The organism is Collimonas arenae, from assembly GCF_000786695.1.
Taxonomy (GTDB): Bacteria; Pseudomonadota; Gammaproteobacteria; order Burkholderiales; family Burkholderiaceae_D; genus Collimonas; species Collimonas arenae_A.
Genome location: NZ_CP009962.1, coordinates 2189713 through 2305055, shown reverse-complemented (window position 1 = coordinate 2305055; position 115343 = coordinate 2189713). Strand labels below are relative to the sequence as shown.

Below are 115343 nucleotides of genomic sequence, written 5' to 3'. Positions count from 1 at the left end.
GAAAACATTGATCGCCTCCTGGAACTGGCGCTCAACCAGCCCGCCCATGAGCAACACTTTAGAGCGTATGGTTTCCAGGTCCGTGTCGTATTGTTTTGAAGAGTGTTCGCCAGTCATCTGATTTCTCTCTGTTCTTTGCAGTGTGTATTTTTAACCGGGGCGCGCGAAATCCGCGTATTAACCAAACCGGCCGGTAATGTAATCCTGGGTTTCCTTGCGTGCAGGATTCATGAAAATCTGATCGGTTTCGCCGAATTCCACCAGCTCGCCCAGGTACATATAGGCGGTGTAGTCGGAGCAGCGCGCGGCCTGCTGCATGTTATGGGTGACGATGGCGATGGTGTAGTCCTGCTTCAGTTCGCTGATCAGTTCTTCCACCTTCGCGGTCGAAATCGGGTCCAGCGCCGATGTCGGCTCATCCAGCAGCAAAACATCCGGGCGCACCGCCACACTGCGGGCAATGCACAGGCGCTGTTGCTGGCCGCCGGACAAGCTCAGGCCGCTCTTGTTCAACTTGTCCTTGACTTCGCCCCACAGCGCAGCCTTCGACAACGCCCATTCGACGCGCTCATCCATTTCGCCCTTCGGCAGGTTTTCATACAGGCGGATACCGAAAGCGATATTGTCGTAGATCGACATCGGAAACGGCGTCGGCTTCTGAAACACCATGCCGACTTTGGCGCGCAGCATGTTCAAGTCTTGTCCCGGCTCCAGGATATTGCGGCCGGCGTACATGATCTTGCCTTCGGCGCGCTGGCCTGGGTACAGGTCGTACATGCGATTGAGCGTGCGCAGCAAGGTCGATTTACCGCAACCCGACGGGCCGATAAATGCGGTTACCTTTTTTTCATTCACTTGCAGGTTGATATTCTTCAAGCCCTGGAAGTTACCGTAGTAAAAATTCAGCTGCGAGATTTCTATGGTCGGCTGCTTCATTGGCGTCTTCATTGAAGTCATATCGAATTGATTCGGTTTCATTGAGGTTTGCATGATATGGAGGGCAATCTGAGTGAATACATAAGCTTGAAAATTAGCCTGGAATTTTCTGGCTGAATAATGAACGCGAAGCGATGTTCAAGGCCAACACACTGAATGTAATCAGCAACGCCCCGCCCCACGCCAGCGGTACCCAGTTGTCAAACGGGCTCATCGCAAACTGACTGATGACTACCGGCAGATTGGCAATCGGCTTGTTCATGCTGGTGCTGAAGAACTGGTTGTTCAAGGCGGTAAATAACAGCGGCGCCGTTTCACCTGCAATCCGCGCCACCGCCAACAAGACGCCGGTGACGACACCTGCCTTGACTGCGCGCAGACGCACCAGCAAGGCGACTTTCCAGCGTGGTGCGCCAAGAGCGAATGCAGCTTCGCGCAGATTGCCAGGCACCAGCTTAAGCATATTGTCGGTGGTTCGCACCACCACCGGCACCGCGATCAGCGACAATGCAAAAGAACCGGCCCAGCCCGAGAAATGGCCGACCTTGGCGACGTAGATCGCATAGACGAACAAACCGATCACGATCGACGGCGCCGACAACATGATGTCGGTCACGAAACGCGTTACCTGCGCCAGCTTGCTTTCTTCGCCGTACTCGGCCAGATAGATGCCAGCCAGGATACCGATCGGCGTGCTGATCACAGTCGCCAGGCCTACCAGCATCAGGCTGCCGACAATCGGATTCAACAAGCCGCCAGGGCCAGATCCTGGAGCCGGGGTATTTTGCGTCAGGATGCCCATATTCAGGGCGCCAAAGCCTTTGATCACCAATGTCATCAGAATCCATGCCAGCACGGCGAGCCCCATGGCCATGGCCAGGAACGACAGCACCATGCCGATACGATGCACCAACAGGCGCTTGCGATACACCGGATTGACTTGCTGGCTAACCGGGACGCCAGCGTCCGCTTGCAGGGAATTCTTCATTTGGCACCTTCTTTACGGGACATGCCCATCAACATGATTTTGGCGATTGACAATACGATGAAGGTAATCACGAACAGGATCAGGCCCAGCGCGAACAAGGCAGATACGTGCAACGTGGTAGAGGCTTCAGCAATTTCATTAGCCAGGGTCGACGCAATACTGTTACCCGAGGCGAACAGCGACCACGACAAGCGTTGCGCATTACCGATCACGAAAGTCACCGCCATGGTCTCGCCCAAGGCACGCCCCAGGCCCAGCATCACGCCACCGACGACACCGGTTTTGGCATAAGGCAGCACCACCTTGCGCACCACTTCCCAGCGGGTGCAGCCAAGGCCATATGCAGATTCTTTCAACACCGCAGGGACGACTTCAAAGACGTCGCGCATCACGGAGGAAATAAACGGAATGATCATCACCGCAAGAATCAGGCCTGCGGTCAACAGGCCTATGCCCATTTTGGGGCCGCTGAACAAGGCTCCGATAAGCGGCACATTACCCAGCGTGGAAGACAGGAACGGTTGGCCGTATTCGGCAAACAGTGGCGCAAACACGAACAAACCCCACATGCCGTAGATAATGCTCGGCACGCCTGCCAGCAGCTCTACAGCGGTGCCCAGCGGCCGGCGCAACTTGGCCGGGCAGATCTCGGTCAGGAACAACGCGATGCCGAAACTGACCGGGAACGCGATTACCAGAGCGATGAACGACGTCACCAACGTGCCGACGATCGCGATCATGGCGCCGTAATGGTCGTTGACCGGATCCCAGTCGACAGTGGTGATGAAGGAAGGACCGAATTCGTGGAATACCGGCCAGGCTCCTATCGCCAGGCAAACGATAATCCCCAGCAGGACCAACAGCACAATCAGCGAAAACAGCAGCGTGACCTTGTGAAACAGAAAATCCTGGATCCGTTGCTTGCGCATCGTGGCAAGCAGGGACTGATGTGATAAACCCGCTTGTTCAGCGGACGTTGCGAGAGGTGAGATCGATTGTGCCATGACAGGAATATTTGCACTCATGAGTAGCGATATCCGATGAAGAATAAGATGCGGCGGCAAAACTTTTGGTAGCCGGACCGCGCTCGACCTGAAGATGTTTCGCGTGGAGACTAGATGTACTAAAAATATTCAACGACACGAGCAGCACATCAATCTTCCCTGACAGCTGCTCGCCATGCCTCTAAAAATATCTGAAATATCTACATCAATTAACACTAACACTTGCAATGCGGACCTGAGTCAACTCAAGTCCGCATCAAACTAAAACAATTACCAGACTGCTTTACCGGCGTTGTCCTTGATTTGCGTTTTCCAGGACTCTTCCACCAGCTTCACGACCGATTCAGGAATCGCTACGTAGTCCAGCTCGGTAGCCGATGCGCCGCCGTTTTTGTAGGCCCATGCGAAGAATTTCAGGACTTCCTTGGCTTTGGCCGCGTCAGCCTGGGTTTTGTGCAACAGGATGAACGAAGCGCTGGTGATAGGCCAGCTAGTCTTACCGGCTGCATCAGTGAAGTCCACTGCAAAACCTGGTGTTTTAGCCCAGTCGGCGCCAGCTGCAGCTGCCTTGAAAGTTTCGTCGTCCGGTTGCACGAAGCCGCCGTCACGGTTTTTCAGCTGAGTGTGCAGCAGTTTGTTTTTCTTGGCATAGGCATATTCAACGTAGCCGATCGAACCCTTGATCTTTTGCACGTTTGCAGAAACGCCTTCGTTGCCCTTGCCGCCGACGCCGACAGGCCATTTGACCGCAGTACCGGCGCCAACAACGCTCTTGAAGTCAGGACTGGTCTTCGACAGGTAGCTGGTGAACACAAACGATGTGCCCGAACCGTCAGCGCGGTAGACCACAGTGATGTCGGCCGCCGGCAGTTTCACGCCTGGATTCAAGGCTGTGATTTCAGGCGCATTCCACTTGGTGATTTTGCCCAGATAGATTTCGGCCAGCAGTGGGCCGGTCAGCTTGATCTGGCCTGGAGTCACGCCGTCCAGGTTCACGACCGGCACCACGCCGCCCATGATCGCTGGGAACTGCGTCAGGTTGTCGGCGTTCAGGTCTTCTACCTTCAACGGCATGTCGGACGCGCCGAAATCCACAGTCTTGGCTTTGATCTGCTTGATGCCGCCACCGGAACCGATCGATTGATAGTTCAGGCTATTACCGGTTACACCCTTGTAGGATTCAGCCCACTTGGAGTAAATCGGGTAAGGAAAAGAAGCGCCGGCGCCGGTAATTTCGGCTGCCATGACTGAAGAAACCGCCACTGTCGAACCCATTGCGAGAATGGCGGCTTTAACGAAGTGATTCAATCGCATTTATTACTCCCTTGTTGACTATAGATATGGTGTGCCCAAGTCGAGACTGTTGTGAAATTACTCTCTTTCGAAGGGAGCCAATTTCACAACAGTCCCTAAGACACGGCGAACTCTAACCAAGATTTATGACAGCTTTATGACGAAGGAAAAATGAATGTTAAGGATGTGGAATTGACAGTAAAATAATAATTGCTGCACTGCAATTTAATCATAATTGAAACGCAAAAAACGCCGCCGTGTAAATTATCCATTAAGCAACATTTTCCTGTGCACACTTCCATTTTCTTCATCAAGCTGTCATATTCACTGCATACACTCCGCCCTAACCATGAGACCAGTTGCCTGATTCATGAACAAAAAAACCAAGTCGGACGATGATACGAAGCAACTTAGTGCCCGATTAGGCGCCAACCCCAGCTTTTTGAATCGAGAATTGTCACAACTTGCCTTCAATCGCCGCGTGATGGCCCAGGCTGAAGACCGCCATATCCCCTTGCTGGAACGATTGCGCTATTTATGTATAGTCAGCAACAATCTAGATGAATTCTTTGAAGTCCGCATCGCCAGCCTGCTGGCCAACAGCCAGATCGAAGGAGTAAGCGCAGATCCGCCGGCACTGACTGCAGCGCTTGAGCGCACCAGCGTCGAATGCCACCAGATCGTCGAACGCCAGTACGCCATCCTCAACCAGACAATTTTGCCGCAACTCTCGGCCAGCGGTATTCACCTGCTGCGGCATAGCGACCGCAACGAAGAACAACGGGCATGGGTAAAAGCCTTCTTTGACCAGGAAATCCGGCCGCTGCTGACGCCCATTGGACTGGATCCGGCCCATCCCTTTCCTCTGGTAGTCAACAAGAGCTTGAATTTTATTGTCGAAATGGCAGGCAAAGACGCCTTTGGGCGCAGCACCTCGATCGCCATTATCAAAGCGCCGCGGGTATTGCCACGCGTAATCCGGCTACCGGATGTGCTATCGCCCAATGGCGCCTCGTTCTGCCTGCTGTCGTCGATCATTCACGCGCATATCGGCGATCTGTTCGGCGGACGGCAGATACTCGCCTATTCGCAATTCCGGGTTACCCGCAACAGTGATCTGTGGGTAGATGAAGAAGAAGTGAAAAATCTGCGGCAAGCCTTGCAAAGCGAATTGCAGAGCCGTCAGTTCGGCGTTGCGGTCAGGCTTGAGGTGGCGCGCAATTGTCCGCCGCATCTGGCGCACTTCCTGCTGGAACAGTTCGCGATTGCTCCCAATCGCCTGTATGCCGTCGACGGCCCGGTCAACATGGTGCGTTTGTCAGAAATGATTGATCAGATTAGTGACCCCGGCTTGCGCTTCCCGTCCTTTGCCGCAGGCACGCCAGCCCACCTGGATGCAACCGGCGACATTTTCGAACAGCTGAAGCAGAAAGACGTGCTGTTGCACCATCCTTTCCAGTCGTTCCAGCCGGTAGTCGACTTTGTCCGCTCGGCGGCGTTCGACAGCAATGTCGTAGCGATCAAGCAAACCATTTACCGCACCGGCATGAATTCCGATCTGATGGAAGCGTTGATTCTGGCGGCGCAACGCGGCAAGGAAGTCACCGTGGTAGTGGAATTGATGGCGCGCTTTGACGAAGAAGCCAATATCAACTGGGCCGACAAGCTCGAGCGGGCCGGCGCGCAGGTTGTATACGGCGTGGTCGGCCTGAAAACGCATGCCAAGCTGTCGCTGGTGATCCGCCGCGAGCGCGACAAGAGCGGCAATGGCGAGCTCCGCTACTATGCCCATCTTGGTACCGGTAACTATCACCCGACAACCACCAAGCTCTACACCGACTTCGGTCTGCTGACCTCCGACCAGAAGCTGGCGACCGAAGTCAACGAGGTGTTCATGCACCTGACCAGCCTGAATAAGCCAAAGAAAATGGATTACCTGTGGCTGGCGCCATTCTTGTTACAAAAGGAAATCATCCGGGCAATCCATAATGAAGCTGAGATCGCCCGCAAAGGCCGGCCGGCAAGGATTGTCGCAAAAATGAATGCGCTACTGGACGAATCAGTGATCCGTGCGCTGTATGACGCCTCGAACGACGGCGTCAAGATCGAACTGGTCGTACGCGGCGCCTGCGCGCTCAGGCCTGGCGTTCCCGGCCTGTCAGAGAACATTCATGTACGCTCCGTCATCGGCCGCTTCCTGGAACACAGCCGCATTTACTATTTCCGCAACAATCTGCAGCACGACGTCTACCTGGCCAGTGCCGACTGGATGAACCGCAATCTGTTCAGGCGCGTCGAAGTGGCCTTCCCTGTCCTCGACAAGACGCTCAAAAGACGGGTTATCAACGAAGGCCTGACGCCTTACCTGAAAGACAACACGAATGCCTGGAATCTCGGGTCCGACGGCAACTGGAGCAAACTCAAGCAACACCGGCGACAAAAACAATACAGTGCGCAACGTCATCTGATGCTAGCCCTGGGCGCACTTTCCCCCTCCCATCCGTCCACACTCTCATCAACCAAGTGAGCAAGGAAAAAACATGGAATTGATCCTATGGCGTCACGCAGAGGCGGAAATCGGCGAACCGGACGAGGGCCGCGCTCTCACCGGCAAGGGGCACAAGCAAGCATGGAAAATGGCTGACTGGCTAGATCGCAACCTGCCGCACACCTGCAAAATCATCAGTAGTCCGGCTACCCGCACGGTGCAAACGACAGAAGCGCTTGGCCGCAAATTCAAGACCCATCCGGACCTCGCCCCTCACTGTAGCGCAGAGCAGCTGCTGGCCGTCGCCAACTGGCCTAACAACCGTGAACCGGTGCTGATCATCGGCCACCAACCGACGCTGGGTCAGGCTGCATCGTTGCTCATAGCTGGCCAGATGCAGGAATGGTCAATAAGAAAAGGCAATATATGGTGGATTGCACAACGCGAACGCGGCGACATTACCACCTGCTTCCTGAAGGCCGTAATGTCGCCGGATCTGATCGCTAAATAGAACCCCATTCGAAAACCTGCATGGCGCGCCGACAGGTGGTATATTTGCGGCCAACTGTATAAATGTATTTTGATTTATACCGTTGTTGCAAGACTACAGGATTTCTGCGATATTTCTTTACATAAGATAAAATGAGAATTGCGTTGCAACTTTTGCAAGCATGAATCTCATTGCAATGGACCACCCGAGAGGTAAGGCATGCTCTATCAATTTCACGAATTCAACCGGTCCTTGCTGCACCCGCTGGTGCAATGGGCAGATGCCGGATCCAGACTGTTCACCGACCCGATCTCGCCGCTGGCCCACACACCGTTTGCACAACGTATCGCGGCTGGCTATGAATTGATGTATCGCATCGGCAAGGACTATGAAAAGCCGGCATTCGACATCACCAGTACGCTGATCAAAGACAAAGAAGTCGGGATTATTGAAGAAGTCGCCACGTCCTTGCCATTTTGCCGTTTGTTGCACTTTAAAAAAGATTTAAGCAACAAAGAGTTTGCCGCCCTCAAGCAACCAACAGTCTTGCTGGTAGCGCCGCTGTCCGGCCACCATTCCACGCTGCTGCGCGACACCGTACGCGGTCTGTTGCCTGATCATGATGTCTACATCACCGACTGGACCGACGCCCGCATGGTGCCGTCCAGCGCAGGTCCCTTCCATCTGCACGACTATATATATTACGTCCAGGCATTCATCCGCCTGCTGGGCCCGGATCTGCACGTGATTTCCGTCTGCCAGCCAACGGTGCCGGTATTGGCGGCGATTTCGCTGATGGCGACTGACAAAGACAGTCATATGCCGAAAAGCATGACCATGATGGGTGGCCCTATCGATCCGCGCAAATCGCCGACCGAGGTCAACAACCTGGCCACAGACAAGCCTTTCAGCTGGTTCGAAAACACGGTTATTTATAGCGTGCCGGCCAACTACCCAGGCTTTGGCCGCATGGTCTATCCTGGTTTCCTGCAACATGCCGGCTTCGTCGCGATGAACCCTAGCCGCCATGCACAGAGCCATTGGGATTTCTATATGCATTTGCGCGAAGGCGACAATGAATCTGCGGAAGGCCATCGCAAGTTCTATGACGAATACAACGCGGTGCTGGACATGCCTGCGGAATACTATCTGGAAACCATTAAAACGGTATTCCAGGATTTCAGCCTGCCGCAAGGCACGTGGGAAGTTGAAGGCAAGCTGGTCCGGCCGCAGGATATCAAGACTGTGGCGCTGTTCACCATCGAAGGCGAACTGGACGACATTTCCGGTCCGGGTCAAACCAAAGCAGCCCACGACCTGTGCAGTTCTATTCCGAAAGCCAAGAAACAGCATTTCACCGCCGACAAATGCGGCCATTACGGCATTTTCTCCGGCCGCCGCTGGCGCGAAATCATTTGCCCGAAAATAGCCACATTCATTAAAGACAACGCCTGATCGTTCGGGCTATTAGTCGGCATTAGTTGGTTATAAAGCCGTTCCTGCACAGGGAACGGCTTTTTTCATTTGTCTTGGCACGTATCTTCAGCGACGTTTCTTTAGCTCGGTATAATACCGGCTATGTTGTCATCACCCAGCCTCTCGCCACCAGTGCCAGCTCCATCCTCGCCCTCCCTTGCCGACCGTATTGAAGCGCTGCTGCCGCAGACCCAGTGCACCAAGTGCGGCTATCCCGCTTGCCGGCCGTATGCAGAAGCCATCGCCGACGGCAGCGCCAGCTATAACCAATGTCCTCCTGGCGGCCAGCAAGGAGTCGTCAGGCTGGCGCAATTACTGCGGCAGCCGGTAATTCCGCTCAATCCTTTGAACGGCCTGGAGCGCCCGCGTCCGGTTGCGGTCATCGACGAAGCTGCTTGCATCGGCTGCACACTGTGCATCCAGGCTTGTCCCGTCGATGCGATTGCCGGCGCCGCCAAACAAATGCATACGGTGATTGCCGACTTGTGCACCGGTTGCGACCTGTGCGTTGCGCCCTGCCCGGTGGATTGCATCGCGATGGTCGACGTCAGCGGCGAACACACCGGCTGGGATGCCTGGAACCAGCAACAGGCCGACGACGCGCGTGGCCGCCACGACTTTCATCTTTTCAGGCTGCGCCGCGAAAAGCAGGAAAATGACGACCGCCTGGCGGCCAAGGCGGCAGAAAAACTGAAGGCAGTCGCCGCTGAAGCTGTAACGACGCCGGAGCAGCTAGCGGAGCAATTGCGCAAAAAAGCCATCATCCAGGCCGCCATCGAACGGGCTCGCCTGAAGAAAGAACAACAAGCCGAACAAGCTGCCAAGGACTCGCAATGAATGCAGAAAACCGCCGGGAAATATTTACCCGTCTGCGCGCAGCGCTGCCGCATCCGACCACCGAACTGGAATACACGTCGCCGTTCGAATTGCTGATTTCGGTGATTCTGTCGGCGCAAGCGACCGACGTCTCGGTCAACAAGGCGACACGCAAGCTGTATCCAGTCGCCAACACGCCGGCGCAAATCTACGCGCTCGGCATCGATGGCTTGATTCCGTATATCCAGACCATCGGTCTGTATCGCACTAAAGCCAAGAATGTGATCGAAACCTGCCGCATGCTGGTGGCGCTGCATGATGGCCAGGTGCCGCGCACCCGCGAACAATTGGAAGCGCTGCCAGGCGTCGGCCGCAAGACCGCCAACGTGGTGCTCAATACCGCTTTCGGAGTGCCGACGATTGCCGTCGACACGCATATATTTCGGGTTTCCAACCGCACCGGAATTGCACCCGGTAAAGATGTCGATGCAGTCGAGCAAAAACTGATGAAACTGGTTCCCGCCGAATTCCTGCTGGACGCTCATCACTGGCTGATCCTGCATGGTCGCTATACTTGTATCGCGCGCAAACCGCTGTGCTGGAATTGCAGCATCGCCGACCTCTGTGACTTCAAGACAAAAACACCGTTGCCCGAAAAAGGGATATAAGCCCATGCAGCATTCACATCCGCATACCGAACATCATTTCGAAGCCAGCGACACCGTACGCGATATCGTCATCGGCATGGCCGATGGCCTGACCGTGCCGTTTGCGCTGGCCGCAGGCATCAGCGGGGCGGCGGTCGGCATCGATATCATCGTCACCGCCGGTGTCGCCGAAATTGCCGCCGGCTCAATCGCCATGGGATTGGGCGGTTACCTGGCCGGCCGCACCCAACGTCAGCATTACTATGCAGAGCGCGCAAGGGAAGAGGAAGAAATCCTCAATGTGCCGCATCGCGAACGCAAGGAAGTGATCGACATCATGGCGCAATACGGCGTCACCAAGCAAGAATGCGAACCGATGCTGGCTGGCCTGGAGCGCAACCCGATTGCCTGGCGCGATTTCATGATGCGCTTTGAACTGGGCCTGGAAGAACCGCAAGCAGGCGCCGCCAGGAAGAGCGCGATTACCATCGCCCTGTCCTACCTGGTCGGCGGCCTGATTCCGCTGGCCCCGTACATTCTCATGCATTCGATTCCCGAAGCGCTGACCGCTTCCACCGTGATCACGCTGGTGGCGCTGTTTGCGTTTGGCTACCTGAAAGGCAGCATCACCGGTACCGGCGCCCTCAAATCTGCGCTGCAAACCTTGATGGTAGGCGGCCTGGCCGCCGCCGCCGCATTCTCCATCGCCAGGCTGATCAGTTAAAACCATGTTTAATCCCTCCCAAGACGATGTCCGCCGCTTCTTTTGCGAAACCTACCGCAAACAGCATGCCAATGAAATCCTGACGCCACTGGAAGCCATCGCCAGCGACTGGCTGGTGCAACATCCGGAATATGCAGACGACCTGAAAGACGTCAACGCCGCGCTGAGCGCCGATTATTCTGTAGAGAACGGGCAGACCAATCCCTTCCTGCACCTGTCGATGCACCTGTCGATCGCCGAGCAAATCTCGATCGACCAGCCACCGGGAATCAAGGCTGTAGCTACCGCCCTGACGCAACGGCTGCAGTCGGAACACGAAGCCCATCACCACATCATGGAATGCCTGGGTGAGATGATCTGGAACTCGCAGCGCAGCGGCCTGCCGCCGGATGGCGCTGCGTATATCGACTGCATCCGGAAGCGCATCTAGCCCCCCTTCCGTACCCTCTAAAGTATTTTCAACACTTGCCGTTAATACAAAGGTAGGTGTCTTCACGCGTTTGCCGAATGTTCTGCGAACGTGCTGACTACGCCGTGTTCGCCATGCACTAGCACCGGTTGGCCGCCATTCCCGCTACAAGAACAGGAGCGACAACGCCGCCACGCCGTCTTTTTGCATTGAGCGAAATCACCTAACGATAACGGGAGAAAATATGCGCGACAATCGTCCCATTACCAGCAATGAATATGTATTGCAGGATCAAGACGCCATCGTTTCCAAGACCGATTTGCATGGCAACATCACTTACGTCAATCACGACTTCATCCGCGTCAGCGGCTTCAGCGAACAAGAATTGCTAGGCGCACCGCAAAACATCGTGCGTCATCCGGATATGCCGGCGCAAGCGTTCGCCGATTTCTGGCGTACGCTCAAGGCAGGCAAGGCCTGGACCGGTATGGTCAAGAACCGTTGCAAGAATGGCGACTTCTATTGGGTTGAAGCAAATGCCGCTCCGCTGTTCGACAACGGCCGGGTGATTGGCTACACTTCGATCCGGGTCAAACCGGGCCGCGAGCAGATACGGGCTGCCGAAGCCGCTTACCGCGACATCCAGGCAGGCGGCAATCTGCTCGATGTTCGGGAAGGCCGGGTAGTTACCCGTTCCGCCTTCGACGGCCTGGCAGCATTCAGTCAAATTTCTGTCAGCGCTCGCCTGGGCTTGGGTTTCGGTGCAATTTTCATCCTGTTCATCATCAATGCCTTGCTGAGCTGGCTGGCGCCGGCGGCGTTCGACTGGTCGCTTGCCGCTTCGGTGCTGGGTGCGCTGTGTTCTATATGCTTCGGATTGAATTTGCACGCGGGAACCATCCGCCGCCTGCAGCACATGCGCCAGGAAATCGACCAGATGAGTTCCGGCGATCTGGCTGGCAATATCGTAGCGCGCGGCGACGACGAAGTGTCAAAGATCTCGCAATCTTTGCGCATACTGCAACTCAACATCAAATGGCTGATTGTGCAGATCCAGCAATCGACCGCCCTAGTGAATACCGGCGCGCGCGAAATCGCCACCGGCAATCTGGATTTGTCGGCACGCACTGAATCGCAGGCATCCAGTCTTGAGCAAACCGCTTCGGCGATGGTGCAGCTGACATCTACCGTCAAGCAAAATGCCGACAACGCACAAGAAGCCAACAAGCTGGTGGTGAGCACCTCCGATATCGCTGAAAAAGGCGGCGCAGCGGTACATCAAGTAGTGGCGACGATGGGCTCAATCAAAGCCAGTTCGCATAAAATCGTCGACATCATCAGCGTCATCGACGGTATTGCCTTTCAAACCAATATCCTGGCCTTGAACGCGGCGGTTGAAGCCGCACGCGCAGGCGAACAAGGCCGCGGCTTTGCAGTGGTCGCCACCGAAGTACGCAGCCTGGCGCAACGCAGCGCTAACGCGGCCAAGGAAATCAAGACCTTGATCGGCGATTCGGTTGAAAAAGTGGAAACCGGCAGCTTGCTCGTCGATAATGCCGGCAAGACCATGAATGAGATTGTCGACTCCGTCAAACGCGCCGCCGCCATCATGGGCGAAATTTCCTCTTCCAGCCGCGAGCAAAGCATTGGCATCGAACAGGTCAACGAAGCCATTACCCAGATGGATGGCATCACCCAGCAAAACGCGACGCTGGTCGAACAAGCCGCCAACGCAGCCGAAGCGATGCTGGAGCAGTCGGCGACGCTGACACAACTGGTCGGCACATTCAAACTGTTGCCGGTCAGCGCCAGGACAGGCAACCAGCCAGGTACGAGGGCCAGACCAACAATTAATCTGCCCGTGACAAAATCCAGCTCTTTAAAAAAACCGGCACTAAAGCCGGTTGTCGTCACTGCAATAGCAAGGCCGCAGAAAAAAATTGTCGGCAGCGCAGCAGAGTGGGATACGTTTTAATCGACGTCACTGGCGGTCCTGCAAAGAAAACAAGGTAAAAAAGCGCCTGGATACTTATCCAGGCGCATAAACCCAAGGGGACACTTGGGCGGGAAATATTCCTTTTCTCAACTCAATGCCGAACGACCGCTTCCCCGGTTGCAGGTTGTGGATCGTCTTCATCGTGGCGATGGAACAACTGGTACAGGATCGGCAGCACCAGCAAGGTCAGAATGGTTGATGACAAAATCCCGCCTATCACCACCGTCGCCAGCGGTCGCTGCACTTCAGCGCCAGTACCGGTTGCAATGGCCATCGGCACAAAACCGAGCGACGCCACCAACGCCGTCATCAGCACTGGCCGCAAACGGGTCAACGCCCCTTCCCTGATCGCCAGATTCAGGGAGCGACCCTCCTCCCGCAAACTGCGGATAAAAGCAATCATCACCAACCCGTTCAGTACTGCAACGCCGCACAGTGCTATGAAACCGACCGCCGCCGAAATCGACAAGGGTATGCCACGCAGCCACAGGGCAACGATACCTCCTGTCAAGGCGAATGGAATGCCGCTGAACACCAGCAAGCCATCCTTGATATTGCCGAACATGGCAAACAACAAGGTAAATACCAACAGCAAGGCCACCGGAATCACGATCTGCAGGCGCTGTGTCGCCGATTGCAGTTGCTCGAACTGGCCGCCCCAGCTAGTCCAGTAACCGGCCGGAATCTTGACTTGCTGCTGCAGCTTGTCTTCCGCCTCGGCTACAAACGAGCCGATATCCCGGCCACGTACATTCGCGCTCACGACTATCCGCCGCTTGCCATTTTCACGGCTGATCTGATTTGGCCCCGGCGCCAGTTCCAGGCTGGCCACTTCCGCCAGCGGAATGTAATTGGTACGCCCTTCTCCGTTTGCATTGCGTGGTAAAGAAATCGGCAGCCGTTTGAAGGCTTCCAGATCGCTGCGCAGGTTTTCCGGCAAACGCACCACGATATCGAAGCGACGGTCGCCCTGGAACATGGTGCCGGCTTCCTTGCCGCCGATTGCGGTAGCTACCACGTCCTGCACATCCGATACATTGAGGCCATAGCGCGCGGTCTTGTCACGATCGATATTCACGGTCAGCATCGGCAGGCCGGAAGTCTGTTCAATCTTGACTTCGGTCGCGCCGTTGATCTTGCCCAGCACCTTCGACACTTTGTCAGCGGTGTCATTCAAGGCGGTCATGTCGTCGCCGAAAATCTTGACAGCGACATCACTACGCACGCCGGAGATAAGTTCATTGAAGCGCAGCTGGATCGGTTGGGAAAACTCGTAGTTATTGCCTGGCACATTGTTGGCCGCTTCCTGGATGGCCGCCAGCAACTCTGGTCGTGATTTCTTCGGCTTGGGCCAGCTATCTTCGGGCTTGAGCATGATATAGCCGTCGGATATATTCGGCGGCATCGGATCGGAGGCGATTTCCGCCGTGCCGGTGCGGGCGAATACGCGATCGATTTCAGGAAACTGCCGCTTCAGCGTACTCTCGATTTGCTTTTGCATCTCCAGCGATTGCGTCAGACTTGTACCCGGAATACGCAGAGCCTGGATCGCGATATCGCCCTCGCTCAGGCTAGGTACGAATTCACTGCCCAGACGCGTCGCCAGCACGCCGGACAGCAGCAACACCGCCAACGCGCTGCCCAGAACCAACGGCTTGCGCAGCATGACCCATTCCAGCACCGGCTCATAGAACCGCTTGGCGCCGCGCATCAGGAAATTTTCCGTTTCCGAGACGCGCTTGCCGATGAACAAAGCCACCGCCGCAGGAATGAAGGTAATCGACAATATCATTGCGCCGACCAGGGCAATCACAACTGTCAGCGCCATCGGATTGAACATCTTCCCTTCAACGCCAGTGAGGGCAAAGATTGGCAGATAGACCACCATGATGATGACCTGGCCAAACAACAGCGGACGGCGAGCCTCCTTCGACGCCGCAAACACTTCGTGGAAACGCTGACTACGCGTCAAAGGCCGGCCATGATGCGCTTGCGCATGGGCCAGGCGGCGGACGCAATTTTCGACGATAACCACCGCGCCATCAATGATGATGCCGAAATCCAGCGCCCCCAGGCTGAGCAAATTGGCGCTGACCTTGTACTGGACCATGCCGGTAAAAGTAAACAGCATCGACAGCGGAATCACCATCGCCGTAATGATGGCAGCGCGTATATTTCCGAGGAACAGGAACAGAATCGCGATCACCAGGATGGCGCCTTCCAGCAGGTTCTTCTTGACGGTGTTGATCGCCTTGTCAACCAGCACCGTGCGGTCATACACCGTGATGGCCTCGACGCCAACCGGCAAGCTTCGGTTGATTTCCACCATCTTGCGGTCGACCGCCTGCGAGACCGCGCGGCTGTTCTCGCCGATCAGCATGAAGACCGTCCCCAGTACTACTTCGCGACCGTTTTCGGTGGCCGCGCCAGTACGCAACTCACGCCCGATATCGACCTCGCCGACATCGCGGATACGAATCGGCACGCCCTGCACATTGCCAAGGATGATGTTACGGATGTCTTCCATCGAGCTGACTTGACCCGGCGCCCGTATCAACAACTGTTCGCCGCGCTTTTCAATATAGCCTGCGCCGACGTTGCTGTTGTTGCGGTCCAGCGCCGAGATGATATCTTGCAAGGTCAGGCCATACGAAGCCAGCTTCTCCGGCAGCGGCGCTACCTGGTATTCCTTGGCAAAGCCGCCGATCGAATTGATTTCCGTGACGCCGCTGACATTGCGCAATTGCGGCTTGATGATCCAGTCCTGGATTTCCCGCAGATCGGTCGCCGTGTAGGCGCTGCCATCGGCTTTCTTCGCGCCCTCCCTGGCTTCCACCGTCCACAAGTAGATTTCGCCCAGTCCGCTGGAAATCGGCCCCATTGCCGGCGCTACGCCGACCGGCAATTTTCCTTTGGCTTCCTGGATCCTCTCATTGACCAGCTGGCGGGCGAAATAGATGTCCGTCCCATCCTTGAAAATCACCGTCACCTGAGACAAGCCATAGCGCGACAAGGAGCGCGTCTGCTGCAGATGCGGCAAGCCCGACATGACCGTTTCTATCGGAAAAGTCACCCGTTGTTCAGTTTCCAGAGGTGAATAGCCAGGCGCTGCGGTATTGATCTGCACCTGTACATTGGTGATATCCGGCACCGCGTCAATCGGTAGTTTCTGATAATTGTAGATACCTAGTGCTGCCATCGCAAACACCGCCAGCATGATCAGCCAGCGCTGCTCGATCGAAAATCGTATGATGCGTTCAAACATGGAATCGGGTCCTTATGACTGAATGGGCGGATGGCTTAATGCGCATGTTCGGCGGTGCTTTTTCCGAGTTCCGATTTGAGAACGTAACTACCGTCCGCCGCGTACCGCGTACCGGCCTTGAGTCCCTTGACGATCTCGACCTGCTGGTTATCTGCGCGCCCTGTGGTCACCGGCTGCACCATGAAGCCGTCTGCGATGCGGACAAACACCACCTGCTTGCCCTCCAGGTTTTGGATCGCTTGCGGCTGCACGGCTACAGCCACCTCGACATCGCTGGAAACCACATCGACGTTGACGAACAGTCCCGGACGCCAGGCCATGTTCGGATTAGCCAGGGTGACCCTGGCCTTGGCGGTGCGGGTCTGTTCACCCAGCAACGCGCCTACATAGGAAATATTGCCGCTGGCCGTCGAGTCAAAGGCCGTAGCGCTTATCTTGACCTTTTCCCCAAGACGCACCAGGTTCAAATCTTTGGCCGGAACAATAATTTCCGCCCATACGGTGGACAGGTCGGAAATGGTGAAAATGCTGGCTTCGGCGGCCACAGCCTCGCCTAATGCAATGTGTTTTTCCGTTACCAGGCCATCGAACGGCGCCCGGATTTCATAGCGATTCAAGACGCCTCCGCTACCAGCGCCGGTGCCAAATACATTCAATTTCTGCCGGGCGTTCTGCACAGCGATCTCCGCCTCATTCATGATCTGGTGCGCTTGCTGGTAGTCCTGCTCCGCTGATATTTTTTCTTCCCACAATTTTTTTTCGCGATCGTAAGTGATGCGGGCAAAGCTATAGCGCTTCTGCGCCGCCAACAGTTCGCTGCGCTGTTCCGCCAGGCCAGTGCTCGCTACCACCGCCAGCAATTGTCCTCGCTTGACCTGCTGCCCGAGGTTGACGGCGACCTGCTCCACTACGCCTGCCAGACGCGGTACAACGTGCGCGGTCTTGTCTTCATTAGGACGAATTTCACCTGGCAAGGTGATGGCTGTCCTCACCCGCGCAGCAGCGGCGCTTTCCAGTTTGACGCCAGAGGCCGCGACCTTGGCGTCGCTCAGCTCAATCTTGCCTTCTTCTTGCGACAGCTCCGCTTGCAGCATTTGCTCGCCATATTGCAGCTTGAACCTGGCGTCGAATACATGCGGTTCAGCGATCGCCACGGTGCTGCTGAGATAGCTGCCCTGCGGCGCAAAGGCGATATTCTCGATGCTGCCGTCCTGCCGCACCAGTTCGAGTGTCAATGTTGCCCCGGCTGGAGCTAGCGCCTTGCCATCGTTGAACAAGCGGGCTTGGAAGCGCGCTTCTCCCGCGGCTTCCGCCATATTCACTTCCAGCGCCAGCTTGCCGTTGGTGAACAATCTCCCGCCATTCGGCCCCTTGGCGCCGATTGCTTCTGTTTGCGAATGATGCTCGCCGTCCGCATGTTCGTTTGCATGACCATGTTTCTCAGCAGCCTGCTCGCCATGATGTTCGCCGTCGCCATGCGCAACCGCATCGCGATGCGTATCTTCCTTGGTTTCCTGGCCGGTTTTGGTGTCGTTACCCAGATACAGCCCACCCGCTATCAGTACAAGAAAGACGACGATGGCGGTGATGACCTTGTTTTTATTCAAATTAATTTTCATGTTGGCTGCTTACAAAGAGTCGGTTGACGGAGAGCTGCCCACCACACGCTCAATCTCGGTGGCCGCACGATGGGTTTCTGCGATTGCCCGCAGCGCCTGGGATTTGGCCTGGAACAGTACGCGCTGCGCGTCCAGTACTTCCAGGAAGCTGAATTTGCCGAGTTCGAAGCCTTTGGTCGCTGTCTCGTAAGCATTTTGCGCGGCGGGAAGAATCTCACCTTGCAAAGCCTCCACTTGCTGGCGCCCCAGCTTGAGCCGCTCAAAGGCGTCGCGCAACTCTCCATCCAGCCGCAACTGTGCTCCACGCAACTCGTCGCGCGCCTTGTCGGCGCGCTGCAGGGCTTCCTGCAGATTGCCTTGATTACGGTCAAACACTGGAATCGGAATCGACAGCCCGAAAATCATCTGGTTCAGCCGACTTTCCTCTACCCTTTTACCGCCAATACTGACTGTGACATCCGGAATGCGGCGGCTGCGTTCAAGCTGAACCAACGCTTGGCGGCGCTCGACTTCGACCCGGGTTTTCAGAAAAGCTGGGGAATTCTGCAAACGCTCCAACATGACGTCTAGGTCAGGCAGCGCAGGCAATTCATTGATATGGCCATCGACGCTGGAAAAGGCTGGCTCGGCATCGCCCCAGGTCGCCGCCAGTGCTCGCCGGGCAATACCCAGGCTACTATTCGCCTGCTGCAATTCGACCCGCACACCCGCCTCGGCGACGCGCGCCTTGGTGGCTTCGATGGGCGCCACCTTGCCGGCGGCGACGCGCTTCGCCGTAATGTCGCTGGCGCGTTGCGCCAGTTGCAAGGAACTTTGCAGCAGTTGCTGATTTTCTTGCGCTTCCAGTGCAGCGAAGTACACACCGACCACCACCGCCTGGATGTCGGCGCGCTTCGCCAGATAGTCGGATTGCGCTGCGTCACGGCCCTTTTCCGCCGCTTTGATGCGGGAGTCGCGCTTGCCGCCCAGTTCCAGCCTCTGATTCAGCTGCACGGTAGTGGTACGGGTCGCCTTGCGGGTGTCTTCCAGCACGGTAGCAAGTTCCGGATTAGGTCTCGCCCCGGCTTGCAGAATAGATGCCTCTACCGCTTTGACTTCCAGCGCGGCAGCAGCCAGATCGGGGTTGCCCTTGAACGCTTGCGACAGCGCTTGCTGCAGCGTCAACGGCCCCGCCAGTTCGGCGGCGCTGAGAAGCGGCAGCGTGTAGTTGATGCTTGGCTGCGCCGCCACAGCGTCTTGCGCCAAAGCCGGCTGACACGCTAGCACCGCTAAACTGAGCGGCAAAAAAAACTTATTCATAACCTACTCCCCAAAAATCCTATTCAGGACGAATGACGCGGCAGGCCAAACCGCGCCACCAAGTCCGTTTCATCGATCAGGCTCCCGAGTAAACCGGATCGATATTTCTGTGGGTTTTGCAATCCGTGATAGCGGCTGACGGCGCTGCCATTCCGCTCTTGCTGGCGCCATCTGCTAGCCGCGGGTATTGCGCATCCGGCACCGACATCTGGCCAGCGGCGCGGGCTTGTTCCAGCTCGCGCAGTACGTCGGCGCGGGTCTTTTCCGCAACCGGTGCGGATGCCACGACGCTACCGGCCATGGCCATAGAAGCGAAAAATACGGTCATTTGTTTGATATTCATGACAATCTCCAATCCGTTAAGAAATCTCTCCAGCGCTTAATTTGAGTCCCGACACCGGAGAGCTTGTTGCACCTTGTTGCCGATATGCGCTTCAGGCGCCGGAGTAGATGTTTTTCTTCGGACCGTCTTCCTTATGGTCGTGGGCGGAAGACTTGCTCTTCTTACCGTCTGCCTGGGCCGGCTTTTTTTCCATACTCTTTGCCGTTTCCGCGTCGGCCTTCTGGGTTACCGGCACCGGGGTTTGCGCCAGCGCGATGCCGGAAGCAGTCAATAGAGCCACAGCAGATAAAAGTTGTTTAGCATTCATAGCTTTCTCCAAAAATGTGAAAGGGATTCAACGCCGGCCGTTGCTTGCGCCGTTGGCCGTATCGTTGAGACAAAGTGTAGAAAGGGAAGGAAAACGAGAATGTGACGGCCGGATTACGCTTTTGTAATCCACCACCGCCTTTTTATGGACGATAATCACGATTCAACCCCAGACAGCCGAAGGGTGATGTATGCGTATCCTGTTGGTAGAAGATGAACCCAAGGCCGGTGAATACCTGCGTAAAGGCTTGACCGAATCCGGCTACGTGGTCGATTGGGTGCGTACCGGCACCGACGGGCTGCATTACGCGACCACGGAAGACTACAACCTGATCGTGCTGGACGTCATGCTGCCAGGCCTGGACGGCTGGCAGGTAATTCATGAATTGCGCAAAAGCCACTCAACCCCGGTATTGTTCCTGACTGCGCGCGATGAAGTCGACGACCGCATCAAGGGCCTGGAACTGGGCGCAGACGACTATCTGGTCAAGCCCTTCGCATTTGCCGAACTGGTAGCTCGCATTCGTACCTTGTTGCGACGAGGACCAATCCGCGAATCCGATACCTTGCAAATCGCGAATATGGAAATCGACGTCATGAAACGCCGCGTCACCCGCAATGGCGAGCGAATCGACCTCACTACCAAAGAGTTCTCCCTGCTCTACCTGATGGCCAAGCGCCAGCACGAAGTCTTGTCACGCTCGCTGATTGCATCACAGGTGTGGGACATGAATTTCGACAGCGATACGAATGTCGTCGACGTCGCTATCCGCCGCCTTCGCATCAAGATTGACGAGCCCTATGCGCAGCCGTTGATTCACACCGTGCGCGGCATGGGCTACGTGCTGGAGGACCGCGCTTGAAGCCATGGGCGCCACGCTCGCTGACAGTGCGCCTAGCCTTGCTGTTTGCGCTGGCGACGCTGCTCACGTTTACCCTGGTCGGCAGTTATCTGTACTATTCGCTGGCGCGCCAACTGGAAAGCCATGACGACCAGGAGTTGCTGGGCAAGATCACGCTGATGCAGCATCTGGTGGGCAAGGCCGGGTCGGTGCAGGCGATCCGCAACGACCCGCATCCGTTCATGGACGCAGCGCTCGGACACAATGATTTGCTGCTGATCCTGCGCACAGCCGATGGCGCACCGTTACTGGATACACAACCAGCGGCAGGCAATCTGCCACTATTGCCACTCACCGCAGTCGACCAGACGCCGGACCGGAAATCCAGACAGAACCTGCGCACTTCCGCCGGCATGCCGGTGCGAGCGACGGCGCTGTGGGGCCGGATCGACCGCACCGGCGAACAGGTACAAATCATCGTCGCCCACAATGTCAGCGACAGCCTGGCCATGCTCGACAGCTATCGCCAGCAGATCCTGGGCGCGGCCTTGTCCGGCGCCCTGCTGGCGGCGTTGCTAGGTTATGTGCTGGTGCGGCGCGGCTTGCGGCCGACCCGTCTGATCGCCCAGCAGGCGCATTCGATTACCGCGCAGCGACTGGACCTCGGCCTGGATGTCGCCAGCGCCCCGGACGAATTGCAGCAACTGGTGCTGGCTTTCAACGGCATGCTGGATCGCCTGCATGAGAGTTTTCAGCGGCTGTCGCAGTTTTCCGCCGACCTGGCGCACGACTTGCGCACGCCGATCAACAACCTGATGGTGCAAACTCAGGTCGCGCTGGCGCAGCCGAGAAGCACGGAAGAATATCAAGGCTTGCTGGTATCGAATGTCGAGGAATATGAACGACTGGCTCGCATGCTGGACAACATGCTGTTTCTGGCACGCGCCGACAATGCGCATGTAGCGGTGACGCGCGAGCAGCTCGACTGCTCGCAAGAATTGCAGCGTATCGCCGATTATTTCGAAGGCGTGGCAGAAGACAGCGGCGTACGCCTGGTTATTTCCGGTTCTGGCAACCTGTATGCCGATCCGATGCTGTTGCGGCGGGCGATCGGCAACCTGGTCGCCAATGCCATCCGCTACACCCCGGCAGGCCAGGCAATCCGGCTGGAAGCACAACAACAGGCGCAAGGCAGCAGCATCCTGATCAGCAACCCGGGACCGCAGATTACCGAAGCCGCCATTCCACGGCTGTTCGACCGCTTCTACCGAGCAGATCCGGCGCGCAGCGATTCCGCCTCGTCGGCCGGCCTTGGCCTCGCCATCGTGCAATCAATCATGAAATTGCATGGCGGCCAGGTTGAACTGAGTCGCTCTGCCGATCAGCAAACCGTGTTCACCTTGTACTTCCCAAACCAGGGCACATAAAAAAACCACGCAAGGACAACTGCGTGGTCTTCATTTCTTCCGGGGCCAGGAGGCCGGGAATTTACTTGCGCAACACCAAAGTCGTCGGCAGGCTGTGCAGGTAGGCGGCAATATCTTGCACGTCCTGATGCGACAGCGCCTTGGCCTGGCCGCCCATGATAGCGTTGCTACGGCCGTTAGGACCGTCGCTACCGCGCTGATAGGAGATCAAGGCATGCTGCAGATAATCCTGAGGCTGGCCGGCCAGCTTTGGATAGCTGGGATCGATCGGGGTATGGAAATCAGCGCCATGGCAAGACGCGCATGCGTACTTTTTCACTGCGGCTTCGCCCGCTGCGATATTGCCTGCAGCATGGGCGGCATTCACGACTGCGCTAGTGGAAAGCAGAAACACCACGCCAGCAAAAATCTTTTTCATTGTGTGGGTCCCTTATTTTTGCTGCGAGTAATAAGCCGCAATATCCGCCATGTCCTGCTCGGACAGGCTGGCCGCAATACCGCGCATGGTCGGCATCTTGCGGTCGCCCTTTTTATAAGCGATTAATGCATTTTCAATGTATTTAGCCGATTGCCCGCCAAGCATGGGCACTTGATAGACTTCCGGGAAGGTCGCTTTGTAGCCGGGAATGCCGTGGCAGCCGATACACATCGAGATCTTGTTTTCCGCTGCCTTGGCGTCGCCGACCACGTCCGCAGCTGCGGCCATGTTGGCAAAGCCCGCAAGCGCGAGCAGTGCAATGAGTTTTTTCATAGTAGCTGGGTAATTGTAGCGAAACCGTTTTATTCGAAACTGCCACGAATACTGCCTCAAATGCCAGGAGATAGACAGTGCGGACAGGCAATATATCGCCTATACCACGCCATATATACTACGCAGGCACGGAATAAGGTAGCCCTGCCTGACGCCGACCGCCGTCGCCACCCTACACCAAAACCGGTTAATTTTACCCCAAGAAACATGCATAGTCCACGCCCGCCAATGTCATGCTGGCGGCGCCGGCCAACCCTGGCGGGGGTGCCGGATTACTGCCCCAAAACCGGGATTCTCAAAGAGAAAGCGAGCTTTTCGCGGACGTTGTTCCCCAACGCCGCATTTTATTACGCACGATTCGCGGCCTAGCCATGGCGGCTACCGGGATACCGGCGCGGCGCCGGTTCCATCGGCTGTGGCGCGCCCGCTTGCATAGCGGCATCTGAGGTCCTATCGGGTGTATTGGACTCTCCCTGTTCTTCCGGCCTGGACGCTGCCACAACGGCCTCCGGTAACAGGAAGGATCGCGGCGAAGCGCTGAAACGGCGTAGTACCGCCCGGAACACCAGTCTTCTGGTGCGCGCTGGCACATCGCGCGCGCGCAAAGCCAGAGTCAGCGCGCAGGCAAACGAAACGCCGACGTTCAGTACGCCAATACTGGCGATCCCGACCAGCGCCAGCCAGAATTGCGGCGTCGCCAGCACCGGCCAGCCCAGGCTACTGGCGGCGGCAGTCAGGCTACCGGTAGCCAGCGTCACATGCCGCACATCCAGCGGCAGTCCGAAGAACTGCGCCAGCACCGGCGTCATCCCCAGAAACAGGCCGAGTGAGACATTCCCGGCAATCTGCGCCACATTACGGTCCAGCCAGGCAGCCCAGCGTTCTGCCCGCATTGCGCCCAGCACATACACCAGGCGGCGCTGATGTCCCAGCGCTTCGCGCAGACGGCGCAAGGCAAACCAGTTATCGGCAAAGCCCGACACCAGGCTGGACAGCCATAGCAAGATGCCGGTGAAGACGGCGAACAAGGGCGTCGGCCCGATCACCGACAGGCTATGCAGGCTGGCGTGCGCATGTTCGGCCGTCATCATCGGCACGTCGGTAACTAGCAGGATCAGGCCTGAGATTAGCAACATGGCTGGAATCACGCCCATCAGGTTGCCGAACACGGCAGCCGCCTGGGAACGCAGCAGCTGGGCAATTTCGGTCAGCAAGGCGCGCAAGCCTTCCACGGTATCGAGCTGCCCCATCTTGGAAGCCAGCACCGGCGCCGTCACCGCCGGCTGTTTGGTGGCGAGGACACCGCCGACGGCAGAGATCGCCATGAAGCTGACGGCGTAGTTCAAGGATGCAAAAATGCCCTCGAAGAAACGGGCAGCGCCAAGCGCCGACACCATGGATTTACCGAGCACGGTGAATGCCGTGACGCCGCCGCCGCGGCCGGCGGCCTTCAGCATCACCCGATATTCCTTACCGTCACGCGCGATGTAGTGTTCGCCGTGGTCGGCGTTGCGCTCGACCATCTTGCGCGCCAGCAGCGAAAAACTACGCTGGACCAGGCCGCGTATCGAAGAACGCTGATGATGCGCGGCGATCAGGTCGCCCAGCAAAGCTTGAATCTGGCCACTCCCTTGCACCTGCTTCTCATCCCTACCCTGGCCGTTGCTACCGTATATCTGTGAGCGCAGATCGGTCAGCAGCGCCATGCGCGTCAATTGTGCACGCATCCGCTCGACCCGATAGACCAGGCTGACCGAAACGCCATGTTCGTCCAGATGGGCATAGATCCGGTCAGTCTGCGCCTGGCAGACGGCAATTAACATGCGCACGCTGCGCAAGGCGGCGTCATCGCGCGGATTGACGTACAGATAGGTCTCCAACTCGCGCCGCAGCACCATGAACGGGGTGGCCTGCAAGGGCATCTTGGGATCCAGCTTTTGCCGGAAGGCCTTGCTGATGCCGTCCGCCAGCACCATCGTCGCCAGGTGAATCAGCGCCTCGTCAATCTGCTGCTGGTAGCTATGGGCGATACCGTCATCGGCAATCAGTTTCCATATTTGCGCCACGCTTTTCCGGTCCAGCGCCAGCAGCCAGTCAGCGTCTTCCTGATTGGGGAACAGCACGGTAAACAAGGCCGACAAGTCCGCCTCGAACGGTGGCTTCGGCAATACCATCTTGACGATATGCTCAGACAGCTCACTAAAAAACGCCGGTTCGTGCGGCAAACCGGTGGCGCAAAACAATTCCGGCCCGGCGGCCTCACGCAAGGTTTTCTGTAAAGTCGCCTGGACTACCCGCCGCACATCGCGGTTACTGTCCAGCCATTCCAGCATGAATTGCAAGCGCTGCTGCCTGAAGCGCAACCTGGCATCATCGTCCAGCATGGATACTTTAGGAATATGGCGTAGCCAATGGACGAGATCGATAATCCAGTTGGCGCGTTCTTGCCAGGAACAGAACGGGTTGGTGCGGCGCATCAAAGCGTCGATTTGCCTGGCGCTATGCTGGCCGTCTGCCTGGTGCCGCTCGCCTAGTCGAAACCGGCGCCACATCACCCGCAGACGGAGAAAGAGAATTTTCATTGGCTATTGGTTGGCTATTGATATCTATAACAGTGAAGACATATTGTCTGATTGCCATCGCAGCTTATTAACACTTGCAAGCCAGGAGCCGTCGCGGCCAGCCAATGGACCATCTCGTTTATACTCGACGTTATTTGCTCACACATGACTAACCACAATGCGATCAGAGACACGTTTTGAAAGTTCCCCCAGTTACGTCGCCACCGACGATCTGAAACTGGCCGTTAATGCTGCGCTGACATTGCAACGGCCGTTGCTGATCAAAGGCGAACCAGGCACCGGTAAAACCATGCTGGCCGAAGAAGTGGCCGCCGCGCTGAACATGCCTTTGATGCAATGGCATATCAAATCGACCACTAAAGCCCAGCAAGGTTTGTACGAATACGACGCCGTGTCGCGCCTGCGTGATTCCCAGTTGGGTGACGCCAGGGTCAAGGACATTCATAACTACATTGTCAAAGGCGTACTGTGGCAAGCCTTTAACGCTGACGAACAAGTGGTGCTGCTGATTGATGAGATCGACAAAGCAGACATCGAGTTCCCCAACGATTTGTTGCGTGAGCTCGATCGCATGGAATTTTACGTCTACGAAACACGTGAAATGGTGCGCGCCAAGCACAGGCCGCTGGTGATCATTACCTCGAATAATGAAAAAGAATTACCGGACGCCTTCCTGCGCCGCTGTTTTTTTCACTACATTAAGTTCCCGGACAAGGCGACCATGCAGGAAATCGTCAATGTCCACTTTCCGAACCTAAAAAAAGATTTGCTGGCACAGGCGCTGGAGACTTTCTATCAGGTGCGCGACGTGGCCGGTCTGAAAAAAAAGCCGTCAACCTCCGAACTGTTGGACTGGCTGAAATTGTTGTTGGCTGAAGACATTCCGCCGGAAGCGTTGCACAGCAGCGACGCCAAGGCCGTGGTGCCGCCTCTGCATGGCGCCCTGCTGAAGAACGAACAGGACGTCCATCTGTTCGAACGCCTCGTTTTCATGGCTAGAAAAAACAGATAACCACGACTGACAAAACGTCCCATGTTGATTGATTTTTTCTTCACCTTGAAAGATGCCAAAGTCCCGGTATCGATCAAAGAGTTCCTGATCCTGCTGGAAGCGCTTCAGCGGAAGGTCATCGCACCGACGCTGGATAATTTTTATTATCTGGCACGCACCACGCTGGTCAAGGACGAAGCTCATTTCGACAAGTTCGACCAGGCTTTCGGCCGCTACTTCAAGGGCATCCAGACCATCTTCGAAAAGAATCCGGAGATCCCGCTGGATTGGCTGATGCAGCGCATGAAGCGCGAGTTGTCGCCGGAGCAACTGGCGCAGTTGGAGAAATTCGGCTACGACAAATTGATGGACCGCCTGAACGAATTGCTGGAAGAGCAAAAGGGCCGACATGAAGGCGGCAACAAATGGATCGGCACCGGCGGCACGTCGCCTTTCGGCCACGGCGGGACTAATCCGGAAGGAATACGCATCGGCGGCAGCGGCGGCAACCGCACTGCAGTCAAGGTATGGGAAGCGCGCGCCTATCGCGATTATGACGACGAACGAGAGTTGGGCACCCGCAATATCAAGGTCGCCCTGCGTCGCCTGCGCAAATTCGCGCGCGAAGGTATCGCAGAAGAACTGGCTCTGGACGACACCATCCGCGCCACCGCCCACAATGCCGGCTACCTCGATATCAAGATGCGGCCGGAGCGCAAGAACAATATCAAGGTACTGATGCTGATGGATGTCGGCGGCACCATGGACGATCATATCGCCCGTACCGAAGAATTATTCAGTGCGGCGAAGACCGAGTTCAAGAACATGGAGTTTTTCTATTTCCACAACTGCGTCTATGACTATATGTGGAAAAACAACCAGCGCCGCCATGCCGAGCGTTTCCCTACCTGGGACATTTTGCGCAAATACACGCCGGACACCAAGTTGATCTTTGTCGGCGACGCCACCATGAGCCCTTACGAAATTTTGCAGCCAGGGGGCTCGGTCGAATACAACAACGAAGAAGCCGGCGCTGAGTGGTTGCAGCGCTTTACCCGGGCTTTCCCCAAGTTCATCTGGCTGAATCCCGAACCCGAGGGCTTGTGGCAATACCGGCAATCGGTGGAAGTAATCCGGCAACTGATGAGCAACCGCATGTTCCCGGTGACGATGGATGGACTGGAGCGCGGCATGCGCCTGCTCAGCAAATGAAATTCTGCCGCAGCTTTTTTTGGCAAACAGGCGTTTTATCTGGCGCATCGGGGCGGCATAGACCGCCGCCCTCCACGACCGTTTAAACCCGGTCCCGCAGCGACAGGAATTTCCCGATCGCCAGCAGGATTTGCGGCTGCTCCAGATGCCGGTGCAGAAAACCGTCGCAACCGACCTGACTTGCCCTTACATGGTCGTATGCAAAATCCTTTTCAATCAGGAAAACCACCGCGATCCGCGTGTTTGGATGCTGGCGCTTGATCTCCGTGCACAACTCATAGGGATCGACATGCGCCAGTTTTGGGTTGATCAGCACAACTGAGATGCTGAGCCTTGTATACACTTCGGCTGCTGCGTCCGGTGTGCCCACCCATTCCACCGGCACGACATGATGCGCCAAAGCGAGCGCCAGGTCGTCGCGGAAGGCCGATTGATTATCGATCACCAGGATACGGTCGCTTTGCGGCTGCTTATTCCGCATGCGTTCGTATTCGAGCGGGTCGGTCAGGTCGAGGTCGAGGCGCTCGCGCCGGCGCCGCTCCGGTACGTTGCTCGCCAGCGTCGCATCGGATGGATTTTGCTTGGCCAGCATGATCTGACGCCGCTCCATCAAGGTGTCCAGCGCATCGAACAGCTTGAGCCAGCGGATGGGGCGCTCGACACAGGCAAACGGCAGCTCCACATGCGGCGTGCCGACCAGTAGCACCGGCCGCAGGTTGTTCGGCTCCATGTCGGCCAGCATCGCCAGTGCCTTCAGGTCGTCGGAATTGACCAGATACAGGTCCGGCTCCTGCAAGCTGTCGGCGAATAAGCGAAAATACTGCTTCTGACGATTTTGTTCGACTGAAAAAGTAGCGTCGAAAATATTGATTTCCCTTGCGGAAAATCCGATGAAACGAATGGCGAATGGTGCGTTATGATTTTTCATTTTTGTATGCCCCCTGTTGCGCTAACCCTGACGAAAGCATAATAGCAGTGTCTTTATTTGACTTTTATTTTTATCAATACACTGTGCAAAAACAGCAACATTTCATTGCTGATTTTCAATAAAATCGGCACTAAATCTGGATACGCTCCCTCTGTGTGGTTAACGCCTGGCGATGCAAGACTGCTTGGAATCAGCAGCCTGGCGCAGCCTGCTGTCATCGCATCGGCACATTGTCACCACCCTGTCGGCTTTTTCATTAGAATGCGCACAGGATAATAACGAGCAATCCCGAATTTAGTTGTAAATTGACAATATTCCACATTTAACCTGAACCGACTGAATGGCAACCAAAAAATCACCGCAATCTGACTATAGCGAATCATCGATCCGTGTATTGAAAGGCCTGGAGCCGGTAAAGCAACGCCCAGGCATGTACACCCGCACTGAAAATCCGCTGCATATCATTCAGGAAGTGATCGACAACGCCTCGGACGAAGCACTCGGCGGTTATTGCAAGAATATCCTGGTCACCCTGAATACCGACGGCAGCGTCAGCGTCGAGGACGACGGTCGCGGTATTCCGGTAGGGCTGCATCCGGAAGAAAAAGTACCGACGGTGGAAATTGTTTTCACCCGCTTGCATGCAGGCGGCAAGTTCGACAAGGGTAGCGGCGGCGCCTATTCCTTTTCCGGCGGCTTGCATGGCGTCGGCGTGTCGGTTACCAACGCCCTTTCCTCGCGTCTTGAGATCACGGTCTGGCGCAAAGATGATCAAGGCAATGGCGTACATCACATGGTATTCGCCGACGGCGAGGTCATTGAAAAACTGAAATCGCGCGCCATAGGCCGCGACGACAAGAAGTCCGGCACCCGCGTCACTGCGTGGCCAAATCCGAAATACTTCGATTCGCCGGCTATCTCGCAACCGGAACTGCAGCGCCTGCTGCGCTCCAAAGCGGTGCTGCTGCCTGGCGTCAAGGTCACGCTGCTCAATGCCAAGACCGGCGACAGCCAGACCTGGCAATACGATCAGGGCTTACGCGGCTACCTGATGGAATCGCTGGCGCAGTCGTCGAATGCCGAACCGCTGATCCCGCTGTTCGAAGGCGAACAATACGCCAATGCCGATGCAGAAGGATTTGCAGAAGGCGAAGGCGCGGCCTGGGTAGTCGCCTGGACCGAAGACGGCGGGATCGTGCGCGAATCCTATGTCAACCTGATTCCCACTTCGGCCGGTGGCACCCACGAATCGGGCTTGCGCGAAGGCCTGTTTGGAGCAGTCAAAAGCTTCGTCGAAATGCACTCCTTGCTGCCCAAAGGCGTCAAGCTGTTGCCAGAGGACGTGTTTGCCCGTGTTTCCTTCGTGCTGTCCGCTAAAGTGCTGGACCCGCAATTCCAGGGCCAGATCAAGGAACGCTTGAATTCGCGCGATGCGGTGCGGCTGGTGTCGACTTATACGCGGCCGGCGCTGGAGCTGTGGCTGAACCAGCACGTTGAATATGGCAAGAAGCTGGCCGATCTGGTCATCAAGCAAGCACAAAACCGTTTGCGCTCGGCGCAAAAAGTCGAAAAGAAAAAATCTTCCGGCGTGGCGGTTTTGCCGGGCAAGCTGACCGATTGCGAATCCAGCGATATTACCCGCAATGAATTGTTCCTGGTTGAGGGCGACTCCGCGGGCGGCTCGGCAAAAATGGGGCGCGACAAGGAATTCCAGGCGATATTGCCCTTGCGCGGCAAGGTGCTGAATTCCTGGGAAACCGAGCGCGACCGCTTGTTCGCCAACAATGAAATCCATGATATCGCCGTCGCTATCGGCGTCGATCCTCATGGCAAAGACGACACCGTTGATTTCAGCGGTCTGCGCTATGGCAAGATTTGCATCCTGTCCGATGCGGACGTCGACGGGTCACACATCCAGGTCTTGTTGCTGACGCTGTTTTTCCGCCATTTCCCGCAACTGATCGGCCGCGGCAATATCTGTATCGCGCGGCCGCCGCTGTATCGGGTCGACGCCCCGGCGCGTGGCAAGAAGCCGGCGCAGAAGATATACGCGCTGGATGATGGCGAGCTTGAAGCCATTGAAGATAAATTGCGCAAGGACGGGGTCAAAGAAACGGCCTGGTCAATCTCGCGCTTCAAAGGCCTCGGTGAAATGAACGCGGAACAATTGTGGGAAACCACGATGAATCCGGATACCCGCCGTTTGTTGCCGGTTTCGCTTGGTAATTTTGATCTGCAAGCCTCGGAAAACCGTTTCAACATGCTGATGGGTAAAGGCGAAGCTGCGGCTCGACGGGCCTGGATCGAAGAACATGGGAACGAAGCTGAGGCAGATATCTAAATGCGGTGCGCGTTGGCAAGTATTGAAAGCGGATGGCAATATTGGTAACAATTTTACCGTCCGCCATCCGTATCGGCGAAACGTATTATGATGGTCGCTGTTTTACGATTCATTACGCATGATCCGGCTTGCCGGATTACCAGCGATCAACTGATTTTTCCTGTAGTGCGCATCCTGCAGCAGCATGGGTAGCCGCCTCGCTTATTAGCGTATTTGTTTGCGTATTTGCTTGTGTATGCATGCGCCTGGGTTTTATTGCAAGTCACCGCTGAACTTGCACATACAAAGGATATTGTTTTTAATGAAACACCGTAACATCACCGCCTCGAAGCTTGGCCCGCAATAGAAAATGATGCAGCTTCGTCATCATTTGGGCCAACTCCTCACAGCTACTCTGCTGACGCTCGCGCTTATGACCGCGGTCGGCAGTGCGCGCGCGGATATCTTCGGCTATATCGATGCTGACGGCATGGGCCATTTTTCGACTGAAAAACTGGATGAGCGTTATCAGTTGTTCATGCGCGGCGACGGCTCTTTCGATTCATCGCAGCTGAGCGGCAAGAACACAAAACCGCTGGATCCGAAGTTGCGCGACAGCCCGCTGTTTCGCTACCTGTCGCAACATCCGAACCTGAAGAAATACGAGCAACTGGTCAATCAGGCGGCGCAAGAGTTTGCGCTCGAACCTGCCTTGCTGAAGGCGGTGATGGCGGCCGAATCCGGCTTTAATCCCGGCGCTGTATCGCCCAAGGGCGCGATCGGCTTGATGCAGATCATGCCCGCCACCGCCGAGCGTTACGGCCTGACTGGCGACAAGAAAAGGCCGATCGAACAAAAGCTGACCGATCCCGCTACAAATATCAGGCTAGGCGCACGCTATCTGCGCGATTTGCTGAAACTCTATCCAGCCCAGCAAGAACTGGTGATAGCGTCGTATAACGCCGGCGAAGGCGCAGTGCAAAAGTACAACAACCAGATACCACCGTATCCGGAAACCCGTAATTATGTACAACTAGTCCGGCAGTTTTACCAATTGTACAAACCCGGACTTGATTCCTCCACCAAGCCGAATGGCAGCTTGAGACGCATCCAGCTGGTGATTCCTGGCCGCCGCAATATGCCGTCCGACCTGACGCCGACACCAGCCACGCTCGACGTAAACGTGATTCCGCCTGCAGCAGCAGCCCTGCCGGCGACCGCAACACCTATAATCGAATAAAACAGCGCGAATAGAAAAGCACAATAAAACCCGCAAGTCATATAGCCCGAACAACTGCCGAACAACTGTCGAATAATTTCCGAATCTCCATGACCGACCAAAACGATCTGTTTGCAACACCAGATGCACCAACCCCCGACGCTGAATCTTTAACCCTTGCCACTTTTGCTGAACGCGCTTATCTCGACTATGCCATTTCGGTAGTTAAGGGCCGTGCCCTGCCCGATGTCTCCGACGGCCAGAAGCCGGTGCAGCGCCGCATCCTGTATGCGATGAGCGAATTGGGCCTGAACGCCGCCGCCAAGCCGCGCAAGTCAGCGCTGGTGGTGGGCGATGTGCTGGGTAAATTGCACCCGCATGGCGACCAGTCGGTGTATGACGCATTGGTCCGGATGACGCAGGATTTCTCGTTGCGCTATCCGCTGGTCGATGGCCAAGGTAACTTCGGTTCGCGCGATGGCGACGGCGCCGCGGCGATGCGTTACACCGAAGCGCGTCTGACGCCGATTGCCCGCCTGCTGTTGGAAGAAATCGACATGGGCACGGTCGATTTCCAGCCAAACTATGATGGCTCTACCGAAGAACCGAAACTGCTGCCGGCGCGTCTGCCCTTCGTTCTGCTGAATGGTGCATCCGGTATTGCGGTCGGCCTGGCCACGGAAATTCCATCGCACAATTTGCAAGAAGTCGCCAAAGCGGCGGTCGCCTTGATCCGCAATCCGGCGCTGAGCCATGCGGAGCTGATGCAAATCATTCCGGGACCGGACTTCCCTGGCGGCGGCCAGATCATTACCTCGGCCACCGCGATTTCCGAGATGTACGAAAGCGGCCGCGGCAGTCTGAAAGTACGCGCCACCTGGAAAATCGAAGACCTGGCGCGCGGCCAGTGGCAAGCTGTCGTCACTGAATTGCCGCCGGGCGCCTCTTCGCAAAAGATCCTGGAAGAAATCGAAGAACTGACCAATCCGAAAATCAAGCTCGGCAAGAAAACCCTGACGCCAGATCAAATCGCGCTCAAGGCATCCATCTTGTCAGTGCTCGATACGGTACGCGATGAATCCGGGCGAGATGCCCCGGTCCGCCTGGTGTTCGAGCCGAAATCGAAAAACCTCGACCAGACGGAATTCACCAACATGCTGTTGGCCCACACCTCGCTGGAAAGCAGCGCCTCGATCAATCTGGTGATGATCGGCGGCGATGGCCGTCCGCGCCAGAAGGGCCTGGGGATGATCCTGCGCGAATGGATCAGCTTCCGCTTCGTCACGGTCACCCGTCGCTCGCAGTTCAAGCTGCAAAAAATCGAAGACCGCATCCATATCCTGGAAGGCCGCGAAGCAATCCTGCTGAATATCGACAAGGTAATCAAGCTGATCCGCGAATCGGATGAACCTAAGCCCGCGCTGATCGCAGCCTTCAATCTGTCTGACCGCCAGGCCGAAGATATTCTTGAAATCCGCTTGCGCCAGTTGGCGCGGCTGGAATCGATCAAGATCCAGCAAGAGTTGGCCGAGCTGCGCAATGAAAAAGCCACGCTGCAAGACCTGCTTGATAATCCGACCTCAATGAAGCGTCTGATCATCAAGGAAATCGAAACAGACCAGAAGCAATTCGGCGATGCCCGCCGCACCCTGATCGAAGCGGCCGAAAAGGCCGTGGTGGAAACCAAAATCATCGATGAGCCTGTTACCGTCATCATTTCGCAAAAAGGCTGGGTACGGGCACGCACCGGCCATGGCCATGACGCCAGCCAGTTCGGCTTCAAGGCCGGCGATACCTTGTACGGTGCGTTCGAGTGCCGCACTGTCGACAATCTGCTGGTATTCGGCTCCAACGGCCGCATCTATTCTGTGTCGGTAGCAACGCTGCCCAACGCCCGCGGCGACGGCGTCCCGATCACCACCCTGATCGACCTCGCCAACGGCAGCAGCATACTGCACTATTTCGCCGGACCGCTTGACGCTACCCTGTTGCTGGCCAGTTCCGGCGGCTATGGCTTCACCGCCAAGCTGGGTGACATGCTGAGCCGGGTCAAAGCGGGCAAAGCCTATGTCACGCTGGATGAAGGCGACCTCCCCTTGCCGCCACAGCCATTGGGCAGCACCGCCAGCGCAATTGCCTGCCTGTCGGAAAAAGGACGTCTGCTGGTATTCGGACTGGATGAATGCAAATCGCTCAGCAATGGTGGCCGCGGCGTCATCTTGATGGAACTGGAGACCAACGAGAAACTGCTGGCGGCGCAACCGATCAGCCAGCGCGGTGTTCTGGTGACCGGTGTTGGCCGCGGCGGCAAGGAGCAGCAAGTGACCCTGTCGGCGTCAGGCCTGGCGCTGCATATCGGCAAACGGGCGCGTAAAGGAAAAATGCTGGAATCGAAACTGAAGCCTGCGACGCTGACTGCAGTGAGTTGAAAATAAAAACCCGGCTTCAAGCCTAATGCCGTTCAGTTAAGGATTTTTCTTTGTTACCCGAACGGCATATTTCTTTGGCCTGCCCTTGACGGCCCGGTCGAACTGATGACCGGGCCGTTCTTCATTCAGGAGGTAACCAGCCTTTCTCGCAAATGCTTCATGGATGCCGGTAACTTGCCATAAATAAAAATGCCGTTCACTCTTAACTGAACGGCATTAGGCTTCAAGCCGGTTTTTTTATGCACAGACATACTGCAGCTAGACTATGCACAAACTCCGCAACTCGGCAGCAAAGCGTTCCACCGTCTCTTGCCGGGTGTCCCATGCACACATCAGACGGCAACCGCCGGCACCGATGAATTGATAGAATTTCCAGCCACGCGCCCGCATCGCCGCCGCGGCGTGATCCGGCAACTCGGCAAAAACAGCGTTCGCCTGCGGTTCGAACAATACCTTCACTCCAGCTATATCCGTCAAACGTTGATGCAGCAGCTTGGCCATAGCGTTGGCATGACGGGCATTGCGCAACCAGACATCGTTGTCGAGCAAACCCAGCCACGGCGCCGACATAAAGCGCATTTTGGAAGCAAGCTGACCTGCCTGTTTGACGCGGTAGGCAAAATCCTCGGCCAACTGTTTATCAAAAAACACCACGATCTCACCTACCGGCAAACCGTTCTTGGTACCGCCAAAGCACAAGACATCGACGCCGGCGCGCCAGGTTATTTCGGAGGGATGCACGTCCAATGCCGCTACCGCATTAGCGAAGCGTGCACCGTCCATGTGAACTTTTAACTGACGGCGCTTGGCAATCGCCGCAATCGCCCGCACTTCCTCCACTGTGTAGACAGTGCCGACTTCGGTCGATTGCGTGATGCTGACTACCTTTGGCCGCGGGTAATGGATATCGGAGCGCTTGGTCACCAGCGCTTCGATCGCATCCGGTGTCAACTTACCGTTTTCACCTTTGGCCGTCAGCAGTTTGGAGCCGTTGGAAAAAAATTCCGGGCCGCCGCATTCGTCGGTTTCGATATGCGCCAGCTCATGGCAAATCACTGAGTGATAAGACTGGCACAGCGATGCCAGCGCCAGCGAGTTGGCGGCAGTGCCGTTGAAGACGAAGAAGACGTCGCAATCGGTCTGGAACAAATCGCGCATGCGGTCGCATACGCGCTGAGTCCAGGCGTCGTCGCCATACGACGGCTCGTGGCCGCTGTCGTTGCTCTTGAGCAGATACTCAAGCGCTTCGGGGCAAATACCTGCCTGGTTATCGGAGGCGAAGTGTTGCAAAGACGGCGACACGAGGGCTTGCATAGTCGATAGAGATCTTAGAGTTTCGCGGCAATCAATTTACCCAGCTTTTCGATCCCTTCGCGGATCTTCGCCGGCGGCACGGTCACGAAGCTCAAGCGCAAGGTGTGCTGTTCCGGCGTATTGCCATAGAACGGTCCACCCGGCACGAATGCAACGTGCTGTTCGACCGCCTCGGCCAGCAACTTGGTACTGTCGATGTGCTTTGGCAAGGTCACCCAGATGAACATGCCGCCCTCTGGCTTGGTCCAGCTGACGCCGGCAGGGAAATAGGTTTGCAGCGCGTCCAGCATGGCGTCGCACTGGTCCGAATACAGCTTGCGGATGGTCGGAATATGCTCGCCGAGGAAACCGTCCTTGATGGTTTCGTACACGACCATTTGCGTCAGCTGCGAAGTGTGCAGATCGGTCGCTTGCTTGGCCTGCTCCATCTTTTCGATCAGCGCACGCGGCGCTACCACGTAACCGAGGCGTATTCCCGGCGTCAGTATCTTGGAGAATGAGCCCATGTAAATCACGCCGCCCGGATTCATGCTGAGCATCTTCGGCAACGGCTCGCCGCGATAGCTGAGGGCGCCATAAGGATCGTCCTCGATCAGCGGCAAACCGAGCTGGGCGCAAATATTCACCAGCGCCTGGCGGCGTTCTACCGTCAAAGTACGGCCGGTCGGATTCTGGAAATTCGGCAAAGCGTACAACATGCGCGCGCCCTGCCCAAGCGTCGCCACGGTTTCCGGGATCAGGCCACCGTCGTCGCTCGGCACAGAAACAAATTCCGGGCCATACAAAGAAAAGGCTTGCAAGGCGCCGAGGTAGCTTGGCGTTTCGACCAGCACTTTGCTACCTTCGTCGATCAATACCTTGCCCAGCAAATCCAGGCCTTGCTGCGATCCGGATGTCATCATGACCTGGTTCGGCATGATCTTGGCGCCGTCGGTCGACAACGAATTGGCCACCCATTCGCGCAGCGGGCCATAGCCGTCTGTCGGTCCGTATTGCAAGGCGATTTTGCCTTGCAAGGACAAGACCTTGTCGAATGCGACCTTCAGTTGCTCGACCGGGAATGTGGCTGGCGATGGCAGGCCACCGGCGAAGGAAATGATTTCCGGACGCATGGTGATCTTGAGGATTTCACGGATGGCCGAACTTTGCAGTTTCTGTGCGCGCTCCGAGAAACGCCATTGCAGCGGGGTTGGGTTTTCGATTTTCATACGATTCTCTTCAAGTGATCTTATATTCTGGAAGGCTGCCGCCATGGCGGCGCGCCTAGTGATTTTTTATGATCTGCCGTCTCCTGGGCTGGCAGCGTTTTAGCGCTACCAGAACTGCGAGGACTATTCGATTTCAGCAATCATTTCGATTTCTACGCAGGCGCCCAACGGCAGCTGTGCCACACCGAATGCGGAACGGGCATGTTTGCCCTGCTCGCCAAACACTTCGCCGATCAGTTCGGAGGCACCGTTAGTGACCAGGTGCTGCTCTGTAAAGTCCGGCGTTGAATTCACCAGGCTCATCAGCTTGACGACGCGTTTGACGCGCAACAGATCGCCGCCGCAAGCAGCTTGCAAGGTGGCGATCAGATCAACCGCAATGCCGCGTGCGGCTTGCTTGGCTTCTTCGGTAGTGATGTCCTTGCCCAGTTGCCCTACCCAGATCTTGCCGTCTTTCTTCGACAAATGACCGGACAGGTAAACCGTGTTGCCGCTTTGGGCATACATCACATACGCAGCCGCAGGCGCAGCAACGGCAGGCAGTGTGATATTCAGGGCTTGCAACTTTTCATATACAGACATCTGATACTCCGAAAAATGGAATCATTTGCCAACGCTTGTGACGCCAGCAGCAATGACAGGGTAAATGGGATAACACCGGGCTCAAGTCATGTTTCCAGGCCCGGGAAGCCAACAATTATCTCACCCTCAGGCCAAGTTGGCGACCTGCACGGCGTTATATTTTGCCATCCTATTTTTATCGGAATGTCAGGCTGGCTGACGGCGCACTGCCATTTTGCGACCGAATCCGACCACAATCAGCACCGCCAGCGCAAACAGCATGTTGCGCCCGTCCAGCGCCTCGCCCAGGAGCAGCGCTGCGCCCAGCAACGTCAGGAACGGCTGCAACAGTTGCACTTGGCCAACTCGGGCGATTCCGCCCAGCGCAAGCCCTTTGTACCAAAAGAAGAAACCGATGAACATCGAGAACAAGGAAACGTAGGCAAACCCCAGCCAGGCCTTGGGCGAAGCGCTGACGCCATAGCGCCAGCCCAGCCAGATTGTTATAGGCAGCAACAGCGGCAACGATAGCAGCAACGCCCAGGCGATCACTTGCTGGCCACCCATGGTTTGCGACAGGCGACCGCCTTCCGCATAACCCATCGCTGCAGCCCCCACCGCTGCCAGCAACGCCAGATCGGCAAGCTGCAATCCGCCGCCGTCCTGACTCAAGGCAAAAATGACAACAATGGCACTGCCGACGATAGCCGCAACCCAGAAACCCGTTGATGGCCGCTCGCCAAAACGCAGGGCGGCGAACATAGCAGTCGCCAGCGGCAAGATGCCGAGAACGATAGCGCCGTGTGCAGCGGGTACATAGCGCATTGCCACCGAAGAAAACACAGGAAAACCCACCACTACGCCAAGCGCAGTTATAGCCAGCGACTTCCATTGCGCAGTCGTGGGCCTGACAGCTTTCATTCTCCACAGCAGCAATATCGAACACAGTGCGGCGATTACCGCCCGGCCGAACGCGACAAATACCGGATTCAGTTCCGCCACAGCCATCCGCGTAAACGGCAGCGTCAAACTGAATATCGCAACGCCCGCCAGCCCCAGCCACATTCCCTTCGATTCGTCTGTCATGGCGCCTGCTCTCTGTGTTTTAGCCGAAAAGGATAGTGATCAAAGCCAGATCGAGACCGCTGAATAGATAGTCAACATCACCATTACCGCGCAAAAAATACGTTGCCACAAGACTTGTGCCAGATAGCGTCGCAATACCGAGCCGGCCGCGGCCCAGACACCGACGCATGGCAGGTTGATCACTGAGAAAATCAGGCAATACAAGCCAATTGACAACCAGATCGGCTGCAGCGGCGGCAGGAAGGCCGAGGCGCTGGTAATGGCCATGATCCAGGCTTTTGGATTTGCTGCCTGGAACACCGCTGCGCCAAAAAATGTCATTGGCTTGTGACCGCTTTCCACCTCGGATTTAAAAGACATATTACGCAGCTTCCATGCCAGATACAGCAAGTAAGCTGAGCCGAGGGTTTTGAGGATGACATGAATCGACGGCAACGCCAGCACAAGGCTGCCGATGCCGGCGGCGCATAGCACCAACATCACGCCAAAGCCGAAAGTGACGCCCAGCATGTGCGGAATCGTCCGATTGAAGCCGAACATGATGCCGGACGAGGTCAGCATGATGTTGTTCGGCCCCGGCGTAATCGACGATACGAAGGCGAATACGGCCAGCGGCAACAACGCTTCCAGCATCATGAGACGCTCGTGGCAGGATGAAAACCAGGTCCGCGCAACCGTGCCAGCACCGCACGCAGCAAGCTGGTGGCGCCGCGTTGCGACTGTCCGGTCAGCGTGATGCGGCTGTTGCCCGGATCGGCTTCCACCACTACCATGCGGCCCGGCAGCAAGGTCAGCGAACGGCCGGCATGCAGCCAGTGGTCTTCAGGCTGTCCTTCAAAAGTCACCCAGACGCGGCCGCTGACCACCTTCAGGATTACATGCTGCTCGGTCACGCCAGACAGCACACTGCCGCCCGACAAGGTATGGGATTGTTGCTTGAATAGCGTTTGCATAGTGGACTCGCTTCCGGATTTGCACCATTAAAGATTTAGGTCTATGCTAAGCCAATAAACCAATACAGTACCAATACAGTTGAACAAGTAATTTCTGACATTGTCCCGGCCGAATCACCAATACAGAAACCAGCACAGTGACCAACACAATCCCTCCCCGCAAGCTGAGCAGCGGCCAACTGCCGTCCGCGCCGCAACAACTATCGCGCGATAGCGACACTTCGCTGGTCGAACAGATCGTGCGCAGTATCGAAACCCGCATTAGCGACCGCTTGCTACGCACCGGCGCCCGCATGCCATCCATCCGCCAATTTGCTGATAGCCACAACGTCTCGCGTTTCACGGTGGTGGAAGCCTACGACCGGCTAGTGGCCAAGGGTTGCCTCGAATCGCGCCGCGGTTCAGGTTTCTATGTACGCGAGCGTTCGCCGTTGCTAGCCGAACGCGGCAACCACGCCTCCAGCGACAAGCAGCCGCAACTGATCGACGTGGTCTGGCTGGTGCGCAATATGCACCAGCAGGCGCCGAACACGACCATGCCCGGCTCCGGCATGTTCCCCAGCGAATGGCTGGACGGCGAACTGATCGCCAACGCCTTGCGCGGCATCAGCCGGCAAAATCCGACACAACTGCTTTCCTACGGCACGCCACAAGGTTTCTTGCCACTACGCAAGCAACTACAGTTGAAAATGGCTGAGCTGGAAATCGCGGCGACGCCGGAACAGTTCGTCACCACCACCGGCGTCACCCAGGCGCTCGATCTGGTGGCGCGCCACTTTACCCAGCCCGGCGATGTGATTCTTGTCGATGATCCGTCCTGGTTCCTGATGTTCGCCTCGTTCGCCGCGCTGGGCGCCAAGGTAGTCGGCGTGCCGCGCCTGGCCGACGGTCCGGATATGGCCAAGCTGGCAGAACTGGCGGCGCTGCACAAACCCAAACTGTATGTGTTGGTGTCAGTGCTGCACAATCCGACCTCGACCTCGCTGTCAGCCGCCAAGGCGTTCCAGATTCTCAAGCTGGCCGAAGAACACGATTTCATGATTGTCGAAGATGACATTTATTGCGACATGCATCCCGGTTCCGCAGTCCAACCGGCGACCCGCATCGCCTCGCTGGACCAGCTCAACCGCGTGATCTATATGGGCGGCTTTTCCAAGACGCTATCGCCCAATCTGCGCTCCGGCTTCATCGCTACCTCGCTCGAACTGGCGCAGCATTTCGCCGACCGTAAAATGCTGACCAACCTGACCAGCGCCGAAATCGGTGAGCGGGTGATTTACAAAATCCTGTCCGAGGGCCACTACCGCAAGCACCTCGACCGTCTGCGCAACAAGCTCGACGGCATGCGCAACCGTACTATCCGGCAAATGGAGAGGATAGGCATGACGGTCGATATCAGCACCCCGGCTGGCATCTTCGTCTGGGTCGATACCGGACGCGACACCAATGTGATGGCTGAAAAGGCCTTGGCCGAGGGTTACCTGCTGGCGCCGGGCGCGCTGTTCTCGCCCAGCCAGTTGCCATCATCACGGATGCGCGTCAACGTCGCGGCGATGTCTGATCCGGCGGTCTGGCGTTTTCTGGAACAGGAATGTGGCAAGTAAGACAAGTTTCGAGGGCGACTCACATACAGCTCTTGTAAAATCCGGTTTGCTCCCCATTTCTTGATCAATTCTCCGGCGTAAGCGGCAAGGCGGATGAGAGCATGTTCGATGTTTACATTTTGCCTATCCGCCGCCCTTATTTTTTTTACATCACTTTTTCTACGTTTATAAATAGAGGAAACAATGGCCGTATCCGAAAAGCAAACCCTTGGTTTTCAGGCAGAAGTAAAGCAACTGCTGCAATTGATGATCCACTCGCTGTACTCCAACAAGGAAATCTTCTTGCGCGAGTTGGTATCCAATGCATCCGATGCCGCCGACAAGCTGCGCTTCGAAGCGATCAACAACGGCGCCCTGTTCGAGAACGATCCTGAACTGAAGATCAAGGTCGCTTTCGACAAGGCCGCGCGCACCATCACGATTTCGGACAACGGCATCGGCATGAGCCGCGATGAAGCCATATCGCATCTCGGCACTATCGCCAAGTCCGGCACCAAGGAATTCTTCTCAAAACTGTCCGGCGACCAGCAAAAAGATGCGGCGCTAATCGGCCAGTTCGGCGTAGGCTTCTACTCCGCCTTCATCATCGCCGACAAGATCACGGTTGACACTCGCCGTGCCGGCGCCACCGCCACTGAAGGCGTGCGCTGGGAATCCACCGGCGCCGGCGACTTCAGCATCGAAGCCATCGACAAGGCTTCGCGCGGCACCGACATCACCCTGCACCTGCGCGAAGGTGAAGACGAGTACCTGTCGGCGTGGAAGCTAAAATCCATCATTCGCAAATATTCCGACCATATCTCGCTGCCGATCGTGATGCAGAAAGAAGAATGGGACGAAGAAAAGAAAGAAACCGTCGTCAAGGACGAATTCGAAACTGTGAACCAGGCCAGCGCACTGTGGGCCCGCAGCAAATCCGACATCAGCGAAGAGCAGTATGTCGAGTTCTACAAGCATGTCTCGCACGATTTCGAAGCGCCGTTGACCTACACCCACAACCGGGTTGAAGGCCGCAGCGAATACACCCAGTTGCTGTATGTGCCAAGCCGCGCTCCGTTCGACCTGTGGGACCGCAACAAGCGTGGCGGCATCAAGCTGTACGTCAAACGCGTCTTCATCATGGACGACGCCGAGCAACTGATGCCGGTCTACCTGCGCTTCGTCAAGGGCGTGATCGATTCCAGCGACCTGCCGCTGAACGTCTCCCGTGAAATCCTGCAAGAATCGCGTGATGTGCGCGTGATCCGCGAAGGCTCGACCAAGCGCGTACTGGGTTTGCTGGAAGAACTGGCGAACAGCGACGACCAGGCGCAAAAGGACAAATACGCCAGTTTCTGGAAAGAATTTGGTCAGGTGTTGAAAGAAGGTATCGGCGAAGATGCGACCAACAAGGAACGCATCGCCAAACTGTTGCGTTTTGCTTCGACCAGCAATGACGGCGATGCACAGACTGTATCTTTCGCCGATTACATCGGCCGCATGAAAGAAGGCCAGGACAAGATCTACTACGCCACCGGTGAAACCTTTGCCGCCGCCAAGAACAGCCCTCATCTCGAAATCTTCCGCAAAAAAGGCGTTGAAGTACTGTTGCTGACCGACCGCGTCGACGAATGGATGCTGTCCTTCCTGCAGGACTTCGAAGGCAAGGAACTGGCGTCGGTAGCCAAGGGCGGTCTCGATCTCGGTACGCTGGAAGACGAGGCAGAGAAGAAGCAGCATGAAGAAACCGAAACCCAGTTCAAGGACCTGGTCGAGAAAATGAAGAGTGCATTGGCCGATAAAGCCAAGGATGTGCGCGTCACCTTCCGCCTGACCGATTCGCCAGCCTGTCTGGTGGCCGATGAAAACGAACTGTCGGGTAACTTGCTGCGCATGCTCAAGGCTGCCGGCCAGGAAGCGCCGGACTCCAAGCCTATCCTGGAAATCAATCCGGATCACCCGCTGGTGCAGCGCCTGAAGTACGAAGAAACCAAGTTCGGCGACTGGTCGCACATCCTGTTTGATCAAGCCTTGCTGGCCGAAGGCGGCGCACTGGCTGATCCAGCAGGCTTCGTCAAGCGCTTGAATGAAATGCTGTTGGGAATGAGCAGCAAGTAAGACCGTGCGAATCGCCTCATACGGCGATCTCGACCATCCATAAAAAAGGGCTGGAAGACAATGTTGTCTTCCAGCCCTTTGGTTTTATAAGTCACTAGTTGATTTGTCGATTTATTGATTTACTCGAAGCAGGATGCTGCTTCCTTCATCTCAACGTGATAACTCATCCCCATCTGCATACTCCGCAATTGTCACGCTGCCTGGGTAACCGGATTACGCGTCGCCAAGTGCATCAGCATGTCATCCACCATTTCGACCAAGCTGTAGGCAGGCGCCCAGGCCCAGTCTTGCCGTGCGCTTGAGTCGTCAATCGAACGCGGCCAGGCATCGGCGATCCCCTGACGGAAATCAGGCTTGTATGTCGCCTCGAACGATGCGCAACGCTGCTTGATGATCGCCACCAGTTCACCAGGTGAAAAACTCCAGGCCGCCAGGTTGTAGGAGCCGGGGGTCTTGAGATTCTCTTTCGGTGCACTCATCAGCTCGATGGTCGCGCGCACGGCATCTGGCATGTACATCATCGGCAACGTGCTGTCAGCATCCAGGAAACTGGTGAAGTCGCTGCCGGCGGCAGCGGCAAACAACGCCTGGATTGCATAGTCGGTAGTGCCGCCGCCCGGTTCCGCGGAGTAGCTGATCAGGCCCGGATAACGCAGGCTACGGATATCCATGCCGTATTTCTCCGCGTACCAGGTGCACCAGTGTTCGCCCGCCAGTTTCGAGATGCCGTAGACGGTCTTGGGATCCATCGGACCGATCTGCGGCGCATTGTCGCGCGGCGTCGACGGTCCGAATGCGGCGATAGAACTAGGCCAGAACACCTTGGCCAACTTGGCCTGGCGCGCCACTTCCAGTACGTTCAACAGGCCTGTCATGTTGAGGTTCCAGGCCCACTCCGGATGTTCCTCGCCCTTTGCCGACAATGCCGCGGCCAAGTGATAAATTTCGCCGATGTCGTGCTGGCGGACTACCTCAGCCAGACGCTTGGCGTCAGTGACATCCAGCGTTTCATATGACAATTCCGGATGTTTCCCGGCAGGCTGGATATCGCTCGCCACAACCTGCTTGGCGCCATGCACTTTGACTAGCGCTGTCGCCAGTTCGGTGCCGATCTGTCCATTTGCACCGATTACCAATATTTTCTTCATCTTCGTCTCTTCTACTTTTCTCTTTAGTTCTTTACCAGACCGAGCTCTTCGCCGGCTTGCCGGAAAATGCCCACTGCGCGCTGCAATGTCGCCTCATCGTGGACGGCAGACATCTGCACCCGGATCCGTGCTTGCCCCTGCGGCACCACCGGATAGAAGAAACCAACCGCATACACGCCCAGTTCATACAGGCGGCGCGACAGTTTTTGCGCGACCACTGCGTCGTACACCATCAGCGGTACGATCGGATGGGTGCCTGGCTTAATCTCAAAACCGGCTTCGGTAATGGCTTTACGGAAGTAGACGGTGTTGCGCTCGAGGCGGTCGCGCAATTCAGTGGAGGCTTCCAGCAGATTGAGGGCTGCAATCGAGGCGCCGACAATCGCTGGCATCAAGGTATTCGAGAACAGATAGGGCCGAGAACGCTGACGCAGCAGGTCGATCACTTCGCGCCGGCCGGCAGTAAAGCCGCCGCTGGCGCCACCCAGGGCTTTGCCCAGCGTACCGGTAATCACATCGACCTTGCCGAAGATACCGCGCGCTTCATGCGTGCCGCGCCCTCTGGCACCCATGAACCCGGTTGCATGGCAATCGTCGACGCCGAGCAATGCGCCGTATTTGTCGCACAACTGGCGGATCACATCGAGCTGCGCCACGGTACCGTCCATCGAAAACACGCCATCGGTGAACACCATGGAAAAGCGTGCGTTATCAGCCTTGGCTTGCTTCAGGCAACGCTCCAGATCTTCCATGTCGTTATGCGCATAACGATAGCGTTTGGCCTTGCACAAGCGTACGCCGTCGATAATCGATGCGTGATTCAGCGCATCGCTAATGATCGCGTCCTGCTCCCCCAGCAAAGGTTCGAACAAACCGCCGTTGGCATCGAATGCTGCGGCATACAGGATGCAATCCTCGGTGCCAAGGAATGTCGCCAGGCGCTGCTCAAGTTCGCGGTGGATATCTTGCGTGCCGCAAATGAAACGCACCGAACTCATACCGAAACCATGAGAATCCAGCGCTTCGTGAGCAGCTTTGATCAGTGTCGGATGAGAAGACAGTCCGAGGTAGTTATTGGCGCACAAATTGATCAATTCACCACTTTCGGTGTTGATCTTGCCACCCTGAGGACCCAGGATCAAGCGCTCGGACTTCAGCAAGCCGGCAGCTTCAATCGCCGTCAGCTCCTCGCGCAAATGGGTATAGAACTGCGGCGAACCGCTATGTGTGCTGCTGTCTTGCGTGACTGTCATTGCGAGCCTCGATCTTATATAATATATTGTTCTAATTCGATATATCGAACACAAATTCCACGATAATGCACAACAACAAGACTGTCAACCAGATGCGTAGCAATTCAGCGAAAAAAAGCGGCAGGACAAACCATGGTTGAGAAAATTTTGGAAGACACCCCGCCAAAGGTCGGCGATACCCTCGTGAAGTTGCGCCAGGCTGACGGCTTGTCGCTGGACGCGCTATCGAAACGCGCCGGTGTATCGAAGTCGATGCTGTCGCAAATCGAGCGTAACCAGGCCAATCCGACGGTGGCCGTGGTGTGGCGGCTGGCCAATGCGCTTGGCGTACCTATTTCCTTGCTGGTAGACGGCAACCAGGTGGTCCCGGCATCGATTGAAACCGTGGCTAGCCATGCCACGCCTTCCCTACGCTCACGGGACGGCCATTGCGAGTTGCGCATCCTTGGTCCGATTGAACTCGCGGGCCAGTTTGAATGGTATGAATTGTCGTTGCAGCCAGGCGGCTGCCTCGATTCGGAAGCGCACGAGCCGGCTTCGCGTGAGCATCTGACTGTCTTGTCCGGTATATTGGAAGTCCAGAGTGGAACCAATTTGACGAAAATCAAGGTTGGTGAAACCGCAAGATATGCGGCTGACCGCCCTCACTACATCAAGAATGTCGGAAAAAGTACCGCCACGGCCTTGCTGGTAGTGATCCATAACGGACCATGAATCCAACCTAATCAACAATGTTAGCGCGCAGTCAACAAAAAGGCCGGAACGGCGATCGCGATCACCGTTCCGGCCCTTGGCCTATATAGACGGTAACCTGGGCTACCGTCCGCTTCAGCAATTAAAACAGCAAATTAATGCGTGACGCGGGTAACGCCGCCAGAAGACAGCAGACGCACGCGGTCGCCGACATTGAACTGTTCGTCAGCATCCTGGGTAATTGCGCGCAGTTCACCATTGCTCAGGCGCACGGTAATTTCCAGGCCCGGACGCTGGTTCAGGTTGTTTTCCACTTGATTTCCCGCGATGCCGCCCAATACCGCGCCGACCACGCCGGCCGCCAACGAGCCATTACCCTTGCCAATGAGGGAGCCGGCGGCAACCGCGCCGAGCGCACCGCCAGCTAGGGTGCCGGCGCCATTGTCGCCGCGATTCTTGTCAATGGTGACCGGACGCACCGAGTCCACCACCGCCATGCGCACCGACTGCTCGCCCTGCGCCTGACGGCTGCTATAGACGTTTGCCGAGTTCGGGGTTACTGCACAACCGCTCAACGCCACCAATGCGGCTACTACCATCAGATTCTTCATTCTTGATAACTCCATCGTAAATTGCTTTTACATAAAAATTGCCGCCCATAACCTACTCGATTAGCGCACCAGCAGAGGGGTTGCCGAGTCAGTTATATTGCAGCACAGATACTTTTTGCAACAGTGAAACTTGTTTGGATTATTTACCAATAATGCGCATTTTATCAATTTTTAAAAAAAGACCACTATTTCGTTAAAAAATCAGCTTACAAGCTTGGTTTTATCATTCGCAATAAAGCTGCCTCAGCGCCCGCCCGCAACATCGACAAATGTACCTGTCGAATACGACGCTTCATCCGACAACAGCCACAAGACGGCTCGCGCCACCTCCTCGGCGCTGCCGCCGCGCCGCATCGGCACGGTATCTTTCACCCGGTCGACGCGGCCGGGCTCGCCGCCGCTGGCATGTATCTCAGTGTATATGACACCTGGCCGGACTGCGTTGACGCGAATCCCTTGATCGGCGACCTCTTTAGCCAAGCCGACCGTCATTGCATCGATGGCGCCTTTGGAAGCGGCGTAGTCGACATATTCACCCGGACCGCCAAGCTTGGCCGCCATCGACGACAAGTTGACGATAGCGCCGCCCTGGCCACCGAAGCGGGTGGACATGCGCCGTACCGCCTCACGCGCGCACAGGAAACTGCCAATGACATTTGTGGTCAAGACGCGCTGCAAACGCGCTGCATCCATGTCTTCCACACGCATCTGGCGCTCCAGGATACCGGCGTTGTTGACCAGGGCCGTCACCCTGCCCAATTGACTGTCGACAGTCTGAAACAGCGTCATCACATCGGCTTCGGAAGCGACATCGCCAGCCACCGCCAGCGCTTCGCCGCCAGTACCGCGTATCGCGGCCACCACCGACTCGGCGGCACTGCGGTTATGCACATAGTTGACGCACACGGCATAGCCGCGCGCAGCGGCAAGATGAGCGGTAGCGGCGCCGATGCCGCGACTGCCGCCAGTAATGATCATGACTGGTTTCGACATAGGTTTGCTCCTCTTTTATGCGTTTTGAGAAAAGCGGCGCGCACCATATGACGGTTATCGCCAGCCTTCCCATCTCGCGGATTATAATCAGACTTCGAGCAACAGCGTGCTGACCGGCGCCAACCGCCAGCGTTGTGCTCTCCCGGCAAATATCTCATCACGTTTTATCAGAACAATGAATCGCAAGCGCAGCTTCCCGCCGGTCATCGATCAACAAGTCCGCACACTCATCCTCGGCAGCCTGCCGGGCGCAAAGTCCTTGGCGCATAGCGAGTATTACGCACATCCGCAAAACAGGTTCTGGAAACTGCTGGCGGAAGTCATCAGCATCGATTTACCGGGGCTGCCTTATGCGCAGCGCTTGCAAACGTTGCTGGAGCACGGCATCGGCTTGTGGGATGTGGTGGCCGAAGCGCACCGCGATGGCAGCCTGGACAGCAATATCCGCGACCATGTGCAGAACGATCTGCCGAGCCTGGTCGCCACGCTTCCGCAACTGCGGACCATCGCCTTCAATGGCGGCACTGCCGCCAGACTAGGTTTAAAGGAACTGGGAGAACAGGCCGGACGCTATCGTATCGTTCTGCTGCCTTCCAGCAGCCCTGCCTATACCAAACCTTACGCGGAAAAGCGGGCGGCCTGGATCACGCTGCAAGAGCGCTGATCCAGATGAAGCACGCATCGTCAATATGCGGCTAGCACATTACAAAGTACGCACACTTTCCCCACAATTCGACAAACCTTGAATCGCGCCGGCTCTCTAGAATTGGCGACTCTGATCTCTCAAGGAATGACCATGTCACCACTGTCCAAGCAATTTTTACGCACGGTTTTCGCCGTGGCTTTGCTCACAACGCTGTCCGCCTGCGTTTCCCTTGGCCTCAGTCTTTAATCAAGAGGATCGCGGAAAACACATGAAAAGACTGCCTTCGCCTTTCTCGCCATATCGTCTGGCCTCGCTGAGCCTGCCCCTGCTGCTGGCGCTCGGTGGCTGCGCGACCTCCGAACGCATCGACGGCCCGGACGGCCGCGACGCCTTCCTGGTCGAATGCACCGATGCAGAACAATCCTGGCGCGCCTGCTACAAGAAAGCCGCAGAGCTTTGCGGCCGCAACGGCTATTTCGTCTACGACCAGGATCGCAGTCCCGGCCGCGATGCGCGCAAAAAATCAATGTTCATCGGCTGCAGGGACCGGCAACGTCCGGGCTGGGGAAACCGGGATTGAGCAGACAGCATTTGGTTACCGGTGTTTGGTCTCGGGCTTAGCTATCTGGTTTAGTAACATTTAGGCCAAATTTGCAGCCGTAGCGCGGTATCATTGCCCTACATTATTATCTGCCTACTTTTTGCCCGAATAATTACCTGATGCTGATCAAACGCAAATCCATAGAAGCCGACGCCAACCGTATGGACGGCCCGCGCAAAACCGGCGCAGCCAAGCGTGCCGACGTTGCAAAAAAAGACACACAAAAACCTCCGCGCAAACCGAAATTCGCCCCTGTCACCCTGTCCGAACAGGATGGGGTGCGTTATCTGCACTTCGGTACGGAATGGGTGCAAGGCGCCATGCGACTGCGCAAGCCGGACTGGCCCGAACTGGAATACGCCCAGCAAATGATGGCGTGGATGCTGTTCAATCCGGAGCCGCAACACATTGTGCAACTGGGCCTGGGCACGGCAGCACTGACCAAATTCAGCTATCGCCAGTTTCCCGCCGCACGGGTGACGGCAATTGAACTGAATCCTTCTGTGCTGGCGATTTGCGCCTCCATGTTCAAGTTGCCGCCCGACGACGAACGGCTGTCCGTGTTCGAAATGGACGCCATGGATTTCGTGCTGGATCCGGTGAATCACGGCAGCATTGACGCCTTGCAGGTTGACTTGTACGACGCCACTGCGCGCGGCCCGGTGCTGGACACGCCCGAGTTTTACAGCGCCTGCGCGGCTTGCCTGACAGACGACGGCATCATGACTGTCAACCTGTTCGGCGACCACCCCAGTTACGCCAAGAACCTGAAAGCCATGATGTTTGCCTTCGACGAAGTCTGGTGCCTGCCAGAAGTCCACGAAGGCAATGTCATCGCCATCGCATTCAAGAACGCGCCGCAAGTCGATTTCAGCGCCTGGTACGAACGTGCGGCAGAAATCACCGCTGCCACCAAGCTGCCGGCCAAATCGTGGGTCAATGGCCTCAAGGCCTGGCATTCGCCACAGTAAGCGACTACGCTAAACATCATACTGGCCTAACCAATCCCTATGTCTATAGCAATGAACAATGCACCGCCCAAAGTACTTGACCTGCAGCAGATTTTTACCTGGCTGTTGAACGACGGCACGGTCGACAGGAACGAGGTAAAAGCTTTTTATACCCAGGCCCAAGGGATTTTCCGCAACGCTCCGGTCGCGATTCATCCGCTCAGCGCCGTTGCCCAATGCAAGCGGAATTCGATGCTTCCCCCGCACCGGGCCATTACGCTGGAATGGCTGACCGAATGGCTGGCGCGCCAGGTTCACATGCCGTTCTACCGGATCGATCCGCTCAAGATCGATTTCGCCAAGGTAGCCGACGTCATGTCCGCCAGCTATGCGACGCGCTTCAATATCCTGCCGGTCGAACTGAGCGCCACCGATCTGGTGATCGCCACCGCCGAACCGTTCCGCGTCGAATGGCAGGCGGAAATCGCCAAGATCACACGCCGCAATATCCGCCTGGTGATTGCCAATCCGCTCGACATCACGCAATACATCACACAGTTTTTCACCCTCGCAAAATCGATCAAGAGCGCGCATAAATCAGGCGGCCAGGAACTGGCGCTGCGGAATAATTTCGAGCAGCTGGTCGAACTCGGCAAAACCAACAAACAGGTCGACGCCAACGACCAGCACATCGTCAACATCGTCGACTGGCTCTGGCAGTACGCGTTTGAGCAACGCGCTTCGGATATCCATATGGAACCCAAGCGTGATTTCAGCGCGATCCGCTTCCGCATCGACGGCGTTTTGCATCAGGTGTACCAGGTGCCGGCGGTAGTCATGATCGCCATGACCGCGCGCATCAAGCTGTTGGGACGGATGGATGTCATTGAAAAGCGTCGGCCGCAAGATGGCCGCATCAAGACCCGCACCGCCGGCGGCCAGGAAATCGAGTTGCGCCTGTCGACTTTGCCTACCGCTTTCGGCGAAAAACTGGTGATGCGGATTTTCGATCCGGAAGTCGTGGTCAAAACCTTGCCTGAGCTTGGCTTCCCGACCGACGACGCCTTGCGCTGGGATGCCCTGACCAAACGCCCGCACGGCATCATCCTGGTGACAGGGCCAACCGGCTCCGGCAAGACCACCACGCTGTACACCACGCTCAAGGCGCTGGCCACTTCCGAAGTCAATGTCTGCTCGGTGGAAGATCCGATCGAAATGGTGGAAGCATCGTTCAACCAGATGCAAGTCAGCCACGGCATCGACCTGACGTTTGCCGATGGCGTGCGGGCTTTGATGCGGCAGGATCCGGACATCATCATGGTGGGCGAAATCCGCGATCTGGAAACCGCCGAAATGGCGATCCAGGCCGCCCTTACCGGCCATCTGGTGCTATCCACGCTGCACACCAACGACGCGCCGTCGGCCGTGATGCGACTGCTGGAACTGGGCGTACCCTACTATCTGCTGGAAACCACATTGATCGGCATCATGGCGCAACGCCTGGTGCGCACCCTGTGCAGTTTTTGCAAAAGCCCCGACGGCCAGGTCGCCGACGATGTCTGGGCGACGCTGGTTGAAACCTGGAACCTGCCCAAGCCGGCCACGGTGTACCACCCGGTCGGCTGTCCCGAGTGCCGCCAGACCGGCTACCGTGGACGCACCGGCTTGTACGAACTGCTGACCATCACTCAGCCGTTCTCCAAAATGATCCAGGCCGAAACCGATATCCATGCACTGAAAAAGCAAAGTATCGCCGACGGCATGAAACCTTTGCGACTTGCTGGTGCATTGAAAGTCCTGGAAGGCGTCACCACCGTCGAGGAAGTATTGAAAGTGACTTCGGCGTTGACCTGAACCACCGTTTTTCCTGGATCGCAAACTCCTTAAAAGGGCTACCTGCCATAGCGGCGGGTAGCCCTTTTGTGCATCTTGCGGCCAGCGCCGCGCCGACTCCGGATTGCTGCGCCGCGGCAGACAAACCCATTGCGTTACTGGCTTAAAAAATGCTTTACAAGAGGCTGGCGATTGATTTCCAATAGACAATTATTTAACCTTTGCGTAAGCTAAGGCACGCCAAATCCGAGGCTCTTTCTGCAGGAGACAGATTTACTGGAAAGCAGCATCGGCGGTGGCTCAGGGAGATGGTTGCTTTGTCATAAAGGGAGTTGTTGTCAAATAATAATTTGCATTAATTTGCAAAAGAAAACAGGCGGGAAAAATCCGCTCCGACCACACGCAGTCAAAATCCGGATAAAAAAATAATGAAAATTACAAATTTTAATTTTGTAACGGTAGCACTTGTATTCGGTCTCATCACTTCAGCATTCGCACAGGAAGATCCAACCACGTTCTTGAACCGGGCCAACGCAAAAATCGCCAAGGCCATGGCTTTCAAAAACAACTGGGACGGTCCCACCACAGGGCCCAAGATCGCGGCACAGAAAAAACTCATCGTCGTCATCGCCTCGAATCTCAAAAACAATAGTGTCTTGCGGGTTTCCAAGGGGGTACAGGAAGCGGCCGCGGTCGCCGGCTGGGATGTCTTCACTATCGATTGCTGGGGAGTGGACAGCAAACACGCGGAGGCCTTCAGCCGCGCCCTCGCACTGAAACCCAATGGCATCGTGCTGGCTGGTATCGATGCCAACGAACAGCCCAAGGAAATGAACGCGGCCAACGCACAAAATGTCCCGGTAGTGGGCTGGCATGCATCAACCAGGATTGGGCCAAGCGACGGTCTGTTTTCCAATGTCACGGCAGATCCCAAGGAAGAAGCGCTGATCGCCGCCCTGCTTGGCGTGGTCGACTCGAACGGCAAGGCGGGCGTCGTCGTCCTCACCGATCCGGCCAGCCTGTATTCGCAGGCAAAATCAAATGAAGTGGCGGCGGTCATTAAGCAATGCCGGACCTGCAGCCTGCTCAGCGTGGAAGCCTTGCCGATTACCACCTCCGCCGACAAGATGCCAGCGCTACTGACATCGCTGCAGCAACGTTTCGGAAAGAAATGGACCTACATCATCGGCGTCAACGACAGTTATCTTGACCTGCTGGCTGCGCCGGCATCGACGGCTATCCTTGCCAACAACAAGATCCAGACGCTGTCGGCCGGCGAAGGTTCTGAATCTGCCTATCAGCGCATCCGCAACAAGCGCCAGCAGATCGCCACGGTGCCGGAACCGTTCGGCCAGCAAGGCTGGCAGATCGTCGACGAACTGAATCGCGCGTTTTCGGGCGAAAAGGCCAGCGCCTACACAACGCCCGCCTATCTGGTTACCGAACAGAACATCGCTTTTCATGGCGGCGACAAAAACACCTTTGAACCGAACAACGGCTATCGCGCCGAGTATAAAAAAATCTGGGGCAGATAAGGTCCCGGCGACGCAGTAGCTGGATTGCGGATCGGACCGACGCGGTCTGATCCGGGCTGCGCCATAAACGCACGATCGGGGTAGAATCATCCGGTGGCAGCCCATACAACGACGGTCCAAGGAGCAGGCAAATGCAATCCAGACGAATCCTTATCGCCCAAGGCGGCGGCCCCACTGCAGTAATCAATCAATCGCTGGTGGGCGTGGTGCTGGCTGCGCGCGGCGTGCGCGATGTTGACCTGGTCTACGGCGCGCGCAATGGCGTGCGCGGCATCGTCAATGAAGATTTTCTCGACCTGGCGCAGGAAACCAGCCACAACCTGGAACTGGTGGCGAACACGCCGTCTTCCGCGCTAGGATCGACGCGCGACAAACCCGATCTCAAGTATTGCCAGGAAATCATCCAGGTATTGCAGTCGCACCAGATCAATCATTTTTTCTATATCGGCGGCAATGACTCCTCCGATACGCTGCGCATCCTTAGCCTGGAAGCAGAGAAGCTAGCCTTCCCGCTACGCTGCATTCATATCCCCAAGACCATCGATAACGATCTGGTTGGCAACGACCATACGCCGGGATTTCCATCGGCGGCACGCTTCGTGGCGCAGGCCTTTGCTGGCGCCAACCTGGACAATGCGTCCCTGCCCGGCGTCTATGTCGGCGTGGTGATGGGGCGCCATGCCGGCTTCCTGACAGCCGCATCGGCCCTGGCCAGAAAATTTTCGGACGATGGACCACACTTGATCTACCTTCCGGAGCGCAGCTTTGTGCTGGAAAAATTCCTGGCCGATGTGAAAGAAGTCTATCAACGCCTGGGGCGCTGCGTGATTGCCGTTTCCGAAGGCATACACGACGAATCCGGAACGCCGATCGCCAGTCTGCTCGCCGAAACCATCGAGCGCGACGACCACGGCAACGTGCAGTTGTCCGGCAATGGCGCGCTGGCGGATCTGTTATGCGAGGAAATCAAGTCGAAGCTGCACATCAAGCGCGTGCGCGGCGATACCTTCGGTTACCTGCAACGCTCGTTTGCCGGATGCGTATCTGATGTGGACCAGCGTGAAGCACGCGAAGTCGGCGAGAAGGCGTTGCAGTTCGCCGTGCAAAAAGCACACAACGGCACGGTCGCCATCAAGCGCAGCGGATCATATTCAGTCAACTACGAATTGATGGCGCTAGACGTGGTGGCGGGAAAAACCCGTGTCATGGAAGATGAATTGATTGCCGCCAGCGGCACCGACGTCACCGAAGCCTTTCACCAGTACCTGCGGCCGCTGCTAGGATCGGGAATGCCGGACAGCTTCCGCTTACGAGCCGAAGCGGTGGCCAAGCTGCGCAATAAGGCAGGCTGAGTCGGCAACAACAAGTTCAGACGCAGAGACAAGCCCGCCTGCGGGCTTGTCTGCAATTTACGGCGGAGAAAAAGCACTGCTCTCCATGCCGCTATCGTATTTTCCCGCACATGCCAGACTATTCAATTCACAACGCCGCAGTAATATCTTTTGCGCTTCCGCCACGTTCTGCTCCACGCCTTGCCATCTCTCCAGCACCGGCGCCTGTAGCGCCCTGCCATAGGAAAAACTGACCTGCCATGGAAACGGGCCAAGCTGATTCATTGCATTGAGATGGTGAGTGGCATCCTCTGCACTTTGCCCGCCCGAGAGAAAGACGATGCCTGGCATCGCTGGGGGTACATGCCGTGTCAGGCACCGCATCGTGGCTTCCGCAACCTGGCGCACATCAGCCTGCTGCGGAGACTTCATACCTGCAATGACCATGTTCGGTTTCAACAACATGCCCTCCAACGCAACGCCGTGGGCTGCCAGTTCATCAAACACCGTTTGCAATACCTGTAAGCTTACCGTCTCACAACGCGCCAGATCGTGCGCGCCATCCATCAAAACTTCCGGCTCGACGATCGGAACGATGCCGGCTTCCTGGCACAAGGCAGCATAACGCGCCAGGGCATGGGCGTTAGCACGGATACCGTAGCTACTGGGAATATCAGCGGCGTCAATCTCGATGACGCCGCGCCATTTCGCAAACTTCGCCCCCAATTGCTTATATTCCTGCAAACGCTCGCGCAATCCGTCCAGTCCTTCGGTGACTTTCTCGCCCGGATGCAAAGCCAGCGGCTTGGCGCCGCCGTCAACCTTGATGCCGGGAATAATATTGCGGCGCATTAGCAATTCTGCAAAAGGAACACCGTCGGCAGTGCTTTGCCGCAGCGTTTCATCGTAGAGAATAACTCCGCCGAGATAGCGCTCGACCCCTTCGGCGGTAAACAATATTTCACGATAGCGGCGGCGATTTTCTTCGCTGCATTCCAGCTTGATTGCGTCAAAGCGCTTCTTGATCGTCGGTCCGCTTTCATCTGCGGCAAGAATCCCTTTTTGGCCCGTCACGATAGCCCGCGCGACTGATGTTAGTTCGTCGATATTCATTTCCTGATACTCCCGGTGATGACTGCGAACGACGAGAAGTTACGTTGAATATGCTGCCACGAATGCATTGTCGTGGCAACCAACCTAAAATTTTCCAATGGATTTCAAACAAGACAGCGGCTTATGTTCGCTATCGCACTGACGAAGTGCATTGGTGAGACTACTTTGGAAATCTGAGGGTAATTCTTTCCCTATAACCTGGATATGTTGACAAAGAGGTCCGCTAATGAAAACAACGCAAAAACTCGCAGTCAGCGCGATTACCTTGATCATGGCGCTCGGCTTGAGCGCATGCAACGGCATGTCCAGACGCGGTCAGGATACTGCAATTGGCGCTGGTGTTGGCGCAATCGGCGGCGCCGTGCTGACCGGTGGCAGTGCGCTGGGTACGGTCGGCGGCGCAGCGGTCGGCGGCATCATTGGCAACGCGGCCGGCAGACGCTAAATTGCCGGCAGCCGGCAAGATTTGACGCACTTACCTCGCCTACGGCCAGATATCTGGCCGCCAGCTTGCCATTCTGCGCAAGCGATAGCATTCACCTAACAATGCCGGGCATCCTGGAGGATGTTTTACACCAGTGAATTTGCATGCGAAATAGCAACATTTCGTGTTAAATTTCCTATATGCAATTCATGGCAATCAAACATCCCAATAAATAGGAAAGCACATGCACGGCGTCATTTCAAGCAAGCTCCCGCAGACACGCGTCTTCGTGCTGGCTACGGCAATATTTGCCGGTTTTATGGGAAGCGGGATCGGCCTCGCCTCGGCTACGCCATCAACCCCGGATGCGGTCACTGCCGACGGCGGACGATATTACGGTCCGTTGGTCGACAACAAACGTCAAGGCAAGGGAAGAGTGGAATGGGCAAACGGCGATATCTATGAGGGCAATTTCGACAAGGGATTATTTTCCGGAAAAGGAAAATATACATCCGGCGCCAATTTCCTTTATGAAGGTGAATACAAGGCTGGCAGCAGGACCGGCCAGGGAAGATCTGTCGACGCTACGGGATCGGTCTATGTCGGCCATTTCCTTAATGGCGAATTCGACGGACAAGGAAAACTCACCTCGCAGGACGGTTCTGTGTATGAGGGTTCTTTCGCAAAAGGCCTGTTCAACGGAACCGGGAAATGGACAAGCAAGGACCAGGAATACACCGGTGAATTCAAGAACGGACAGTTCTCCGGAAAAGGAAAGTTAAAGTCCGGTAACGGACGCATATACACTGGTACATTCGCCAATGGCCATTTTCAGGGCCAGGGACGATACGACATATCGGCCAAGGAATATTACGCAGGAGAATTCGACAACGACGATTTCACCGGACACGGTATTCACCAGGCACAAGATGGCTCGCGCCATGTCGGCACTTTCAAGAAATGGATTGCCGACGGCCCCGGCAGGAAGACTGATCGCGCCGGCAATATCTACGAAGGCGTGTTTGATGATGGCGACCTGAACCGGCCGGGGCGCTACATCGGCAAAGACGGCAGCCGTTATGAGGGCGAATTCGATGGCGGAAAATTCGACGGCATGGGTATTTACCGGAATGCCGAGGGCGATGAATACAAAGGAGGCTTCTCCTATAACCTGTTTGATGGCGGCGGTATCGTGACCTACGCTGCCCCGCAAAAAGACGGCCGCAGCAAAGACATTGGCATCTGGCGCTATGGCAAACTGGACAACCCGGTCGCGGCAAAACTGGCAAAAATCAATATTGAAACTGCGCTATATGGTCAGCGGGCGATGCTCGACAAGACCCTGGCGGCCATTGCACCGCACCAGCCCGGAAAAATCAATCTCTATCTGCTGGCCGTCGCAGGCGATGGTTCGCAGGAGGTGTTTCGCCGGGAAACCGAGTTTGTCCACAAGCAGTTCGACCGTGATTTCGGCACGCAGGGACGATCGATGGTGCTGGTGAATAGCCGCAACACTGTGGCTGAGCAGCCGATGGCGACGGTCACTAGCATCCGAGAGAGTCTGAATGCCATCGCCGCCAAAATGGACAAGGAAAACGACATCCTGTTCCTCTACCTGACCAGCCATGGTTCGCAAAATCACGAACTGTCGCTGGCGCAGAATGGCATGAGCTTGCGTAACCTCGAAGCCAAGGAATTGGGGAAATTATTAGTCGAATCGGGAATTCGCTGGAAGGTCGTCGTTGTCTCCGCCTGCTACGCCGGCGGTTTCATTGATCCGCTCAAAGACGATCACACCATGGTGATTGCCGCCGCGCGCAGCGACCGCACCTCTTTCGGTTGCGCCGACGACAATGACTTCACGTATTTCGGCGAAGCGTTTTTCCAGAAATCACTGCCGGGAAGCGCGTCTTTCGAAGAAGCTTTCAACAAAGCCAAGACATTGGTTGCGACTTGGGAAAATGACGATATCAAAGCAGCCGGCAAAGGCGGCGAAGTGCTCCATTCAGAACCGCAGATACATCACACCTCCCAGATTGACCAATACCTGAAAAAATGGCGGGCGCAGATAACAACTGTTGCACCCGCTGGCAAGCTGGCGCCGACTCTATAAGCCTCATCCGACAATTGGCCCAGCGCTCGATCAGCAAGATTTATTGCTGATCGTAGGCTTGCTGCAAAACCTTGACGTCGATCTTGACCATTTTCATCATGGCTTGCATGACTCTCTGCGCCCGTTGCTTGTCTTTGTCTTGCAACATCTCTCCCAGCGCGGTGGGAATGATTTGCCAGCTGAGACCGAATTTATCCCTGATCCAGCCGCATCTCTGCGGCTCGCCTCCCTCAGAAAACTTGTCCCACAGCGCATCCACCTCGGTTTGATCCGCACAATTGACGAAGAACGAAACGGCAGGCGTGAAGCTAAATTGCGGACCGCCGTTGAGGGCGATGAAGTCCTGGCCATGCAGCTGGAAGGTGGCGGACATGACGCTACCCTTCGGTCCCGGCCCGGCTTCCCCATAGCGCTGGACATCGCCGATTTTGGCGTCCTTGAAAATCGAAACATAGAAATTCATGGCTTCTTCGGCTCTGCCGTCGAACCACAGGAATGGACGGATTTTTTGCATTTTGCCTGCTCCTCTAAGTAGATTGGAAAGTGCGGCGCTGCGAGCCGGCTTACGCTTTTACATCATCCTGCGTACTTGGCGAGGTCGCCTGCCCTGCCGCCTCAGGTTCCATATACATCATTTCCCATGCGTGGCCGTCCAGATCGTGGAAACTATCGCTGTACATGAAGCCGTAATCTAGCGCTTCCTTCATTTTTTCCGCGCCGGATGCACATGCCAAGGCAACCAGTTTGTCCACATGGGCCCGACTGTCACAGGAAACGCAGAGCAGCACTTCAGTCTGTCTGGTCGCATCGCTGATGGGCTTTTTAGCGAACGACTGGAAGAATTTTTCGACCAGCAGCATGACGTAAAGGTTCTCGCCCAATTCCATGCATGCAGCCTGGTCATTGGTGAATTTTGCATTGAAGGTATAGCCAAGGCTTTGGAAGAATGCCATGGATTTCTGCAAGTCTTTGACCGGCAGGTTAACGTAGATTTGCTTGTGCATGATATTGCCTTTCAGGTAATTGTTGAAGATTTACCCTGCGTTGGATACGGAGGCTAGACTGGAGAGGTCTAACTCTCTTACCGGACGTACTTCGATGCTGCCATAACGCGCCGGCGGAATCCTGGAAGCCCAGTGGATGGCTTCGTTGAGGTCCTTGGCGTCGATCAGGTAGAAGCCAGCCAGCTGCTCCTTGGTTTCGGCGAACGGCCCATCCGTCAACGACGTCTGGCCGTTACGTATGCGAATGGTGGTGGCGCTATCGACCGGCTGGAGCGCCTGGGCAGCGACAAAATGGCCGCTTCCCCGCAGTTCCTCGGCGTAGGCGAAACAAACCTTGTCCGGGCAGGAATGCAACTGGTCCGGTGCAAGATAGACGAGGCATAGATAATTCATGGTGATCTCCGATTGATAGCGTTGAAACGGGGTTGACTCCGCGTTACCAGGTGTACATTAGCTAATCGAACAGCCAACGCGGCAATCGACAACGTGCGCAAAATATTTTTTGAATGCCGACCGGCATGTTGTAGCTTACGCCAGCGCGGCCAGCCGGCGGTTCAGGAAACGCCGCTCCGGTTCTTGCTGGGTCAGCGCCAGCGCCCGCACATAGGCGGCGCGCGCCTCGGTAACGTGGCCCAGGCGCCGATGGAAATCTGCTTGCGCTGCGTGCGCAAGATAATAATTTTGCAAGTGGCCGTCTGCGATCAAGTCCTCCACCAGGGCCAGCCCGGCTTGCGGTCCCTGATGCATGGCGACGGCCACGGCCCGGTTCAATGCAATCACCGGCGTCGGCTCTAGCTGCAACAAGGCGTCATACAGGCCAACGATCTGGCCCCAGTCCGTGACATCGGCCCGGCGCGCTTCGGCGTGTACCGCAGAAATCGCCGCTTGCAATGAATAGGTCCCGGCGCGGCCGGAAGACAAGGCACGCTGCACCAAGGCCACACCTTCAGCAATCAGCTCCGCATTCCATACGGTGCGGTCCTGCTCGTCCAGCGGCACCAGATCGCCGCTCTCAGAAGTACGCGCGACACGACGCGATTCGTGCAGCAGCATCAACGCCAGCAAACTCGTAATTTCTGGCTCGGGCAATAACTCCTGCAACAAGCGCGCAAGCCGGATCGCTTCCTGCGACAAATCGTGACGGGTCAGCGTCGCTCCCGACGAAGCCGAATAGCCTTCGTTGAACACCAGATAGATCACACGCAAGACGCTCTCCAGCCGCGCCGGCAATTCGTCGCGGCCGGGGACCTGGTACGGGATGCGAGCATCGCGGATTTTAGCCTTGGCGCGGACGATGCGTTGCGCCAGCGTCGGCGCCGGGGTCAGAAAAGCCTTGGCGATCTCTTCCGTACTGAGGCCACACACCTCGCGCAAGGTAAGAGCGATCTGTGTATCCGGTGCCAGCGAGGGGTGGCAACAGGTAAAGATCAGCCGCAAGCGGTCGTCTTCAAGCTCTTCGCGCTCGTCGGGAGCCGGCGTTTCATCGGCAATCGCTTCGATGGTCTCGGCCACATCGTCATAGGCGGTGAACCTGGCCCGCCGGCGGATGCCGTCAATTGCCTTAAAGCGTCCGGCCGACACCAGCCAGGCAGCCGGCTTGTCGGGAATGCCATCGCGCGGCCATTGTTCGATAGCGGCCTTGAAGGCATCTTGCAAGGCTTCCTCCGCCATGTCGAAGTCGCCCAGCAAACGGATCAGGGTCGCGAACACGCGCCGCGATTCATTACGGTAAATAGCTTCGATCTGAGCGCTCAATGGTGTCGGCATCGTCTCTGGCGGCTGTTTTTTTGCGCAGTGCAACAGGCAACCTGCAGCGGTTTTCAACTGCGTATATGTTCCTTTGGAAAAAGAATGATACATCGAATCAATCTTCGCCCTACCCCCGCAAACAGCAAAACAAGGCGCGATTTAATAGGGCCAATAATGCCCTGATTGGCATTTACAGTGCAGACACACCACAACCGCATGGAGGTAAATATGAACACCCGCGTGACATTGCCAGTCAAATTTCGCCATGCATGTTATGTGCTGGCGCTATGTTTATCCGCAGCCTCAATCAGCGTCTGCGCCGCCACCGAGGAAACAGCCATGAACAGCACGGAACAACGCGCCGAAGGCGCACGCGATTTCGATTTCATCGTCGGCCACTGGCATGTCGTCAACCACCGGCTGGTGGGACGCTTACAAGGTTCGACAAAATGGGAAACCTTTGAAGCCGATCAGGTCGCCTATCCACTGCCCGGCGGCATCGGCGACTACGACGATTTCCAGCCAATCAACTGGCGCCCCGGCTTCGTTGGCATGTCGCTACGCATCTTCAGTCCCGAGACCCGGCTCTGGAGTATTTTCTGGATAGACAACAAGACCGGCGGCCTGGACCAGGCCGGCACGCTGCTGGCGCCAGTTGTTGGAAAATTCATCGATGGCGTGGGCATCTTCGAAGGCGACGACACGCTGGACGGCAAAGTGGTGCGAGTGCGCTACAAATGGTTTGATATCACGCCGAACAGCGCTAAGTGGGAACAGTCGATGTCGGCGGATGGCGGCAAGACATGGGAAGTCAACTGGACTTCCGAACATACCCGGGTAGCCGGGTTGGGAACCAGCAAATAACCGACAGCATAGCGCCGAAGCGGCGGGCTTGACCTTGCCATCCATCATATTAGATAATAATTCCAATATGATGGATAAAGAGGTTTTATGGATATCAACGCCCGTATCGCCGCCCGCGTAAGCGCTTTGCGCCAGGAGCGCGGCATGTCGCTGGACGCGCTGGCCACAAAATGCAATGTCAGCCGCTCGATGATTTCATTGATTGAGCGCGGACAAAGCAGCGCCACCGCCGTGATCCTGGAAAAACTGGCGACCGGGCTTGGCGTCCTGCTGTCTTCCTTGTTTGAAGACCAGCAACCGCAAGCCAATCCGTTGATCCGTCACCGTGACCAGCCTGAATGGCGCGATCCGCAATCGAAATACCTGCGGCGCGACATCTCGCCGCCCAACACGCAATCGCCGATCCGGATCGTGGAAGTACTGTTCCCGGCCGGCGCCAGGGTGGCATATGAAACCGCCGCTCGTGAAATCCGCGTGCAGCAACAGATATGGATGCTGGATGGCAGCATCGACGTTACCGTCGGCACAACACAGTACGCGCTCGATACCGGCGACTGCCTGGCCTTCCCGCTAAACCAGCCTACAGCTTTCCATAACCCCCACAGCAAACAGGCTCGCTATGCGGTCGTACTCAGTACCGATGCGCCAACTACATAAGGAAGCAGTCATGCAATCCGACATACAGATTCATCGCTTATCGTCGCTAGAAGATCCCGCGCAGATCGCGGCCCTGGGCGAAGTACTTGTCGATTGCGTAGAAGGAGGCGCGTCCGTCAGTTTCATGCTCCCCCTATCGCGTGCACGAGCAGAAAATTTCTGGCGCGAGCTTGCCGTCAGCGTCGCCGCAGGCGAACGCATATTGCTGGTCGCGCAAGACCAGCAAGGCGCCGTCCTCGGTACCGTTCAAGTCATCTTGAAGCAGCCGGAAAACCAGCCGCATCGCGCCGACATAGCAAAGCTGCTAGTGCATCGCAAAGCCCGGCAGCATGGGTTAGGAGAGAAATTGATGAACGTGGCAGAACAGGCCGCCGCCAATGCAGGAAAGAGTGTGCTAGTGCTAGATACCGCCAGCGAGACCGCCGAGCGGCTATACAAGCGTCTCGGCTGGCAAGTCTCTGGCGTGATTCCCGGCTACGCCTTGCTGCCGGAAGGCGGCTTGTGCGCAACCACCATTTTCTATAAAAACATCAGATCCAACGTTTGAGGGCAATGAACCGGCGCCACCGACGCACTCCTTTGCCGCCCTCTAGGCTGCAGCTTTTGCCGGCAAAGGCGACATAACACCCGCTGCGAAATTACCTGGATAACAAGCGTCGCGCAGCTTCATGAACGGCGTTTCAACCAACCTGTAAAGCAGCCATCCTCCAGCGAGGCTCAACGCCACAATCAAAGCAACCTCGGCAACGGCGTTGAGACCGGCCCCGGCCAGCATCCTATGCGTGATCATGGCCAGCGGCTTGTGCACCAGATAGATGGCATACGACCATGCCGCCAGTTGCGCCGCACCTGGAATCCGCCAGCGATGCAAGTAACTGGCGGGGCTGAGCGCCGCCGCTACCAACAGCGCGAAGGAGACGGCCAGCAACGAGTAGCCGAAGCCGCTCATGAAGTAGCCGTAGCCATAGCCTTCAATGACATAAAAGTTAACGGCCAGGTAAAACAGCGTCGCAGTCGCTGCTGCTCCGATAAACAATAACGCCTGCCCGCGGCGCAGGATTTTCTGCCATACCACCGGATGAAAATTTTTCAGGAGTGCAACCGCAATCCCGGGCAGGAATTCATCAAATCGGCAAAAACTTGAGTAGTAGACGTTCGGATAGTAGCCGCCGATCGCCCCGTCCGCCTCCCTCCCAAATTTCAGCCACAACAAGCTGCGCAAGCTTATACCCGCCAGCATCAACACTCCCAGCGCAATCCAGGCCAGCCGGATCGACTTGCCATAGCGCGCCGCAATAATCACGATGGCGGGCAGCAAAAGATAAAACTGTTCCTCAATACACAAAGACCAGGCATGCGAAAACGCCGTGCCTGGCTGCAGCCAAAGATTTTGCGTAAATGTCAGAAAGCGCCAGAGCGGCGGCGGCGCGTTCCCGCCCATCAGTGTCGGCAGCAGGAAATACAAACCCAGCACAACATAGAAATTCGGCAGCGTCCGCAAGAACCGGCGTGCGTAGAAATTCTTCAGTGAAAGCTGCTGCCCTTGGACGATGCCGCCAAAGATCTGGTTGCTGATCAGATAACCGCTCAACACAAAGAACAGATCAACCCCGACCCAGCCTATCCTGCTGGCCCAGCCAAAGGTCGCTTCCTGGCTGACGAAACACATGTAGTGATACATGAACACCAGGGAAATGGCCGCTGCGCGCAGCGTATCCAGGCCATTGTTTCTGTGTAATTTACTAGTGGCGGCTTGTGTGATTGGTGACATTGCAACGTGGCAGGAAGGAGTAATTGAAATTATCCGCAACAGTGTCCACACAAAACGCCGGCACAAAGGGGCCGGAAAATTTCGAACAGAATATTGCCGAAAAACAATGCAGTCTACGCCTCCACCTGTTAAGCGTCTATCTGTTCCCCAAAAGAAAAAACCACCGCTAAATTCCGCCTCATACAACGACAGAATCTGGCAGTGGATTTTTCAGCACGGAACCTGATTGCCGTCGCCCATGGACAAGCAGGCATCGGCAGTCAGCCCTCAGCGCCAGCCGCGATGCCAGCCATATTGCGGGTGGTGCCAGCCCCAGCCATAGTGCGGGTGATAAGCCCAGGCATAGCCCGGACCAGGTATCGCATAGGTCGGTGCGACATACACCACGCCTGGTGGCGCAGTGTAAACCGGACCCGCAACTGGAGGCGCTACCACGCAGCCACCCAAGGCAAACGCCACGACCGTAGCGGGGATTAATGTTATGAATTTCATGATATTCCGAGTCCTCATGGATGAGTACAACCATTCACCTAAAGCAAAACTTCACACTCCCTCCGTCCAACGACACTTGTCCCTCGATATTGCCACCCAGAGGAAAGTCTCAATCAAGTAACACGATGATTTCTATGTGAAGACATAAGCGTAAGTTAAGCGCCGTTATTACCGGCTAAACGTTGGAGAACGGTGGAATGATGACGGGAGAGTTGTATTTTTCTGTAACTCAAGCAACAAAGTGGCAGATCAATGTAGTGGTCTAATGTAGCCGGGCATCAATTTAGGCGAGAATACTCGCCAAGGAGAGGTGTTTGATGAGCAAGCAAAGAGGTACGTTTTCCCCCGAGTTCAAGCAGCAGGCTGCAAACCTGGTTGCGGACAAGAACTATCGCCATATCGAGGCGAGCCGTTCGGTTGGCGTCGCCGAGTCCGTTTTGCGTCGCTGGGGGCAGCAACTTCAACAGGAACGTCAAGGCATCACGCCGCAGAGCAAGGCCATGACGCCGGATCAGCAACGCATCCAAGATGCTTGAGGCGCGTATCGATCGCCTTGAGCGCGAGAAGGCTATTTTAAAAAAACTACTGCGCTCTTGATGTCGGAAGGGATCGAACGTACGAGATAATCGACAAGGTTTATCACAACAATCCTGTCGAACTAGTCTGCGCAGTATTCGATGTGCCGCGGTCATGCCTGTATGCGTATCGTGAACGATCTCGGCAACCCAATACCAAGCGCATGGCGCTACGTAGCCGCGTTCATGAATTGTTTGTTGAGAGCCGAAGTTCGGCTGGTAGCCGCAGCATCATAGGCATGATGCGAGAAGATGGTGTCGTGATTGGTCGCTTCAAAGTCAACCGACTGATGGAGGAACTGGGTCTGATCTGCAAGCAGCCTGGTCGCCATGCTTACAAGCAGGCAACCGTGGAGGGGATCGATATTCCGAACGGGCTTAATCGGCAGTTCGTGGTCGATGCGCCCAACCAGGTCTGGTGCGGTGACATTACCTATATATGGGCGCAGGGTTGTTGACATTATCTGGCTGCTGTACTGGACCTGTACACGCGTCGGGTCGTTGGCTGGGCATTCTCGACACGACCAGATGCCGATCTGGTCGTCCAGGCGTTGGACATGGCGCCTACGAGCAGCGCGGCCGTCCTCCAGGTCTGATGTTTCACTCGGATCAAGGTGTCAGTACGCCAGTCGTAAGTTTCGTCAGCGCTTGTGGCGCTATCGAATCGAACAGAACATGAGCCGTCGCGGAAATTGCTGGGATACTCAGTCTATGATGGAGCGATTGTTCAGGAGCTTAAAATCTGAATGGGTACCGAACATGGGCTACATGACGGCACAGCAAGCACATCGGGACATCAGTCACTATCTGATGCAACGATATAACTGGATACGGCTGTATCAGTTCAATGACTGACTCGCGCCGGCGATGGCCGAAGAAAAACTTAACGCGGTGTCCGGAATTACTTGACCACTGCATGCGGAAACGAATGCAGTCCTATTAGGAAATGGCTTAACTTCCTAGAAAGTTAGTATCCACACCAGAATTCTTAGAAGCAATTTTCTTTTTTGGAGTAGGCGAAGATTTTTTGATATTGCCCGCTTTTTCTTTTTCACCGGAATCAAGGCGCAGCAAAGTATCTGCATAAGATATAAACCGACTGAGATAATCCGGCGAGATATCGCGCATGAGCATCAAAGAACGTAACACCAGCATATGAGAATTAATTGGCCCGGCATTTTTTGGCGCCTGTTCCAGTGCTTGTGTTAATTGTTTGTCTGCACTGAGCTTTGACCACGTATTCCTGAAATTCCGTATAGTTTTTAATTCGGTGCGCTGCCCGGTATCCGCACCTCGCTGCCCCTCCGCATTTGCGGGTGAAGATTGTTCAAGCTGAAGCAGCAGCGAATTCAATGATGTGTCTTGGTCGTTTGTTTTCAGGGTGCCGATAAAGCGTTGCAACTCCTTGAAATCACCGGCGGCAATTAGTCGCTGTAATATTTCGGCAGCGTGTGGATACTGCGGCGTGATTTGGGCAATGGTGTCTTTTGCATCGCATTGCGCCTGTTCAAAGCGCTCTCTGAAAGCGATTAGTGCTTGCTTTAACCGGATATCAAGCAGTTGTTTGACGTTTTCCTGATTGACATTTCCACAGTACAGCGCTGCGCGTTTGGCGAGCACTTTAATATAGTGCAAGCGCACAGGGTCAAACCGCTCTGCACCTGCAGCGCTCAGGGATGCGATCTCCAGGTTGAAACCGACAAGCGTGTCCAGCGGCGCTTCTACCGTACCTATATCAACTGTCTCATTAACCACTTCATCCATGGGATGGTATTTTGGTGTCGGAAGTTTTCGGTACAGGCGCCATTTCCACCCGGCGGTTTTGTGCGCGCGATGTATCGTCGCTATTGGGCTTGATCGGATGTTCTGCGCCAAAAGCTGCGGAAAAAACCATGGATGAAGGCATCCCGTCATCGATCAAGGTGCGGGTAACTGTCAAGGCACGCTGAGCAGACAATTCCAGGTTGTCTGCGAAACGGCCACCCTGTATCGGTTTGTCGTCGGTAAATCCGCTTACCATCAGCAATTCATCACGCGCTGTCAGATAAGCGCGTAACGGCATGACCAAGCTATTCAACAGTTGCTTTCCTTCAGGTTGCAACTTGTCTGAATTAAGGGAAAACAGAACCTGACCACTGATGCCTATACGTCCGTTATTCAAAGTGATACGCCCTGTTGCCAAGGGAACCGCCAAGGCTTTTTCCAGACTCATGCGGCGCTGCTCTTCAATCTGACGCCTCTTTACTTCATCCTGCAGGTGCGATGCCAGCTCCATCTGGACGCCTACGACGCCCAGCAATATCAGCATAAAAGCACCCAGCAAGCCCGACATCAAATCGCCAAAAACAGTCCAGACCGGCGCGGTGTGTTCCATGCCAATGTCACTGTCTTCCATTACAGCACCCCTTCAGCAAGTATGGTTTGCTTCGCAGGAAACTGACGCAAGGCTTCAAAAATCTCCTTTTGCGACATCATGCTCAAATCAATGATTTCACGGGCCTGAGACACGTAGTAAGCGAGTTGCTCATTACTTCTGAGCGCAGACTTATCCATAGCTTCTTCTATGCGCTGCAGGTTGCCAATCAACTTTTCATTGGCCTCATTGAAAGAGTGGACAGCAAAACCAAAGGCTTCACTCAAGCTAGATACTTCAACGGCGCTGCTGGTGACGTGTGCCGCAATGTCAGACAATTTAGTCGTTTCGGCCGCAACATTCTCTGAAATTGCACTACTGGCAGCGTTAAGCGCAGCAGCGGAAGAATCCACCAGGGAACCGATCATGGAGCGCTGCTCCAGGGAAGTCTGGTTGATTGCGTTGAGCAGTGTGTTGAGCGTTGCCATAATACGGCTGCGCTCTTCAAGCAGTTCATTGTCGCGCACAACACTATTGGATATTTCCCGACGCAATTGCCCAATTACTTCCGCCGCCGCCCGCGGCGCTTCCGAAGCTGTTTCGATGAGTCGCGTAATCGGTGCTTCCAGTGCTGTACCCAGGGTGGTCAAATGACTTGTCAGCGCTGTTTGTAATTGTCCAAGCCGTTCAACTGCAGCATTGCCACGCAGAGCCTCCTCATCTTTTAGTGCACCCAGTTCGGTACGCAGCATGCTGGCCAATCGATCCATACGCTCACAATGCTGTTCGATCCATTGTGCTTCACTGGCGATACGAGAACGTATCAGTTCTTCTGCACTCGTGATCAACCGCGTTGTCTCGGTAAGCGTATTGGCGGCATTGGTCTGTGACTGTTTGATGATCTCTTGCGTGGTCTGGGTCAAGGTACTGCAAATCTCCCGCTGCTGCGTCAGCGTTTGCAAACTGGTTTGCTGCAATTCGCGGGTGAGCGTTGCAGCCACTGCTTCCAGTGACTGCGTCCATGCTTGCTGTCGCTGTTTGTCTTGTTCTGCCTGTCCGGTTTGCAGGCCGGTATAAGCATCGCCTACTGCAGAAACGAAGGCACCCGAGCGTTGTTCGAATGTGTCTGTGAACGCTTTCAGTGAGCGCCCCATATCCGCAACAATACCGGCACTTTCCTGTTCGTGACTGGCAAGGGCTGCCGTCCAGGTATCAGACACTGTGGTGGCAGTTTTATTGATCTCTTGCGCGGTCTGAGTCAAAGCACTGCAAATTTCCTGCTGCTGCGCCAGAGTTTGCGAACCGGTTTGCTGTAATTCGCGGGTGAGCGTCGCAGCCATTGTTTCCAGCGACTGCGTCCATGCTTGCTGCCGTTGCCTGTCTTGTCCTGCCTGTGCGATTTGCAGACCAGTATAGGCCTCCCCGACTGTGACGATCAATGCACCGGAACGCTGCTCGAAGGTTTCCTTGAAGGCCTCCAGCGAGCGCCCTATATTCAAGCTAATGCCTGCGTTTGCCTGCTCATGGCTGGCGAGCGCTGCCTTCCAGGTATCGGCCACCGTGGTAACTGTCGTGCCGAAACGAGTTGTAAGACCATCGAGCTGAACCTGCACGTTATCGGCCATGCGTTCATGCATCGCCTTCGCTTCCGCCGCGATGCCGCTCATCGCCGCTTCGAACACAGGTTTGATGCTTTCACCAGCAGCCTGAGCGCTCTGGCTCAAACTCGCGCGCAGGGATGTATCCACTGCGTTTGCCAGATCGGTATAGACAACCTTGACTTCGCCATGAAAGCCTTCCTGATTGCTGATCAGGCGTTGGTTCAACTGTTGATTGCGCTCTTCCATCTGCGTCATCATCGCCTGCAATTTATCGACGACTTCGGGCAATGCCTGAGATTGCAGCTGCAACGCCTTGAAGGTTTCCTGCCGCTGATGTGCGAGTGAGAAACGGCGCAACACGGTAGAAATTCTGGTGTCCAATAATTGTGCCGCCTGCATTCTTTCACGTCGGCTTAATGCCGACATCAAACCGAGCATCGCCGATGCGGCAACCCCGGCTACGGAGGTGCCAAACGCGAGCCCCAGTCCTCTAACCGGGACGGCAAGCGCCGAGCGAATCGCCTGAAGATCGATCGTTTTTTCCAATGCAAACACGGCGCCATTAAGCGTAACCACCATCCCCAGAAACGTACCCAGCATACCCAGCATGACCAGCAGTCCAACAAGATAAGGAGTCAGGGCGGGGCCGGGTAAGCCAACACGTTCGCCTTCGATACGCAAACGAGCCGGATTTTGCAGGGAAACATGTATACGGGCCAACCACTCGCCAAGGTCGACAAGGCCGTCTGGAATCGCATTCAGTGCCGTAACCAAAGTTTCACTGGCCTGACGAAACTGGCGCAACTCAAGCGCACCAAAAATATAGACCGCACCAATAATGGCTGTTATTGCCAGAGCCAGAACACTTGAGCCGACAAATCCAACACCGACCCAAACTATTCCCAGTGCTCCCAGGATAAAAATGATTGTAAATAAATGTTTGTTCATTGTATTTCGTTTTTCAACCTAGAAACGGTAATTGGACAGATGTGAGTGTGCATTTCCCGACTCCCTCGCTAGGCGCGATGACGAGGACTATATTCCGCCAAGAGGAGTAACAACGCCAAAGAGTCGGAAAATGGGTAATCATGCCTGTAGCGCACTTCACCATTCGGTCAGCCTTATTAAATCCATAAAACTCAATATTCATATTACTTTCCAGATATACGGGAGCGATCAACTACCGTTTCCAGGTTCAATGCATTAATGAGTCCTCCTGTTGGCTGTAGGCGTAACTCCAGTTCAGCCAGTAGCAGCGTTTGCATGTCATTGCAAAAGCATGCCAGCCACGCTCCCGCTTTCATCCAGTTGGCAGGATTATCAGTTTGATGCGTATCAGCAAGCACCTGCTGGTGCCCGTTAAACAATTGCTCAAAACGTTTTTTGAGAAGAAGCGGTACCGTCGCAAGCAATTTACGCTCGCGCTCACGTAATATCCGCTCAAGAATCACATCCAGATCGGCAAGTTTTTTGAGCTTCGGCGATGTATTAACCAGTACGTCCCGAACATTGGTTCGCAGGGGCTGAATTCTCACCTCCATATCATGCTGATGCGCATCATAAAACCTGCGATATGGTACATAAGCCACAGAAAGATCGATTGGCAGTTCAAGTTTTTGAACAGGCAAGCTTATATGGCTCTTACCCAAACCGGGTGAGCAACTATTCATGATCGAATTCTTCAAATTTGTCTGAATGCGATCAAATTCTTTTCCAATGGCATCACGTGCCACATCCCGCCCTGCCGACTGCAGCTTCGGCAGATTTGCCATGCCGTCATTGTGTACAGCAGATAAAGGAATTGCATCTGTAAAGTGAATCCATTGGCCTAGTTTTTCTGCAAACTCATTTCCGAGCTCGGTAGATTCCACAACAGACATCTCTGTCAGACAACGAATAAGTTGTGAGCTATGGAAATTTGTGCGCAGTGACATATGCGTTATTCCAGTTTTAAATTAAAAGGCAAATTGAAAAATATCTCCCCGCCCCAAGACCAGAGGCACGATAAATTACACGCTAGTTGCTAACAATCCAGTTGGAAAAATTCAGGAACCATTCAACAACGAAGCAAAGCAGGAATAAGCTTTGAAGCTGCTGATCTGGTATGCCGTTCCGCAAACTCAGTGTCACATCCCGTAACGAGTGCAGAATGCCAAAACTCTCTTTGGCGTCCAATTTTCTTGCCTTGTCAAATCGAGATGCGGATTCAAAAACGTATCACAATCAAATTTTTGTCAACACGATAATCGAAAGCTGGCCATTTTAACATCGCGAGTCCGTAAGCGGACCCAATGGGTACAGCCGACGGCTCGAGCCTGGACTTACCCATCACTCTGGATTTGTATAGCTGAAGATTACCAATCACCTGAAGCCCCGCCACCATCGAACCCACCGCCATTGCCGGAATAGTTGCTGCTCCCTCTGCCACTACGGGAATCACTTTCAGAGTTTGAATGGCTTTGTTGCATAAATAATCGCTGTCCGTAATGTCCCTATCTCAGACGGATTTATAACATGGGCATCCCTGCTTTGGTTTGCCACAGTATCCCCAAGTCCTTCCCGGTGCTTTGCTGACACAGTTCGTAACGAACATAAATTTTGTAACTAAGCTAGTCTGTATTGGCTACGGTTTTGGTGATTTATCTCTGTCGAATACCTGGCAAGTGCATCACCAAGGGTAAGGGAGTCAGCTTCCTTAATGGCATCACTGAGGCCTCTCAATAATTGCTGCTCTCGCTGATTAACCCAAAGGACAGCCTCGGCATTTGATGGGAAGGATCGTGCTACCTCGGGATATCCTTGGATGCGAACGCGTGCTTGATATTGTGAAGAGCCGCGTTTACGGATTCGAGCCATGCTAAGTCTCCTGGTTGGAGACCCAATGGAACAAAAACGGGACGGACAATAAAATCGCTCAACAAAACAAAAAGGGCTTCCTCACGGAAACCCTTATGTTTGCTTATATTCTGTTGGTGGGGCGTGTGTGATTCGAACACACGACCTACGGATTAAGAGTCCGCTGCTCTACCAGCTGAGCTAACGCCCCAACAGGGGACGAATTATAGCTGCAGTTTATTATTTTTGCTAGTTCTTCGTATGAATTTCTATCGGGACTAATATTTCATGTTGTTTCCAGCTTCGGTAGGCCTTGGTTACGCTGTGCAAAACAGGCAAATGGCGACTCGAAACAACTGCGGATCTTTTCGAACGGCTGCAAATTACGAAGTCACCAGACCGACCCAGTGCAACGTCGACTCCTCTGCGGCAAACTGTGTACGGCGGACCGGCTGGACAGCCTTGGCGGCACTGATGGCAGATTGGTAGATGGTCTTCTGGGCTTTTCTGACCAGGCGCTGTTCTATGCGCTGCGTATACATATCGCCATACTCGACTATCTTCTCCAGCATCAATACCAGCTCGTCATCTTCAATCTTGCTTTGCGCCAGTTGGCGCCAGAAACCACACTCAGTCCACCGCCGGAAACGCATGTATACCGTACTGGAACTGCCGAACTGTTGCGGCAGGTGACGCCACAGGCTTTTGTTGAGTACGATCCATATGACAGCTTCAATGAACAGACGATTGTTTTTTGCACGTGCACCGGGATCGCTTTGCTTGCCGGTCAGCATAGGCTCCAGCTTTTGCCATTGCTCATCTCGAAGTTTCATTTCCTGTTTCTGTACTTGATTCATCGTGAGGGCCTTTGGAAATTTTTGGGGTTGCTCTAATTGCCTCTCCTGTTGGTAGCGATTGCCTGCTTCTGGTAACGACTAGTTCTGTCGCTACAAAACCTGACTACATAACAACTCACCCGAGGCTCAGACTTGGCATTTTATCAACCAGAAATGCCGTACGATATAGGACGGGTCTGAAAATCAAAGGGAATATGACGCAGGTCAGGCCGGCATAATTTGTATCGGCGTTCAGCTTCGAACGGGGTTACGGCAATAGAGACGACTGCAATGAATACGACGTCTTTGATGGAATGGATGTGGTTGCCGTACTGGATCAACAACGGCGGAGAGGGTGACAACCGGCTGAAGCTATTCACGAAAGACACAAAACCGCTTTGGTTTCATGTCGTGTCTTTCGTGTTTTCGTGAACAGGGTTTTTATCTGAGCAGACTCACAGCGGATCCGGCCATGCGCGCATTGCCTGCGCACCGATCGCTAGCAATTTTTCACGGCTGGCGTTGTCACGCGCCTGCGTCGACATGCCGTGGATCACTGTAACGAGGAAACTGGCCAGCGCTGCAGTATCCGTATCGGCTGCCAGATCGCCTTCGCTGATACCACGATCCAGACGTTCCTTGATGCCGTTCTCCATTTGCATCCGGTAATCCGCCAACACTTCCTGGACATGCGATGACGCCGCAGTGCAATTGGTGGCCGAAGTGACCACCATACAACCAGGCGGCTGCTTGGGATCGCTTTGCGACACCGCGATGACTTCAAGATAGCTGCGGATCGCCTCTTTGGCGGTCAATGCTTCGGCAGCGATCGAGGCAAAGAAGCAGGGCTTTTTCTCCAGATAATAGTCCACCGCCTCAAGGAACAAGCGTTCCTTGTCGCCGAATGCCGTGTACAGGCTGGGCGGAGTAATCCCCATGGCGCTGGTCAGGTCATTGAGCGACGTCGCTTCATAGCCATAACGCCAAAAAACCAGCATTGCGCTTTCCAGCGCTTGTTCCCTATCGAAGGATAAAGGGCGGCCGGGCCTCTTGCGCGGCTTGGTTTGTGTCATTTCCATAGTGATCGATATTAAACCACTTGACAGCGGAAAACAACCCCGCTAGAGTCACACTCTAATTCGTAGTGATCGCTATTGAATTATGATTTTTGCGCCATAACTATGGCCTTAAGGAAATTTAAGTGTCGCACAGAAACGGATTTTGCGTATTCCCCGGTCGTTTTTACATTTAAGGAAAAGCAATCAGGTGGACTTGGAGGATCAGACAAGAACTGTGCAGTAAGCGGCTATCGGCCGCCAGCTCGCAGGCTCTATATTGCTAATCGTGATTTGAAGCAATTGCCTGATTTGTCAAAACACCTCTTCCCGAGCCCGGCCGGAATATCCGAAACAGCCGCTCACACCAATATTTCCGAATCACAGTTCTCTGCAGCTTTCTTTACCAGTTTCTTTTTGTGCAATTGATTCAGTTCTTTTCAGCTTTCCATCTCGCCTTATCTCATTACCAGGGGTCTCAAAATGCGCACTTCGACACCATTATTTTCACGCAAAGCCATTGCAATCGCCGTCGGCATCGTCATCCTGGCCGCCGCCGGAACTTTCACGCTCACCAGCCGCGCCGCCAAGCCGTCCGGCCCGCCACCAGCAGCGGCATCCGTTTCGGTAGCAGCGGCACTGGAAAAATCCGTCACCGAATGGGATGATTTTTCCGGCCGCGTCGAGGCCATCGAACGCGTGGAAATACGCCCGCGCGTCTCCGGCACTATCGACGCCGTGCATTTCCAGGAAGGCCAGCTGGTCAAGAAAGGCGACCTGCTGTTTACTATCGATCCGCGCCCTTATCAGGCAGAACTGGCGCGTGCGGTCGCCACCCAGGCCGGCGCCCAGGCTGGATTGTCGCTGGCTAAAACCGAACTGGCCCGCACCAGCCGCCTGATCGAAGAACACGCGGTCGCACAGCGTGAACTGGACCAGCGCAACAATGCTCTGCTGGAAGCCGACGCCAGTTTGAAAGCAGCGGACGCCGCTGTATTGACCGCCCGCCTGAATCTGCAATACACCGCGATCTCAGCGCCGGTCAGCGGCCGCGTCTCGCGCGCTGAAATCACGGTCGGCAACCTGGTCGGGGCCGGCGTCAGCTCCCCTGCCCTGACCACCGTCGTGTCGGTATCGCCGGTGTACGTCAACTTTGAGGTGGATGAGCAAACCTATATCCGCTACGCCGCCAACGGCGCAGTCGGCAATTCCGGCGTCAGTCATTTGCCGGTGTCGATCGGACTGGCGAGCGAAGACGGATATCCGCACCAGGGCCAGATCAAGGCTTTCGACAACCGCCTCGACACGGCATCCGGCACGATGCGGGTACGCGCCGTATTCGACAATCCGAACGGCACCCTGACTCCCGGTATGTACGCGCGCGTGCGCACCGGCGGCGCAGCGGCGGAAACCGCCGTATTGATCGACGACAAGGCGGTCGGCACCGACCAGGACAAGAAGTACGTGATGGTGCTCGGCGCTGACAACAAGGTCACCTATCGCATGGTCAAGCTAGGGCCGATCGTTGACGGCCTGCGGGTAGTGCGCTCCGGCCTCAAGAAAGATGAACGAATTGTCGTCAATGGCTTGCAACGGATCCGGCCGAACGACCTGGTCACACCGGTGACAGTCGCCATGGGCGGTGAAGAACTCGCCCCGGCGAAGAACGCATTGGCCGTGGCTGCAGCTAAATAACAAGGGCGCCGACGATTACCTTCTATCGCATCGACGTTAAATACAGGCAGAGCCCAACACCATGAATATTTCTAAATTCTTTATCGACCGCCCCATCTTTGCGGGCGTGTTATCTGCGATCATTTTGATCGGCGGCCTGATTTCCATGCTCAGCCTGCCGATCTCCGAATACCCGGAAGTGATTCCGCCCTCGGTGATCGTCAAGGCGCAGTATCCAGGCGCCAATCCGCAAACCATCGCGGAAACCGTCGCCACGCCGATCGAGGAGCAGATCAACGGCGTCGAAGGCATGCTCTACATGTCTTCGCAAGCGACTTCCGACGGCCTGATGACACTGACCATCACTTTCAAACTCGGCACCTCGCCCGATCTGGCGCAACAACTGGTGCAGAACCGTGTCAACCAGGCGTTGCCACGGCTGCCGGATGTGGTGCAGCGGCTGGGCGTGACCACGGTCAAGAGTTCACCCAACCTGACCATGGTGGTGCACTTGCTGTCGCCTAACGACCGCTACGACATGGCCTACCTGCGCAACTATGCGGTGTTGAATGTCAAGGATCGCCTGGCGCGCTTGCCTGGCATCGGTTCAGTACAGCTGTTCGGTTCCGGCGATTACTCGATGCGGGTCTGGCTCGATCCGCGCAAAGTGGCTGAGCGTGGCCTGGCGGCGACCGATGTGGTGAACGCCATCCGCGAACAGAACGTCAACGTTGCAGCCGGCGTGATCGGTGCTTCGCCGTCCGTACCTGGCGTGAATTACCAAATCTCTGTGAATGCTCGCGGCCGCCTGGCGAACGAAGAAGAGTTTGGCAACATCGTCATCCGTACCTCTCCGGATGGCGTGGTGACCTATCTGAAAGATGTGGCGCGGATCGAACTGGGCGCCAGCGAATACGCCCTGCGCTCGCTGCTCGACAACAAGCAAGCCGTGGCGATTCCGATCTTCCAGGCGCCCGGCTCAAATGCGCTGGAAATCTCCGACAACGTCCGCGCCACCATGGCCGAACTGAAAAAAGACATGCCGGAAGGCGTCGACTACAAGATCGTCTACGATCCGACCCAGTTCGTCCGCTCGTCCATCGAAGCGGTGGTGCACACGCTGCTGGAAGCGATCCTGCTGGTCGTGATCGTGGTGATCATCTTCCTGCAAACCTGGCGCGCTTCGATCATCCCGCTGTTGGCAGTGCCGATTTCTGTGATCGGCACTTTCGCGGTGATGATGGGCCTGGGCTTTTCGATCAACGCATTAAGCCTGTTCGGGCTGGTGCTGGCGATCGGGATTGTGGTCGATGACGCCATCGTGGTGGTGGAAAACGTCGAACGCAATATTGAAAACGGTTTATCTGCCAAGGAAGCAACCTACAAGGCGATGCGCGAAGTCTCCGGACCGATCGTGGCCATCGCCCTGACCTTGTGTGCGGTGTTCGTCCCGCTGGCTTTCGTCAGCGGCCTGACCGGCGAGTTCTTCAAGCAGTTTGCGCTGACCATCGCCATCTCGACCGTGATCTCGGCATTCAACTCGCTCACCTTGTCGCCAGCCCTGGCCGCTCTGCTGCTCAAAGGCCACGGCGCCAAGAAAGACGGCTTCCAGCGCGCCATCGACAGCGTCTTCGGCGGTTTCTTTAAGGTGTTCAACCGCGTCTTCCATCGCGGCTCGACCTTGTATGGCGAAGGCGTGACCGGTATTCTCAAACGCAAAACAGCAGCGCTCGGCGTCTACGCAGTACTGATCGGCCTTACCATGCTGCTGTTCCATACCGTGCCGAACGGCTTTATCCCGGCGCAAGACAAACAGTACCTGGTCGGTTTCGCCCAGTTGCCGGACGCCGCCTCGCTGGACCGCACCGAGGACGTGATGCGCAAGATGTCCGAGATCGCGCTGAAACAGCCTGGTGTGGAATCCGCCGTGGCCTTCCCCGGCCTGTCGATCAACGGCTTCGTCAACAGCCCTAACTCCGGCATCGTCTTCACTACGCTGAAACCGTTTGACGAACGCCGTAGCGCCGACCAGAGCGGTGAAGCGATTGCACAACAGCTGAACCAGAAATTCTCGGCAATCCAAGGCGCCTTCATTGCAGTATTCCCGCCACCGCCGGTACAAGGCTTAGGCACAATCGGCGGCTTCAAGCTGCAAATCGAAGACCGTGGCGCGCTGGGCAACCAAGCGTTGAACGATGCGCTGCAGGCATTCATGGCGAAAGCGCACCAGGCGCCGGAACTGGCAGGCATGTTCTCCAGCTTCCAGATCAACGTACCGCAGTTGTACGCTGATGTCGACCGGGTGCGTGCGCAGCAGCTGGGCGTATCGATCCCGTCGGTGTTCGATACCTTGCAAATTTACCTGGGCTCTTTGTACGTGAACGACTTCAACAAGTTCGGCCGCACCTTCCAGGTACGGGTCCAGGCAGATGCGCCGTTCCGCGCCCACGCTGAAGACATCGGCTTGCTCAAGGCACGTAACGACAAGGGAGAAATGGTGCCGCTGTCGTCGCTGCTGAAGATGACGCAAAGCTATGGTCCCGACCAGGCAGTACGTTACAACGCTTTCCCTTCGGCCGACGTCAATGGCGGTCCTGCTCCGGGTTATAGCACCGGCCAGGCCCAGGCGGTGGTAGAACGCATTGCGGCCGAGACACTGCCACGCGGCATCAGCTACGAATGGACCGAAATCACCTATCAGGACAAGATCGCCGGCAATACGCTGTTCATCATCTTGCCGCTGTCGATCCTGCTGGTGTTCTTCGTGCTCGCCGCACAGTATGAAAGCCTGACCCTGCCGCTGGCGGTATTGCTGATCGTGCCGATGGGGATTCTCTCTGCAATTGCAGGAGTCTGGTTGACCAAAGGCGATAACAATATCTTCACCCAGATCAGTCTGATCGTGCTGGTGGGGCTAGCGTGCAAGAACGCCATCTTGATTGTCGAGTTTGCGCATGAACTGGAACTGCAGGGCCGCTCCATCTACGCCGCTGCGATTGAAGCTGCGCGTCTGCGCCTGCGGCCTATTCTGATGACCTCGATCGCCTTTATCGCCGGTGTGGTGCCGCTGATCCTGTCGAGCGGCGCCGGCGCAGAAATGCGCCATGCCATGGGTGTGGCCGTGTTCTCGGGAATGATCGGAGTGACCGCTTTCGGCCTGTTCCTGACGCCAATCTTTTATGTACTGTTGCGCACCCTGGCGTCGCGCTGGACACATCCCAAGCATGAAGCCGAGGCTTATCGCGACCACAACAACGGTCACGGCTCTGCATCGCACAGCAGCGCAGCGCCTGCAATCGCGACTACAGCGCAAATTGAAGGAATTTGAACATGAAAACATTTAACCTGAAACTGACCACGCTGATGGCGGCGCTGGTGCTGGCGGGCTGCTCGACCACCAAACCGCCTGAGCAAGTATCAGTGGACATGCCGTCACAGTACCGCGAAACCGCTGGCCTCGAAGGCAGCTGGAAAGTCGCACAGCCTGCCGACGCCGCCGACCGCGGCGCCTGGTGGTCGGTATTCAACGATGCCGACCTCAGCAAGCTGATCGACCAGGCGACCCAGTCCAGTCCAACGCTGGTGATGGCGATGGCGCGCGTCAAGGAAGCCCGCGCCACCGCCGGCCTGGCCGACGCCGACCGCGCGTTCCAGCTGGGTGTGGGCTTCGGTCCAACGCGCCAGGGCACGGCCAGTGCAACTTCAACCCAATGGCAGGCACAATTGGGGGCGTCTTATGAAGTTGACTTGTTCGGTCGCCTGTCGGACAGCAGTCGCGCCGCCCGTCTCGACGCAGAGGGACAGGAAGCTGCGTATCGCTCGGTGTTGCTGGCTTTGCAGGCCGACGTCGCCCAGCAGTACTTTGCGATCCGCTCGCTTGATTCGGAACTCGACGTACTGCAACAAACCGTGAAGCTGCGACAAGAAAACCTGCGCCTGGTGCAGCACCGCTATGACGCCGGCGACACCAGCGAGCTGGATGTGGCGCAAGCCAACACCGAGCTATCGGTAACCCAGGCCGAACAGGAAGGCGTCAGCCGCAGCCGCGCCCAGCGCGATCATGCATTGGCGATCCTGCTCGGCAAAGCGCCGGCGCAGTTCACACTGGCGACTGCGCCAATACAACCTGTCACCGTCAACGTGCCGCCTGGTTTGCCGTCGGATTTGCTGGAACGTCGTCCGGATATCGCCCAGGCACAACGCCAACTGGCCGCCGCCAGCGCCCGTATCGGCGTCGCCAAGGCAGGATTTTTTCCGAGCCTGGTGCTGACCGCGTCCGGCGGCTTCGCTTCGGATGCGCTGCACAACCTGTTCCAGTGGTCTAGCCGCAGCTGGATGCTGGGACCGCTGGTTGGCAGCATACTGAATATGCCTTTGCTGGACGGCGGCCGCAACAAAGCCAATCTGGCCAAGGCTGACGCCAACTATGAATCGGTGGTGGCGAATTACCGACAACAGGTGCTGGTCGGCTTCCAGGACGTCGAAGACAACCTGAGCGCCATGCGGACCCTGGATAACCAGATCCGCTTCCAGGAGGATGCGGTGAAATCGGCGCAACTTGCCGCACGTCTCGCCGACTCCCGCTACAAAAATGGCTCCACCAGTTATTTTGAGGTGATCGATGCGCAACGCTCCAGTCTCGCCGCGCAACGAGCGAAGAGTCAAAGCGTCGGTCAGCGAGCAGTGGCTTCAGTGGGCTTGATCCGGGCGCTGGGAGGCGGCTGGAATGCTCCTGCGAACACGGCAGCGCTGGCCATGGCCAAATAATCGTCAGTTGATAGCGTGAAAAATGGCGAGGCCTGACTTCATGTCAGGACCTCGCTATTTTTTTAAAGCGCTTGCGCGGCAATTATCGGCAGTTTAGTCTTTCAGCATCGCCCACCTGCCCTCGCAAACATGTCCACTCTTACGCCATCTGCACATAACGCTGACCAAGCTGAAATTGACGCATTGGTAAAGGCCTTCTTTTCTGTATTCACCAACAAGAATGGCGTCAAACCGGATGTCGATGCCATCCATCGCATGTTCATTCCCCAAGGCTTGATCATCAGATGCAACGATACAGAACGCGAAATCTATACGTTGCAGCAATTTATCGCGCCGCGCCTGGAATTGCTGAATGGCGGCCGGCTGGTCGATTTCCAGGAACAGGAAGTCTCGGCGCGCACGGATATTTTTGGCGGCATCGCCCAACGTTACTGCGTGTATGAAAAGAGCGGCGTGCTGGACGGCAAGGCGTTCCATGCCTATGGCGTCAAGACCGTGCAACTGGTCCGCATGGACGATGGCTGGAAAATGGTGTCGCTGGCCTGGGAAGATGAACGGGACGGACTAGCTATCCCGGATCAGTTCAAGATCTGAACTTAATCCCGGATATCGCGTAAAGGCGACGCCTTTATCAGCCCGAAAGTCAGCAGCCCACCACCCACTGCAATCGCAATCAAGCCGCTGCGCACCCCCAGATGTTCTGCGATCCACCCGGCTGACAAGGCACCTAAAGGCGCTGCGGCAACCGTCATGAAACGCATTGTCGATACCATGCGGCCATGAAAAGCGTCCGGCGTCAGCTTGAGCCGTAAGGCCAGGTACGGCATGAAATACAGCATGGCGCTGCAATCGAACACAAACACGACGATCCCGTAAGCCAGCGCGCTCAGCAGCGACGAGCCGAACAGCGTCGGCGGAATCATCGCCAGCAGCATCCACGCCAGCGCCGTGCCGCCGAGACCGATCAGGATCGTGCGGCCGCTGCCAAACTTGCGCGACAGCGGTTTCAACAGCATCGAACTGACCAGCACGCCGAAGCCTCCCAGCGTTTGCGCTGCGCCCAATACGCCCGGCGACATACCCAGCTGTCGGGTGGCAAACAAAATCTGCAGCGCCAGGTAACCGTTGAACAAGATTTGCCACAGCGCCGTGCCCCAGGCCAACGCCCACAGTACCTCATGATTTTTCACCATCTTGATGCCATCCACCATTTCGCGGAACGGATGGCGGTTGGATGGTGCTGGATAGGGATCGCGCTTGCGCAAATAACGCAGATTCCACCAGGACGACAGGAAGCTGAGCGCATTCACCAGCACCGCCACCGGCGCCGTCAACACCTGCACCAGCATGCCGGCGATGCCAGGACCGATCAGGCGCGCCATTGAGTCAGTAGCAGCAAATTTGCTTTGGGCGTCGAGCAGATGTTCACGCCCAACCAGTTGCGCCAAAAATACCTGCGCAGCGCTGCCGCCCACCACAAAGCCGATGCCCATCATGAATCCCACTGTGTACAACACATGCATTGACAGCAGACCCAGCCAATAACTGATCGGAATTACCACCAGCACACAGCCGAACATGAATTCCGACCACAACAGCACCGGATATTTACTGCGGCGATCCAGCCATACCCCGGCCGGCAGGGAAAACAAGGCGAACGGCAGTGTCTGCAAGGCGATCAGGGTGCCCATCTGGGCCGGTGTCGCGTGCAGCAACAATACCGCGGTCAGTGGAATGGCAAGACTGCTGATTTGTTCGCCAAAGCTGGCGATGGTGGTGGTCAGCCAGAAGCGGCGAAAGTCGTGATGGCGCAACATCGGATCGGCCGACAGTTTGCGCATGAAAAATAGACGGAATGCAGTAAAAATAATGGCAACTTTTTGAAAGCGGCAAAACTGGATAAGTGAGCGCAGCGCGAATAATTCCGAGTAGGAACGTTGTTCAAATCATAGCAGTGTTGCCGCCCATTTTTGCCGGCTTCTAAAAATTAAATATGCGCTTTTGCCACACATTTGCTTAGAACAACGTCTCGGCCACGGCTCGAACCGCTCCCTGCTTGTATTCCCATTGCAAATGTAAAATGTAAAACAAGACGAGCTCCCTGGCTTTTCTTGCAATTCGCGTCAATATCAGCGAAATCGCCGATTGTCAGGCAGGCTGCAAAACCATTATCAATAAGATCATTTTCAACAAGGCCTGGCAATTTAAGACGACTGGTCATATAATGGCCGGATGGATAAAATTCACACCATCAACGACACCCGTGCAACGCTATTGGAAATAGGACTCCAATTGTTTGCCGAGCAAGGCTACAACGGCACGGGCATCAAGGAAATCGTCGATGCGGCCGGCGTGCCGAAAGGGTCGTTCTATAACTATTTCAAGAGCAAGGAAGATTTCGGCGGCGAAGTCATCTCGCACTATGCCGACGGCTTTGCCGAAAAATGGTCGATGTACTTCGCCGAAGGCCCGGAACAGCCGCTGGCCGCCCTGCGCTACACCTATGAACGCATCATCAGCTATCACGAACAGTGCGAAGTAAAAGCCGGCTGCCTGTTGGGCAATTTTGCCGCTGAAATGTCTGAGTCCAGCGAGCTTTGCCGTGTCACGTTGCAAGAAGTGGTGAGCGGCTGGCGCAAGCGCTTTGTCAGCTATCTGCGCAGGGCCCAGGCCGATGGTTCAGTGCGTACCGACCTGAGCGCCGAACAACTTGCCGATTTTTTCTGGAATGCATGGGAAGGCGCTTTGCTTCGCATGAAAATTGAGCGCTCAACTGCGCCGGTGCGCGCTTGCGTCAATTTGATGTTCGATCATTTTTTCTTGCCGCAATAATCTTGCTGCAATACGTATCTCCTCCCCGCGCAATCGACATCATGTAGAAAGTGCGGGTAGGGAAATTTATTTGGATTTTTTTAAAACACATTTGAGACGACCGGTCATTTGAAGATTTTGTGAAATCTGTTTGTAGTCGCAACCCAAATCAACCAGCGCCTGTGCGCGTTTTACTCAAGAAGGAAGCAACATGAGTCACATCAAAGAAGCCCGTACCGAAGAAAGCCTGTTCCAGCCTGCACGCATCGGCGACATCGAAGTAGCCAACCGCATCGTCATGGCGCCATTGACGCGCAACCGCGCCGGCGAAGGCAATGTGCCGAACGAACTCAACTTGAAATATTACGCCCAGCGCGCAGGCGCCGGCCTGATCGTCACAGAAGCAACCCAAGTATCGGCACAAGCCCAAGGCTATGCCAACACCCCTGGCCTGCATACGCCGGAACAAGTCGCTGCCTGGAAAAAAATTACCGATGCCGTGCATGAAAAAGGCGGCCGCATCGTAGTGCAGATCTGGCACACCGGACGCATGTCGCATGTATCGTTCCAGCCGGACGGCAAAGCGCCGGTAGCGCCATCGGCGATCCGCGCAGACGCCAAGACCTTTGTGGTCGGCGAAGGTTTTGTCGATACATCGGTGCCGCGCGAATTGACCCTGGCGGAAATCCCTGGCGTGGTGGACGATTTCCGCCAGACCGCAAGACGCGCACTGGAAGCAGGCTTCGACGGCATCGAAATCCACGGCGCCCACGGCTACCTGCTTGACAGCTTCCTGCGCGACGGTTCCAACCACCGCACCGACAACTACGGCGGCAGCATTGAAAACCGCGCCCGCCTGTTGCTGGAAGTAGTTGCCGCGGCCACTGCCGAAATCGGCGGCGGCCGCGTCGGGGTACGCCTGTCGCCGGTATCGCCAGTCAACGATTCCAGCGAAAGCCAGCCGCAACCACTGTTCAACTACGTGGTGGAACAGCTCAACAAGCTCGGCCTGGCCTACCTGCACGTGGTGGAAGGCCATACAGGCGGCCCTCGCGATAACGCTCCGTTCGATTACGAAGCCCTGCACCAGCGCTTCGACGGCGCCTGGCTGGTCAACAACGGCTACGACCGCATGATGGCTCGCGAAGCCATCGCCAGCGGTCACGGCGACCTGGTCGCATTCGGCCGCGCCTTCATCACCAACCCGGACCTGGTGCATCGCTTGCAGCACAACCTGCCGCTCAATGTCCCGTTCAGCGATGCACCGTTGTATGGCGGCGTCGGCGAGCACGGTTATACCGACTACCCGGCACTGACAGAAGCATAAACAAGGTCTTCTCCAATCCCGCTTGCGCAATGAAGAAATTCGGCGAGCGGGATTTTTTTCGTTCAAGTTTTTGATTTTGACGTTGACGTTGACGTTGCCTTTGAAGTACCCCGCATTGGGACGTTGCCAAATGGGGTGCGTGCCAGGCGGGAATTGTGGGGAAACATGTTTGAGCGAAGCGAGTTGGTTTCCCCACCCGACTGGCATGCGCCCCATTTGGGGACCCGCCAACGGCGGGCAACGGCTTTGCGGTCGCCTTCTTTTTGGTTACTTTTCTTGCGCCCGGCCAGGGGGCGAAGCAAGAAAAAGTGACTGGCTGCCGGGCCACCCCCGGCAGGCACCCACGGAGCGGAAACCGTTTTAGGTAACTTCGATCTTTTATCGAATGCGACCGAATGTACTTCGTGGTCCGTTAAAAGGGGTCAGAGTAATTTTCGCAAAGAACGCGAAAAAAAACTCCGACCCCATTTAACTAGCAAAGCGGATCGCTACAAAACCTCGAACCCACTTTTCTATTGAGAAGCAGGCTTCTCGCTGCCATACGTAATCGCCAGATATTCCCCAATCTCCTTCACCTGATCATCACTCAAAGGTGCCCCATATGCATGCTGCATCTTCGCAACTTCCGCCGTCCACTGCGTCAACGTCATCTTGCCAGGCTGCTGATTAATATAGTCCGCCGAATGACAAATCGCACACATCTGCGTAGCCACCACATACCCCGGATGAGTGGAAGGCCGCAACTGCGCAGTCTCCTGCGGCAGCGTAATACTGACAGGCGCAGCCGCCGCCCCAAGCGACCAACCGGCAACGCCAAAGAAAGCCCCGACAAGCAACGTTTTCAAATAGGTCATGACAATCTCCTAGGCGACACTGATTTTGGTGGTCTCGACCACATTGCGCGCATAACCCGCCGGATTCCAGGTCGCCACCATCGGCTGCACCTCCCCGTCATTCGACGTAGCCCTCACCATCAGCTGTAGCTCCCCCTTGCGCACCGGCGTCAGACCGAAGCGCCACTCGCGGAAAGAATACTTGCCAAGATCCTTGCCCAGCACCGCACTCTTCCAGTTCCGACCTCCATCCGCCGAAATATCAACCGTCTTGATGCCACTACCGCCGTCGAAGGCAATCCCCTTGAGTTCGACTCGCCGTCCGGCATGCACCACCGAACCGTCTTGCAAACTGGTAATGAACGAACGCGTCTTCAAGCGCGATATCGGCCGCGTCTTCGCTGGCGCCTTACCGGGCTCCACGCACATGCAATCGTTGTCCGGCACCCGATAAGCAGTCGCCATGAAGAAGCCATCAAAAACATGATCCAGCACCTCGATTTGATTCAGGTGCTTGACCCAATACGTCCCAAAGTAACCAGGCACAATGAGCTTGATCGGATAACCGTTCAGGAAGGGAATATCGGCTCCGTTCATGGACCAGGCGATGATCGGCTCGCCGCTCATCGCGTGATCGATATCGAGCGCCTTGATAAAGGCTGGCGTGGTTGGTAAAACCGGCTCGTCCAGGCCTTTGAAACTGACTTGCCTGGCATCGCCCAGCACGCCGGCATGCTCCAGCACCGCCTTCAGAGGTATCCCGACCCAGCGCGCGTTGCCCATGGAACCGTTACCGAGTTGCGCGCCGAAAACCCGCGGCGTCGAAAAGGCCCGGCTGTTACCGGAGCACTGGTTGATCGCAATCACTTCGACTGCCGGCGCAAGCGCTTTCAGCTCGGCAAGCGACAACGACAATTCTCGCGTTACGCGGCCACCGATCTTCAGCCGATAAGTTTCGACATCAATCGACGTCGGAATATTCGCCAGGTGATAACGCACAAAAAACGCATCGTTGGCGGTAAGCGGCCCTTCGTTGAATACACTGAAAGGCGTTTCAAGATGCGGCGGACGGGTCGTGATGCGCATCAGCGGCCGCTTTTGCGGATACGCGACCAGTTCGCGTTCACCGTTGTCTACAGGGATGCTGGTCGTAGCGGCGGCAAAACTCTGCATGGGCGCAAGCGCCAATGAAGTAGCCGCAAATCCTGCCTGCTGCAAAAACTTGCGGCGCGCGCCATTGTTTTCATCGAATTTCATGGTGGTCTCCTGCCATAGCAACATTGTTGTAATAATGCGAGCAGGCCTTCCCTCCAAATCACGACCACTCGCCTGCTTCGCTGACTGTATCAGGTAATATGACAAGAACTTTAGTACGATAATGGCAACCCGTAAAGCAAATTACAAAGCTAGTATCTACCTGCCAAACAGGTAGATCACAAAGCGCTTATTCTTGGAGAAAACGTATGTCCTCATCACACGTCGGCTTTCATTGGGACGACCCGCTATTACTGGAGCAGCAACTCAGCAGCGAAGAACGCATGGCGCGCGACAGCGCAGCCGCGTATGCCCGCGACAAGCTGGCGCCGCGCGTGTTGCTGTCGTTTCGCAATGAACGGACCGACGCCGGGATTTTCCGTGAGATGGGCGCGCTAGGCTTGCTCGGCGCGACCATTCCCGAAGAATACGGCGGCGCGGGGCTGAACTATGTCAGCTACGGTTTGATCGCGCGCGAAATCGAACGCATCGATTCAGGCTACCGCTCTATGATGAGCGTGCAAAGCTCCCTGGTCATGCTGCCGATCTTTGAATTCGGCAATCTCGCTACCAAGAAAAAATATCTGCCGAAACTGGCCAGCGGTGAATTCATTGGCTGTTTCGGCCTGACCGAACCCGACCATGGCTCCGATCCCGGCAGCATGGTGACGCGTGCACGCAAAGTCGATGGCGGCTATGCGCTCACCGGCAGCAAGATGTGGATCACCAACAGCCCTATCGCCGATGTCTTTGTGGTCTGGGCAAAGGATGACGAAGGCGCGATCCGCGGCTTCGTCCTGGAGAAAGGCTGGCAAGGTTTGTCGACGCCGGTAATCCATGGCAAGGTCGGTCTGCGCACCTCAATCACCGGCGAAATCGTGATGGACCAGGTATTCTGTCCTGAAGAAAACGCCTTCCCGGATGTGCGTGGCTTGAAAGGCCCGTTCACCTGCCTCAACTCGGCACGCTACGGCATCGCCTGGGGAGCACTCGGCGCAGCCGAATTCTGCTGGCATGCGGCACGCCAGTACACTATGGACCGCAAACAGTTCGGCCGGCCACTCGCAGCCAACCAGCTGGTGCAAGTAAAACTGGTCAACATGCAAACCGAGATCACCATGGCGCTGCAAGGCTGTTTGCGGCTGGGCCGCATGAAAGACGAAGGCAGCGCTTCAGTTGAAATCACTTCCATCATGAAGCGCAACTCCTGCGGAAAATCGCTCGACATCGCCCGTGTGGCGCGCGACATGTTGGGTGGCAATGGCATCTCCGACGAGTTCGGCGTGATTCGCCATCTGGTGAACCTGGAAGTAGTCAACACCTACGAAGGCACGCATGACGTGCATGCACTGATCCTAGGCCGGGCGCAAACCGGAATCGCCGCCTTCGCTAACTGAACCAAGATTGCGTCAGCCCATAGCGACTCAGCCTTGAAAGCAAAAATGGAAGCCTTCAGGCTTCCATTCATGGCGCTATGCAATGACAACAAATAGCGGATTAAAAAACGATACGCCCCTGTACATAGACCATGCGCGGCGCGCCGACCAGTTTCCCGATGTTGGAATCGGTAGTGCGGGTGAAATAGCGCTTGTCGGTCAGGTTGTTGACGCCGGCCAGCAACTCCGTGCCCTTCAAGCCTGGCACCTTCCAGTTGACTTGCGCATTCCAGGTGCGGAAGCCTGGAATCTCACCGTTGCCGCCATTCGCACTTTCGGCGATGGTATTGGCGTTGTCGGCAAACTGACGGCTTTGGTGGGTTGTCGACAGATCGAAACCCCAGGGGCCGACAGCATAACGGGCGCCGATGGTATCAGTATTGCGCGAGTAGAACGGTACGTCGAGACCAGCCGTGGAACCTGACTTCTGCAGTGCGCGGGTATAAGTATAGTTAGCATAGAGATTCAAGCCTGCCAACGCACCGGCCTTGTCGAAGGCATAGTCGATCGCGGTTTCGATGCCGTCATGGCGGGTGGCGCCGATATTCTGGAACACCGCAGGCGAACTGCCGGCCACTTGCTGGATCTGGTTATCGAAGCGGATATCGAAGGCCGTGACCTCCGCAGACAGCTGCCTGCTTTTCCAGCGCGCGCCGACTTCGGCGGTTTTCGCGACTTCAGGCACCAGCGGGTTGCCGGCGATCGCGGCATTCAGCTGCGTGTTCTGCACAGGACCGAACGAGGTGCTGTAATTGGTGAACAGCGTCAGGTTTTGGTTCAACAGGTAAGCAACGCTGAGCGAAGGCAATGCCTTGTTGTTATCGATCGGAAATACCGGGCCGTTGAGAACGTCGGTGCGGGTTGAGCGAATATGCTCGTAACGTATGCCAGGCGTGATGCGCCAGGCGCCGAATGAAATCTTGTCGTCGATATAGACGGCGTGAGCGCCGGTGAAATTATCGAAAGAACTGGATGGCGCCGTAGCGGCGCCGGTAGCGACCGAGGTGTTATAGACCAGGTCATTGCCGGTTTCGCGGATATAACGGTAGCCGACTGTCACATCATTGGTGCTGCCGCCGATGTCGAAACGCTGCGTGTAGCGCGGCTCAATTCCCAGCGTCTGGTAGGTACGCGGCTGGTGTCCGAGATTCTTGCCGCTGATCAGCGTGCTTTGGCGGAAACTTTCATTGTAATAAGTACGGATCTCGAATTCCTGGGTATCGGAAATAGTATTCAGGTAACCGATGTCGGCCGCCTTGCGGTTGCCGCTCCAGAAGTCGGTAGGCCGGGTATTCTGGAAAGGATTCGCGGCATATTGGGCTGCTGTCAAACCGCCTGGCGTCTGCGAACGTACATCGTAGTACGACAGCTTGCCGTAGATCTCGGAACTCGGCGTGATCTGGTAACGGTATTTCAAGGAAAAATCGTTCACCGTTTCGCCGCTGTTGGTCCTCCAGCCAGAGCCATCGACGCCGGAATACAACACAGCCAGGCCGAGGCCGTTATCCAGCTGGCTACCAACGAAGGCGCTGTACTGGCGATTGGCTCCGCCCGCCTCGGTGTAGTTATTGGTGCGCAGCGTGGCGTCGCCGTTGAATCCTGGTTCGGTTGGAATCGCGCGAGTCTTGAAATTGATAATGCCGCCGACATTCTGCGGGCCGTAACGGACCGAACCGGCGCCACGCACGACGTCGATCGCTTCGATGTTGTTGAGACTGACCGGCGCAAACGACAACTGCGGCTGACCGTAAGGTGCAACCGCCATCGGAATACCATCGAGCAGCACGGTGGAACGCGGCGAGAAGCGACCGGCAAGGCCACGCACGCCAATATTCAGCGACACTGAGCTGCCGGCAGAACTGGAGTTGTCACTAACCTGCACGCCGGGAATACGGCGCATCACATCGCCGATGCTGGAAGCGCCGGAGTCGTCGATATCTTCTTTCCTGACCACGGTACGTGCGCCAGGATAACGCTTGACGCTGTTTTGCAAACCGGTGCCGAGCCAGTCGCCGCTGACTTGAATCGACTCTAAAGTATGTTCATCGACAGAAGTTGCCGACGCTTCGGCTTGTTGCGCGTACGACGTCACAGGCAATGCCAAGGCCAGAGCAATGGCTGCTGAGCATTTCAAGCGGCGAGTATTAAAAAAGGGGGAGGGAAAATCGGGATGGGAAAGTTCGAGGATTGCCATGCTGCTTTTCTCCAGAGACACGAATCATGGTCGCACTGGCTGTTCAATTGCTACGCGACATGGTCGGAAACGGCAGATACTGGCTGGCGGTGGGACGATCACAAACGACCGCAATAATAATGATTCTCATTTTTATCGTCAACATAAAGATACATCATGTTGTTTTTGCGCGTGGGCAGCTGACGATCTGCAACACGCCGGCGCGCCAACATGGACACATTGCAAATACCGGCTGCAACCCCTATGATTTGATCTGACTCAGACACCGCGTTGCGACGAACTTCAAGCAATCATTCTCACGACTACGCAGCGTGACCTACGGCAACTTCATCCGGAGGATAATTAAAATGAAAACCATTCTGACGTTCGTCGCGGCTGCATTCCTGTATAGCGCAACGCCCTCTTTCGGAGCCGATCAGCAAACTGAGATCATCAAGCAGGCACAAACCGCAGCCGTTGCATGGATGGCGTTGACCGATGCCGGAAAATACGGAGAGAGCTGGGAACGCGCAGGCACCTTCTTTAAAACCGGCATTTCAAAAAACACCTGGGAAACCGGTATCCGCTCATTGCGCGCGCCACTTGGCGGCGTCAAGACGCGCGAACTCAAAAGCACCGAATATGCGACCACCTTGCCCGGCGCACCTGATGGCGAATATGTAGTGATCCGGTACGAGACCCAGTTTGAAAACAAAAAATCTGCGGTCGAAACAATCACGCCGATGCGCGAAAAAGACGGCAGCTGGAAAGTCTCTGGTTATTTCATTCGCTGAAAGCCAGAAAAATACGGGAGAACACGAAACAGGCGGGAGAATTTAAAAACCGAAGAGGATAAATGCGCAGCGTGACCACTAGCGACAGAGGTGTATCCAGAGGGTTGTACGTAACCCCGGGATCCGAAAGCCACCTTGTGAGGGCCTCGAAATCTCTATAAGCAGGGTGCCTTATGGGCAAATCTGGACATAACCAGAAATCATCAGCTCAGCTGTTGGCGTAGAATTCACATCAGCCCGAGCAATCATTGAACCGTGGTTCAATCAAAAATCCGCGTGAAGCAATGTGACATACATTGATTGTTGTGGTGCACAACAACATCTTCAGTGCACACAGTGTTACAAGAATGGAATATCATGTCCACTCACAAATTCGTATGTACCATAGCTGTTTGTTATATCCGTTACTATCGCTGCTTTAACGGCTTTTTGTTGCAGCGCGTATTGCAGCATATTGCAGCTTAATGTACCCACGAGACAGCACTCTTGCATTGACATAACATCATGATTCGTTTCCGCCAAATCGAAGCTTTTCGTTCCCTGATGATCTCCGGCACTAGTGTGTCCGCTGCCCGCCGCATGCACGTTACCCAGCCTGCAATCAGCCGTTTGATCGCCGACCTTGAGGCCGACCTCGGTTTTCGTCTGTTCAACCGGGCTAAAGGCCGGCTCGAACCGACCAATGCAGGGGTACGTTTTTACAAAGCGGTCGAGGAAAATTTCCTGGGACTGGAACGCTTGATGCAGGTGGCCGGTAACATTCGCCATGAAGCGCCCGAAGGTTTGACAATTGCCTGCCTGCCAGTATTGTCTACCACCCTGCTGCCGGAAATCCTGCAACGCTTTTTCAAGCAACACCCGGACGTCTCGGTCAAAATCGATAGCTGCACGGTGCCGGAAATCCTGGTCAGTCTGCAAGATATCAAAGTGGATATGGCGCTCAGCCTGGCGTTTCCGCCTTTCGCCGGCATCGAAGTCGAACCGATCATGGAAGCCACCGTATTGTGCGCCATGCTATCCACACATCCGCTGGCACAAAAGGAGGTCATCGTGCCGGAGGACCTGGATGGCGAAAACGTGATTGGCTGGATGCCCAATAGCGCACAATCCTATGACCGTGAGCTGTCGACACTGAATTCGGCGGCGATCCGCCCCAACTACACGATCCAGACGCACACTTCGCATACCCGCTATGCGATGGTAGCCAACGGATTCGGGGTTGCTATCGTGGAGCCGTTCGCAGCAAAGATCTGGCGTCCGCATGGCGTTGTCACAAGGCCGTTCAAGGCCGACATCTCCTACAAATATGTACTTGCCTACCCCAGCGGCGGCATCCGCTCCGAGCTCGGACACGATCTGCGCGAGGCCGCTCTCCATGTCGCTAAAAGTTATCGCTTTTAAGAGGAAAACCGATGTACGCGCCCAAAAGACTGATTCAGAATTTAAGCGTTTACCTTGGTGAATTAGAAAGGCTCATTTCAGCGGATGGCCAATGCACCACTGCTGAAAAAACCAAATTGCTTGCCGAAGCTGCCAACATAAAAGAATACGTGGGAGCACTCAATCAACTCCCGGATAATCATCGCCTGACGGCGCAGCACATCCAACTTGGCCTTGCACTGGCGCCCCATCCTGAAGGCGGGTTTTATCGCGAATTCATCCGCAATGAGACCTGTACTGTGATTTTTTACCTGCTGCCTGCCGAGGCGATTTCCAGCTGGCACAGCTTGAAAGACACCAGGGAAGTATTCAAACAGATATCCGGGGCCAGCTTATTCATCCCCAAAATAGACGCGAGCGGACATTGGCGCTCTGAAGAAGAAGCGAGCTACGAAAACGACGTCGTTATCGAGAAAAATAAAGCGGCTGGTTTTGGCGACTGGTTTGGCGCCTACCCAAACGGCGAATACGGGCTCGTGACATGCGAATGCCGTGGGCCGTTTGAGTTCGCCAAATTCAAAATCGCCACCCCGGAAAATCTGTCCGATTTTCATCGCCAGAATCCTGAGAGACAACACATGATTGATAAACTTGCGCCGAAAAGTAGTTAACAATCAAAAGCCGCCTCTAGTCCGCCGGCAAAACGATCGTCGCCACCAAGCCGCCATCGGGATGATTGCGTAATTGCAGCTCACCGCCATGCGCCTGCACAATATTGCGTGCAATACCCAGCCCCAGCCCCATGCCGGCGGCATTCTGATCGCGGCCATGTTCCAGTCGCGTGTATGGGTCGAACAGGCTGAGTAAAGCTTCTTCCGGCACGCCGGGGCCATGGTCGCGAATCTGGATCTGGATGTTATGGCCTGATTCATTGATCAGGCTGGCGACCAATACCTCCACTTTCTGGCCGTAGTGCAGCGCGTTGTCGAACAGGTTACCGATGGCGCGCTTGAGCGCCAGCGGCTTGGCCATGACAGTCAAGCCAGACTCGCTGAACGCAACTTCGTGCCCTGCCATGCGGGCGTCGCGGATCATGCGCAGGATCAGCGCATCGAGCCGCACCTCGGTGCGGTTTTCATGGATGTCGCTATCCTTCACCGATTGCAAGGCGCCCTTGACCATCATGTCGAGCTCATCCAGGTCTTCGTGGAATTCGCTGCGCAATTCTTCATCGTCTAGCAGCTCGGTGCGCAATTTCAGGCGTGTGATCGGCGTGCGCAAATCATGCGAAATCGAGACAAACAGGCGCTCGCGATCATCGAGGTAGCGTTTGATGCGCTCGCGCATGGCGCGGAAGGCGCGTGCGGTCTTGATGAATTCGCGGCTGCCGGTTTCCGGCAACTCCGGCGGTGCTTCTCCCTTGCCAAACGCTTCGGCGGCGTCCGACAGCGCTGCCAGCGGCCGCGTGGTCCAGCGCACCACCAGGATCGACAGCAGCAGCACGGTCGCCAACGATACGGCCTGCAACAACAGGCGCTCGGGAGACAAAGGATTATCGCTATCGAGGAAATAAGGGTTCGGCATCAGGGCAGCCAGATAGAGCCAGTTGCCGGGCTCAAGCTCGGTCTGGATCACCAGCACCGGCGCCGGATTCGGCTTGATCAGCAAGGTATGCTGGACCCAGCTGTCCGGCAAATCCGCCACCTTCAATCCGTCGGTCGAGACCATCAGCTCATCCGGCCAGGCAAATGCCAGGCGGAATCCGGGCAGGAACGGCAGATCGGTCTTCAGCGTGCTGCCAATCTCGCCCAAGGCCATGTTGGCAAGCGGGTTGTCGGCGATCTTGTGGATGGTGATCGGGCCGTCATTGGCATTGACGAAAAAGCGCGTGCCGCCCATCTCGCGCAATTGCTGGATCAGGATCGGCCGGTAGTTCGCCGGCAAGCTCATGAAGAAACGGATCGCGCTGGCGGCGCTGTGGGCCAGATGTTGGGATGCGGTCTTGGTTTCGACCTCCGCCTTGCTGCGCAGCTGGGCCGACCAGATCAGACCGCCGGCCAGCTGCGTCACCAGCACGCCGAACACCATCACCACCGACAGACGGCCAAGCAGCGTATGCGGCAACAGCCAGGAAAGCAGCCGGTTATAACGGGCCGACCAGGTTACTGTAGACATGGAATCAGGTTTGTGAATCAAATCTGTGAATCAAACTTGTGAAGCAGCCACATCGGCAGAAAATACATAACCGATGCCGCGCACAGTCTTGATCAGATGCGGATCTTTACCCCCGTCATTGAGGCGCAAGCGCAGTTTGCTGATTTGGACATCCAGCGAACGGTCCAGCGGACCGACATCACGCCCACGGGTTTCTTCGCACAGGACACCGCGGTCGAGTACATCGCCCGGATGTTCGACGAAATACTTCAACAACTGGTAATCGAGGCCGGTCAGCGCAACCAGCTGGCCGTCCGGATCGCTCAGGGTACGCTCCACTGTATCCAGCGTGAAACCGACAAAGCGGTAGTAACGCGGCGCTACAGCGCTGTCTATGCCCGTGCGGCGGTGGATTGCCTTGATGCGCGCCAGCAGTTCGCGCGGACTATAGGGCTTGGCGATATAGTCGTCGGCTCCAAGCTCCAGGCCGACCACGCGGTCGGTCTCGTCAGAACTGGCAGTAAGCATGATGATCGGCACATTCGATTTGCGCCGCACAGTTTTGCACAAGGCGAAGCCATCGGTATCCGGTAGCATGACGTCGAGAATCACCAGCGACAACTCTTCCGAATAGCGCTGGAACTCGGCCAGGAATGCTTCGCCGTTATGCGCCAGACGCACTTCATACTGGTTCTTTTCCAGGTAAGCCTTTAGCAGCGTCCGGGTTTTCTGGTCATCGTCGACAATAAGTATCTTGCGCATCATTTTAGGGCCTGTTAGCAGTCAATTTGGGAGTGCGAACGTGACGTAGGCGTTACAGGCCTAGGCGTAGCGACGCGACGTAGCGGCACTACGGCAAGGAGCTGCAACAACGGCATGTGACGCCTACGGCTCGTTCCCTCCGGGTTCAAACCAAAACGTGCGCTGGACTGCGTTGCATGGCTTGCAGGGGCGACCTGCCCCTGCCACGCCACGCGCCTTGCCAGCACACGTTTTGGTTTGAACGCATCTCCCAAATTGACTGCTAACAGGCCCTAATTTCCTGTTTTCGTGACAGTCCGCGCTATGCTGGCAAGCTTGCGCTGGATATCGCTCTCGCTCATCTTGTCATCCACAAAGTAACGATGCACTTCGGCGACAATGGCGTCCTTTGCGGTTTCGTCCGCGGCCATGCGATGCACCAGGCTCGGCGCCTGGAACGCACTGCCCTTGCTGAATGCACTCCACGAGGCGCGCGCGCAGCTGTCCATTTTCGACAGATCCGGCGAGCGCCACACCGAAATCGCGCCCTTGACCTGATTGTATGCGGTTTGCACCGGCTGCGACATGACGATCTGCGCCAGTTTTTCCTGCGCTGGCTGGTGCGAATAATCGCCGGCGAACATCGCTAGGGTATCGACACTATACAGATGATAATCGGCGGTGCCGGGCACCGTGCTGCAGGAAAAATCCTGGTCGGTATTCAGCCCCCATGCCAGCAACTCGCCCTTGGCCCAATCGCCCATGACGAACATGGCAGCGTCGCCATTAGCCAGCTCGCGCGTCATTTCGGGCCATGGCCGCTCCTTGAGCGGCGTCGGCATCCATTCTTTCAAGGAACGCAACCGCTTCAGCGCATGCGTCATGCGTGGATCGCCGAAGGCCGGCGGATTCAGATCGACAAACAGGGACCGATAGTACGCCGGACCGCTTTCCGCCAGCACCAGCGTTTCAAACAAGGTGGCGACTTGCCATGCTTCGCTGCTTTGCGCCAGCGGCGTGATGCCTGCCTGCTTGAGCTTCTCGGCCACACGGCTGAAGTCAGCCCACGTCTTGGGCGGCGTCAGGCTCAAGCGATCGAAGATTTTCTTGTTATAGAAGAGATTGTTGATCCGATGAATTCCCAGCGGCACCGCTACCACATGGCCACGGTTGTTCACCAGCGACCAGACTGTGGGAAACAAGAGCTTTTGCCAATTTCCGGGAGTAGCGACATCGTCCAGTTCCAGCAACAAGCCGAGGTCGGCCCATTCGCCAAACACGATACCGTTCAACTGGGTCGCTTCCGGCGCTTTACCGGCCAGCACCATGCTCTTCAATACCTTGCTGGCGCCGAGGCCGGCGCCGCCAGGAATGGCGGCATCGCGCCATTGGATATTTTCTTCCGCGAGTTTGCTGCTCAGCACCTCGACCGCCTTGCGTTCACCGGCTGAGGTCCACCAGTGCAACACCTGCAACGAAGCCGGTGGCTGGCTGACGTTTGCAGATGGCGTCGCTGCGGCGGCAGCCGCTTGGCCAATCGAGTAATTAAACAGACAGGAAAACGCACATAACGCAATCCAGCTGCGATATCCTGTATGCCAGTTTTTTACTCTTCCCCTGTTATCCGAGTGTTGCCTATCAATCATGTGTGCCTTGTTGATATTTTTTATAAACACTGATTTCGTCTCCCCACAACGCGTGTGACTATAGCGCAAGTCCCACCTGCAACGTTAGCGCTGTTCTCGTTTTGTAAAGAAACGTAAGTTTTCGTAATGTTATCTATATCCGCAAAATTACCGCTTCACCGGCATTTAAGGCATTTGTCGTCTGAAACGATAATAATTGATAGGCCGCTCTGTAAAGATATGTAATTGTAAAAATGGTTTAATTTTTAACTTAACCAATAAAATCAATGCCTTACAGAAAATCCACAACTGAATCATGCATAAGATAGCGGCACAATTTTTATGGTGCTAATGTCTGTTCGCGGCGGTTTGCTCTACTTGTCGATTACTTAGAGGGCCGCAAAATCCAATCCGATAAAAACCAAGAGGAGACTTAGATGCAAACGGTCAACCGAATTCGCACTATCCGCAACGCCGTACTGATCGCCCTGGCGACCTTTGGCACGGCACAAGCCGGCACACTGACAATCGAAAGCTGGCGCGTCGACGACAAAACCTTGTGGGAAACCGTGTTGATCCCGGCTTTCCAGAAAAAGAATCCGGGCATCGAAGTCAAATTTGCGCCTACTGCACCGACCGAATATGACTCCAGCCTGTCCGCACGCCTTGCCGGCGGCACCGCAGGCGACCTGATCGCGTGCCGTCCGTTCGATGTTTCGCTGTCGCTGTACAAGAAGGGTAACCTGGAAAAACTGGATGGCAAGCCAGGCATGGAACACTTCCCTTCCTCCTCCAAGACCGCATGGCAAACCGATGACGGCAAAGACACCTTCTGTATGCCGATCGCTTCGGTCATCCACGGCTTCCTGTACAACCAGAAGATTTTCAAAGACCTGAACCTGCAACCGCCGAAGACTGAAGCCGAATTCTTCAAGGTGCTCGATACCATCAAGAGCAATGGCAAATACGCGCCGCTGGCGCTGGGCACCAACGACCAATGGGAATCCAGCCAGATCATCTTTACCGGCCTGGGTCCTAACTATTGGCACGGCGAAGAAGGCCGCAAGGCGCTGATTTCCGGCAAGGAAAAATTCACCGATCCTAATTTCGTCAACGCATTCGAATACGAAGCGAAACTGGGTAAATATCTGTCCAAGGGCGCCAGCTCACAAACCTATGGCGACAGCCAGAACCAGTTTGCCCTGGGCAAGGCAGCGATTTATCCTGCCGGTTCCTGGGATATCGCCTATTTCAACGACAATTCAAAAATCTCGATGGGCGCATTCCCGCCGCCAGTGCCAAAAGCCGGCGACAAGTGCTATATCTCGGACCACAACGATATCGGCATGGGCGTCAACAAGAAGTCAAAGAACAAGGAAGATGCTTACAAGTTCCTGGCCTGGCTCGGTTCGCAAGAATTTGCTGACATCTACACCAATAAAGTCACCGGCTTCTTCTCGCTGTCGGATCACTTGATCTCGGTCAAGGATCCGGTCGCCAAGCAGATGATCGATTGGCGCAAATCCTGCTCGTCGACCATTCGCCTGAATGCGCAAATCCTGAACCGCGGCGAACCAAGCATGGAAAACCAGCTGTGGAATGTCAATGCACAGGTGCTGAACGGCAAGCTGGCGCCTAAGGACGCGGCAGCGCAAATCCAGGCCGGTTTTGCCAAGTGGTACAAGCCGCAACAATAATTATCACTTGCATTAATGCTATTGTTTGGCAAAGGATAGGGTGAAGATTGCCCCATCCTTTGCCGACAAGCCTGCTAGCGTAGTACTGAAGTAATATCCTAGACTACAGGTACTACATTGGCATCCAAGGTTTGCCGCCAAGGTGAACCCGTGAAGAACGGCACACGTACAAAAATACGCACACAATAATAAGCCGCCATCGCGTTCGTATTTCAGAGTTCGCTCAGCGGGCGGCCATTTCACGATCTCCCCCGTGAAGCTGCTGCGCCTGCTAGTGAACTTGCATTCAAAGAAAACCAGAATGAATCTTCAAAAAAAGACCTTTCCCTGGCACATCGTGGTGTTCCTGGCGCCAGCGGTCATCATCTATTCCATGTTCAGCGCCCTGCCTTTGCTGGATACCCTGCGCCTCGGCTTTTACACCAGCAACGATGCCGGTGTCCACAGCTTCGTCGGCCTGGCCAATTACCATACCATCCTGTTCGATTCGGACTGGTCCAAGGCGTTCTGGAACGCCATGTTGAACAATCTCAAATTCTTCGCGATTCACATGCTGCTGCAGAATCCGATCGGTTTGTTGCTGGCTACCCTGTTCAGCCTCAAAGGGCTGCGCGGCGCGCGCACTTACCGTACCCTGATTTTCTTGCCGACCTTGCTGTCAGTCGTGATCATCGGCTTTATCTGGCAGCTGATCCTGTCGCCGTTGTGGGGCGTAGGCGAAGGCTTGATGCAGCACGTCGGCCTGGGCGATTACTTTGCGCCATGGCTGGGGCAGGAAACCACCGCGCTGGTGACGCTCGGCCTGATCTCGGTCTGGCAATACGTTGGCATCCCGATGATGCTGATCTATGCCGCACTGCTAGCGGTACCTGAAGAAATACTTGAAGCGGCGTATGCCGAAGGCGCCAGTTCTTTCCGTATCTTCTGGCAAATCAAGCTGCCGCTGATCCTGCCGACGCTGGGCCTGGTGACCATCCTCACCTTCGTCGCCAACTTCAACGCCTTCGACCTGATCTACTCGGTCAAGGGTGCGCTGGCCGGACCTAACTACACCACCGACATCCTGGGCACGTTCTTCTACCGCACCTTCTTCGGCTACCAGGCGCAAATCGGCAGCCCGACCATGGGCGCGGCAGTAGCTACGCTGATGTTCCTGGTGATCCTGATGGGCGTCGCCACTTATTTCTATTTTGTGCAGCGCAAGCTGACACGCTACGAACTGTAACGGGGACAGATCATGACTTCCATTTCCTCGCTCTCTTCTACCGCGGCCTCCACCCCGGCGCCAGTCGTCGCCCGCAGCCGCTTTGCCAACCTGGGCCGTATCTGGGTCCATGTGGTTCTGTGCGGCTATGCGGTCATTGCGCTGTTTCCGATCGCTTTGATCCTGATCAATTCGGTCAAGTCGCGCGACGCCATCTTCGACAACCCGCTGGCGTTTCCGACGCCGGATTCGTTCTCGCTGATCGGCTTTGAAAAAGTACTGCATAACACCAACTTCATGCTGTACTTCGGCAACAGCCTGGTGGTGACGCTTGGCTCGCTCGCGCTGATCGTGCTGTTCGGCGCGATGGCCGGTTGGGCCTTGTCGGAATACAAGTTCCGCGGCAACCGTTTGATGGCGCTGTACCTGGCGCTCGGCATCATGATTCCGATACGGCTCGGCACCGTCTCGATCCTGCAACTGGTGGTGAGTCTGAACCTGATCAATACCCGCACTGCGTTGATCTTGGTATACACCGCGCAGGGCTTGCCTTTGGCGGTGATGATCCTGTCCGAATTCATCCGCCAGATTCCCAAGGAGCTGAAGGATGCGGCGCGCTGCGATGGCGTTGGCGAGTTCAAGATCTTCTTCCAGATCATCCTGCCGCTGATCCGTCCAGCGATTGCGACAGTCGCGGTATTCACCATGATTCCAGCCTGGAACGACCTCTGGTTCCCCTTGATTCTGGCGCCTTCCGATGAAACCAAGACGGTCACGCTCGGCGTGCAGCAGTTCATCGGGCAGTATGTGACCGACTGGAACTCGGTACTGGCGGCGCTATCGCTGGCGGTGATCCCGATCCTGGTCATGTACGTAATATTCTCGCGGCAACTGATTCGCGGCCTGACCTCCGGCGCGGTGAAGTAAGACGCAACCAAGCAAAACAAAGCAGAAGACGAGACTCCTATGGCAAACGTAAGCGTTAAGCAACTCACCAAATCGTACGACGGCAAGCAAAACGTGCTCGCCGATCTCAACCTGGAAATCAAGGACGGCGAATTCGTCGTGCTGGTCGGCCCGTCCGGCTGCGGCAAATCCACCTTGCTGCGCATGCTGTGCGGTCTGGAATCGATCACCGGCGGTGAACTGTCGATCGGCGACCGCGTGGTCAATCACCTGCCGCCGGCTGAACGCGGCATCGCCATGGTGTTCCAGAGCTATGCCCTGTATCCGCATATGACCGTGTACAAGAACATGGCGTTCGGCCTGAAAATCGCCGGCGCCGACAAGGCAGCCATCGACCAGCGCATCCGGCACGCCGCCGGCATCCTGAAAATCGACCATTTGCTGGACCGGCTGCCGCGCGAACTTTCGGGCGGACAGCGCCAGCGTGTCGCCATCGGCCGCGCCATCGTGCGCAAGCCGAAACTGTTCCTGTTCGATGAACCGCTGTCCAATCTGGATGCTGCCTTGCGCGTCCAGACCCGTCTGGAAATCGCCAAGCTGCACAAGCAGCTGGAAGCGACCATCGTCTACGTGACCCATGACCAGGTCGAAGCCATGACCCTGGGCGACAAGATCGTGGTGATGAACGATGGCTTCATCCAGCAGGCGGGATCGCCGCTGGAGCTGTACCAGCGGCCGAAAAACCTGTTTGTCGCGACTTTCATCGGCTCGCCGAAAATGAACCTGTTCAGCGGCAGCGTGAGCGCAGTTGAAGCCGGCAGCCTGCGCATCAAGCTTGCCAACGGCCAGGAAATCCGCGCCGACGTTGCCCCCGGGAACGCCAAGGCCGGCGATCCCGTCACGGTTGGCCTGCGCCCTGAACATATCCTGGAAAACGCGCATAGTGGTGAAGTATTCACCGGCAAAGTCAGCATCGTCGAGCATCTGGGCGAGGCGAATTTCATCTATGTCACCCTGCAGGACGGCCAGGATCTGCTGGTGCGTGGCGATGGCAACAACCCGGTGCATATCGGCGATACCGTCACCCTGTCTGCGCCGAGCAGCGCTTTCCACGTGTTCGACGCCCAGGGGCTGGCCTTGGAACGGCTAAAACCAGGAAATATGATTTCATCCAAACAATAGAAATAGATACACTATGCGCCTCGGAAAATGGCGTGGGGATTAAGTTGAAAACAGCATTCGAATATCTGATCGGCGTCGATGGCGGCGGCACTAAGACCCATATCCGGGTCGAACGGCCGGATGGCAGCCATGTCGCCGACGGCAGCAGTGGGCCGTCAGCGCTGATGCATGGCACCAGTAAATCCTGGTGCGCCATCGTCACCGCGCTGGATAACGCATTCCTGACGGCGGGCATCACACGCCCGCCCTATCCGGCAATTGCTGCCGGCTGCGGCTTGTCGGGTGTCAACAATCCGCAGTGGGGAACCCAGTTTACCGAGCAGAATCCAGGCTTCGGCGCACTCGCCATCGGTACCGATGCCTTCACCACCCTGCTCGGCGCCCATCTGGGGCAACCCGGTGTGGTCGTCGCCATCGGCACTGGCAGCGTCGGCGAAGTCTTGCTGGCCGACGGCAGCCGGCGTGAAGTCGGCGGCTGGGGCTTCCAGACGGGCGACGAGGCCAGCGGCGGCTGGATCGGCCTGCGCGCCGCCAACCATGTCGAACGGGCGCTGGATGGCCGCGCCGAAGCCGGACCGCTGTCCAAGGCCATCATCAGCTTTTGCGGCGGCGGCGACGAATTCAGCACCGACCAGAACCGGCAACGCGTCATCGCTTGGGTCAATAGCGCCAACCAAAGCATCTTCGCGCAACTGGCGCCGCTGGTGGTGGCGCATGCAGGCCACGACCAAGCCGCGCAGACGATCTTGCGCAAAGCCGGCGTCGAAATCGCCGAGATCGCACGAGCGCTGGATCCTACGCAACAATTGCCGATCGCTCTTTGCGGCGGTCTCGCCAGTCCGCTCCGGGCCTACCTGCCGGAGCCATTGAAATCACGCGCGATCACGCCGCGCGCCGACGCGGCAACCGGCGCACTGCTGTTATTGCGCCGACAACTTGCAACCGAGCTCGCCGGAGAACCCACATGAGTACCAGCAGCAACCTGACCCAACTACATGGCAATGTCCTGACCACCGAAGGCTGGATCGCCGGCAGCATCGGCTTTCACGACATGATCACCGAAATCCGCGGCGAGTCGCTGGAGCAAGCCCCGGCCGAGGGAGACTATATCCTGCCCGGCTTTATCGACCTGCACGTGCATGGCGGCGGCGGCAAGGACATCATGGAAGCCGGCGATGCCGTCCATGTGGTATCGCGCCTGCACGCACAGCATGGCACCACCAGCATGCTGGCCACCACCATGACAGCGCCGCCGGAAGAACTGGAAGCGGCGCTCGGCGCCATCGGCAAAGCTTGCCGCGGACGCCGCGCAGGCAGCGCCCGCGTGCTGGGCGCGCATCTGGAAGGCCCCTACATCAATCCGGGCAAGCTTGGCGCCCAACCAGATTTCGCGATTGCCGCATCGGTCGAGCAGATCGACTGGCTACGCAGCTTTGCACCATTGAAGCTGATCACCATTGCGCCGGAAATCAACGGCCACATGGCGCTGGTCAAAACCCTGTCGCAACTCGGCATGCGAGTTCAGATCGGCCACACCCTGGGTACCTATGAAGATGGCGTCGCCGCCCTGAAAAACGGCGCAGCCGGCTTCACCCACCTGTTCAACGCAATGAGCTCATTCCATCACCGCCAGCCGGGCATGGCCGGCGCCGCCCTGGCGCATGCCGAATACGCCGAACTGATTCCTGACCTGCTGCACGTCCACCCGGGCGCGATCAAGACTGCATTGCGTGCAATTCCGCGCCTGTATTGCGTCACCGATTCGACCGCTGCGTCTGGCATGCCGGACGGCGACTACATGCTGGGTCGTCAGGTGGTGCACAAGTGCCTGGGCGGCGTGCGACTGGACAACGGCACCCTGGCTGGCAGTACGCTGACCATGGACCAGGCCCTGCGCAACCTGGTGTCGCTCGGACTGGATATCGCCGAGGCTTCGCTGCGCGTCTCTACCTATCCCGCCGACTACCTGGGCATGCAAGAACGCGGACGCCTGAAAGAAGGCTGTTTCGCCGATATCCTGGTGCTGGATCGCCAGCTCAAACTCAAAGCAGTTTATGTAGAAGGAGAAAGAATTGACCTCGTTGATGCTTAAAGAAGCCCGCTCGGCGGCAGAACATGTTGCCTTGCAGCTCGGCCAGGATAATGATCGCTATGCCGAACTCGGACAGCGCCTCAGAGCCGCGCCGCCCTCCAGCATCCTGACCGTGGCGCGTGGCAGTTCTGACCATGCCGCCAATTATTGCGCCTATCTGATCATGGCGCGCCTGGGCCGCATCGTCGCCTCGCTGCCGCTATCGCTGGTGACGCTCAACAAGGCGCCGCTGATTGCGCGCGACGCGCTCGCTATCGCCATTTCACAGTCCGGCCAAAGTCCTGACGTGATCGAACCGATCCGCTATTTCCGCGACAGCGGCGCCACCACCGTTGCACTGGTCAATGATGCGGCTTCGCCGCTGGCTGACAGCGCCGAATGGGCGCTGCCCTTACATGCCGGCGCCGAACTCAGCGTCGCCGCCACCAAGAGCTTTATCGCCAGCCTGGTGGCTGCAGCAAGGCTCACTGCACACTGGCAGGACGACGCCGCTTTCCTGGCGGCCATCGATGCCTTGCCGCAGGCGCTGACAGCCGCCACCCAACTCGACTGGAGCCCGGCGATCGAAGTGCTGGCGCCGTCCTCCCGCATCATGGTGGTTGGACGCGGCATTAGCTTGCCGCTGGCATTGGAATCGGCCTTGAAATTCAAGGAAACCTCGGCGATCCAGGCCGAAGCCTTCAGCGGCGCTGAAATCAAGCACGGCCCGATGGCCTTGATCGATGAAGGTTATCCGTTGTTGATTTTCGCCACTCGCGGACCAACGCAAACCAGTTTGCTCAAGCTCGCCGATGAAATGCGCGGCCGGGGCGCCAAGGTATTGCTGGCTGCGCCGGACGACGTCGCCGCGCGCGACCTTACCTTGCCGATCGCCGCCACGCCGGATCTTGATCCGATTGTAGCGATTCAAGCCTTTTATGTGATGGCGGCGCAATTGGCGGTGGCACGCGGCATGGATCCGGACCAGCCGCGGCATTTGAGTAAAGTAACGAAGACGCAGTAACGGAAACTAAGTGCCGGAGACTCAGCAACGCGGTCGCGATTGCGCAGTTGAATCAGGTTTTCCCGACTCAACTGCGCACTACGTATTAAAACACGTGCCGCATTCCAACCCGTAGCAACCCCTGTGCGCTATTGCTCGACGGCGCAAACGAATTCCCTATCACGCCATTCACACCGCGTGAAGCCCTGCGATAATCGGCTGACACATAGAGATCACTGCGCTTGGACAGATGATAGTCCAGACCCAGCGACAACTGATTCGCCTTCGTATCTTCAAAATGCATGCGCTGATAGCCCACTGTGCCATCCAGCGCAGCACTGAGACGGTAACGGCCGCCGATTTCTATCAGGCGCAAATCCGAAGCCTGGCCAAAACCGCGAAACTCGATATCTGCAAAATTGGCCATCGCCGTCAAATCCCCCATTTCATAGGCAGCGCCAATGGCAAAAATCTTCTGGCTGTCTATGGCCATGTTGTTAATCGGAATCCGGTCGCCGCTGCTGGGATCGATGGTAAACGTCGGTTGCCCAAGAAAGTGTGTCAGGCCCAAGCTTTGATATGGCCCGATCGCTTGTGTTCCGCGCGGCGTATTGAGGCGCATATAGGAAGCACCGGCGGAGAACGGTCCGTTGGCATAATGCGCACCGATATTCCAAGCATTGCCACTACCAGCGCCCTCGGCATTGTTTTCATCGGGATGCTGGCTCTTGTCGGCGAACGCATACAGGGCGCCAAAAGTCAGCCCTTTGAAATCAGCGCTGGCAAACTTGACCGAACGTTGGATGGCATTGCCCGCGATACGGTCAAAATCCCCTTGATGCGAGGCGTAGCCGCTAGAACTGGCGCTGATGTTGAATGGCGTCACATAGTCGTTGATCAGATCGTACTGCGTGCCGAAGGTAAGCTGTCCAAACTGGTTGCTCAAGCCGACCATGGCCACCCGGTCGAACAAGGTTCCTTGTGAAGACAAGCTGCCGTCGTCCAGGTTGAAGCTGCTTTCCAGCTGAAACAAGGCGCTCAAGCCGCCACCCAGATTTTCCACGCCTTTCACACCCCAGCGATTGGGTTCCATCACGCCGGTATCCAGCTTGGCGTTGCCATGGCCGGCCTCGTTGTTGACGAATGTGACGCCGGCATCCAGTACGCCATAAAATGTCACGGCACTTTGCGAAACGATTTTTTTCTCTGCTGCCGATGCTTCCGTTTGCGCCTGGACCAATGGAGAAAACGCCAGGGCGCAGCTGCTGCCAATTAAGCTGAGTAAGACTTTCATATCTTTATTCCAATAATTTTCCACAATTTGAATGCACTGCGAATCGGCAACCGGATATGCTTTAATCCGGCTGCCGGCCACGCTTTTGATCAGTACGCTAGAACCACTGGCCGTAACGGCGGATGTAGATCGTCTTGACGGTCTGCGCCAGGATCATGTAGCCAACCATGGTCAGGATCAGCCAGAGGAAATACGACTTATCCAGGGAGACGAAACCGATCGACGCTGCCAGCGGCGAGAACGGCAGGTAACAGCCGATCCCGATGGCAATCGTGGTCGACAGCAGCACCGGCAGCGCCGCTGTGCTCTGGATGAACGGGATCTTGCGGGTACGCAGCATATGCACCACCAGCGTCTGCGATACCAGACCCTCGATGAACCAGCCGGAATTCATGATGCTTTGACCTGCGCTACCGCCATCGGCTGCATACATTGCACCGGCACCGAATACGGTCCACATCAGGATATAGGTGGTGATATCGAATACGGACGAAGTCGGGCCGATCCAGATCATGAAACGGCGGATATTTCCGGCATCCCACTTGCGCGGCTTCTTGAGGAAGTCTTCATCCATCTTGTCCCAAGGCAGCATCATTTGCGAAATGTCGTAGATCAGGTTCTGGATAAGCAGATGCACCGCCAGCATTGGCTCCCACGGCAGCCAGGCCGACGCCACCAGCACCGAAAACACATTGCCGAAATTGGAACTGGCGGTCATGTTGAGGTACTTGAGGATATTGCCGAACGTCTCACGGCCCTTGACGACGCCCTCTTCCAGCACCATCAAACTCTTTTCCAGCAAAATGATATCGGCGGTTTCCTTGGCGATATCAGCGCCGCTGTCGACCGAAATGCCGACGTCGGCATCGCGCAATGCCGGCGCATCATTGATGCCGTCGCCCAGAAAGCCGACGGTGTGGCCATTTGCCTGCAAGGCCTTGACGACCCGCGATTTCTGCAACGGCGTCAGCTTGGCGAAAACGGTGGTGTACTTCACCGCCTCGTTCAGTTGCTGTTCCGACATCGCCTCAATTTCCTGGCCGGACAGCGGCGTGCCTGGATCGAGGCCGACATCGCGGCAAACCTTGAGCGTGACGATGGCGTTATCGCCAGTCAATACCTTGACTGCGACACCGTATTCTTGCAAAGCCCGAATCGCCGGTGCAGCGGAATCTTTCGGTGGATCGAAAAAAGTCAGGAAGCCGCGCACTATCAGGCTCACCTCATCTTCGGTCTTATACTGCGGCTTGGCATGTGCCGCATCGATCTGGCGCGTTGCCACAATCAGCACGCGATAACCTTCTTCGTTGTATTCACGCGCTTTTTCCAACAGCGCCGTACGCGCCACGTCATCTAAAGGACGAATTTCATCGCCCTCCTGCGTATGGCTGCACACAGCCAGCATTTCTTCCACGGCGCCTTTCGACACCATCAGCTGCGCTCCGCCCTGATCTTCCACTATCACCGACAAGCGACGCCGTACAAAATCGAAAGGCATTTCATCGACTTTGCTGTACTGCAGAAGCTTGGCGGCAGGACCGCGTTCGTCGGCGTGGCTGACAATCGCGATATCCATCAGGTTTTTTTGGCCGCTTTGGTGAAAACTGTTCAACCATGCCAGCTGCAAGATGCTTTCATCTTTGTTGCCCTTGATGTTCAGATGGCGTTCCAGGATGATTTTGTCTTGGGTCAGCGTACCGGTCTTGTCGGTGCAAAGCACATCCATGGCGCCGAAGTTCTGCACCGAATTCAAGCGCTTGACCACCACCTTACGGCGCGCCATCGCCATCGCGCCTTTGGCCAGATTCGCGGAAACGATCATCGGCAGCATTTCCGGCGTCAAGCCGACCGCCACCGCCAGCGCAAATGTCAGGGCCGACATCCAGTCGCCCTTGGTCACGCCATTGATCATGAACACGATAGGCACCATCACCAGCATGAAGCGGATCAACAGCCATGAAACACTGCTGACGCCGCGGTCAAAACTGGTTTCGATACGTTTGTGGCTAACCACGTTCTTCGCCAGCGAGCCGAAATAAGTATTGGCCCCGGTAGCGACCACCACGGCGGTCGCAGTGCCGCTGACGACGTTGGTTCCCATGAAACAGATATCGGACAAATCGAGCAGATCAGCCTGGCCGTCGCCCGCCGCATCGGCAGATTTTTGCGCTACTGCACCAAGCGTGTCGTACTTTTCGACCGGCAGCGCCTCCCCTGTCAACACCGCTTGGCTGATGAACAGGTCGCGCGAAGAAAACAGGCGTATATCGGCAGGAATCATGTCGCCGGCTTGCAAGCTGACAACGTCACCCACCACCAGTTCGCGCATGGGAATTTCCTGACGCTGGGGATTGGCGGCATCATTGCTACGGCGCAGCACAGTGGCGGTCGTGCGCACCATGGATTTCAAGCGCTCCGTCGCCTTGTTGGAGCGATATTCCTGGAAGAAACGCAAGAGACTGCTGATGGTGACCATCGACAACAGGATAATCACTCCCGTCCAGCTGCGGTCGTCAGGTTCAGCCAGGTGGACATCGAGGACATAGCTGATAGTCGCCAATATCAGCAGCACGATAACAAAAGGATTCTTGAAAGACAGGGCCAGCTGGACCAACGCGTGCGGCGCCTTGTCGTGGGCGACTTCATTGGGACCGGAGCGTTGCAAGCGTTCGGCGGCGTCATGGGAAAACAAGCCGAAAGGTGAGCTTTTGGTGCGGTCGAAGGTGGCTTGAATCGGCTTGCCGGATTCTTCAACAATGCGCATTGAAATTTTTTGTTCCGGCACAGAGGATCCTGCAATGAACCCTTTCTGCTTTTGCTTGGACTTGCCGGTTTTATGCTGGGGTGTCTGAGTCATGTAATTCTCCTACGCCATGCCGCCGGCAAGAAAAATCATCTGTTTATTCAGACAATACGATTCCCTGCCGCGCCACGGTCATGCGTGTTCGGTTGATCGGTGTAACAGGACGAAGGTCGCCCGCGTTGGTTATCGTGTTGACTATCCAAGCGGGCGACCTATCGCCACCTTCGCTGTCGTCTTCCATAGGTATCCTTGTGTTGGCAAGTGATTGGCGGGATGCTCTCGCGAGTTATCGAGACGAGAACATGATTTTTTTATTGCGGCATGAGGATGGGAGCAACATGCACCTGCTGCGGACCGTGCTCGACCGCAGGCAGCAATATACTCAGCAGAATAAGCAGCCAGGCCAGCGCCATCAGCAGCGCCAGCAATACGGCGTTTCTTGCGGATAAAAATTGCTGATGCATGCTTGCTCCTTAACGGCCGTCGATCAGCGTGCCGTACATGCCGCAGCTCTGGACTGGCTGGCGCGATTGCTGAGAGCGCACATCGCGGGCATGGCTGGCGGCCTGGGACGAAGTCCAGCCGAAAGTCCAGCCCTTGGATGGCGTGTCCACAGCACGTTTTTGCTGAGCGTTGATGAATGATTTGATAGTCATGATTAGCCTCGATAGACGTGTTTGCATAGCGGCCCTCCAGGAGGAGAACCGTGATCGAAGGCGAGCAAGGGCGGCGAACTACAGCCGTTGACTATGCTTCAGGCTGGAAATGAAAATGCTGTGCGCCCTGCTCGCGTATTAAAGGTGCTTTATGTAAGGGACAACTGGGGGGACAGTCCATATCAACATTCCTTTATAAACGCGCTGGAGCGGCAGCCAAGGCGACCGGCAGCTGGTGGATGAACTGGATGAACAACGACGTTCATGCAGCGTGGGGCGGCAACGACGTGCCTGGAAAAATGGACCATGCCAATCTCCTCGAACCGGCATTCAGCAAAAGCAAGGACGCGATCAGTCAGCGCGGACACAGCCATAAAGGCGGGGCGCGAAAAATCACGTCACTGCAAGGCAGAAACGACGGAATAAGCGGATAAATGATTGGATGGGGATGTAAAGCGCGGTCTTGCTGATCGCATCTACAACTCGGCGTACGCAGAGTTGTAGCGGAGGGAGGTCTGCTACTGCTATGCGTGTTGTGCCGGGCCGATCGCCCATCCACTTCTACTATTAGAACCAGAGTCCACAAGGACCTCCATATAATGCAATGACCGAAGTTTATAGATGAAAGAATAACCCTGTCAAGGATAAATCCGGCTATTTTCGAAATTACCCCGTTGCCTGAAACATGGCTCCGGCTGTGGCAATCCAGCCCATCGCACTGAAAATCCGGCAGTCGGATAAACTGTGCGCTCGTATCTCACTCCAGAAACCATCATGCAAAACATTCAAGCTGTAGAACTTGCCAAAGCCTATCGCCTGCTGAATCACGGCCCCACCACCATCGTTACCAGCGCCCACGCAGGCGCCAACAATGTGATGGCGGCAGCGTGGGCCATGGCGCTGGATTTCGATCCACCCAAAGTGCTGGTAGTGATCGATAAAAGCACGCTGACGCGTGAACTGGTGGAAGCCTCAGGGGAGTTTGCGCTGAACATTCCTACCCGCGCTCAGGCCGAACAGACGCTGGCGGTAGGCTCCCGTTCCGGACGCGACGGCGACAAGTTCGCGGCGCTGGATATCGCGACTTTTTCATCGCAGAAAATCGGCGCGCCGCTGATGTCCGGCTGCCTTGCGTGGCTGGAATGCAAGATCATTCCGGAGCCGCACAACCAGCAGCGTTACGATCTGTTCATCGCCGAGGTGGTCGCCGCCTGGGCCGACGCCGCCGCATTTTCGGATGGCCGCTGGCACTTCCCCAGTGAGGACCAGCACTCTCTGCACTACCTGTCTGGCGGCGCCTTCTTCGCCACCGGCGAAGCCTTCAATGTGAAGCTGAAGCCGTAGTGAGGATCTAGCTCATGGCAAACCTGCGCTTGCCTAGCCGCGGCCAATAAACGGCATATTGGTCGCCATCACCGTCATGAACTGAACGTTCGCATCCAGCGGCAGGCTCGCCATGTACAACACCGCATTGGCGACGTTTTCAACCGACATGGTCGGCTCGACCGCCACCTGGCCATTGGCCTGCATGATGCCCTGTTCCATGCGCTCCGTCATGTCGGTTGCAGCGTTGCCGATATCGATCTGGCCGCAGGCGATATTGTATTTGCGGCCATCCAGCGAGGTGGATTTTGTGAGGCCCGTGATGGCGTGTTTGGTGGCGGTATAGGCCACCGAATTCGGCCGCGGCACGTGCGCAGCGATCGAGCCGTTGTTGATGATGCGGCCGCCGCCCGGCGTTTGCGCCTTCATGATCTTGAACGCTTCCTGCGTGCACAGGAAAGCGCCGGTCAGGTTGACATCGACTGAGGCCTTCCATTGTGCGAAATCAACCTCCTCCAGCGATGCCGACTTGGTAAAGATTCCGGCATTATTAAACAACAAATCCAGGCGGCCGAACTGCTGCCTGATCGATTCGAATAACGCCCTGACCGAAGCCTGGTCGCTGACATCCGTCGACACCGGCATTGCATGCGCCGCCTGCGCGCCCGCGGCGGCCATCGTTGCCTCTAGCGCATCGATGCGCCGCCCTGCGAGCACCACGCTGTAATCGTTACGCAACAAGGCCAGGGCGATGTGCTTGCCGATGCCGGAACCTGCGCCAGTGACCAATGCGACTTTTTTTCTGACTGCCATTTCCATGCTCCTGAGTGATTGTTTTGCTTATTCTAACGATGTTTCGGCTTGCGCTCGCAGCCGCCTCGGACAACGCCCACAAACTTGTAATATTCAAATGCAACTTTGGTCGTTCACTGCGTGATTTTGTTTTGTTAATCTTCTCTGCATGGTGATCGTTTTTCGATCTACCTGAATAACGGGAACAAGCGGAAACATTAACAGGGACTAAAAAATGAAATCAACTGCCATCTTATTTGCCAGCCTGGCGCTGCTATCCGGTCTGGCGCATGCCGACAAACTCGACGACATCAAGAAAGCCGGCGTCTTGCGCGTCGCCACTTTCGACGGCAATCCGCCATTCGGCTTTATCGACCAGAAGACCAACAAAATCATCGGACTGGATGTCGATTACGCCAACGCAGTCGCCAGGAAACTCGGCGTCAAGGTCGAGCTGGTCCCGACCAATCCGGCCAACCGGATTCCCTTGCTGACTTCGGGAAAAGTCGACTTGGTGTTTGCGAACTTCACGATCAATCCGGAACGCGCCCAGGTGATTGATTTCAGCATCCCCTACTTCGCTTCTGGGCAACAGTTCCTGAGTAAAAAAGGCGTGCTGAAGAATGCCGCACAAATTCCTGAACTGCGGATCGGCACCGACAAAGGCACCACCATGGAAACTACCTTGCGCGAGAAATACCCCGCCGCCAAGGTCGTGCTGTACGACGATACGCCGTTTGCCCTGGCGGCTCTGCGCAACGGCAATGTCCAGGCGATTACCCAGGATGGATCCAAGCTTATCGCGCTGCTGGCCAATATTCCGGACAAGGAGAAGTATGAGATCCCAGCCTTTGCCATTTCCGAGGAATATGAAGGCGTCGGCGTGCCTAAGGGTGAAACCCGGCTTGTGAACACCCTCAACGATACCCTGCGCGAATTTGAAAAAGATGGCACCGCGCTAAAGATCTACGACAAATGGTTCGGCCCCGACAGCAAGTCGCCGCTGCCGCGCCTGTTCAAGATTGGCGACACCAAACTGAGCCAGAACTGATTACGCTTGATGTCTGTCTTGCACTGGCAACCCTTGCGGTTCGCCAGTGTTTTTTTGTTTAGAGGCTGCTGCGAACACACCTGGCGTTGTTACGTCGAGGCGACCATCCGTTCCTAGCCGTACTGCTTGTACTGTCTTCGTCGGCGCGCCTAGCCATCTGTGTTCGCAACAGCCTCTTAGATCTGATTAGCCCCATTGGTAGCAGCAAAGGTAACAGCAAAGTAAAAATGACTGAATTTCAATCGCTTCTTGGGCAAATGCTGGCCCCGAAATACATCGGCTGGCTCCTCGACGGCCTATCGATGACACTCTACGTTTCTGCGGTGGTCAGCGTGCTGTCGACCTTGCTCGGTATCGTGATTGCCGCAGCGCGTTCCAGCCATCGACGCTGGCTGTCATTGCAGGCGGCAACCTTTCTTTCGCTCTTCCGCAATACGCCGCTGCTGGTGCAACTTTTTTTCTGGTATTTCGGCGTCTCCAGCCTGCTGCCTGAAGGCGCCGGAGCGTGGCTGAATACGGTGCATGACGTGGCGCTGGGGCCGTACCTGAGGCTGACATGGCCCTCGTTCGAATTACTCTGCGCGGTGCTCGGCCTGAGCCTGTATTCCGCCGCCTATATCAGCGAGGAAATCCGTGCTGGCATGCGCGGCGTGGCCGAAGCACAGCGGCTGGCAGGGGCTGCACTCGGCTTCAGTAGCTGGCAGGTATTGCGTTATGTGATCCTGCCACAGGCGACACGTATCGCCTTGCCGCCCCTGCTTGGCCAGTACATGAACATCATCAAGAACACATCCCTGAGCATGGCTATCGGCCTGGCTGAACTGTCTTACACCTCGCGCCAGGTCGAAGCACAAACCTTCAAGACGTTTCAGGCTTTCGGCGTAGCGACCTTGTTTTACATCGCCGCCATCGCCCTGCTCGAAACCATCGGACAGCTGATCCAGCGTCGGCACAAACTGATCAGCGGCGGCCAGCGATGAGCATACAGTTGAGCGTGCTGACGGACAACCTGCCGTATCTGCTGTGGGGTGCTTATCCCGACGGTCCGCTGGGCGGCGCAGCCTTGACTGTGTTGCTCAGCCTGGGTTCTGCGCTGGCTTCGGCTGTGCTGGGCCTGGTGCTCGGCGTCAGTTTGTCGTTGTCGCGCGGCTGGCTGAATCTGTTGCTGACCATGGTGCTTGGCTTCTTTCGGGCGATTCCAGTGCTGATGCTGATTTTCTGGACGTACTTTTTACTGCCTGTTGTGTTCCATATCGATGTGCCTGGCGTGCTGTCCGTAATGTGCGCGCTGGCGCTGATCGGCGGAGCTTATCTGGCGCATTCGGTACATGCCGGTATCAGCGGTATCCGCACAGGTCAATGGGATGCCGGCTTGTCCCTGGGAATGACACGCATGTCGGTGTTGCGCTATATCGTGCTGCCGCAAGCGCTGCAGATGATGCTGCCGTCCTTTGTCAATCAATGGGTGACGTTGATCAAGGACAGTTCATTGGCTTACATCGTCGGCGTGGGTGAATTATCGTTTGTGGCGGCGCAGGTGAATAGCCGGGTAATGATTTATCCAGCCGAGATATTCTTGTTTATCGGCTTGATCTATTTTCTGCTGTGTTCCGGACTCGGCTGGTTTGCGAATCGGGTTGCGGGTTATTTTCGCTCAGCCCGATATAACCCGCCGCTTCAGGCCACTGCTGCCTAAGAGGCTGTTGCAAACACATCTGGCGCTGTTGCCCTTG

Annotated in this window: 102 protein-coding genes, 1 tRNA gene and 1 pseudogene (1 of these 104 running past the window's edge); 53 read left to right on the top strand and 51 right to left on the bottom strand. The window is 56.1% G+C overall.

What is annotated here, in order from left to right; all coding sequences use genetic code 11:
• From phoU to pstS, 5 genes are all read right to left on the bottom strand, one after another.
• Positions 1-117 carry the 5' end (the start) of a phosphate signaling complex protein PhoU gene (gene phoU, locus LT85_RS10350; RefSeq protein ID WP_038488247.1) on the bottom strand. 588 nt of this gene lie to the left of the window's left edge, so only the first 117 of its 705 coding nucleotides appear in the window; its start codon is at positions 115-117; its stop codon lies off the left edge, out of view.
• Between the two features lie 60 nt (positions 118-177).
• On the bottom strand, positions 178-978 hold the full coding sequence (gene pstB, locus LT85_RS10345) for a phosphate ABC transporter ATP-binding protein PstB (protein ID WP_052135037.1): 801 nt from the start codon (positions 976-978) through the stop codon (positions 178-180).
• Between the two features lie 52 nt (positions 979-1030).
• Complete coding sequence (gene pstA, locus LT85_RS10340) at positions 1031-1924, bottom strand: phosphate ABC transporter permease PstA (RefSeq protein ID WP_038488245.1); 894 nt, start codon at positions 1922-1924, stop codon at positions 1031-1033.
• On the bottom strand, positions 1921-2949 hold the full coding sequence (gene pstC / locus LT85_RS10335; RefSeq protein WP_081992237.1) for a phosphate ABC transporter permease subunit PstC: 1029 nt from the start codon (positions 2947-2949) through the stop codon (positions 1921-1923). Before pstC ends, pstA begins: the two co-directional genes overlap by 4 nt.
• A gap of 249 nt (positions 2950-3198) precedes the next feature.
• Positions 3199-4242, bottom strand: a complete 1044-nt coding sequence (gene pstS, locus LT85_RS10330; protein WP_038488242.1) for a phosphate ABC transporter substrate-binding protein PstS — start codon at positions 4240-4242, stop codon at positions 3199-3201.
• 349 nt (positions 4243-4591) lie between these two features.
• On the opposite strand from pstS, the gene ppk1 reads away from it, so the two are divergent.
• The 8 genes from ppk1 to LT85_RS10290 all read left to right on the top strand — a co-directional run bounded on the left by ppk1 (position 4592) and on the right by LT85_RS10290 (position 13246).
• On the top strand, positions 4592-6748 hold the full coding sequence (gene ppk1, locus LT85_RS10325; RefSeq protein ID WP_038488239.1) for a polyphosphate kinase 1: 2157 nt from the start codon (positions 4592-4594) through the stop codon (positions 6746-6748).
• Between the two features lie 13 nt (positions 6749-6761).
• On the top strand, positions 6762-7220 hold the full coding sequence (locus tag LT85_RS10320; protein WP_038488236.1) for a SixA phosphatase family protein: 459 nt from the start codon (positions 6762-6764) through the stop codon (positions 7218-7220).
• A gap of 198 nt (positions 7221-7418) precedes the next feature.
• A complete protein-coding gene (locus tag LT85_RS10315) occupies positions 7419-8654 on the top strand; it encodes a polyhydroxyalkanoate depolymerase (RefSeq protein WP_038488233.1) in 1236 nt (411 codons plus the stop codon).
• Between the two features lie 123 nt (positions 8655-8777).
• Positions 8778-9512, top strand: a complete 735-nt coding sequence (rsxB, locus tag LT85_RS10310) for an electron transport complex subunit RsxB (protein WP_052135033.1) — start codon at positions 8778-8780, stop codon at positions 9510-9512.
• Complete coding sequence (gene nth, locus LT85_RS10305; RefSeq protein ID WP_038488229.1) at positions 9509-10159, top strand: endonuclease III; 651 nt, start codon at positions 9509-9511, stop codon at positions 10157-10159. The genes rsxB and nth overlap by 4 nt, the downstream gene beginning before the upstream one ends.
• 4 nt (positions 10160-10163) lie before the next feature.
• Complete coding sequence (locus LT85_RS10300; protein ID WP_038488226.1) at positions 10164-10862, top strand: VIT1/CCC1 transporter family protein; 699 nt, start codon at positions 10164-10166, stop codon at positions 10860-10862.
• A gap of 4 nt (positions 10863-10866) precedes the next feature.
• Positions 10867-11292, top strand: a complete 426-nt coding sequence (locus tag LT85_RS10295; RefSeq protein WP_038488221.1) for a DUF1841 family protein — start codon at positions 10867-10869, stop codon at positions 11290-11292.
• Positions 11293-11515: 223 nt separating this feature from the next.
• On the top strand, positions 11516-13246 hold the full coding sequence (locus tag LT85_RS10290; protein WP_081992234.1) for a methyl-accepting chemotaxis protein: 1731 nt from the start codon (positions 11516-11518) through the stop codon (positions 13244-13246).
• Positions 13247-13358: 112 nt separating this feature from the next.
• On the opposite strand, the gene LT85_RS10285 is transcribed toward LT85_RS10290, so the two are convergent.
• The 5 genes from LT85_RS10285 to LT85_RS10265 form a co-directional block, all read right to left on the bottom strand.
• Positions 13359-16532: a CusA/CzcA family heavy metal efflux RND transporter gene (locus LT85_RS10285; protein ID WP_038488218.1), complete on the bottom strand. Its 3174-nt coding sequence runs from the start codon at positions 16530-16532 to the stop codon at positions 13359-13361.
• 35 nt (positions 16533-16567) lie between these two features.
• Entirely contained in the window at positions 16568-18151 is a 1584-nt protein-coding gene (locus LT85_RS10280) for an efflux RND transporter periplasmic adaptor subunit (RefSeq protein ID WP_038488216.1), read from the bottom strand.
• 9 nt (positions 18152-18160) lie between these two features.
• The gene (locus LT85_RS10275) at positions 18161-19450 is read right to left on the bottom strand and encodes a TolC family protein (protein WP_038488213.1); all 1290 of its coding nucleotides are present in this window, start codon (positions 19448-19450) and stop codon (positions 18161-18163) included.
• 76 nt (positions 19451-19526) lie between these two features.
• Positions 19527-19793, bottom strand: a complete 267-nt coding sequence (locus LT85_RS10270) for a DUF4148 domain-containing protein (RefSeq protein WP_038488210.1) — start codon at positions 19791-19793, stop codon at positions 19527-19529.
• A 91-nt stretch (positions 19794-19884) separates the two neighbouring features.
• Positions 19885-20100 (bottom strand): hypothetical protein, encoded by a 216-nt coding sequence (locus tag LT85_RS10265; protein ID WP_038488207.1) that lies wholly within the window; start codon positions 20098-20100, stop codon positions 19885-19887.
• A 190-nt stretch (positions 20101-20290) separates the two neighbouring features.
• On the opposite strand from LT85_RS10265, the gene LT85_RS10260 reads away from it, so the two are divergent.
• Positions 20291-20962 carry a heavy metal response regulator transcription factor gene (locus LT85_RS10260; protein WP_038488204.1) on the top strand — a complete coding sequence of 224 codons (672 nt, stop codon included), beginning with the start codon at positions 20291-20293 and terminating at the stop codon, positions 20960-20962.
• Complete coding sequence (locus LT85_RS10255) at positions 20959-22368, top strand: heavy metal sensor histidine kinase (RefSeq protein ID WP_038488203.1); 1410 nt, start codon at positions 20959-20961, stop codon at positions 22366-22368. Before LT85_RS10260 ends, LT85_RS10255 begins: the two co-directional genes overlap by 4 nt.
• A gap of 61 nt (positions 22369-22429) precedes the next feature.
• Here the strand turns inward: LT85_RS10255 and LT85_RS10250 are convergent, their stop codons facing one another.
• From LT85_RS10250 to LT85_RS10240, 3 genes are all read right to left on the bottom strand, one after another.
• Entirely contained in the window at positions 22430-22786 is a 357-nt protein-coding gene (locus LT85_RS10250) for a c-type cytochrome (protein WP_038488200.1), read from the bottom strand.
• A 12-nt stretch (positions 22787-22798) separates the two neighbouring features.
• Positions 22799-23119, bottom strand: a complete 321-nt coding sequence (locus LT85_RS10245) for a c-type cytochrome (protein WP_038488197.1) — start codon at positions 23117-23119, stop codon at positions 22799-22801.
• A 365-nt stretch (positions 23120-23484) separates the two neighbouring features.
• Positions 23485-25701, bottom strand: a complete 2217-nt coding sequence (locus LT85_RS10240) for a site-specific recombinase (protein ID WP_038488194.1) — start codon at positions 25699-25701, stop codon at positions 23485-23487.
• A 157-nt stretch (positions 25702-25858) separates the two neighbouring features.
• Here LT85_RS10240 and LT85_RS10235 point away from each other — a divergent pair, with 157 nt between their 5' ends.
• Both LT85_RS10235 and LT85_RS10230 read left to right on the top strand, forming a co-directional pair.
• On the top strand, positions 25859-26713 hold the full coding sequence (locus tag LT85_RS10235; protein WP_038488191.1) for an AAA family ATPase: 855 nt from the start codon (positions 25859-25861) through the stop codon (positions 26711-26713).
• A gap of 21 nt (positions 26714-26734) precedes the next feature.
• On the top strand, positions 26735-27904 hold the full coding sequence (locus LT85_RS10230; RefSeq protein ID WP_038488189.1) for a vWA domain-containing protein: 1170 nt from the start codon (positions 26735-26737) through the stop codon (positions 27902-27904).
• Positions 27905-27986: 82 nt separating this feature from the next.
• Here LT85_RS10230 and LT85_RS10225 read toward each other — a convergent pair whose 3' ends face one another.
• Positions 27987-28832 (bottom strand): response regulator, encoded by an 846-nt coding sequence (locus tag LT85_RS10225; RefSeq protein WP_038488186.1) that lies wholly within the window; start codon positions 28830-28832, stop codon positions 27987-27989.
• Between the two features lie 340 nt (positions 28833-29172).
• On the opposite strand from LT85_RS10225, the gene LT85_RS10220 reads away from it, so the two are divergent.
• The 3 genes from LT85_RS10220 (at position 29173) to parC (ending at position 34800) form a co-directional block, all read left to right on the top strand.
• Positions 29173-31173, top strand: coding sequence for a DNA topoisomerase IV subunit B (locus tag LT85_RS10220; protein ID WP_038488184.1), 2001 nt, complete (start codon positions 29173-29175; stop codon positions 31171-31173).
• A 349-nt stretch (positions 31174-31522) separates the two neighbouring features.
• Positions 31523-32392 (top strand): lytic transglycosylase domain-containing protein, encoded by an 870-nt coding sequence (locus LT85_RS10215; RefSeq protein WP_038488181.1) that lies wholly within the window; start codon positions 31523-31525, stop codon positions 32390-32392.
• Between the two features lie 89 nt (positions 32393-32481).
• The gene (gene parC, locus LT85_RS10210; RefSeq protein ID WP_038488177.1) at positions 32482-34800 is read left to right on the top strand and encodes a DNA topoisomerase IV subunit A; all 2319 of its coding nucleotides are present in this window, start codon (positions 32482-32484) and stop codon (positions 34798-34800) included.
• A gap of 258 nt (positions 34801-35058) precedes the next feature.
• Here the strand turns inward: parC and LT85_RS10205 are convergent, their stop codons facing one another.
• The 6 genes from LT85_RS10205 to LT85_RS25365 all read right to left on the bottom strand — a co-directional run bounded on the left by LT85_RS10205 (position 35059) and on the right by LT85_RS25365 (position 39922).
• On the bottom strand, positions 35059-36090 hold the full coding sequence (locus LT85_RS10205) for a threonine aldolase family protein (RefSeq protein ID WP_038495780.1): 1032 nt from the start codon (positions 36088-36090) through the stop codon (positions 35059-35061).
• A gap of 38 nt (positions 36091-36128) precedes the next feature.
• Positions 36129-37322 (bottom strand): PLP-dependent aminotransferase family protein, encoded by a 1194-nt coding sequence (locus LT85_RS10200; protein WP_038488175.1) that lies wholly within the window; start codon positions 37320-37322, stop codon positions 36129-36131.
• Between the two features lie 123 nt (positions 37323-37445).
• A complete protein-coding gene (locus LT85_RS10195; protein WP_038488171.1) occupies positions 37446-37904 on the bottom strand; it encodes a RidA family protein in 459 nt (152 codons plus the stop codon).
• A gap of 186 nt (positions 37905-38090) precedes the next feature.
• Positions 38091-38969, bottom strand: coding sequence for a DMT family transporter (locus LT85_RS10190; RefSeq protein WP_038488168.1), 879 nt, complete (start codon positions 38967-38969; stop codon positions 38091-38093).
• A gap of 39 nt (positions 38970-39008) precedes the next feature.
• Positions 39009-39602: a LysE family translocator gene (locus LT85_RS10185; RefSeq protein ID WP_038495777.1), complete on the bottom strand. Its 594-nt coding sequence runs from the start codon at positions 39600-39602 to the stop codon at positions 39009-39011.
• Positions 39602-39922, bottom strand: coding sequence for a DUF2917 domain-containing protein (locus tag LT85_RS25365; RefSeq protein ID WP_052135032.1), 321 nt, complete (start codon positions 39920-39922; stop codon positions 39602-39604). Before LT85_RS25365 ends, LT85_RS10185 begins: the two co-directional genes overlap by 1 nt.
• 137 nt (positions 39923-40059) lie before the next feature.
• Here LT85_RS25365 and LT85_RS10175 point away from each other — a divergent pair, with 137 nt between their 5' ends.
• Both LT85_RS10175 and htpG read left to right on the top strand, forming a co-directional pair.
• The gene (locus LT85_RS10175; protein WP_038488165.1) at positions 40060-41526 is read left to right on the top strand and encodes a PLP-dependent aminotransferase family protein; all 1467 of its coding nucleotides are present in this window, start codon (positions 40060-40062) and stop codon (positions 41524-41526) included.
• A gap of 183 nt (positions 41527-41709) precedes the next feature.
• Entirely contained in the window at positions 41710-43623 is a 1914-nt protein-coding gene (gene htpG, locus LT85_RS10170) for a molecular chaperone HtpG (RefSeq protein WP_038488155.1), read from the top strand.
• A gap of 191 nt (positions 43624-43814) precedes the next feature.
• On the opposite strand, the gene LT85_RS10165 is transcribed toward htpG, so the two are convergent.
• Together LT85_RS10165 and kbl are read right to left on the bottom strand one after the other, a co-directional pair.
• The gene (locus tag LT85_RS10165; protein ID WP_038488152.1) at positions 43815-44771 is read right to left on the bottom strand and encodes an NAD-dependent epimerase/dehydratase family protein; all 957 of its coding nucleotides are present in this window, start codon (positions 44769-44771) and stop codon (positions 43815-43817) included.
• Positions 44772-44794: 23 nt separating this feature from the next.
• A complete protein-coding gene (gene kbl, locus LT85_RS10160; protein WP_038488149.1) occupies positions 44795-46024 on the bottom strand; it encodes a glycine C-acetyltransferase in 1230 nt (409 codons plus the stop codon).
• Positions 46025-46156: 132 nt separating this feature from the next.
• Between kbl and LT85_RS10155 the strand changes: the two genes are divergently transcribed.
• Positions 46157-46738, top strand: a complete 582-nt coding sequence (locus LT85_RS10155) for a helix-turn-helix domain-containing protein (RefSeq protein WP_038488146.1) — start codon at positions 46157-46159, stop codon at positions 46736-46738.
• Between the two features lie 134 nt (positions 46739-46872).
• Here the strand turns inward: LT85_RS10155 and LT85_RS10150 are convergent, their stop codons facing one another.
• Both LT85_RS10150 and LT85_RS10145 read right to left on the bottom strand, forming a co-directional pair.
• On the bottom strand, positions 46873-47328 hold the full coding sequence (locus LT85_RS10150; RefSeq protein WP_038488143.1) for a glycine zipper 2TM domain-containing protein: 456 nt from the start codon (positions 47326-47328) through the stop codon (positions 46873-46875).
• A 243-nt stretch (positions 47329-47571) separates the two neighbouring features.
• Positions 47572-48321 carry an SDR family oxidoreductase gene (locus LT85_RS10145; protein WP_038488140.1) on the bottom strand — a complete coding sequence of 250 codons (750 nt, stop codon included), beginning with the start codon at positions 48319-48321 and terminating at the stop codon, positions 47572-47574.
• 175 nt (positions 48322-48496) lie between these two features.
• On the opposite strand from LT85_RS10145, the gene LT85_RS10140 reads away from it, so the two are divergent.
• The 6 genes from LT85_RS10140 (at position 48497) to LT85_RS10115 (ending at position 55238) form a co-directional block, all read left to right on the top strand.
• A complete protein-coding gene (locus LT85_RS10140; protein WP_038488137.1) occupies positions 48497-48985 on the top strand; it encodes a DNA-deoxyinosine glycosylase in 489 nt (162 codons plus the stop codon).
• 250 nt (positions 48986-49235) lie between these two features.
• A complete protein-coding gene (locus LT85_RS10135) occupies positions 49236-49547 on the top strand; it encodes a hypothetical protein (protein WP_052135029.1) in 312 nt (103 codons plus the stop codon).
• A 140-nt stretch (positions 49548-49687) separates the two neighbouring features.
• The gene (locus tag LT85_RS10130) at positions 49688-50539 is read left to right on the top strand and encodes a spermidine synthase (protein ID WP_038488134.1); all 852 of its coding nucleotides are present in this window, start codon (positions 49688-49690) and stop codon (positions 50537-50539) included.
• A 39-nt stretch (positions 50540-50578) separates the two neighbouring features.
• On the top strand, positions 50579-52372 hold the full coding sequence (locus tag LT85_RS10125) for a GspE/PulE family protein (RefSeq protein ID WP_038488132.1): 1794 nt from the start codon (positions 50579-50581) through the stop codon (positions 52370-52372).
• 407 nt (positions 52373-52779) lie between these two features.
• Positions 52780-53886: a substrate-binding domain-containing protein gene (locus LT85_RS10120; RefSeq protein ID WP_038488129.1), complete on the top strand. Its 1107-nt coding sequence runs from the start codon at positions 52780-52782 to the stop codon at positions 53884-53886.
• 131 nt (positions 53887-54017) lie between these two features.
• A complete protein-coding gene (locus LT85_RS10115; protein ID WP_038488126.1) occupies positions 54018-55238 on the top strand; it encodes a 6-phosphofructokinase in 1221 nt (406 codons plus the stop codon).
• 57 nt (positions 55239-55295) lie between these two features.
• Here LT85_RS10115 and LT85_RS10110 read toward each other — a convergent pair whose 3' ends face one another.
• Positions 55296-56330, bottom strand: a complete 1035-nt coding sequence (locus tag LT85_RS10110) for a class I fructose-bisphosphate aldolase (RefSeq protein WP_038488123.1) — start codon at positions 56328-56330, stop codon at positions 55296-55298.
• Positions 56331-56556: 226 nt separating this feature from the next.
• On the opposite strand from LT85_RS10110, the gene LT85_RS10105 reads away from it, so the two are divergent.
• The gene (locus LT85_RS10105) at positions 56557-56775 is read left to right on the top strand and encodes a hypothetical protein (protein WP_038488120.1); all 219 of its coding nucleotides are present in this window, start codon (positions 56557-56559) and stop codon (positions 56773-56775) included.
• Positions 56776-56998: 223 nt separating this feature from the next.
• The gene (locus tag LT85_RS10100; protein WP_052135028.1) at positions 56999-58867 is read left to right on the top strand and encodes a C13 family peptidase; all 1869 of its coding nucleotides are present in this window, start codon (positions 56999-57001) and stop codon (positions 58865-58867) included.
• A gap of 40 nt (positions 58868-58907) precedes the next feature.
• Here LT85_RS10100 and LT85_RS10095 read toward each other — a convergent pair whose 3' ends face one another.
• From LT85_RS10095 to LT85_RS10080, 4 genes are all read right to left on the bottom strand, one after another.
• Positions 58908-59381 (bottom strand): VOC family protein, encoded by a 474-nt coding sequence (locus LT85_RS10095; protein ID WP_038488117.1) that lies wholly within the window; start codon positions 59379-59381, stop codon positions 58908-58910.
• Positions 59382-59430: 49 nt separating this feature from the next.
• Positions 59431-59871, bottom strand: coding sequence for a VOC family protein (locus LT85_RS10090; RefSeq protein WP_052135026.1), 441 nt, complete (start codon positions 59869-59871; stop codon positions 59431-59433).
• A 30-nt stretch (positions 59872-59901) separates the two neighbouring features.
• Complete coding sequence (locus tag LT85_RS10085) at positions 59902-60264, bottom strand: YciI family protein (protein WP_038488114.1); 363 nt, start codon at positions 60262-60264, stop codon at positions 59902-59904.
• Between the two features lie 135 nt (positions 60265-60399).
• A complete protein-coding gene (locus LT85_RS10080; RefSeq protein WP_038495762.1) occupies positions 60400-61638 on the bottom strand; it encodes an RNA polymerase sigma factor in 1239 nt (412 codons plus the stop codon).
• Between the two features lie 210 nt (positions 61639-61848).
• On the opposite strand from LT85_RS10080, the gene LT85_RS10075 reads away from it, so the two are divergent.
• The 3 genes from LT85_RS10075 (at position 61849) to LT85_RS10065 (ending at position 63688) form a co-directional block, all read left to right on the top strand.
• Positions 61849-62484: a hypothetical protein gene (locus LT85_RS10075; protein ID WP_253273709.1), complete on the top strand. Its 636-nt coding sequence runs from the start codon at positions 61849-61851 to the stop codon at positions 62482-62484.
• 87 nt (positions 62485-62571) lie between these two features.
• On the top strand, positions 62572-63141 hold the full coding sequence (locus LT85_RS10070; protein ID WP_038488111.1) for a helix-turn-helix domain-containing protein: 570 nt from the start codon (positions 62572-62574) through the stop codon (positions 63139-63141).
• A 10-nt stretch (positions 63142-63151) separates the two neighbouring features.
• Positions 63152-63688: a GNAT family N-acetyltransferase gene (locus LT85_RS10065; RefSeq protein WP_038488108.1), complete on the top strand. Its 537-nt coding sequence runs from the start codon at positions 63152-63154 to the stop codon at positions 63686-63688.
• A 42-nt stretch (positions 63689-63730) separates the two neighbouring features.
• On the opposite strand, the gene LT85_RS10060 is transcribed toward LT85_RS10065, so the two are convergent.
• Together LT85_RS10060 and LT85_RS10055 are read right to left on the bottom strand one after the other, a co-directional pair.
• Positions 63731-65098 carry an acyltransferase family protein gene (locus LT85_RS10060; protein ID WP_253273708.1) on the bottom strand — a complete coding sequence of 456 codons (1368 nt, stop codon included), beginning with the start codon at positions 65096-65098 and terminating at the stop codon, positions 63731-63733.
• Between the two features lie 81 nt (positions 65099-65179).
• Positions 65180-65404: a hypothetical protein gene (locus LT85_RS10055; RefSeq protein WP_038488102.1), complete on the bottom strand. Its 225-nt coding sequence runs from the start codon at positions 65402-65404 to the stop codon at positions 65180-65182.
• Between the two features lie 317 nt (positions 65405-65721).
• Between LT85_RS10055 and LT85_RS10045 the strand changes: the two are divergent.
• Positions 65722-66834: pseudogene (locus tag LT85_RS10045) on the top strand (IS3 family transposase).
• A gap of 96 nt (positions 66835-66930) precedes the next feature.
• On the opposite strand, the gene LT85_RS10040 reads toward LT85_RS10045, so the two are convergent.
• From LT85_RS10040 to LT85_RS10005, 7 genes are all read right to left on the bottom strand, one after another.
• Complete coding sequence (locus LT85_RS10040; RefSeq protein WP_052135025.1) at positions 66931-67743, bottom strand: DUF2894 domain-containing protein; 813 nt, start codon at positions 67741-67743, stop codon at positions 66931-66933.
• Positions 67736-68374 (bottom strand): OmpA family protein, encoded by a 639-nt coding sequence (locus tag LT85_RS10035; RefSeq protein ID WP_038488099.1) that lies wholly within the window; start codon positions 68372-68374, stop codon positions 67736-67738. The genes LT85_RS10040 and LT85_RS10035 overlap by 8 nt, the downstream gene beginning before the upstream one ends.
• Positions 68374-70881 carry a DUF802 domain-containing protein gene (locus LT85_RS10030; protein ID WP_038488096.1) on the bottom strand — a complete coding sequence of 836 codons (2508 nt, stop codon included), beginning with the start codon at positions 70879-70881 and terminating at the stop codon, positions 68374-68376. Before LT85_RS10030 ends, LT85_RS10035 begins: the two co-directional genes overlap by 1 nt.
• A 203-nt stretch (positions 70882-71084) precedes the next feature.
• A complete protein-coding gene (locus LT85_RS10025) occupies positions 71085-71867 on the bottom strand; it encodes a DUF3348 domain-containing protein (RefSeq protein WP_052135023.1) in 783 nt (260 codons plus the stop codon).
• A 1036-nt stretch (positions 71868-72903) separates the two neighbouring features.
• Positions 72904-72979 (bottom strand) — tRNA-Lys (locus LT85_RS10015).
• A 172-nt stretch (positions 72980-73151) separates the two neighbouring features.
• Complete coding sequence (locus tag LT85_RS25360) at positions 73152-73601, bottom strand: transposase (RefSeq protein WP_172656967.1); 450 nt, start codon at positions 73599-73601, stop codon at positions 73152-73154.
• Positions 73602-74059: 458 nt separating this feature from the next.
• Entirely contained in the window at positions 74060-74602 is a 543-nt protein-coding gene (locus LT85_RS10005) for a TetR/AcrR family transcriptional regulator (protein ID WP_253273707.1), read from the bottom strand.
• 540 nt (positions 74603-75142) lie between these two features.
• On the opposite strand from LT85_RS10005, the gene LT85_RS10000 reads away from it, so the two are divergent.
• The 4 genes from LT85_RS10000 to LT85_RS09985 all read left to right on the top strand — a co-directional run bounded on the left by LT85_RS10000 (position 75143) and on the right by LT85_RS09985 (position 81694).
• Positions 75143-76354 (top strand): efflux RND transporter periplasmic adaptor subunit, encoded by a 1212-nt coding sequence (locus LT85_RS10000; RefSeq protein ID WP_052135020.1) that lies wholly within the window; start codon positions 75143-75145, stop codon positions 76352-76354.
• A gap of 61 nt (positions 76355-76415) precedes the next feature.
• Positions 76416-79661: an efflux RND transporter permease subunit gene (locus LT85_RS09995; RefSeq protein ID WP_038488086.1), complete on the top strand. Its 3246-nt coding sequence runs from the start codon at positions 76416-76418 to the stop codon at positions 79659-79661.
• A gap of 2 nt (positions 79662-79663) precedes the next feature.
• On the top strand, positions 79664-81100 hold the full coding sequence (locus tag LT85_RS09990; protein ID WP_038488083.1) for an efflux transporter outer membrane subunit: 1437 nt from the start codon (positions 79664-79666) through the stop codon (positions 81098-81100).
• Between the two features lie 129 nt (positions 81101-81229).
• Positions 81230-81694 carry a DUF4440 domain-containing protein gene (locus LT85_RS09985; protein ID WP_052135018.1) on the top strand — a complete coding sequence of 155 codons (465 nt, stop codon included), beginning with the start codon at positions 81230-81232 and terminating at the stop codon, positions 81692-81694.
• A gap of 2 nt (positions 81695-81696) precedes the next feature.
• On the opposite strand, the gene LT85_RS09980 is transcribed toward LT85_RS09985, so the two are convergent.
• Entirely contained in the window at positions 81697-82941 is a 1245-nt protein-coding gene (locus LT85_RS09980) for an MFS transporter (RefSeq protein ID WP_052135016.1), read from the bottom strand.
• A 146-nt stretch (positions 82942-83087) separates the two neighbouring features.
• Entirely contained in the window at positions 83088-83321 is a 234-nt protein-coding gene (locus tag LT85_RS26515; protein WP_156117486.1) for a hypothetical protein, read from the bottom strand.
• An 11-nt stretch (positions 83322-83332) separates the two neighbouring features.
• Here LT85_RS26515 and LT85_RS09975 point away from each other — a divergent pair, with 11 nt between their 5' ends.
• The gene (locus LT85_RS09975; RefSeq protein WP_052135015.1) at positions 83333-83932 is read left to right on the top strand and encodes a TetR/AcrR family transcriptional regulator; all 600 of its coding nucleotides are present in this window, start codon (positions 83333-83335) and stop codon (positions 83930-83932) included.
• A gap of 190 nt (positions 83933-84122) precedes the next feature.
• A complete protein-coding gene (locus LT85_RS09970) occupies positions 84123-85238 on the top strand; it encodes an alkene reductase (protein WP_052135013.1) in 1116 nt (371 codons plus the stop codon).
• Positions 85239-85750: 512 nt separating this feature from the next.
• On the opposite strand, the gene LT85_RS09965 is transcribed toward LT85_RS09970, so the two are convergent.
• Complete coding sequence (locus LT85_RS09965) at positions 85751-86092, bottom strand: hypothetical protein (RefSeq protein WP_052135011.1); 342 nt, start codon at positions 86090-86092, stop codon at positions 85751-85753.
• A 9-nt stretch (positions 86093-86101) separates the two neighbouring features.
• Positions 86102-87328 carry a molybdopterin-dependent oxidoreductase gene (locus LT85_RS09960; protein WP_038488077.1) on the bottom strand — a complete coding sequence of 409 codons (1227 nt, stop codon included), beginning with the start codon at positions 87326-87328 and terminating at the stop codon, positions 86102-86104.
• 206 nt (positions 87329-87534) lie between these two features.
• Here LT85_RS09960 and LT85_RS09955 point away from each other — a divergent pair, with 206 nt between their 5' ends.
• Positions 87535-88722 carry an acyl-CoA dehydrogenase gene (locus LT85_RS09955; RefSeq protein WP_038488076.1) on the top strand — a complete coding sequence of 396 codons (1188 nt, stop codon included), beginning with the start codon at positions 87535-87537 and terminating at the stop codon, positions 88720-88722.
• 100 nt (positions 88723-88822) lie between these two features.
• On the opposite strand, the gene LT85_RS09950 is transcribed toward LT85_RS09955, so the two are convergent.
• Complete coding sequence (locus LT85_RS09950; RefSeq protein WP_038488073.1) at positions 88823-90955, bottom strand: TonB-dependent receptor family protein; 2133 nt, start codon at positions 90953-90955, stop codon at positions 88823-88825.
• Between the two features lie 26 nt (positions 90956-90981).
• Here LT85_RS09950 and LT85_RS26510 point away from each other — a divergent pair, with 26 nt between their 5' ends.
• From LT85_RS26510 to LT85_RS25355, 4 genes are all read left to right on the top strand, one after another.
• On the top strand, positions 90982-91212 hold the full coding sequence (locus tag LT85_RS26510) for a hypothetical protein (protein WP_156117485.1): 231 nt from the start codon (positions 90982-90984) through the stop codon (positions 91210-91212).
• Positions 91213-91302: 90 nt separating this feature from the next.
• Positions 91303-91728, top strand: coding sequence for a DUF4019 domain-containing protein (locus tag LT85_RS09945; protein WP_038488070.1), 426 nt, complete (start codon positions 91303-91305; stop codon positions 91726-91728).
• A gap of 504 nt (positions 91729-92232) precedes the next feature.
• Positions 92233-93129 (top strand): LysR substrate-binding domain-containing protein, encoded by an 897-nt coding sequence (locus tag LT85_RS09940; RefSeq protein ID WP_038488067.1) that lies wholly within the window; start codon positions 92233-92235, stop codon positions 93127-93129.
• A gap of 11 nt (positions 93130-93140) precedes the next feature.
• The gene (locus tag LT85_RS25355; protein WP_052135009.1) at positions 93141-93779 is read left to right on the top strand and encodes a cupin domain-containing protein; all 639 of its coding nucleotides are present in this window, start codon (positions 93141-93143) and stop codon (positions 93777-93779) included.
• A gap of 16 nt (positions 93780-93795) precedes the next feature.
• On the opposite strand, the gene LT85_RS09930 is transcribed toward LT85_RS25355, so the two are convergent.
• The 3 genes from LT85_RS09930 to LT85_RS09920 all read right to left on the bottom strand — a co-directional run bounded on the left by LT85_RS09930 (position 93796) and on the right by LT85_RS09920 (position 97649).
• Entirely contained in the window at positions 93796-95283 is a 1488-nt protein-coding gene (locus LT85_RS09930; protein WP_038488064.1) for an ATP-binding protein, read from the bottom strand.
• Between the two features lie 30 nt (positions 95284-95313).
• Positions 95314-96027 (bottom strand): response regulator, encoded by a 714-nt coding sequence (locus LT85_RS09925; protein WP_172656966.1) that lies wholly within the window; start codon positions 96025-96027, stop codon positions 95314-95316.
• Positions 96028-96296: 269 nt separating this feature from the next.
• Positions 96297-97649: an ABC transporter substrate-binding protein gene (locus LT85_RS09920; RefSeq protein ID WP_081992230.1), complete on the bottom strand. Its 1353-nt coding sequence runs from the start codon at positions 97647-97649 to the stop codon at positions 96297-96299.
• Positions 97650-98065: 416 nt separating this feature from the next.
• Here LT85_RS09920 and LT85_RS09915 point away from each other — a divergent pair, with 416 nt between their 5' ends.
• From LT85_RS09915 to LT85_RS09885, 7 genes are all read left to right on the top strand, one after another.
• Positions 98066-99325, top strand: coding sequence for an ABC transporter substrate-binding protein (locus LT85_RS09915; RefSeq protein ID WP_038488058.1), 1260 nt, complete (start codon positions 98066-98068; stop codon positions 99323-99325).
• A 301-nt stretch (positions 99326-99626) separates the two neighbouring features.
• The gene (locus LT85_RS09910) at positions 99627-100550 is read left to right on the top strand and encodes a carbohydrate ABC transporter permease (protein ID WP_038488054.1); all 924 of its coding nucleotides are present in this window, start codon (positions 99627-99629) and stop codon (positions 100548-100550) included.
• A gap of 12 nt (positions 100551-100562) precedes the next feature.
• Positions 100563-101456, top strand: a complete 894-nt coding sequence (locus LT85_RS09905; RefSeq protein WP_038488052.1) for a carbohydrate ABC transporter permease — start codon at positions 100563-100565, stop codon at positions 101454-101456.
• 39 nt (positions 101457-101495) lie between these two features.
• Positions 101496-102617: an ABC transporter ATP-binding protein gene (locus LT85_RS09900; RefSeq protein WP_038488049.1), complete on the top strand. Its 1122-nt coding sequence runs from the start codon at positions 101496-101498 to the stop codon at positions 102615-102617.
• A gap of 44 nt (positions 102618-102661) precedes the next feature.
• Positions 102662-103585: a BadF/BadG/BcrA/BcrD ATPase family protein gene (locus LT85_RS09895; RefSeq protein ID WP_038488046.1), complete on the top strand. Its 924-nt coding sequence runs from the start codon at positions 102662-102664 to the stop codon at positions 103583-103585.
• On the top strand, positions 103582-104709 hold the full coding sequence (gene nagA, locus LT85_RS09890) for an N-acetylglucosamine-6-phosphate deacetylase (protein WP_038488043.1): 1128 nt from the start codon (positions 103582-103584) through the stop codon (positions 104707-104709). The genes LT85_RS09895 and nagA overlap by 4 nt, the downstream gene beginning before the upstream one ends.
• Positions 104702-105712, top strand: coding sequence for an SIS domain-containing protein (locus tag LT85_RS09885; protein ID WP_172657033.1), 1011 nt, complete (start codon positions 104702-104704; stop codon positions 105710-105712). The genes nagA and LT85_RS09885 overlap by 8 nt, the downstream gene beginning before the upstream one ends.
• Positions 105713-105797: 85 nt before the next feature.
• On the opposite strand, the gene LT85_RS09880 is transcribed toward LT85_RS09885, so the two are convergent.
• The 4 genes from LT85_RS09880 to LT85_RS09870 form a co-directional block, all read right to left on the bottom strand.
• On the bottom strand, positions 105798-106985 hold the full coding sequence (locus LT85_RS09880) for a porin (protein WP_156117484.1): 1188 nt from the start codon (positions 106983-106985) through the stop codon (positions 105798-105800).
• A gap of 97 nt (positions 106986-107082) precedes the next feature.
• The gene (mgtA, locus tag LT85_RS09875; RefSeq protein ID WP_081992228.1) at positions 107083-109842 is read right to left on the bottom strand and encodes a magnesium-translocating P-type ATPase; all 2760 of its coding nucleotides are present in this window, start codon (positions 109840-109842) and stop codon (positions 107083-107085) included.
• Positions 109843-110099: 257 nt separating this feature from the next.
• Positions 110100-110252, bottom strand: a complete 153-nt coding sequence (locus tag LT85_RS26505; protein ID WP_156117483.1) for a hypothetical protein — start codon at positions 110250-110252, stop codon at positions 110100-110102.
• 9 nt (positions 110253-110261) lie between these two features.
• Positions 110262-110444 (bottom strand): hypothetical protein, encoded by a 183-nt coding sequence (locus LT85_RS09870; RefSeq protein ID WP_038488040.1) that lies wholly within the window; start codon positions 110442-110444, stop codon positions 110262-110264.
• A 248-nt stretch (positions 110445-110692) separates the two neighbouring features.
• On the opposite strand from LT85_RS09870, the gene LT85_RS09865 reads away from it, so the two are divergent.
• Positions 110693-110878, top strand: coding sequence for a hypothetical protein (locus LT85_RS09865; RefSeq protein ID WP_156117482.1), 186 nt, complete (start codon positions 110693-110695; stop codon positions 110876-110878).
• Between the two features lie 340 nt (positions 110879-111218).
• Entirely contained in the window at positions 111219-111788 is a 570-nt protein-coding gene (locus LT85_RS09860) for a flavin reductase family protein (RefSeq protein ID WP_038488034.1), read from the top strand.
• Between the two features lie 33 nt (positions 111789-111821).
• Here the strand turns inward: LT85_RS09860 and LT85_RS09855 are convergent, their stop codons facing one another.
• Positions 111822-112580, bottom strand: a complete 759-nt coding sequence (locus LT85_RS09855; RefSeq protein ID WP_038488031.1) for an SDR family oxidoreductase — start codon at positions 112578-112580, stop codon at positions 111822-111824.
• Between the two features lie 214 nt (positions 112581-112794).
• Between LT85_RS09855 and LT85_RS09850 the strand changes: the two genes are divergently transcribed.
• The 3 genes from LT85_RS09850 to LT85_RS09840 all read left to right on the top strand — a co-directional run bounded on the left by LT85_RS09850 (position 112795) and on the right by LT85_RS09840 (position 115306).
• Complete coding sequence (locus tag LT85_RS09850) at positions 112795-113610, top strand: ABC transporter substrate-binding protein (protein ID WP_038488028.1); 816 nt, start codon at positions 112795-112797, stop codon at positions 113608-113610.
• Between the two features lie 227 nt (positions 113611-113837).
• Positions 113838-114590, top strand: a complete 753-nt coding sequence (locus tag LT85_RS09845) for an amino acid ABC transporter permease (RefSeq protein WP_038488025.1) — start codon at positions 113838-113840, stop codon at positions 114588-114590.
• A gap of 2 nt (positions 114591-114592) precedes the next feature.
• Positions 114593-115306, top strand: coding sequence for an amino acid ABC transporter permease (locus LT85_RS09840; protein ID WP_038495716.1), 714 nt, complete (start codon positions 114593-114595; stop codon positions 115304-115306).
• Positions 115307-115343 lie beyond the last annotated feature (37 nt).

Excerpts from the sequence above, each read along its gene's own strand:
- pstB (WP_052135037.1), bottom strand. The coding sequence starts at position 978 with ATGAAACCGAATCAATTCGATATGACTTCAATGAAGACGCCAATGAAG.
- pstA (WP_038488245.1), bottom strand. The coding sequence starts at position 1,924 with ATGAAGAATTCCCTGCAAGCGGACGCTGGCGTCCCGGTTAGCCAGCAA.
- pstC (WP_081992237.1), bottom strand. The coding sequence starts at position 2,949 with ATGAGTGCAAATATTCCTGTCATGGCACAATCGATCTCACCTCTCGCA.
- pstS (WP_038488242.1), bottom strand. The coding sequence starts at position 4,242 with ATGCGATTGAATCACTTCGTTAAAGCCGCCATTCTCGCAATGGGTTCG.
- ppk1 (WP_038488239.1), top strand. The coding sequence starts at position 4,592 with ATGAACAAAAAAACCAAGTCGGACGATGATACGAAGCAACTTAGTGCC.
- LT85_RS10320 (WP_038488236.1), top strand. The coding sequence starts at position 6,762 with ATGGAATTGATCCTATGGCGTCACGCAGAGGCGGAAATCGGCGAACCG.
- LT85_RS10315 (WP_038488233.1), top strand. The coding sequence starts at position 7,419 with ATGCTCTATCAATTTCACGAATTCAACCGGTCCTTGCTGCACCCGCTG.
- rsxB (WP_052135033.1), top strand. The coding sequence starts at position 8,778 with ATGTTGTCATCACCCAGCCTCTCGCCACCAGTGCCAGCTCCATCCTCG.
- nth (WP_038488229.1), top strand. The coding sequence starts at position 9,509 with ATGAATGCAGAAAACCGCCGGGAAATATTTACCCGTCTGCGCGCAGCG.
- LT85_RS10300 (WP_038488226.1), top strand. The coding sequence starts at position 10,164 with ATGCAGCATTCACATCCGCATACCGAACATCATTTCGAAGCCAGCGAC.
- LT85_RS10295 (WP_038488221.1), top strand. The coding sequence starts at position 10,867 with ATGTTTAATCCCTCCCAAGACGATGTCCGCCGCTTCTTTTGCGAAACC.
- LT85_RS10290 (WP_081992234.1), top strand. The coding sequence starts at position 11,516 with ATGCGCGACAATCGTCCCATTACCAGCAATGAATATGTATTGCAGGAT.
- LT85_RS10285 (WP_038488218.1), bottom strand. The coding sequence starts at position 16,532 with ATGTTTGAACGCATCATACGATTTTCGATCGAGCAGCGCTGGCTGATC.
- LT85_RS10280 (WP_038488216.1), bottom strand. The coding sequence starts at position 18,151 with ATGAAAATTAATTTGAATAAAAACAAGGTCATCACCGCCATCGTCGTC.
- LT85_RS10275 (WP_038488213.1), bottom strand. The coding sequence starts at position 19,450 with ATGAATAAGTTTTTTTTGCCGCTCAGTTTAGCGGTGCTAGCGTGTCAG.
- LT85_RS10270 (WP_038488210.1), bottom strand. The coding sequence starts at position 19,793 with ATGAATATCAAACAAATGACCGTATTTTTCGCTTCTATGGCCATGGCC.
- LT85_RS10265 (WP_038488207.1), bottom strand. The coding sequence starts at position 20,100 with ATGAATGCTAAACAACTTTTATCTGCTGTGGCTCTATTGACTGCTTCC.
- LT85_RS10260 (WP_038488204.1), top strand. The coding sequence starts at position 20,291 with ATGCGTATCCTGTTGGTAGAAGATGAACCCAAGGCCGGTGAATACCTG.
- LT85_RS10250 (WP_038488200.1), bottom strand. The coding sequence starts at position 22,786 with ATGAAAAAGATTTTTGCTGGCGTGGTGTTTCTGCTTTCCACTAGCGCA.
- LT85_RS10245 (WP_038488197.1), bottom strand. The coding sequence starts at position 23,119 with ATGAAAAAACTCATTGCACTGCTCGCGCTTGCGGGCTTTGCCAACATG.
- LT85_RS10240 (WP_038488194.1), bottom strand. The coding sequence starts at position 25,701 with ATGAAAATTCTCTTTCTCCGTCTGCGGGTGATGTGGCGCCGGTTTCGA.
- LT85_RS10235 (WP_038488191.1), top strand. The coding sequence starts at position 25,859 with ATGCGATCAGAGACACGTTTTGAAAGTTCCCCCAGTTACGTCGCCACC.
- LT85_RS10230 (WP_038488189.1), top strand. The coding sequence starts at position 26,735 with ATGTTGATTGATTTTTTCTTCACCTTGAAAGATGCCAAAGTCCCGGTA.
- LT85_RS10225 (WP_038488186.1), bottom strand. The coding sequence starts at position 28,832 with ATGAAAAATCATAACGCACCATTCGCCATTCGTTTCATCGGATTTTCC.
- LT85_RS10220 (WP_038488184.1), top strand. The coding sequence starts at position 29,173 with ATGGCAACCAAAAAATCACCGCAATCTGACTATAGCGAATCATCGATC.
- LT85_RS10215 (WP_038488181.1), top strand. The coding sequence starts at position 31,523 with ATGATGCAGCTTCGTCATCATTTGGGCCAACTCCTCACAGCTACTCTG.
- parC (WP_038488177.1), top strand. The coding sequence starts at position 32,482 with ATGACCGACCAAAACGATCTGTTTGCAACACCAGATGCACCAACCCCC.
- LT85_RS10200 (WP_038488175.1), bottom strand. The coding sequence starts at position 37,322 with ATGAAAATCGAAAACCCAACCCCGCTGCAATGGCGTTTCTCGGAGCGC.
- LT85_RS10195 (WP_038488171.1), bottom strand. The coding sequence starts at position 37,904 with ATGTCTGTATATGAAAAGTTGCAAGCCCTGAATATCACACTGCCTGCC.
- LT85_RS10190 (WP_038488168.1), bottom strand. The coding sequence starts at position 38,969 with ATGACAGACGAATCGAAGGGAATGTGGCTGGGGCTGGCGGGCGTTGCG.
- LT85_RS10185 (WP_038495777.1), bottom strand. The coding sequence starts at position 39,602 with ATGCTGGAAGCGTTGTTGCCGCTGGCCGTATTCGCCTTCGTATCGTCG.
- LT85_RS25365 (WP_052135032.1), bottom strand. The coding sequence starts at position 39,922 with ATGCAAACGCTATTCAAGCAACAATCCCATACCTTGTCGGGCGGCAGT.
- htpG (WP_038488155.1), top strand. The coding sequence starts at position 41,710 with ATGGCCGTATCCGAAAAGCAAACCCTTGGTTTTCAGGCAGAAGTAAAG.
- LT85_RS10165 (WP_038488152.1), bottom strand. The coding sequence starts at position 44,771 with ATGAAGAAAATATTGGTAATCGGTGCAAATGGACAGATCGGCACCGAA.
- kbl (WP_038488149.1), bottom strand. The coding sequence starts at position 46,024 with ATGACAGTCACGCAAGACAGCAGCACACATAGCGGTTCGCCGCAGTTC.
- LT85_RS10155 (WP_038488146.1), top strand. The coding sequence starts at position 46,157 with ATGGTTGAGAAAATTTTGGAAGACACCCCGCCAAAGGTCGGCGATACC.
- LT85_RS10150 (WP_038488143.1), bottom strand. The coding sequence starts at position 47,328 with ATGAAGAATCTGATGGTAGTAGCCGCATTGGTGGCGTTGAGCGGTTGT.
- LT85_RS10145 (WP_038488140.1), bottom strand. The coding sequence starts at position 48,321 with ATGTCGAAACCAGTCATGATCATTACTGGCGGCAGTCGCGGCATCGGC.
- LT85_RS10140 (WP_038488137.1), top strand. The coding sequence starts at position 48,497 with ATGAATCGCAAGCGCAGCTTCCCGCCGGTCATCGATCAACAAGTCCGC.
- LT85_RS10135 (WP_052135029.1), top strand. The coding sequence starts at position 49,236 with ATGAAAAGACTGCCTTCGCCTTTCTCGCCATATCGTCTGGCCTCGCTG.
- LT85_RS10130 (WP_038488134.1), top strand. The coding sequence starts at position 49,688 with ATGCTGATCAAACGCAAATCCATAGAAGCCGACGCCAACCGTATGGAC.
- LT85_RS10125 (WP_038488132.1), top strand. The coding sequence starts at position 50,579 with ATGTCTATAGCAATGAACAATGCACCGCCCAAAGTACTTGACCTGCAG.
- LT85_RS10120 (WP_038488129.1), top strand. The coding sequence starts at position 52,780 with ATGAAAATTACAAATTTTAATTTTGTAACGGTAGCACTTGTATTCGGT.
- LT85_RS10115 (WP_038488126.1), top strand. The coding sequence starts at position 54,018 with ATGCAATCCAGACGAATCCTTATCGCCCAAGGCGGCGGCCCCACTGCA.
- LT85_RS10110 (WP_038488123.1), bottom strand. The coding sequence starts at position 56,330 with ATGAATATCGACGAACTAACATCAGTCGCGCGGGCTATCGTGACGGGC.
- LT85_RS10105 (WP_038488120.1), top strand. The coding sequence starts at position 56,557 with ATGAAAACAACGCAAAAACTCGCAGTCAGCGCGATTACCTTGATCATG.
- LT85_RS10100 (WP_052135028.1), top strand. The coding sequence starts at position 56,999 with ATGCACGGCGTCATTTCAAGCAAGCTCCCGCAGACACGCGTCTTCGTG.
- LT85_RS10095 (WP_038488117.1), bottom strand. The coding sequence starts at position 59,381 with ATGCAAAAAATCCGTCCATTCCTGTGGTTCGACGGCAGAGCCGAAGAA.
- LT85_RS10090 (WP_052135026.1), bottom strand. The coding sequence starts at position 59,871 with ATGCACAAGCAAATCTACGTTAACCTGCCGGTCAAAGACTTGCAGAAA.
- LT85_RS10085 (WP_038488114.1), bottom strand. The coding sequence starts at position 60,264 with ATGAATTATCTATGCCTCGTCTATCTTGCACCGGACCAGTTGCATTCC.
- LT85_RS10080 (WP_038495762.1), bottom strand. The coding sequence starts at position 61,638 with ATGCCGACACCATTGAGCGCTCAGATCGAAGCTATTTACCGTAATGAA.
- LT85_RS10075 (WP_253273709.1), top strand. The coding sequence starts at position 61,849 with ATGAACACCCGCGTGACATTGCCAGTCAAATTTCGCCATGCATGTTAT.
- LT85_RS10070 (WP_038488111.1), top strand. The coding sequence starts at position 62,572 with ATGGATATCAACGCCCGTATCGCCGCCCGCGTAAGCGCTTTGCGCCAG.
- LT85_RS10065 (WP_038488108.1), top strand. The coding sequence starts at position 63,152 with ATGCAATCCGACATACAGATTCATCGCTTATCGTCGCTAGAAGATCCC.
- LT85_RS10055 (WP_038488102.1), bottom strand. The coding sequence starts at position 65,404 with ATGAAATTCATAACATTAATCCCCGCTACGGTCGTGGCGTTTGCCTTG.
- LT85_RS10040 (WP_052135025.1), bottom strand. The coding sequence starts at position 67,743 with ATGGATGAAGTGGTTAATGAGACAGTTGATATAGGTACGGTAGAAGCG.
- LT85_RS10035 (WP_038488099.1), bottom strand. The coding sequence starts at position 68,374 with ATGGAAGACAGTGACATTGGCATGGAACACACCGCGCCGGTCTGGACT.
- LT85_RS10030 (WP_038488096.1), bottom strand. The coding sequence starts at position 70,881 with ATGAACAAACATTTATTTACAATCATTTTTATCCTGGGAGCACTGGGA.
- LT85_RS10025 (WP_052135023.1), bottom strand. The coding sequence starts at position 71,867 with ATGTCACTGCGCACAAATTTCCATAGCTCACAACTTATTCGTTGTCTG.
- LT85_RS25360 (WP_172656967.1), bottom strand. The coding sequence starts at position 73,601 with ATGAAACTTCGAGATGAGCAATGGCAAAAGCTGGAGCCTATGCTGACC.
- LT85_RS10005 (WP_253273707.1), bottom strand. The coding sequence starts at position 74,602 with ATGCTGGTTTTTTGGCGTTATGGCTATGAAGCGACGTCGCTCAATGAC.
- LT85_RS10000 (WP_052135020.1), top strand. The coding sequence starts at position 75,143 with ATGCGCACTTCGACACCATTATTTTCACGCAAAGCCATTGCAATCGCC.
- LT85_RS09995 (WP_038488086.1), top strand. The coding sequence starts at position 76,416 with ATGAATATTTCTAAATTCTTTATCGACCGCCCCATCTTTGCGGGCGTG.
- LT85_RS09990 (WP_038488083.1), top strand. The coding sequence starts at position 79,664 with ATGAAAACATTTAACCTGAAACTGACCACGCTGATGGCGGCGCTGGTG.
- LT85_RS09985 (WP_052135018.1), top strand. The coding sequence starts at position 81,230 with ATGTCCACTCTTACGCCATCTGCACATAACGCTGACCAAGCTGAAATT.
- LT85_RS09980 (WP_052135016.1), bottom strand. The coding sequence starts at position 82,941 with ATGCGCAAACTGTCGGCCGATCCGATGTTGCGCCATCACGACTTTCGC.
- LT85_RS26515 (WP_156117486.1), bottom strand. The coding sequence starts at position 83,321 with ATGACCAGTCGTCTTAAATTGCCAGGCCTTGTTGAAAATGATCTTATT.
- LT85_RS09975 (WP_052135015.1), top strand. The coding sequence starts at position 83,333 with ATGGATAAAATTCACACCATCAACGACACCCGTGCAACGCTATTGGAA.
- LT85_RS09970 (WP_052135013.1), top strand. The coding sequence starts at position 84,123 with ATGAGTCACATCAAAGAAGCCCGTACCGAAGAAAGCCTGTTCCAGCCT.
- LT85_RS09965 (WP_052135011.1), bottom strand. The coding sequence starts at position 86,092 with ATGACCTATTTGAAAACGTTGCTTGTCGGGGCTTTCTTTGGCGTTGCC.
- LT85_RS09960 (WP_038488077.1), bottom strand. The coding sequence starts at position 87,328 with ATGAAATTCGATGAAAACAATGGCGCGCGCCGCAAGTTTTTGCAGCAG.
- LT85_RS09955 (WP_038488076.1), top strand. The coding sequence starts at position 87,535 with ATGTCCTCATCACACGTCGGCTTTCATTGGGACGACCCGCTATTACTG.
- LT85_RS09950 (WP_038488073.1), bottom strand. The coding sequence starts at position 90,955 with ATGGCAATCCTCGAACTTTCCCATCCCGATTTTCCCTCCCCCTTTTTT.
- LT85_RS26510 (WP_156117485.1), top strand. The coding sequence starts at position 90,982 with ATGGTCGCACTGGCTGTTCAATTGCTACGCGACATGGTCGGAAACGGC.
- LT85_RS09945 (WP_038488070.1), top strand. The coding sequence starts at position 91,303 with ATGAAAACCATTCTGACGTTCGTCGCGGCTGCATTCCTGTATAGCGCA.
- LT85_RS09940 (WP_038488067.1), top strand. The coding sequence starts at position 92,233 with ATGATTCGTTTCCGCCAAATCGAAGCTTTTCGTTCCCTGATGATCTCC.
- LT85_RS25355 (WP_052135009.1), top strand. The coding sequence starts at position 93,141 with ATGTACGCGCCCAAAAGACTGATTCAGAATTTAAGCGTTTACCTTGGT.
- LT85_RS09930 (WP_038488064.1), bottom strand. The coding sequence starts at position 95,283 with ATGTCTACAGTAACCTGGTCGGCCCGTTATAACCGGCTGCTTTCCTGG.
- LT85_RS09925 (WP_172656966.1), bottom strand. The coding sequence starts at position 96,027 with ATGATGCGCAAGATACTTATTGTCGACGATGACCAGAAAACCCGGACG.
- LT85_RS09920 (WP_081992230.1), bottom strand. The coding sequence starts at position 97,649 with ATGATTGATAGGCAACACTCGGATAACAGGGGAAGAGTAAAAAACTGG.
- LT85_RS09915 (WP_038488058.1), top strand. The coding sequence starts at position 98,066 with ATGCAAACGGTCAACCGAATTCGCACTATCCGCAACGCCGTACTGATC.
- LT85_RS09910 (WP_038488054.1), top strand. The coding sequence starts at position 99,627 with ATGAATCTTCAAAAAAAGACCTTTCCCTGGCACATCGTGGTGTTCCTG.
- LT85_RS09905 (WP_038488052.1), top strand. The coding sequence starts at position 100,563 with ATGACTTCCATTTCCTCGCTCTCTTCTACCGCGGCCTCCACCCCGGCG.
- LT85_RS09900 (WP_038488049.1), top strand. The coding sequence starts at position 101,496 with ATGGCAAACGTAAGCGTTAAGCAACTCACCAAATCGTACGACGGCAAG.
- nagA (WP_038488043.1), top strand. The coding sequence starts at position 103,582 with ATGAGTACCAGCAGCAACCTGACCCAACTACATGGCAATGTCCTGACC.
- LT85_RS09885 (WP_172657033.1), top strand. The coding sequence starts at position 104,702 with ATGCTTAAAGAAGCCCGCTCGGCGGCAGAACATGTTGCCTTGCAGCTC.
- LT85_RS09880 (WP_156117484.1), bottom strand. The coding sequence starts at position 106,985 with ATGAAAGTCTTACTCAGCTTAATTGGCAGCAGCTGCGCCCTGGCGTTT.
- mgtA (WP_081992228.1), bottom strand. The coding sequence starts at position 109,842 with ATGACTCAGACACCCCAGCATAAAACCGGCAAGTCCAAGCAAAAGCAG.
- LT85_RS26505 (WP_156117483.1), bottom strand. The coding sequence starts at position 110,252 with ATGCATCAGCAATTTTTATCCGCAAGAAACGCCGTATTGCTGGCGCTG.
- LT85_RS09870 (WP_038488040.1), bottom strand. The coding sequence starts at position 110,444 with ATGACTATCAAATCATTCATCAACGCTCAGCAAAAACGTGCTGTGGAC.
- LT85_RS09865 (WP_156117482.1), top strand. The coding sequence starts at position 110,693 with ATGAACAACGACGTTCATGCAGCGTGGGGCGGCAACGACGTGCCTGGA.
- LT85_RS09860 (WP_038488034.1), top strand. The coding sequence starts at position 111,219 with ATGCAAAACATTCAAGCTGTAGAACTTGCCAAAGCCTATCGCCTGCTG.
- LT85_RS09855 (WP_038488031.1), bottom strand. The coding sequence starts at position 112,580 with ATGGCAGTCAGAAAAAAAGTCGCATTGGTCACTGGCGCAGGTTCCGGC.
- LT85_RS09850 (WP_038488028.1), top strand. The coding sequence starts at position 112,795 with ATGAAATCAACTGCCATCTTATTTGCCAGCCTGGCGCTGCTATCCGGT.
- LT85_RS09845 (WP_038488025.1), top strand. The coding sequence starts at position 113,838 with ATGACTGAATTTCAATCGCTTCTTGGGCAAATGCTGGCCCCGAAATAC.